At 50.9% G+C, this 115,343-nt stretch carries 84 protein-coding genes and 4 CRISPR repeat arrays (2 of these 88 cut by a window edge); of the genes, 46 read left to right on the forward strand and 38 right to left on the reverse strand.

Going from position 1 to position 115,343, the window contains the following annotated elements; translation table 11 throughout:
- Positions 1-297, forward strand: the final stretch of a protein-coding gene (locus BM123_RS11940) for a KilA-N domain-containing protein (protein WP_090168770.1). 582 nt of this gene lie to the left of the window's left edge; the window shows 297 of its 879 coding nt (coding positions 583-879); its start codon lies off the left edge, out of view; it ends in the stop codon at positions 295-297.
- A gap of 226 nt (positions 298-523) precedes the next feature.
- On the opposite strand, the gene BM123_RS11945 is transcribed toward BM123_RS11940, so the two are convergent.
- The 6 genes from BM123_RS11945 to BM123_RS11970 all read right to left on the reverse strand — a co-directional run bounded on the left by BM123_RS11945 (position 524) and on the right by BM123_RS11970 (position 9,519).
- A complete protein-coding gene (locus BM123_RS11945) occupies positions 524-2,929 on the reverse strand; it encodes a T9SS type A sorting domain-containing protein (protein WP_090168771.1) in 2,406 nt (801 codons plus the stop codon).
- Positions 2,930-3,168: 239 nt separating this feature from the next.
- A complete protein-coding gene (locus tag BM123_RS11950) occupies positions 3,169-4,236 on the reverse strand; it encodes a hypothetical protein (RefSeq protein ID WP_090168773.1) in 1,068 nt (355 codons plus the stop codon).
- A 23-nt stretch (positions 4,237-4,259) separates the two neighbouring features.
- Entirely contained in the window at positions 4,260-4,508 is a 249-nt protein-coding gene (locus BM123_RS11955) for a hypothetical protein (protein ID WP_090168774.1), read from the reverse strand.
- Between the two features lie 73 nt (positions 4,509-4,581).
- Entirely contained in the window at positions 4,582-5,832 is a 1,251-nt protein-coding gene (locus tag BM123_RS11960) for a hypothetical protein (RefSeq protein ID WP_090168777.1), read from the reverse strand.
- A complete protein-coding gene (locus BM123_RS11965; protein ID WP_090168778.1) occupies positions 5,832-8,375 on the reverse strand; it encodes a hypothetical protein in 2,544 nt (847 codons plus the stop codon). The genes BM123_RS11960 and BM123_RS11965 overlap by 1 nt, the downstream gene beginning before the upstream one ends.
- A gap of 307 nt (positions 8,376-8,682) precedes the next feature.
- A complete protein-coding gene (locus tag BM123_RS11970; RefSeq protein ID WP_090168779.1) occupies positions 8,683-9,519 on the reverse strand; it encodes a hypothetical protein in 837 nt (278 codons plus the stop codon).
- 429 nt (positions 9,520-9,948) lie between these two features.
- On the opposite strand from BM123_RS11970, the gene BM123_RS11975 reads away from it, so the two are divergent.
- Positions 9,949-11,070, forward strand: a complete 1,122-nt coding sequence (locus BM123_RS11975) for a hypothetical protein (RefSeq protein WP_090168781.1) — start codon at positions 9,949-9,951, stop codon at positions 11,068-11,070.
- Between the two features lie 548 nt (positions 11,071-11,618).
- Here BM123_RS11975 and BM123_RS24690 read toward each other — a convergent pair.
- Positions 11,619-11,753 carry a hypothetical protein gene (locus BM123_RS24690; protein WP_262490460.1) on the reverse strand — a complete coding sequence of 45 codons (135 nt, stop codon included), beginning with the start codon at positions 11,751-11,753 and terminating at the stop codon, positions 11,619-11,621.
- 384 nt (positions 11,754-12,137) lie between these two features.
- On the opposite strand from BM123_RS24690, the gene BM123_RS11980 reads away from it, so the two are divergent.
- Together BM123_RS11980 and BM123_RS11985 are read left to right on the forward strand one after the other, a co-directional pair.
- Complete coding sequence (locus BM123_RS11980) at positions 12,138-14,087, forward strand: ATP-binding protein (RefSeq protein WP_175489347.1); 1,950 nt, start codon at positions 12,138-12,140, stop codon at positions 14,085-14,087.
- A 28-nt stretch (positions 14,088-14,115) separates the two neighbouring features.
- On the forward strand, positions 14,116-14,763 hold the full coding sequence (locus BM123_RS11985) for a response regulator (protein ID WP_090168785.1): 648 nt from the start codon (positions 14,116-14,118) through the stop codon (positions 14,761-14,763).
- Between the two features lie 96 nt (positions 14,764-14,859).
- Here BM123_RS11985 and BM123_RS11990 read toward each other — a convergent pair whose 3' ends face one another.
- The 10 genes from BM123_RS11990 to BM123_RS12035 form a co-directional block, all read right to left on the reverse strand.
- Positions 14,860-15,327 carry a hypothetical protein gene (locus tag BM123_RS11990; RefSeq protein WP_090168787.1) on the reverse strand — a complete coding sequence of 156 codons (468 nt, stop codon included), beginning with the start codon at positions 15,325-15,327 and terminating at the stop codon, positions 14,860-14,862.
- 26 nt (positions 15,328-15,353) lie between these two features.
- Positions 15,354-15,947 carry an N-acyl amino acid synthase FeeM domain-containing protein gene (locus tag BM123_RS11995; protein ID WP_090168788.1) on the reverse strand — a complete coding sequence of 198 codons (594 nt, stop codon included), beginning with the start codon at positions 15,945-15,947 and terminating at the stop codon, positions 15,354-15,356.
- A gap of 24 nt (positions 15,948-15,971) precedes the next feature.
- Positions 15,972-16,676, reverse strand: coding sequence for an HAD family hydrolase (locus BM123_RS12000; RefSeq protein WP_090168790.1), 705 nt, complete (start codon positions 16,674-16,676; stop codon positions 15,972-15,974).
- Positions 16,673-17,311 carry a lysophospholipid acyltransferase family protein gene (locus BM123_RS12005; RefSeq protein ID WP_090168792.1) on the reverse strand — a complete coding sequence of 213 codons (639 nt, stop codon included), beginning with the start codon at positions 17,309-17,311 and terminating at the stop codon, positions 16,673-16,675. Before BM123_RS12005 ends, BM123_RS12000 begins: the two co-directional genes overlap by 4 nt.
- Before the next feature lie 23 nt (positions 17,312-17,334).
- On the reverse strand, positions 17,335-18,399 hold the full coding sequence (locus tag BM123_RS12010; protein ID WP_090168794.1) for a 3-oxoacyl-ACP synthase III family protein: 1,065 nt from the start codon (positions 18,397-18,399) through the stop codon (positions 17,335-17,337).
- An 81-nt stretch (positions 18,400-18,480) separates the two neighbouring features.
- Complete coding sequence (locus BM123_RS12015) at positions 18,481-19,842, reverse strand: hypothetical protein (protein ID WP_090168796.1); 1,362 nt, start codon at positions 19,840-19,842, stop codon at positions 18,481-18,483.
- Positions 19,843-19,854: 12 nt separating this feature from the next.
- The gene (locus BM123_RS12020; protein WP_090168798.1) at positions 19,855-20,907 is read right to left on the reverse strand and encodes a hypothetical protein; all 1,053 of its coding nucleotides are present in this window, start codon (positions 20,905-20,907) and stop codon (positions 19,855-19,857) included.
- Positions 20,908-20,914: 7 nt separating this feature from the next.
- The gene (locus tag BM123_RS12025; protein ID WP_090168800.1) at positions 20,915-21,538 is read right to left on the reverse strand and encodes a hypothetical protein; all 624 of its coding nucleotides are present in this window, start codon (positions 21,536-21,538) and stop codon (positions 20,915-20,917) included.
- A 52-nt stretch (positions 21,539-21,590) separates the two neighbouring features.
- Positions 21,591-23,027: a hypothetical protein gene (locus BM123_RS12030; protein ID WP_090168802.1), complete on the reverse strand. Its 1,437-nt coding sequence runs from the start codon at positions 23,025-23,027 to the stop codon at positions 21,591-21,593.
- Positions 23,028-23,150: 123 nt separating this feature from the next.
- Positions 23,151-23,396 carry a response regulator transcription factor gene (locus BM123_RS12035; RefSeq protein ID WP_175489348.1) on the reverse strand — a complete coding sequence of 82 codons (246 nt, stop codon included), beginning with the start codon at positions 23,394-23,396 and terminating at the stop codon, positions 23,151-23,153.
- A 373-nt stretch (positions 23,397-23,769) separates the two neighbouring features.
- On the opposite strand from BM123_RS12035, the gene BM123_RS12040 reads away from it, so the two are divergent.
- Positions 23,770-26,427, forward strand: coding sequence for a CHAT domain-containing protein (locus BM123_RS12040; protein ID WP_090168808.1), 2,658 nt, complete (start codon positions 23,770-23,772; stop codon positions 26,425-26,427).
- A 12-nt stretch (positions 26,428-26,439) separates the two neighbouring features.
- Here the strand turns inward: BM123_RS12040 and BM123_RS12045 are convergent, their stop codons facing one another.
- The 8 genes from BM123_RS12045 to BM123_RS12080 form a co-directional block, all read right to left on the reverse strand.
- Positions 26,440-27,195 carry a hypothetical protein gene (locus tag BM123_RS12045; protein ID WP_090168810.1) on the reverse strand — a complete coding sequence of 252 codons (756 nt, stop codon included), beginning with the start codon at positions 27,193-27,195 and terminating at the stop codon, positions 26,440-26,442.
- Positions 27,196-27,207: 12 nt separating this feature from the next.
- Positions 27,208-27,996, reverse strand: coding sequence for an anti-sigma factor (locus tag BM123_RS12050; RefSeq protein ID WP_090168813.1), 789 nt, complete (start codon positions 27,994-27,996; stop codon positions 27,208-27,210).
- A complete protein-coding gene (locus tag BM123_RS12055; protein WP_090168814.1) occupies positions 27,989-28,576 on the reverse strand; it encodes an RNA polymerase sigma factor in 588 nt (195 codons plus the stop codon). Before BM123_RS12055 ends, BM123_RS12050 begins: the two co-directional genes overlap by 8 nt.
- A gap of 190 nt (positions 28,577-28,766) precedes the next feature.
- Positions 28,767-31,169: a hypothetical protein gene (locus BM123_RS12060; RefSeq protein WP_090168816.1), complete on the reverse strand. Its 2,403-nt coding sequence runs from the start codon at positions 31,167-31,169 to the stop codon at positions 28,767-28,769.
- A gap of 557 nt (positions 31,170-31,726) precedes the next feature.
- A complete protein-coding gene (locus BM123_RS12065) occupies positions 31,727-36,748 on the reverse strand; it encodes a T9SS type A sorting domain-containing protein (protein WP_090168817.1) in 5,022 nt (1,673 codons plus the stop codon).
- A gap of 70 nt (positions 36,749-36,818) precedes the next feature.
- Entirely contained in the window at positions 36,819-39,185 is a 2,367-nt protein-coding gene (locus BM123_RS12070; RefSeq protein ID WP_139211861.1) for a LamG-like jellyroll fold domain-containing protein, read from the reverse strand.
- A gap of 280 nt (positions 39,186-39,465) precedes the next feature.
- Positions 39,466-40,218, reverse strand: a complete 753-nt coding sequence (locus BM123_RS12075) for a hypothetical protein (RefSeq protein WP_090168821.1) — start codon at positions 40,216-40,218, stop codon at positions 39,466-39,468.
- Positions 40,219-40,315: 97 nt separating this feature from the next.
- Positions 40,316-42,091 carry an OmpA family protein gene (locus BM123_RS12080; protein ID WP_090168823.1) on the reverse strand — a complete coding sequence of 592 codons (1,776 nt, stop codon included), beginning with the start codon at positions 42,089-42,091 and terminating at the stop codon, positions 40,316-40,318.
- Between the two features lie 185 nt (positions 42,092-42,276).
- Here BM123_RS12080 and BM123_RS12085 point away from each other — a divergent pair, with 185 nt between their 5' ends.
- Together BM123_RS12085 and BM123_RS12090 are read left to right on the forward strand one after the other, a co-directional pair.
- On the forward strand, positions 42,277-43,161 hold the full coding sequence (locus tag BM123_RS12085; RefSeq protein WP_090168825.1) for an RNA polymerase sigma factor: 885 nt from the start codon (positions 42,277-42,279) through the stop codon (positions 43,159-43,161).
- 4 nt (positions 43,162-43,165) lie between these two features.
- A complete protein-coding gene (locus tag BM123_RS12090) occupies positions 43,166-43,921 on the forward strand; it encodes an anti-sigma factor family protein (protein WP_090168827.1) in 756 nt (251 codons plus the stop codon).
- 231 nt (positions 43,922-44,152) lie between these two features.
- On the opposite strand, the gene BM123_RS12095 is transcribed toward BM123_RS12090, so the two are convergent.
- The 8 genes from BM123_RS12095 to BM123_RS12125 form a co-directional block, all read right to left on the reverse strand.
- On the reverse strand, positions 44,153-46,264 hold the full coding sequence (locus tag BM123_RS12095) for a CHAT domain-containing protein (protein WP_175489350.1): 2,112 nt from the start codon (positions 46,262-46,264) through the stop codon (positions 44,153-44,155).
- A gap of 727 nt (positions 46,265-46,991) precedes the next feature.
- Positions 46,992-48,740, reverse strand: a complete 1,749-nt coding sequence (locus tag BM123_RS12100; protein ID WP_090168831.1) for a S8 family serine peptidase — start codon at positions 48,738-48,740, stop codon at positions 46,992-46,994.
- A 121-nt stretch (positions 48,741-48,861) separates the two neighbouring features.
- The gene (locus tag BM123_RS12105) at positions 48,862-50,286 is read right to left on the reverse strand and encodes a replication initiation protein (protein ID WP_090168833.1); all 1,425 of its coding nucleotides are present in this window, start codon (positions 50,284-50,286) and stop codon (positions 48,862-48,864) included.
- Between the two features lie 514 nt (positions 50,287-50,800).
- Positions 50,801-51,268 (reverse strand): hypothetical protein, encoded by a 468-nt coding sequence (locus tag BM123_RS23925; protein WP_139211862.1) that lies wholly within the window; start codon positions 51,266-51,268, stop codon positions 50,801-50,803.
- Positions 51,269-51,511: 243 nt separating this feature from the next.
- On the reverse strand, positions 51,512-52,051 hold the full coding sequence (locus tag BM123_RS12110; protein ID WP_090168835.1) for a helix-turn-helix domain-containing protein: 540 nt from the start codon (positions 52,049-52,051) through the stop codon (positions 51,512-51,514).
- A complete protein-coding gene (locus tag BM123_RS12115) occupies positions 52,038-52,517 on the reverse strand; it encodes a hypothetical protein (RefSeq protein ID WP_090168837.1) in 480 nt (159 codons plus the stop codon). Before BM123_RS12115 ends, BM123_RS12110 begins: the two co-directional genes overlap by 14 nt.
- A 417-nt stretch (positions 52,518-52,934) precedes the next feature.
- Entirely contained in the window at positions 52,935-53,357 is a 423-nt protein-coding gene (locus tag BM123_RS12120) for a toxin-antitoxin system HicB family antitoxin (protein WP_090168839.1), read from the reverse strand.
- Positions 53,358-53,554: 197 nt separating this feature from the next.
- Positions 53,555-54,235, reverse strand: a complete 681-nt coding sequence (locus BM123_RS12125; RefSeq protein ID WP_090168841.1) for an AAA family ATPase — start codon at positions 54,233-54,235, stop codon at positions 53,555-53,557.
- An 873-nt stretch (positions 54,236-55,108) separates the two neighbouring features.
- Between BM123_RS12125 and BM123_RS12130 the strand changes: the two genes are divergently transcribed.
- From BM123_RS12130 to BM123_RS12255, 26 genes are all read left to right on the forward strand, one after another.
- On the forward strand, positions 55,109-57,886 hold the full coding sequence (locus BM123_RS12130; protein ID WP_090168843.1) for a DUF7619 domain-containing protein: 2,778 nt from the start codon (positions 55,109-55,111) through the stop codon (positions 57,884-57,886).
- Between the two features lie 463 nt (positions 57,887-58,349).
- The gene (locus BM123_RS12135) at positions 58,350-58,961 is read left to right on the forward strand and encodes a 3'-5' exoribonuclease domain-containing protein (protein WP_175489351.1); all 612 of its coding nucleotides are present in this window, start codon (positions 58,350-58,352) and stop codon (positions 58,959-58,961) included.
- Positions 58,954-60,756 carry a hypothetical protein gene (locus tag BM123_RS12140; protein WP_090168847.1) on the forward strand — a complete coding sequence of 601 codons (1,803 nt, stop codon included), beginning with the start codon at positions 58,954-58,956 and terminating at the stop codon, positions 60,754-60,756. The genes BM123_RS12135 and BM123_RS12140 overlap by 8 nt, the downstream gene beginning before the upstream one ends.
- Positions 60,757-60,769: 13 nt before the next feature.
- Complete coding sequence (locus tag BM123_RS12145; protein WP_090168848.1) at positions 60,770-62,140, forward strand: hypothetical protein; 1,371 nt, start codon at positions 60,770-60,772, stop codon at positions 62,138-62,140.
- On the forward strand, positions 62,137-63,873 hold the full coding sequence (gene cas10 / locus BM123_RS12150) for a type III-B CRISPR-associated protein Cas10/Cmr2 (protein ID WP_090168851.1): 1,737 nt from the start codon (positions 62,137-62,139) through the stop codon (positions 63,871-63,873). The genes BM123_RS12145 and cas10 overlap by 4 nt, the downstream gene beginning before the upstream one ends.
- Positions 63,860-65,158 carry a type III-B CRISPR module-associated Cmr3 family protein gene (locus BM123_RS12155; RefSeq protein WP_090168852.1) on the forward strand — a complete coding sequence of 433 codons (1,299 nt, stop codon included), beginning with the start codon at positions 63,860-63,862 and terminating at the stop codon, positions 65,156-65,158. Before cas10 ends, BM123_RS12155 begins: the two co-directional genes overlap by 14 nt.
- 5 nt (positions 65,159-65,163) lie before the next feature.
- A complete protein-coding gene (cmr4, locus tag BM123_RS12160) occupies positions 65,164-66,036 on the forward strand; it encodes a type III-B CRISPR module RAMP protein Cmr4 (RefSeq protein WP_090168854.1) in 873 nt (290 codons plus the stop codon).
- A gap of 1 nt (position 66,037) precedes the next feature.
- Entirely contained in the window at positions 66,038-66,454 is a 417-nt protein-coding gene (locus BM123_RS12165) for a type III-B CRISPR module-associated protein Cmr5 (RefSeq protein WP_090168856.1), read from the forward strand.
- Positions 66,451-68,022: a type III-B CRISPR module RAMP protein Cmr6 gene (gene cmr6 / locus BM123_RS12170; RefSeq protein ID WP_090168858.1), complete on the forward strand. Its 1,572-nt coding sequence runs from the start codon at positions 66,451-66,453 to the stop codon at positions 68,020-68,022. Before BM123_RS12165 ends, cmr6 begins: the two co-directional genes overlap by 4 nt.
- 27 nt (positions 68,023-68,049) lie before the next feature.
- Positions 68,050-68,796 carry a CRISPR-associated endonuclease Cas6 gene (locus tag BM123_RS12175; protein ID WP_090168860.1) on the forward strand — a complete coding sequence of 249 codons (747 nt, stop codon included), beginning with the start codon at positions 68,050-68,052 and terminating at the stop codon, positions 68,794-68,796.
- A gap of 181 nt (positions 68,797-68,977) precedes the next feature.
- Positions 68,978-69,405: direct repeats of the CRISPR family, unit length 37 nt.
- Between the two features lie 286 nt (positions 69,406-69,691).
- A CRISPR array of direct repeats spans positions 69,692-70,131; the repeat unit is 37 nt; unit sequence CCCGGAGTCACTGTGTGCCGCGATAGGGCATTCCGAC.
- Between the two features lie 480 nt (positions 70,132-70,611).
- A complete protein-coding gene (locus BM123_RS12180) occupies positions 70,612-71,709 on the forward strand; it encodes a reverse transcriptase family protein (RefSeq protein WP_090168862.1) in 1,098 nt (365 codons plus the stop codon).
- A 10-nt stretch (positions 71,710-71,719) separates the two neighbouring features.
- Positions 71,720-72,715, forward strand: a complete 996-nt coding sequence (cas1, locus tag BM123_RS12185; protein ID WP_175489352.1) for a CRISPR-associated endonuclease Cas1 — start codon at positions 71,720-71,722, stop codon at positions 72,713-72,715.
- 5 nt (positions 72,716-72,720) lie between these two features.
- Positions 72,721-73,029, forward strand: a complete 309-nt coding sequence (gene cas2 / locus BM123_RS12190; protein WP_175489353.1) for a CRISPR-associated endonuclease Cas2 — start codon at positions 72,721-72,723, stop codon at positions 73,027-73,029.
- A gap of 114 nt (positions 73,030-73,143) precedes the next feature.
- A CRISPR array of direct repeats spans positions 73,144-74,060; the repeat unit is 37 nt; unit sequence CCCGGAGTCACTGTGTGCCGCGATAGGGCATTCCGAC.
- A 286-nt stretch (positions 74,061-74,346) separates the two neighbouring features.
- Positions 74,347-75,208: a CRISPR direct-repeat array (repeat unit 37 nt; unit sequence CCCGGAGTCACTGTGTGCCGCGATAGGGCATTCCGAC).
- 555 nt (positions 75,209-75,763) lie between these two features.
- The gene (locus tag BM123_RS12195) at positions 75,764-78,514 is read left to right on the forward strand and encodes an OmpA family protein (RefSeq protein ID WP_175489354.1); all 2,751 of its coding nucleotides are present in this window, start codon (positions 75,764-75,766) and stop codon (positions 78,512-78,514) included.
- 17 nt (positions 78,515-78,531) lie between these two features.
- A complete protein-coding gene (locus BM123_RS12200) occupies positions 78,532-78,867 on the forward strand; it encodes a hypothetical protein (RefSeq protein WP_090168869.1) in 336 nt (111 codons plus the stop codon).
- 243 nt (positions 78,868-79,110) lie between these two features.
- Positions 79,111-80,100, forward strand: a complete 990-nt coding sequence (locus tag BM123_RS12205; protein ID WP_090168871.1) for a CBASS cGAMP-activated phospholipase — start codon at positions 79,111-79,113, stop codon at positions 80,098-80,100.
- A gap of 27 nt (positions 80,101-80,127) precedes the next feature.
- Positions 80,128-81,084: a cyclic GMP-AMP synthase DncV-like nucleotidyltransferase gene (locus BM123_RS12210; RefSeq protein WP_090168873.1), complete on the forward strand. Its 957-nt coding sequence runs from the start codon at positions 80,128-80,130 to the stop codon at positions 81,082-81,084.
- Entirely contained in the window at positions 81,084-81,770 is a 687-nt protein-coding gene (locus BM123_RS12215) for an SEC-C metal-binding domain-containing protein (protein ID WP_090168875.1), read from the forward strand. The genes BM123_RS12210 and BM123_RS12215 overlap by 1 nt, the downstream gene beginning before the upstream one ends.
- A 284-nt stretch (positions 81,771-82,054) precedes the next feature.
- On the forward strand, positions 82,055-84,037 hold the full coding sequence (locus BM123_RS12220; RefSeq protein ID WP_090168876.1) for a type I restriction-modification system subunit M: 1,983 nt from the start codon (positions 82,055-82,057) through the stop codon (positions 84,035-84,037).
- Positions 84,034-85,275, forward strand: coding sequence for a restriction endonuclease subunit S (locus BM123_RS12225; RefSeq protein ID WP_090168878.1), 1,242 nt, complete (start codon positions 84,034-84,036; stop codon positions 85,273-85,275). The genes BM123_RS12220 and BM123_RS12225 overlap by 4 nt, the downstream gene beginning before the upstream one ends.
- A 2-nt stretch (positions 85,276-85,277) precedes the next feature.
- Positions 85,278-86,528: an AAA family ATPase gene (locus BM123_RS12230; protein ID WP_090168880.1), complete on the forward strand. Its 1,251-nt coding sequence runs from the start codon at positions 85,278-85,280 to the stop codon at positions 86,526-86,528.
- Positions 86,529-86,533: 5 nt separating this feature from the next.
- Positions 86,534-87,166 carry a retron system putative HNH endonuclease gene (locus tag BM123_RS12235; RefSeq protein ID WP_090168882.1) on the forward strand — a complete coding sequence of 211 codons (633 nt, stop codon included), beginning with the start codon at positions 86,534-86,536 and terminating at the stop codon, positions 87,164-87,166.
- A 65-nt stretch (positions 87,167-87,231) separates the two neighbouring features.
- Positions 87,232-90,294: a type I restriction endonuclease subunit R gene (locus tag BM123_RS12240; protein ID WP_090168884.1), complete on the forward strand. Its 3,063-nt coding sequence runs from the start codon at positions 87,232-87,234 to the stop codon at positions 90,292-90,294.
- A 4-nt stretch (positions 90,295-90,298) separates the two neighbouring features.
- The gene (locus BM123_RS12245; protein WP_175489355.1) at positions 90,299-92,086 is read left to right on the forward strand and encodes an McrB family protein; all 1,788 of its coding nucleotides are present in this window, start codon (positions 90,299-90,301) and stop codon (positions 92,084-92,086) included.
- Positions 92,086-93,432: a 5-methylcytosine restriction system specificity protein McrC gene (locus tag BM123_RS12250; RefSeq protein ID WP_090168887.1), complete on the forward strand. Its 1,347-nt coding sequence runs from the start codon at positions 92,086-92,088 to the stop codon at positions 93,430-93,432. Before BM123_RS12245 ends, BM123_RS12250 begins: the two co-directional genes overlap by 1 nt.
- Positions 93,433-93,481: 49 nt before the next feature.
- A complete protein-coding gene (locus BM123_RS12255; RefSeq protein ID WP_090168888.1) occupies positions 93,482-95,809 on the forward strand; it encodes a hypothetical protein in 2,328 nt (775 codons plus the stop codon).
- A 63-nt stretch (positions 95,810-95,872) separates the two neighbouring features.
- Here BM123_RS12255 and BM123_RS12260 read toward each other — a convergent pair whose 3' ends face one another.
- Together BM123_RS12260 and BM123_RS24580 are read right to left on the reverse strand one after the other, a co-directional pair.
- Complete coding sequence (locus BM123_RS12260) at positions 95,873-96,700, reverse strand: DNA/RNA non-specific endonuclease (protein WP_245748530.1); 828 nt, start codon at positions 96,698-96,700, stop codon at positions 95,873-95,875.
- Positions 96,591-97,133, reverse strand: coding sequence for a DNA/RNA non-specific endonuclease (locus BM123_RS24580; protein WP_245748529.1), 543 nt, complete (start codon positions 97,131-97,133; stop codon positions 96,591-96,593). The genes BM123_RS12260 and BM123_RS24580 overlap by 110 nt, the downstream gene beginning before the upstream one ends.
- A 360-nt stretch (positions 97,134-97,493) precedes the next feature.
- Here BM123_RS24580 and BM123_RS12265 point away from each other — a divergent pair, with 360 nt between their 5' ends.
- The 11 genes from BM123_RS12265 (at position 97,494) to BM123_RS12310 (ending at position 110,076) form a co-directional block, all read left to right on the forward strand.
- Entirely contained in the window at positions 97,494-101,114 is a 3,621-nt protein-coding gene (locus tag BM123_RS12265; protein WP_175489356.1) for a T9SS type A sorting domain-containing protein, read from the forward strand.
- 169 nt (positions 101,115-101,283) lie between these two features.
- On the forward strand, positions 101,284-101,907 hold the full coding sequence (locus BM123_RS12270) for a hypothetical protein (protein ID WP_090168894.1): 624 nt from the start codon (positions 101,284-101,286) through the stop codon (positions 101,905-101,907).
- Positions 101,908-102,687: 780 nt separating this feature from the next.
- A complete protein-coding gene (locus BM123_RS12275; RefSeq protein ID WP_090168897.1) occupies positions 102,688-103,533 on the forward strand; it encodes a site-2 protease family protein in 846 nt (281 codons plus the stop codon).
- An 854-nt stretch (positions 103,534-104,387) separates the two neighbouring features.
- The gene (locus BM123_RS12280; RefSeq protein WP_090168900.1) at positions 104,388-105,011 is read left to right on the forward strand and encodes a hypothetical protein; all 624 of its coding nucleotides are present in this window, start codon (positions 104,388-104,390) and stop codon (positions 105,009-105,011) included.
- A 103-nt stretch (positions 105,012-105,114) separates the two neighbouring features.
- Positions 105,115-105,723, forward strand: a complete 609-nt coding sequence (locus BM123_RS12285; RefSeq protein ID WP_090168902.1) for a hypothetical protein — start codon at positions 105,115-105,117, stop codon at positions 105,721-105,723.
- Positions 105,710-106,165 carry a hypothetical protein gene (locus tag BM123_RS12290; protein WP_090168904.1) on the forward strand — a complete coding sequence of 152 codons (456 nt, stop codon included), beginning with the start codon at positions 105,710-105,712 and terminating at the stop codon, positions 106,163-106,165. Before BM123_RS12285 ends, BM123_RS12290 begins: the two co-directional genes overlap by 14 nt.
- Positions 106,166-106,400: 235 nt before the next feature.
- Entirely contained in the window at positions 106,401-107,318 is a 918-nt protein-coding gene (locus BM123_RS12295) for an ArdC family protein (protein ID WP_090168906.1), read from the forward strand.
- A gap of 180 nt (positions 107,319-107,498) precedes the next feature.
- A complete protein-coding gene (locus BM123_RS12300; protein ID WP_090168907.1) occupies positions 107,499-108,365 on the forward strand; it encodes a BRO-N domain-containing protein in 867 nt (288 codons plus the stop codon).
- A gap of 500 nt (positions 108,366-108,865) precedes the next feature.
- A complete protein-coding gene (locus BM123_RS12305) occupies positions 108,866-109,060 on the forward strand; it encodes an Arc family DNA-binding protein (protein WP_175489357.1) in 195 nt (64 codons plus the stop codon).
- Positions 109,061-109,213: 153 nt separating this feature from the next.
- Positions 109,214-109,390 (forward strand): hypothetical protein, encoded by a 177-nt coding sequence (locus BM123_RS24215; protein ID WP_175489358.1) that lies wholly within the window; start codon positions 109,214-109,216, stop codon positions 109,388-109,390.
- Between the two features lie 65 nt (positions 109,391-109,455).
- On the forward strand, positions 109,456-110,076 hold the full coding sequence (locus BM123_RS12310; protein ID WP_090168911.1) for a 3'-5' exonuclease: 621 nt from the start codon (positions 109,456-109,458) through the stop codon (positions 110,074-110,076).
- Positions 110,077-110,550: 474 nt separating this feature from the next.
- Here the strand turns inward: BM123_RS12310 and BM123_RS12315 are convergent, their stop codons facing one another.
- The gene (locus BM123_RS12315) at positions 110,551-111,498 is read right to left on the reverse strand and encodes a DUF3298 domain-containing protein (RefSeq protein WP_139211864.1); all 948 of its coding nucleotides are present in this window, start codon (positions 111,496-111,498) and stop codon (positions 110,551-110,553) included.
- A 328-nt stretch (positions 111,499-111,826) separates the two neighbouring features.
- Here BM123_RS12315 and BM123_RS12320 point away from each other — a divergent pair, with 328 nt between their 5' ends.
- Complete coding sequence (locus tag BM123_RS12320) at positions 111,827-112,528, forward strand: hypothetical protein (protein ID WP_139211865.1); 702 nt, start codon at positions 111,827-111,829, stop codon at positions 112,526-112,528.
- Positions 112,529-112,617: 89 nt separating this feature from the next.
- Entirely contained in the window at positions 112,618-112,773 is a 156-nt protein-coding gene (locus BM123_RS24220) for a hypothetical protein (protein ID WP_175489359.1), read from the forward strand.
- Positions 112,774-112,790: 17 nt separating this feature from the next.
- Here BM123_RS24220 and BM123_RS12325 read toward each other — a convergent pair whose 3' ends face one another.
- Together BM123_RS12325 and BM123_RS12330 are read right to left on the reverse strand one after the other, a co-directional pair.
- The gene (locus tag BM123_RS12325) at positions 112,791-113,528 is read right to left on the reverse strand and encodes a LytR/AlgR family response regulator transcription factor (RefSeq protein ID WP_090168917.1); all 738 of its coding nucleotides are present in this window, start codon (positions 113,526-113,528) and stop codon (positions 112,791-112,793) included.
- Positions 113,528-115,343, reverse strand: partial view of a sensor histidine kinase gene (locus BM123_RS12330; protein WP_090168919.1) — the 3' portion only. The gene runs 1,196 nt beyond the window's last position; only the last 1,816 of its 3,012 coding nucleotides appear in the window; its start codon lies beyond the right edge, outside the window; its stop codon occupies positions 113,528-113,530. The genes BM123_RS12325 and BM123_RS12330 overlap by 1 nt, the downstream gene beginning before the upstream one ends.

Below are 115,343 nucleotides of genomic sequence, written 5' to 3' on the forward strand. Positions count from 1 at the left end.
CAGTTTGACGCCGACATCATCAATTTAGCTTTATGGGGTATGACAGCCATGACCTGGCGTACGAAATTCCCCGATCAGGAACACCACGGGAATATGCGTAACCTCGCTACAAACGAGGAACTACAAGTCCTCAACACCCTGCAAGCTCAAACACGACAGCTCCAAAAAGAACAATACAATCAGGAAGAAAAACTCCAGATCCTCCTGGCCAACGCAGCGGAACTCCTACCCTTCTACTGTGACACGCCGGAAAAAGAAAAAGCCTTGATAAAGCGTAGAAAAGAACGTGGCTGGTAAGAAAGGTCCAGCCCGAATTTTAATCTTGGGGAATTCGCCAGGATTAGAATTTAGACTGGTACGCATCCCTCACGTCCACTCCCATTCTAAGCCTAAAACGAAGAACTTAAAGCGAGGCAACAGCAAAACCCTTCGGCCAAACCGGGCGATATCGCCCGGTTTAAAACTAGCAGGGATGATAAAGCTGGCTTTTTCTGCAAGTGCAATGGAAGTTAAATAACAAGAACTACCGCACCACAAACCGGGCCATTGCCCCTCTATTCTTACCTTCCGCTATCCGAATCAGGTAAACCCCGGGTACCAGACCCGGCAGTTGATACTGCCCGTCCGACATCGGGGCTAAACCCGATAGCCTGCGGCCATCCATGGCCATCAAGTCGATCTTTGCACCTGCGGCTGCGCCTTGGATACGTATCATCTGCTGAGAGGCCATCGGGTTGGGGAATATCTTCATGTCATCTGCGTTTGCCGCTGGAATCTCTACCACTACCGGGCCAAACAGCTGCTGACTGCTGTCAAAATCCTGGACCCGTAAGCGATAATACATGTATTGATCGGGGAAGCGGTAGGCAGACTCATCCACCAAGGTATACGCCGCCCCGGATGCCTGATTCCGCGCAGCAACCGAACCTATGACAACAAAGGTTCGGCCGCCGTCAACGGAGCGTTCAAGGAGAAAGTTTTGGGTGTTTTCTTCTGAGGTAGTTTTCCAGTTGAGAGACACTGTTTTACCCGAATCGGTAGCGGTGAAAGAAAGGAGAGAGACGGGGAGAGCGAGACAATTGTTTTCCACAACAGTTTGACTTTCACAATTAAGGGCATTGCCCTGAATGTCAACCGCCGTGCCCGAACCGTCCAGAAAAGTACAGACGGTTTCAATGGCGCAGTTGCTCAGCAGCGGGTTGTCTCGAATGACTAAAGCCGCCGTGCCCGGAGCACCGTTTGATGTCGCGATGATCGTCGCCTGATCCAGATTATTAAGCGTAGATATGTCGGACAGCAAATCATTATTCAAGATGCGCAGCCCCGCGTTAATGTTTTCCAGCGTTTCAAGGCCCGCCAGGGAAGTCAGCATATCATTGTTGTCAATTGTCAAACCATCAAAAGAGAAACGAAGACTGGAAAAATCGGCGAGATCCGGAAGGCTGGGATTTGTTATAATCTGCAGGACATCCCCTACCGTAACAAGGTTAGAAAAGCCAGACATATCCTCCAGCAAGGGGTTAAAACGAATGACCGCACTATTGGCGACTGAAGAAACATTGGTAAAGCTGGAAATTCTTTCCAGTACCGGATTGAAGGCGATGTCAAGACGACCACCAAGCTTGTGCAGACTGGACAAACTACTCAGGTCGACGATGGCCGTATTACGAATGTCCAAATCTCCATTGATGGAGTCTAGCATAGTCAGGCCCGAAAGGCTGTTCAGGTTTGGGGCATTGAGTATGCGGAGCACTCCGATCTGACGAAGGTTGCTCAGTGCATTCAGATTCGTAATAGGCGTAGCGGAGGTACTGCGACTCATGGGTTCGTCGACAATGATTTCTCCCAGAAAGTGGCGGCAACTTCCGTAAGTGGCGGTGAAGGCATCCACTTCCTCCTGGGTGGTGAAAGTTTCGATGGCGTTTTCTCCACAGTCAAAATTACAAGCTGCTTCTATCTGAGCCACGTCAGCACAGCCCGCAGCATTCCCGGAAATATCTACTTGACCAAATTGACCTCCCTGAGCAATTTGATCACAGACCGGATTGTAAGCACAGCTAGCTAGTTGGCTATTGTTTCTCAACACTAGTAGCGTGCCAATAATCAAGTCAGGCGAAAGACCCTCAAGGTTGGTAAGCCCATCATTGTCCTGCAGGTCGAGTTTACCAAGAATGCTGGTTAAATTCCCCATTCCGGTGAGATCAGTCAAAGCATCACAGTTCGCAACCTCGACAATCGTTGCGTTGGTCATGCCCGATAAGCCGTTCAGGTTATTTAGCAAGGGGTTATCTTCTATCGTTGCCTGAATACCTTCGTTTCCTGGGTTCCAGGACGCTGTTACGTTGGTAAGTGCATCGATATTCGTTAGCAGGGCGTTTCCTCTTATCTCGATGAAAGTAACTGCGGCCAGATTGTCCAAACCCGCAAGATTGGTCAGTTTACCAAGGCCGGTAACTTTCAGGTCCCGACAGCCCGTAATGCCGCTTAAGCTGCTGAGCGAAGTTACTTCCGGTAGGTCTTGTAAGGATACTGATCTGGACGACGGTGAGATGGCCATCCCAGTCAAAGGCGAAAGATCAGCCAGTAGCGGATTAGTCGAAATGGTTAGCCGTTGAGATTGACAAGGATTCTGCCCCAGAAAGGTCAGGTTACTAAGGCCGGAGATATCGGTAAGCAAAGGATTATTAATAATTGAAAGCGCATTGGTGATCCCCGTCACTCCACTCAATGCGTCCAGGTTGGTGATGTCCGATGCATTAAAGAGGTCGCCGATGGCGATACTGCCATCAAAAACGCCCGTATGGCTGAAGGCATCGACATCAGCTTGGGTCGTTAAGGTGACTCCGGTATTACAGCCTGTCTGGGCGTTGGCGGGCAGGGAAAGAGCAATGAGTAGTAAAAGTAAAAAAAGCAGTAGGGAGTGTTTCATGTGTTTGGTGCATTAAGTGATGAGTAGGGCAAAGCTCGTTTACCAAGCCTATAAGAACTAGTAACATTTGTTATCCAGGAAGCAGCTCAGGTGCGAAAAGAAAAAGGCTTTTCCTAAGAGATTTCAGTCCCAACTCTCCTCCTCCCCGGCCGGAGCCTTCCAAAAACAATTGCAAGCGTACGGCCGGGGAAGCTAAATAGCGATAGGAACAAATACCGGGGAGGAATCACCAGGAAAAATCAGGCCGCTGCTTGCAGCTTATTTCCTGTTTGTATTCCCTTGATGTCGGCTCCAGTAGCTAACGACCAGTCAGTGATAATTTCGGTCATCATCTCCCGGAATTCTCTAGTTGCTAGAGCTGCTTTAACCTGACCTGCACTATCAAAGTATCCAGCTTCAGTCAGTAGCATCCATTTCGACAACAAATCAGCTAGCTCAAAGAAACTACCAGATTTGGGGTTAGCGGGCAGCTTCACCTTTTGCCCCAGCTGAATCAACTTATCTTCGGGGCTGCTAGCAGTTACGTTCAGGTCGTTCCATAAGGCGAAATCCTCTTTCTTCAAAGTATATTCAAACCAGGACATCATGGCTACCGCCGCAAACTCTTCCTGAGCAAGATTCTGCTTGTTCCGGCGATCTTTGAGCATATTCTTCAACTCCTTACTCAGCTTGGCGATGGAGGAAGGATCGGTACTGTTGGTTCCCGAGGTATTGGCTACGTTGATGATAGCACGGTGGATTTCAGCGAGCAAACGCTCTACCAGTTTCGAGAAGCCCGTATTAGCCTGAGTAGCCTTCCGAAAAGGATAGGGTTTATCCTGTTGAGTACCGTAGCCAAGGTCCATCCCAAACATGCGGTAGTAAGCATTGCGGCGGGTGGCTTCGGGGTCGGGGCGTACCTCGCTTCGGGTACTGAAGCTATAAAACCCTGACAGGTGGCGGAAAAATAGCATTTCTGTATTCCGCAGCCATTTCCTGGTATCCTTTGAAGGGAATGAGAGATCTTCCCCGCTGTGAAAGCCCTGCAGCACCCGGTAAAAAATTTGGACCATCCGGGTATTTTCCAGCATGTAGGCGTAGATGAGGTGGTGGTAGGTTGGACAATAATCTTCCAAAGGAGTTGGTGTTTTATCTCCAGGTAAGGCGGTAAAGCCCGCTGGAAGGCGAGTCTTATTTTCTTCTTCATTAGCCTTTGCCAACCTCCAAAACTCTTCCAGATAGTCAGCGATTTTTTGGGGGTGCTCCGTTAGAACCATTGCCTCGGAGGCGGGTTTCGTTACTCTTAGTTCGTTGATGATACTAATCATGGTTGAATCATTTATAGGTTTAATTATTTGTCTGTATTAGTAGGTGAGGTCGCTTCTCCTGGAGCTTCTTCTTCTGGTTTGGATTCTGCTTCCGAAGACGCCTCTTGTGCAACACATTCACCTTTAAGTGCTTTGTCAAGCTTAGAAAAGGCCTTGGAAAAATCTGTTTCCTGGCTATTACTCGATGAGCCTTTTGCAGGAAAACGCTCATCCACTTTTTGAATGAGCCTATTGATTGCTTCGAGAAATTGAGTTTGTTCAGCTTTAGTCATTGCTGCTTGATTTATTGTTAATTAGACCATTGGCTCGCGCTCAAACGAAAGCACTTGGTTATTAAGAGTGAGATTACGTTGGCTGCGGCAGTTCGTACCTTATCGTAGTACCCAAGCGCTGAAACCAGCCATCCATTTCCAGGCGAAATCGTGCGGCCTGGCTAGGTTCGGACACCTGCTGATAGACGGAAAGGGCGAGTAAACTCAGCGTATTGGCGCGTAGCTTAGGGATTGACCAGTCGCTTACGGGGCCCTCCCGCGCCCGCCAGACCAGCAGACGGGAAGGATGCAAATGCTCCGGCGGCAAGTGGGCCAGCATCGACTGCCCACCAAAAGACTGCATGGTCTGCTGCAATACGATATCAACGGCTACTTTGGCCTGCTCCTCGGCCTGAGCGAACAGTGCTCTCCAGTCGTCCGGAGCCTCGGAAAGTGGGTAAGCCGCTTTCCAGCTTGACTCCATTTCATCCCAGGGGCCAGCCCCATACACCGCCCGGCACATGGCGGTGCCAATCAGGGTTCTGACATAGGGAATGGGGTGCGGCGCGCCCGGGTGATAGTGAAAAACCATCCGGTTGCTTCCCGACAATACATCTTTGAGGGTCGCCACGGCAGCGTAGCCAGTAAAGATGAAAGCGAAGGCATCCGCAGCAATTTCTGAAGACCAGCTTGCCCATAGCCTCGCAACCTTCGGCCCGAAGCCACGCATGCCGGCTTGTAGCGCCCTGGCCAATTCCTCGTTCCAGCCAATCGCATAGGCAATCTGGTGGCCCGCTTCGTGGATCAGGGCGGTTGGCCGGTAGAGGTTGTGGCGCACGACCTTGATGATGGCAACGGGGTTAACACCTCGCCTATCCCACAATCGTAAGCCAGCTTTAAGGATCGAAGCCCCCAACCCCTTGTCCAGGTAAGTCATTACCGGCGGAACCAAATGCCCCAGCGGTTGCAGGCTTTTACGCATGGCTTCCCGGGCGATGTAATCCAGCGCCATCAGGTGGTTACCAGTGCGCAGATCCGTGCGGGTGTTGACGGCATCCCCGAAATAGTCCAGAGTAACTTCCGTTTGTAGGTATGACTTACGTAACTGCTGTAAAGCCTGCTGGCCTTCTCGCTCCGTCAGCGCACCACTTCGGGTCTTCTGAAGCAGACTATCCATTTGACTTTTCAGCACATTCAGGGAACCGTCCAGCCGGGAACGCAGGGCGTTTCCCGTAGACAACTCCACCAGCTCCCAGGCTGACTGAGCAGCGAGAGTATCCGGCGCATCCAGGCGATGGGTAGCAGCGTGCCAGTGTTCAATTTGCCGTAATAAATGGATATTCATTACAGCGCATTTTTTCCGGGGAAGATGCGTAAATCGGGCGTTGGGATGGCGGGAATGACAATTCCGGTAATGTCTCCAACGCTTAATGGTTCACCACGCTTCACCTTGAAGAAGGTCCGCAGCAAGGCCATGCCCGGCATATCGATAAAGACCAGGTGGAGGCTCAGTCCCTGGGCCGGATTTTCTTGTGACCGGATGAAGTCGTCCCGCAAACGCCGCAAGTGATTCACCAGTGCTTTTTCCGCTTGCCGAACCAGCTTTTCCAGCAATCTCTCCATCAACTTCTTGAGCTGTTCTTTGGCAAAAGCAGCACCTGCCGCCAGGAGGCCGCCAAAGTGTTCTTCGAGGTAGCGTTCTTCGCTAAGTTCCATCACGACTTTCACCTTACGGCCAATGTCACGTAGTAGAATGCCGTTCAGAGCATCACGGATGGCGCTGCGGAAGGTTGTCGCAGCACCGAAGTAGTCTTCTGACCGCAGCCGCCGCGTGATTTCAGCCCCCTTATCTTCCGTGACGAACAGCCCCAAAGTCATGGTCGAGCGGGTGAAGTCAAATTTAACCATCGCGTCTTCCTGTCGGACGCTGGGCAGGTTGCTGGCGGGTTGACCACTAGCAGGCACTAAAGGCCGGGACCGGCGAGGCGGCAAACGACGACTCTGCCCCACAACCTCTAAGTAGTAAAAACGCTGCCCGGGGCGAATCCGGTGGCGGCTCGTCAGCCAGCGCTCCCCTACCCGCTGCCCGAGGGCTGAATTCCCAAGTAGCAAGCTGGCAGCAGCAGGTGTCAAAGGGTGAAGTTGTGACCAGGCTGCCCGACGGGCGGAGCCCAGGCCCGGCGTGCCCTTTTCGAGCAGACTCACGTAGCTCAGGGTAGTTCCCCGCACTGCTTCATAGAGGTGAATCCGTACCCGCAGTGGTTGGTCCCCCTGGTATTGGTAGTTCCGCCTCAGGAAAGTCCGTAACCGCTGGCCGTTAAAACTTCGCACACCAGCAATTTGGCTCCTGGTCAGGGAGGCCTCCATGATCCGACTATACTTTTTGTACCGCTTCCGGCCGTTCTTGGGCAGTAACATCCAGGCGGCGGCCTGCTCTGCCTCCTGCAATTCAGCCACGACCATATTAGAAGGCATGTTGCGGCCAGAATAATGACGGAATAAATGATAAACTTCCTGTTCCAACAACTCCTGGTTGTCGAGCACTTCCTCGTCTAACCGCGCAACATCAACAAGCATTTCTTCCAGCATCTGCACGATCACTTCTGCAGGCGCGCGCTGCGCTTCCTCCTCGGAAACTTCAAGATTCAATAACCGGAAACCTTTTTCTACCAGTGCTTTAGCCAGTGGTCCAGCTGCCTTAGGCCCGATCAGCTTCCCAATGAAGCGGGTAAACAACTTGGCGATGGCGTTGATTACTTTCTGACGGCCGATAAGGCGAATCCCGACTTTTATCGCCTTCATCGCAACACCAACGAACTGTTCTACTGCCGGACCAACTTCCTCAGCCGTACTTGCCCCCTGAATGGAGCGTTTGAGTTGTTCCCGCGCTTCCAGCAATCGCTCTTCGGCGGCGAAATCCCCCTCCTGGAATTCACTGTCTTCCTGGTAGGCTGCAAAAACCGCCCTCGCTTCTTCTTCGGTAGACGCAAAAAGCTGCTCGGCCAGCCGCAGATCAAACTCCCGTTCGATGAACTCCAGGTCCGGCCCCGCCGGGTAGGCGTAGGTCTCTCCTTCCGCACTGATCCGGCGCAGGGTCATTTCCTGATCGCTGAGGCCAAGTTCCGCTTTCACTCCCAGTTTCCGGGCGAGCATGCGCGCTGGTGAGCGCAAGGCAGCGGGTAACCGCCGGATGACCCGACGGATAATTTTGGTCAAGAACGGCCGAACCATTTTTTTTACCTTGCGCAGCAGAACGGCCACCGGATGAAACTTCTTGGCCAGTTTCACCCCTTTCTTGATCACTTTCCCCACCTTTTTGGCGGCACGCTTGATTTTGCGGAAAGCCTTTTTGAAAAAGTCTTCAAAAACGGGATTACCCAACTCCTCCGCCAGCATATGGCGGCTGAAAGCCTGGTCAATAAGCCCCTCGGTAAGGGGAGCATCCTCTAGGCCAGAAAACTCCTGCAGTAACCGATCGGTAAGGGTTTCCATCGCTACCGCCAGTGGATGAAAATGGCCTTGCAACAGTTCCTCGCGGCGGGAAGTACCGACCTCCGCCTCAGGGAGCAGGGAAGCTCCCAAATGGTGCTCCAGGTAGCGCTCTCCTTCGGTAAAAAGATCAACGACTCCTTCGGTAAATTCTTCTTCTGGCAGTTCATCGAGAAGCTGTACGAATAATTGCTCCCGCTGATCAAAAACGGCTTCCCCTTCCACGAGCTGCACTGATGGCAGGAAGGGAGATTCGAAATCAACCACCGCTACCTCCTCTTCAGCAAAAGACACTTGCTCCTGGGTGGGACTGACGACAAAGGGAGACTCAAACTCCTGGTTTATATTCGTGCTCACCGTCGGAGCCGAAGACCAATCCTGAAATACTGAATTGTCCATAAAACTATAGGTTTAGGTATAGCTCCGCCTACCCGCGTAACAGAAGATGAACGCGCTTTTCGGCGAGGGCTATCGTATTGAAATAATGTATGTTTGGGGTTTAGGTGTAGGCTGTTCCTTCTACTTGGTCCAAGGTACACCTTATTGGGGCCAATAAACGCGTAGCGTTTTCACAAGCCCCTCCCCCATGGGGAGGGGTTGGGGAGGGGGTTTCCTGCGGGCAAACAGCGTCAGAAAAGCGACACGCACTTCGCCCTGCAGAAAGAACACCCTAGATTTAGATACCTTACTCCTGATGTTATGTAATTTACCGCCAGCCGCCCTCCATGGTCAACCCACTGACTCCTCCGTGATTGATGGAAAGGTCCAGCAGTAACGATCCTGTGTAATTGGCTGCTGGGACATCGGTTACCCGCATCCCGTCAACGGTGTAGGTGATTTGCCCGTTGGCGGCACGGTGGATGCTTGTTCTAACGCCCGTCCTGGAATCCCGCTTTGTACGGTTGATACCGGATTCAAAGACGTTCACCTGGACCTTAGCACCAGTACCTGGCTGCACCGCCAGCGCATACTTAACGGATTGGAAACCCGCATCGCCGGCAATAGGGCTGAGGCCAAACAGGAAGTGACCGTCGCTCGACTTGAGGGTGTAGCTCACGCCACCAGCAGTCCCAGCGGGTAATACTTTGACAGAACTGGCACCGCCGTTCCAGTTTTTGCCGCCGCTGGTTTTGGTGAGGCGGCCAGTAGATTCTTCTATGATCCGCTCCAGATTGGTAAAGGCTCCTTTAGGTTCACACGGTGGACAGTTTCCGCCGCAGTCAACACCTTCTTCATTACCGTTACGAATCTTGTCCGAACAGGTGGGGAGAGGCGGTGGACACGGTGGGCAGTTTCCACCGCAATCGACGCCAGTTTCTTTTCCATTCCGCATACCGTCATAACAAGTCGGCACCTTTGTATCGTCGGGATCGGGCACCGGAGTTACCACTTCTTTGTCATCATCGGGGTCATCTGATCCGCCATTGTGTGTTACTTGGTATAAACCCAGGCTTACGGCAATCCCGACTATTCCTGCCACCAGGACAACCGTCTGGTTGGCGCGACTAAGAAAGCGGTCAAAAAAAGATTCTTGCTTACTCATGGATATAGGTTTAGCTATCAGCAGACCATCGTCTTACTGCTCAGAAATTGTATCTTTATTCTCAGGTGTAGCGCACCACCAGGTGGACTATTTCACAGATGTATCAAATGTGACGACACAAAGCTCGGCGGCCGCCGCGCAGAACGGTAGTAACATCTGTTACCAGGGTTGAAATTGAGCGAAAAATGGGGAGTGGATGAGCAGGCGCTGTCAAGCTTCTCTGGGCGCGACCGCAGGTGCAGTGGGAGGGATAAAGAAGCAGAGATTTTGTGGCGGACGGGGCGGAGGGTTTGACGGATTGTTTTTGTATAAGTATATTGGCTAGAGAGAGGGGGTGGTAACGGATGTTACCAATATTTCGTTTCGGTTCATACGAACTTGCAGTATAAATCGTAGGAATATTTTCAGAAACTCTTAAACAAAACAGACATGTCAAATTTCGATCAAAGAAGAGCTAGCAAAACTTATAACAAATCAGATATTCCACCAACTCAGTTACATCAGGCTTTTTTATCCACCTTGGAACATGAGGAAGTTTTTAATAGAGAAGGCTACAAGCATATATATGTTCATGATCAAGTTGGATTTGAATTCCCTGGCTTAATTGATACATTTGATACCTTTTTAACAACAGACTATAGTAATGAGGTTGAAATCCCTCTAGGGTTGTTCATCTTCTTTTTTGGAAAGGAAAATTCATCTGAGTGGCGAGCAGAAAAGATAAACCAGATACAGATGCGGCCACTAAACTTCTCTTTTTCTTCACCAGCAATAGAACCTCGAACACCAATTGGTTCTGACTGGCTATCAACCTTAAGTAGTAACGATGGATTACTATCGATTGGCAATCCTATCGAGACAGTTAATCCGAATGCAGTTCTAATTATTTCAAAGGAGAATAATTCGCAAAATCATTTCCCAATTAATAGCTTTCATAGTGCAAATAAAGACTTAAACATTGAGCTCAAAACACCTGATGACAATAGTTCCATTGGTGACTATGAGGTCTTCGATATATTAGGATACCGCCCAGATATGAAGGTTGCCTTTCTAGGTTTTGACACCATTCGTCAGTTGTACCTGGCCTATCATGCGACACCATCTCCTGAAGATTTGAGGTTCATTTTCACTGGGGCAGAAATAAATCATGGAGAAATGGTTAGCCCCAGATTACAAGAGATGCGGTTTACTGATTGGAAACGCTCTTTCGACACGTTAGATCCAAGCATCTGTTCTACGCTTAAGATTGAGATTTTATCACACAAAAACAGTAACGGCCGGTATGTAAAAAGAGAGCTTTATTCGGGAGTTCAAGCCATGGAAAAACTTGAACTCCCTAGTGTATTTGTCCTACACACTTGTAAAAGATACTGGGAAACTCCAAGGATGTTCCTGCAGGCTTGTGAGATTAACAGGAAGATGTTTATTGAAAATAAATTTAGCGAAAATAAGCGAATCATTGGGTACAAAAAATTCTTGAAAGCTTTATCCATTGATGCTATCAAGAGATTGATCGAAAACAACGATCCAATTGCGATACCAAAAGCCTAGTTGTGCTTTACATATTCTACCAGACTTGCACAGTTCTAATACCTAATCGATTAAATATTATCCTGTTGACTCTTTATGTAGTTATGACTACAGGATTACGGTGTCAATCGGTAAGGAATCTAGAACTTTCATCGAATGACCATACACAGAATTTCCATTATCTACCTGATGATTTCTACTGGTTTGGAAATGCATCAGGCCTTTTTCGCTTTGATGGCCAGCAAGAAATTAACTTCTTGATACATGATAAAAAATCCAATGTAATTCACGACCAGTTTATCGCTTCTAAAGTCTACCCTGATGGATTGAGTAAGCTTTGGGTAACGACTTACCATGCACTTCACTCATTAGACGTACGTACAGGAAAATCTAGGACTTTCCGCATGCAGCACGACCTAAAAGATATCACAGTTGGGTATACTATATTCCACCAAGACACCAATCGCAAGGATCTATTAGTCAAAGCAGACTCCAACCTTTTCGCTTTCAACATCAAGAACAATTCCTACCGACTACTCCAAAACCAGTCCCAGGCAAATACCCTTTACTCACTGAAGGTAAAAGAGAAAGTCCTCTTTTATGGTGCTCCTTGGTGGAATGCGAACGGCATTGAGTACTTCGAGTACAATACTGGCGGTATAACCAACTTCCAGCACATTGATCTCCCCATTATGGTAAAACATATTGTACCATATACCGCCGATTCTTTGTATTTGGCTACAGCTCAAGGCTTACAGTTATTAACCAATCCACTTGACCCTACTAAAAGAAAGGTTACCACTATTATTCCCGGTGAAGCACGCATTGTTACACTAGACACATTAACTAGATCTATTTGGGTCAGTATTTCCGAGCAGGGACTATACCAATTTTCTCCTAAAAATAACATTATTCTGAACAGGTGGACGACTGCCGATGGACTCATCAGTGATGATGCCAGGACATTATTCTGTGACGGCAAAGGAAACGTTTTTGTAAGCCATTTATCCGGAGGAGTAGACTTAATTCTTCAATCTAATGCAAGTATTTCATTAACCTCCATTTCAGGTTCTTCGTCTATTTCGGACATGACTATTTCCTCTGGTAGAGACATCCTATGTTTCACCAATGATGGTAAAACTTATCGAAAAACATCTGGCGACAAGGACAGCGATGAAAAATTGATCGGCGTTTTTCCAAACCTGATTAAAAGTAAGGTAGCAACATATCCCAATGGCTCCTGTATTGTCCAAGGAACAAACGGAATAGCTACGTTTGACAAAGAAGGAATCCTTACTAACATTCAAAAGACACCAACAAATATTTATCTCGGCGTTTTGGCTTTTGACGATCAAGAGACACTTATCCTAAGTAACCAGGGTATACAAACTTGGCAAGGAGATTCCCTTACCTCTCTTCCCGGAATTCCATTCGGCGATACTGATTTTTTCACTTCACTAATCAAACTCACCCCCAACCGCTTCGTCGCTTCCTACCGCCAGATCGAACTCTGGGACATCTCCCGCACCCCCACCGGTTGGAAGGTCGACAGCAAAATCCCCATGCCCGGCGAAACCAACACCGCCATCCTCCGCAACGACACCCTCTTCGCCGGCACCTCCGCCGGCCTCCTCACCATCGTCAACGACTCCATTGTCGCCACCTTCAACCCCGAGCCCCTCGGCAACCTCTGGGTCAACGCCATCCACGAGGACGACCGGGGCCGCCTCTGGCTAGGTACCGAGCAGGGCCTAGTCTGCTACTTCCCCTCGTCCGGTAATTACCAATACTACGGCGAAGCCGACGGCCTCCCCGACAGCTGGTTCATCCGCGCCAACGTCATCGACCGCGACTCCGCCTTCATTATGGCCACCAAGACCGGCCTCGTCACGGTCAATACCAGCCTGGCCGATGATACCTTGTCCGACAACAAAATCTACCTCTCCGATATCTGGATCAACGGCATCCGGGACGAAACCCACAGCCTCTACGACCCGCAGCCACTGGACCTCGACTACCAGCACAACTCCGTCAGCTTCCTGCCGGGGATGATCGAACTCGGCCCCTCGGAGCTCAGTGGGTTCAAACACCGCCTCGTCGGGCTGCAGGAAGACTATACTTACGGTAAATCCGGCGAGGTCGTCCGCTACCCTTCCATCCCGCCGGGGAATTACACCTTCGAGTTTGTGGGTGTCGATAAAAACGGCAGAAGCACCCTACCCTTCACCCTGCAGGTGCGTATCTCCCCCCCCTTCTACCAAACCTGGTGGTTCTGGCTCCTGTGCGGCGCCGGCGTATTCAGTGGCTTCTACTACTTCAACCGCCGGGCCGTCCGGCGGGAAACGGAACGGCAACAGGCCATCCAAAAAGAACAAGCCCGCCAGGCGGCCGAGACTCTCGCCCGCCACCAGGCCGTCGTCAGTGAGCAGCGACGCATCATGATGGAGTTGCACGATGACCTGGGCGGAACCCTGGGCTCGCTCTTCTACAAACTGGACGGCTACCTGCTGGATCAGGAAAGCGGACTGGAAATAAACCCCGATTTTGAGCAACTCAAAAACACCAGCGGAGAAGCCATGAAAAAGCTGCGGGAAGTAATGAAAAGTAACGTAGCTAAGGAGCTCCCGCTTCCCGTCTTCGCCCGCAAGCTGGTCGATATGGCCAGAGCATCAGCCCAAAGCGCCAGACTGGAGTGGACCCTGGAGCGGGATGATGCCTTCCCGGAAATAGAACTAAGCAGCCAGCAGGTTCATAATGCCCTCCTCATCTTCAAGGAAGCCCTTCAGAATATTCGGAAGCACGCAAAGGCTACCTCCTTTTCCCTGCGGTTGCATCTTGACCCTGATAATACCTTCCTGATCAGCCTTACGGATGACGGCATCGGCATGCCGTCCGCAGCCGCCGCCGAGCGCCACGATGGAACGGGAAATGGCCTTCATAATATGCGACGCCGAGCGGCAGATCTTCAGGGGACTCTAAGCATCACCTCCCCGCCGGCAGGTGGGACAGTGCTTCAGCTTCACTTCCCGCTCACCTGATTACCAAACACTACACACCCCCACAACTATGCCACGCCTTGTAATTGTTGAAGACCACGCCGACATCCGGGAGGAAGTCGTCCGCGCCGTTCGCCGCTTACCCGGATGGACAATCGTAGGTGCCCACGGCACGGGAGAGTCCGCTATGCAGTGTATTGCTGCGGAACGACCCGACATCGTAATCCTTGATATCGGCCTGCCTGGCGTTAGTGGGCTGGACTGCCTGGTCCGCCTCAAGTTCGAGAACCCGGGTGTCGTCTTTGCTATGTTTACCATTTACGATGATGATGATAAGCTCTTCCTGGCCCTGCGACTGGGAGCCAGCGGTTACGTCATCAAAGACGAGGGCTTATCCGGTATCATCCGCGCCCTGCGGGAACTGGAAAAAGGACGTGCTTATATGAGTCCTTCCATTGCCACAAAAGTAGTCCAGTCCTTTTGGCGGGAGAACGTAGAACTGGGCAAATTTCAGGAGCTCACCAACCGGCAGCTACAGATCGTCCGCCTGGTGAGCGAGGGAAGAAGCTATCGGGAAATCAGCGCGGAGATCAACATCTCTGAAGGAGGCGTTCGCCAACACCTACACCGCATCTACGGCGTCCTGCACATCAATAACCGCCACCGGCTGGCGGCGATGTATCAGGAACTGATGCGGAAGATGGGGCCGCCGGAGTAGTTATGAAGAGAGATTAACTATCCAGAATCGGGAGTCTCACGTAAGTTAATCTGTAGTTTTGATGGTGATAAGAGTGGTTACTTTTGTGGAGTGGCGTTATTCGTCTAGTCCCAAACCAACAGTTTTCACCTCCCTGCCCGTCACCAGCCAGCTATGTTGGAGTTGCCCCAGCTCAAGTTGATGGGCATGACCAGAAGCCAACGGCTTCTTTGCCAGAGCAGCCTCCAGAGTCGTAGCTGGCAATGGAGCGCCTTGCTGCTGCAACCATCTCTCCCAGCCTAGCATCACGCCCAACCAGACCAAAGGTTCTCCCTGTGGTAATTGCCGCAGATAAGGTAGACTTAGCGTAATCCAAAAGGGACGTTCATAAGTTGGCTTGCCCTGGCGGCCCAAGGCCGCTAGTTGCAACTTGGAGTCTTCAAGCAAAGCTAATAATGCGACCCGCAGCTCGGGATAATGAAGCATTTCCCGATGGGCCGCAATTCGTAACAGCCCCTCCCGCAAGACTTGGTAGTGATAGAAAATAAGTATTTCTAATTGTGATGATTGATCTACTGTAGACATAGGTTTAGAATTTTGCAGCTTAAATACTACGCACCCTCAGCAGCAAGCTGCCAATCTTCTCCCGTAAAAGCACTGTAAACGGGCCATAAAGGAGTAGGACGAATCATCTCCCGACTCCAAATCTTCAGGTACAGTTGATACCGAATTTGACCGGCTCTTTCCACTTCACGATACATCCGAAAGCCTAACCACTCATACAATGAACGGTAGGTTGCGTCTGACTCAATGAGGCATATTTGTACGCCCTTCCGAAGACCTTCTTCATAGATCGTCCGACACATTTGAATGGGTACTTCACTTTTTCGATACTTTTCAAGGACCGCAAAGCGATCCACGATGGCGTAAGTAAACTCAGCTTGCTCGGGGGTAAGTCCAAAACGCTTCGCTAAGTAATCAAAATCGTCATGCAGTTGGCAGCGTAAGGTGGCAACCCATTGCCCGCCCTCTTTACAGCCTAGTTGAATGGCTTCATAGTCCCGCTCGTCCATCAGCATCTCCAGATCGGTCGCTTGTTTGGCAGGCAGCAGAAAATCTTTGCCCATCTCGGTAATGTAGACCTCATATCTGAGCCTGAATAACGACTCCAGTTCCGTAGGGTTATCTACCTGTAGTATTTCCATTACGATGTTGTTTTCACTGCTCCTTTAACTTTCCCTTGCACCTGCGGCCGCGCCCAAATGCTCCACCTCCTGCCCCAACCGGTTAAAAACCCGAAACGCCCCCATCCAGAGCTGCCTCGCCTGGCCAATAACTACCCCCTTCGCCGCTACTTTAAGCATCGGCAAGTCATAAGTAGAATCGCCAACGGCAAGAGCGATATTTTTATTCATTTCGTTAATGCTATTTTGCTTAAAATCAGCTAAATGGCGTACTTGACCTTTACGACTACGTCGAAACAAAGCTCCCAGCTCAACGCCCTTGCCAAACCCTCCAAAATGGTCACTATAGGCGACCACCACCGGCGCGATATTCGTCGACACAAAAAAGATTTCAGCGCCCTCGGCTTGCAAAGCTTCCAGCCACTCTACCACCGCCGGATAACACTTTCCCAGCAGACGCTCCGCAAAAAGCGTCGAGCTCCAGTTCCTTAATGCTTCATCCGTGTATCGCGCGTACCAGCTGTATACCAACCGCTGCATCCGGGGCCGGGACCACCAGTCCAGCACCTTCAGCACCGGCCCCCAGAAACCGTACATATACAACAACCAAAGCCGGTAACCCAGCGGCGAAAGCTCCCGCTCGCGCAAGAACAGCAGCAGCTCCAAAACGTGGGTGTCCGACACCGTTTTGTCGATGTCAAACACCACCACATCACCGGGCTGCACCCCAATTTTCAGCAGCTCACTCATAGTTGACCGCTCAACTTGCCTACCGTCTCCCGCAAATGGTCCGTAGCGCCCCGCCCCATTGCCTTCAGCTCCGCCGAAGCAATCGGCTCCCCTACCCTGATGCTACAGCGGTGCGGCCTTGGCAGCCGCTCCTCCGGCCGCCAGCTCTCAAAGAAACCCACCAGCCCCACCGGGATGATGTCCACCTGATTGCGCATCGAAAACACCGCCGCGCCCGGCCGAAAATCTTGCAACTCTCCGTCCCGCGACCGCGTCCCCTCCGGAAAGATGGCCACTTTGTTCTCTTGCAGCAAAGTCCGCATGTTGCGGCTGTCCGTGATCTTAGTACCATCGTCTTTCACCTTGATGCAGTTACCGTACCGCATCAAACGCCCCCAAAACCGGTCATTGAACAACTTCTCCTTGGCCAGAAACAGGATATCCGTCTTGTACCGGAACTTAAACACCCCCCAGATCACCAACCAGTCAAGGTAACTCACGTGGTTGCTTACCAGGATAAAGTTGCTGTCCAGCCGATCCAGAATGTAGGCTTCTCCCTCGATCTTCCCCCGGCAAAACGTCCGAAAGAAAAGGTAACTACTGTACGACATGCCGTTGGAAACCAGACTGTCAATCCATCGATTAATCACTTTCATCTTTAAATCTTTATGCTTATTTATTAGAAGCGATGGATCATCGCATTAACGTGCATCCCTGCCCCCACCGAGGCAAAAACCACCAAATCCCCCCGTTCAATACCGCGTTGGTTGTGCGCTCGGTCAATCACTTCGTGCAGCAGCGTAGGAATGGTAGCTACCGAGTTATTACCCTTTGTGTAGACATTAATTGGCAGTACGTCCTCCGGATAGTTTGCAATACCATGCTGTGCAAAAAGCCTGCTCGCTATTGCCTTGATCATTTTAGCATTGGCTTGATGCATAATGAAGTAGCGTACGTCGCGCAGGTCAACCTCAGCCTTTTCTAAACAAGCAGTAATCACTGCGGGCACTTCGCGCAGAGCGTATTTGAATACTTGTCGACCTTGCATTTTCAGGTAGAGGCCATCGAGGTATTTACGGTCAGAAAACGACCGCCCCATCCGCAAATAATCCAACTCCTCCAGGCAATGTGAACGGGTAGCGCTGGCCAGTACCCCCGTATTGGGTGAAGCAGAAGCTGCCATCAGTGCGGCCCCTGCCCCATCGCTGAACAACAGGCTATCAACGTCATATTCCTCCACTACCCGCGACACCGTATCCGTACCTACCACCAACACATAGCGCGCCTCACCACTGCGGATCAGCAGATCTACCTGCCGGACCCCTTCCAACCAACCCGGGCAACCAAAAAGGATATCGTAGGCCACACACCTTGGATTTCGGATACCCAGTTTACTCTTTATCCGTGCAGCCAGGTTGGGCAGGGTGTCCTGAAAATTGTGCTTAGTGCTCACATCTCCCCAGTTGTGGGCGACAATGATGTAATCTATCGCCTCCCGGTCTACCCCACCCCGCTCAATCGCCTCTTCTGCCGCCAAGTACCCCATTCGGGAAGCACTCACCTCTGGCAGGGCAATGGAACGCTCACGAATCTCCGTGACGGCCGTAAATTTTTCCAGGATATCCACCGTCGCTTTCTGATGAATTTTATTCCCTCGCTTCAGGAAAAAACGTTCCGTAAGGGCATGATTGGGTTGTTGCACCCGGGGCCGGTAGGCACCAGTGCTTAAGATGTAGGCAGGCATGGTTGTTTTGTTAGGTTGTTATAAGAATTGCTATGCAGTAGCAGGGATATTCTCGTAAGACTTAAACATACTCATCCCAGTTTAACGCCCTCCTTGGACCCGTCGCTCCCGCTTTACAGTACAGCTGTAATCAGGCCAATGTCCATTATTACAGCCTACAACATAGCGGCCCGCTTGGCCCGGTGGAGGATACTCTCGAGCATCCCATCCGCTATTCAGAGACTTACAACTGTTCACGCAGCCTCCTCCGACGAGATTATATTGTACACTTATTGTATTATCACAGTCGTAATCGAAGCTACCGTCTCCACGGTGCTCTGTAAAGTAATCTGACTGACCTGGAAATGCTCTGGCGTTATTATCGTAGCAATCTTTATCGTTATTTACATAGCCTTCCGGTCGATCCTTAGCAATCGTTACAACACTAGGATCTCCAAAACCATCGCCATCCGCATCACGATACCAGGACTGTTCTCCAGGCATCCGCTTTTCACTAAGGTCACTCGTATCATCGTGGTTGCTAACGTATCGAAGCACTTGTCCCCCTACGATCCTCTCTGGACGCTCCTTAGCACCAAAAATCCAGTACTCTTCCGGCTCTCCAGAGCCATATCCATCTCCGTCTTTGTCCTCGTACATAATCATCAGGTCTCCCTTCTCCTTACGCTCCGCAATGGTTTCCTCGAGCTCGACCAAATGACTCTCATCAAGCAAAGTCCCCTCATAACCTACAATACTATTTGGTGGATATATGATATCCAAGTCATTATTTTCATCCCAGGAAACTTTTGCTTCAACGCCGAGCCAGCCAAAAAGATCAACTGTCAAATCCTCCGATAAGTCATCTGCTAATGTCACTTTAAGACTTGCCGAGTCGTAAACAAGTACCTCGTTCACAAACATGAGCTGTTCTCCATTTTTTAGCGCTGTACGAAGAAGTTGCAATTCTCTCAACGGCAAATTGAACAGAAGGTCCTGAAGGGCAACGGCACCATCCGCAAGGCCGTATCGGTAACCTTCGTTGGCCGTTAGTATCGCACTTTTTGTGTTTTCATACACAGCCCCCGCCGTAGCATCTACTTTTTGACTCGTTAGTCCTCTTTCTTGGAAAATAAATTTAAAATCACTCGTTCGGTCACTTACGCAAATAGGAACTTCCCATCGCTTTCCGGTTTTCAAGAAAGACGAGCGTACCAACTGTTGCTCTAAGCGAGCACGATCGAGGTACAGTCTCTCGACCCGCATAGCCTTTTTACCTAAAATCGATTTAGTCTTACCAACGGCAACTATTGAACCAGGTTCAGCTGAACGATTCAGTGGAAAAGGCCGAAAGCCTTCTATACACTTTTCGCCCCCTCCTGGTGAGTAAAAATATTTGAACAGCAGTAGAGCAATCAACACCAGAGCGGTAAGTCCAATTACGTATTTTATTGTATCATTCATAAGGCGGTCTATCTAAGCCATGCTCGCCATCAGGGAGCTAGAGCGTTCCGTTAATAATTGTATTTCGTTAATCGTTTCCCGTAGGCGGTCCTGGTCTACTCTAGCGTCTTCCCAACCTTCTTCAAGAGGCCTTCTAAGAACTTCCACTAGGCGCTTCTTAAAGGTTATCTGCGCAGTACTAAACTGCCCTCTTAGCGAACTGAGTCGGACTTCCGCGTTTTGCATTTCATTCACAAACCGCAATGCTTTAGCAATACGATCATCTCCTGTGACCTCTGCCAGTGTCGCTTCTGATAAACCATCCCAGCCTTCATCTGCTAAACGAAACACCTTATCAAGTCCGACAAAGGGGTCTTTAATATCTAATGACAGAAGGTTCAAAAATTGATCGTAAGCACTACCGTACTCCAATAAACTGTTCTGCATACCAGACTTTACGTGAGATAAGGAGCTCCTGAAAGCTTGCAAAGCTGTTGCTAAATCTCCGTAAAGCACCTCGTACTTTTTCATCCCACTAGCAAAGGCTTTTATCCGATCCGCGTTGATTACTTCACTGGTTACCACCTTAATTTTTCTAGCAGAACCTCCAAGGCTACGGTCGATCACAGAATCGACAAAGCCAGAAGCAAAATCAACTACCTTTCCAATAACCCCAGTTACGGGGTTAGAATTGATCACGGCAGATGCGATAGGATTATCAAAGATTTTCTTCAGTATTTCCTTAAAACGCCGCTTGTGGTTATCACGATCTTCTCCCCCGTTCAAGGGAAGCAGCACCTTATCCACCGCCTCGTAGACTACCTCGATGAGCGTAAAACCCATTTTGTCAGAGGTCGGGCTATTGATCTCAGCTACTAGGCCAAGAAAATCGGCTAGATTCAATTCTCGCAGTAGGCTCTCGTAGTTGTTTTGCAACTCACTCGAATCTAAAATAGCTGCTCGTAGTTTTATGAACGCTTGCTTCTGCTGAGAGACCAATAAATGCCTCCGGTGCAATTGTTCTTCCTGAAGTGCGTCCTTCAAAACTCCCAATTCTGCCTTTAACAACTCAATTTCCTTTTCCATAGCAATATTATTTAAGGTCGAAGTCCACCTCATTGAGCAAGGTGTAAGTGAACGAATTACCAAAAGCTTCTTTTCCAAAGCGGCATTTCAGCATAAACTCCTCAAAATGTCTGCTGTCCGCAAAGACGGTACATCCTTTTGAGTAATTTTTAGTTTCTGAATCCCAGTTACCGCTACGCGGTCCTTTGTGGATATTAATCCCCAGACGAGCCCCATGATCAAGTGTACTTTCATCAAAAATGAGTGTCCCCGATCCTTTTTGGTTTCGGTATACACTTACTCCTGTGGGATGTGACCAAGACTGGCACAATGCCAAATACTTACCATTATGTGGCCGGATAGTATAGGCTCCCAAGTATTGTCCTTCCTTTAGTATTGCTGTTCCTTTCTTTAGAATTGGCTCCTTCAAATACTTTACGCTTGGGTCAGTCGTAACCGGGTAGTAAGTAATATGCCAGTCCCCTAAAAACCGATGAAAAACTACTAGTGTATCATCAAACTTATCGGGCACAGGATTACGGTTACGAATACCTATAATGTTCAGATTCCAGTCCACATCAACTTTGTCGTAGACCTTGTAACCTTTATGTTTCATCACCCGCAGCAGAGCTTCGATGGTTGGCTTAATCATATCAATATGCTTTTTTTTAAATATAAAGACTCCCTTGTGATAGTATCGATCCTCACCGAATAACACGATGCACACCCCCTACCCCATCATCAACCAGATACATCCCTGCTGCCAGAGTATGAAGAGATAGCTGATGTACACCCGCATTGAGCCGCTGCGTGAGCAGCACCTGACCGTTCATACTCCGTATACGGACAGTCGTTTGTTCGTAGGCTGAGCGAATAGTGAGCAGATCCCGTACTACCGTTGGGTAGACCTCAAAGGCTACTTCCTCCACCAGACGAATTTCCCGTACCTCCGAATAACTCACCTCCCCATCATAATCCTCCTGCCGGATGCGGTAGTAGTGCGTCCCACCTACCCTATTCGGGTGCCACCAGTCATATTCGTGGATACCACCAGCGTTTTGGGGGCGCGGACGCAGGTGCTGAGTAGGTTGAAAAGCAATGCCGTCCAGGCTGTGCTCTACGGTATAGCCGGTGTTGTTTTCCTCCTGCGTCGTGGACCAACGGAGCTGAACACCCTTGTCTACCGCCCTGGCCGTGAAGCTTTGCCAGGTGACGGGGAGGGCGGTGAGGCAGGCAGCCTCTACTTCAGCGACTGAGTTACAACCGGGGCCGTTGTTGCCGATTGAAGAGGAACCACCGTCTTCTATCAAGTCGCAGATCGCCGAGATGGCACAAGATGTAAGATTAGCATTATTCCCAACAATTACGCGACCAACGCTGACCAAATTAGGCATTCCGTCAAGGTTGGTCAAACCCTCATCACGTAAGATGACAAGATCTCTATTTATGGTGGTCAAGCTACTAAGCCCCGATAGCGTTGGTATATTGGTGTTTAATAGATTAAAATCATCGACTTCTTCTAGCGAAGGGAAAGCGCTAAGGTCGGACAAGTTGCTATCCTCGATGGTTAGATCTCTAACCGCTCTCAAGCTAGAAAAGTCATAAGTCACTCCCTGATCCCGAGACTCCTCTAAGATAAAGCGCCCCTCAACACGCTCCAAATTGGGAAAGGATACAGAAGAAAGCCCATTACCGGGTATAATGTGGAAGTCACCATTAATTTGTGGATCAATAAATTTCAGGTTGGGCCAATTTATAGTAGTAAGGTTGTCGTTACGAAGAATTCGAAGAGCGACAAGCGTATCATTCCCTAGTACGGCGTCAATGTCCGTTAACAAGTCATTATCCCTAATCTCAATAAGTGTTGCTTCAACATTCTCTAATCCGTCCAAAGTAGTCAGACTGCTATTAGCTACGACTAAATCCAAACAGGACGTGATGCTACTTAATGGAGTAAGGTCCGTAATATCACTTCCATAAATACCCAGTCTGCCGTTTATTTCCGTACAGTTAAGTGCTCCTAGGGCATCCACATCCGCTTGCGTGTTCAAACTATTAGCAGCGTTATTACAAACCACCGTCTGCCCCTCTACCAACAGGCCAAGAAATAACAACACCAAGAAAAGTAAAAATCGTATCATAGCATTATATTTTATCAGTAGCGTAGCAGCCCTAAAACCAACTACTATCCGCCATATGAAATAGGCTGTCGTAAAATTATTTTTAGTTCAGGGCGTGGGCAATACGTCTTGAGGCGTAGATTCTCACACCAAATCAAAACACTGCGCCCACCAAACCGCCTCCACCGTATGATGAATACGCAGCTTCGCCCGTACGTTCTGCCGGTGGGTGCGGATGGTGTGCGGAGAAACAATATGCTCTTCGGCAATCGCGTCGTTAGTCTTTCCGCTGGCCCAATCCGTCAGGATTTCTCGTTCCCGACGGGTGAGGGAGGCAAAGACCGCTGCGTTCTCTTTGGCAAATTTTTGTTGCTCCTGTATTCTCTTCAAGGCTTTGACGGACAGCTGCGCGTCCCTTGAAAAACAAACTGGTTTGGGTTCTTGCATTAGTGTATTTCTGGATCGGTTAATAATGAGAAGTCCACTTTGAGAAGATTAGCCAGCCCTTACAGCCTGCTTTCTGTTCCGATTAGGACATCTTTCGTAGGCTTAGTGTAGTAAGCCGTAAAACGTAACCGGTCTTTCGCTACTTTTTTTTAAAATTGTTCTAACGCTGACCGTTATCTCTTCAAACGGTAGTCTTGCAATCCCTGCTTTTTTCCTTTCTCTGCACCTGCGGCCGCGCCCAAAAAATCGCCGCCGCATTTCAACCCCATCAGTTATCAACCGCCCAATCTCCGTCGTCCCTATCCTACTGAATTGCTTGCAGACTACGCTACTGCTCGTACTCCTCTTCAGCTGTCAGCCCAATACGCTCTCCGTAGAAAGCTTCGCCGAACTAAAGCAAGACCTCAGGGCCAACCAACTAAGCGGCAACGACACCGAACGCCGCCAGCTACTCGCCCAGACAGATGCGCTGAGCGGACAGTCCACCAATGATCGTGCCTGCCTCACCCTCTATCAAGCCGAAAACGCCTACGAAAACCTGGCCTACGAGAAAGCCATGCAGCTGGGAAGAGAAGCCCTCAGCCTGCTCAAACAAAGCACCGACGACGACATAAACGCCGACCTCTATCGCCTGGCCAGCCTGCTGACCAAACTGCACTTCGAGCATTGGCAGTATACTGACAGTATTGTCCATTACGCCCAACTAGCGCAGGCCGTCCGCCAACAGTTACCGGCTGCCAGATCACTCGACCTCGACCTGGCCCTACTGAAAGTGCTGGAGTTACGGGTAGATTATCACTTCCCGGAAATAGAAGCACTGGTGGACAGCCTGAAATTGCCTGACAATGAAGCCACCACCCAACTGCACGACACCAAAGCCCAACTCTACCTCTTCCAGGCCAGGGCCATCAGAAAACAACGGTTTAACCTGAAATCAAAAACTGAAATAGAGCAGCTTTTTGCGCGCTCGCTCTCCGCTGTTGAACGCGCCATCAGCCAATACCAACAACAAACATCCCCTCGCCTGCCCCAAGCCTTTGCGGAGAACGCAATGCATAAAGCCATGCTGGGCACAGACGAAGAATTTAAGGATGCCTGTCAGCAAATGGAAGCCAGTCTACGCCCCGAATATCCTCTCCGATATGGCTTCACCGCCAGACTAAAAGCCATGCGACTCACCCGAAACCCGGAATCCATCGCTGAAGCAACGAACTATTACCGGGAAATCTACCCGCAAATTCAGCCCTTTAATGTACTGCTAAAGGATGAAGCCGACTACTTCCTGGAAGAAAGTGCCAAACAACAAAAAGACTACGCTGCATTATGGGAAATCGCCGCCGCCTACCTCACAAATGGAAGGTGTGCTTCACTGGACGTCCTGATTCCCAAAACACTTACCGAACAAATACCCGAAACCATAGTCTGCCTCAATAACCTCATCGACCTGGCCACCGCCAAGTGGATCGAGTATGAGCAAACCGGTAGCCTGGAAGCACTCGAACTGGCAGATCAATACATCGGCTTTGTGCTGGCGAATTGGTCCGCAAGGCAAAGTAACCTGTCTAACAGTTCTCTTCTGTATCAACTCAGTGCCTTCGGTACGGAAGGCCTTGAAATAGGTGTTGTCTCCTCCATCGATCAGTACCGCCTGGCCCCCGCTTACGCTAAAGCATTGGATGTCCTCCAACGAATGGATGCGGCAAAATCCCTTTTAATGCGCCGCGACCTGCTCAAAAGGGACCAACAAATGGACCTACCCCGCTATCTGTTGCAGGACAGCCTGCTTACCCTGCAGAAACGAATCAATGTCGTGGAAACCTTGCAACAACTTGCCCCGGAAGCTCAGCAAACAGCACTGGCCAATCAACGGCAGGGTCTGTTGAACGACCGTCAACAACTGGAAGAACAAATCAGTACCCTGAACGATAATGGTAAGGTGGGCCTGCTGCTCAACACCTCTCCTCCGCCAGCCTCCCAGCTGCGGGAAGAATCGCTGTTGATGTATTCCTGGCTCGGCGGGAAGCTCTTCGCACTGGCCCTCACGGAAGCAGGCGAAAAAGTAGTCGAGCTGGACACTACCGGAATTAGCGGCAACATAAAAGCCCTGCGGGCCATCCTTGACGTAGCGGTTCCCGATCATCAGACCATAGAATCTTACCGGAGCCTGGCGCACCGACTCTATCAACAGCTGTTTCAATCCATCGCAATAATTCTACCGCCCGGGCAACCGCTGCTGGTGATTCCTGATGGACCACTGTCTACCCTCCCCTTCGAAGCATTGCTGACGGAGCAACCTTCTACGCTTACCGACAGAGATGAATTACCCTTTCTGCTACACCGCCATCGCATCCGCTACGCCAGCAGCTGGGCCGTAGATCAGATCCATAAAAACAAGAAGCCATTCTCAGTACAAAACCTCTCCGTTGCCGTCGTCGCCCACAGCGGGCTGGCTGCTTATTTTCAGCCTACGCACGATTCGCTGAAAATGCACGCAGCGCAATATCAGGAACACATTGGTGGAACCTCCCCCCAACGGTTACAAGCCCTGGCCACACCCGCTAACATCCTGCATTTTTCCGCACATGCCAAAAGTAACCCTGACCGCTTACAAGACAATTACATTTACCTGTCCAGGAATGATAAATTTGATGCAGCCAGTATTGAAAGCCTCAACCTTACAAATAAATTAGTCGTTCTCGCCGCCTGCGAAACCCGCCTGGGGCAGCAGCGAGCCGGAGAGGGAAATTTCACCATCAGCCGTTCCTTCCGGCTGGCGGGTGCCCAACACGTGGTGTCCAGCCTCTGGCAAGTCAAAGGACCACCCACTAAAGAACTACTCGAAGAATTCTACCGCCAGTTGTTTGCCGGCCAATCCCCCGCCGAAGCTCTCTGGCGTGCTAAGGTGAAAATGGCCTCGGGAATGGGAACGAAGAAGTATTGGTGGGCGGGGAGTTGGGCGGGGGTGGTGGGGTGACAAAATGTACAATCAGCCTGGGCCAAATTTATTCCTTCGGTGCGGTGCAATTTTCCATTTGTTATTTACTGCATAAGCAAATCCATTTATGAACTCAAACTCATCAATTCCGATAGCATCGTAAGTATCGGACGAGTGTTCTTTAGGAAAGTCTTTTCCAACCTCACAAAAATATTCATTGTAATATTTATGCCCTCCTATCCCTAGATAAAAGGGCCTTGTGTTACCATTCTGATATCTATCAATATAGAAAATAAACGGAGCGCCTTTCTGGCTTCCTCCAACAATACCTCTTGCAACCCAAGAGCAATCTTTATCCCCAAACTGATCTTCACTATTAAAGGCGTCTTCATACAGTGCCGTAGTAAGTGCCATAGGAAAACTCCAATCAATCAAATCGTTAGTACTAACCTCTTCCAACAATGTTTCCTGTTTCGAAAAAATGATTTCTTCGTCTTTTACAAATTGAATCAGTCTGACAACCTGAAGATTCAATGGACTAAGAATAGATGAGTTGCCTTGAATACTGTTAGGAACACTTGTTCCCAAAGGCATTTGTAGGTTAATAATAAAGTAAGGCTCCTTTTTTTTGAATCGAGTCTTGATACTGTCTATTTCATCCCTTCCAGCAACTGGAATAAAATAATTAGAGCTTTCACCTTTAAGCAGTACAGGGTACAGTAGCCCAATATTATTAGCACTTTCGTCTAATGAAAGTAATTTGTTTAGTATCGGATACCCAATATATGGTTGTACATTATTGTTCATCGAAATAGATGTTTAATTATCAATTTTTGAATTAAGCTCTATATATGAATATTTTGAATTTGATGCTTGACTTTGGATAATTACCTTAGCAACTTCAAGCTCATCTGCCTGAATGAGGCCTAGTACTTTTATATAGTTAGCATCATCAAAATACTCGGTGCGCCTAAGTCCATTGAGCACAGCTTCGGCATACATTACCGCCGCCTCCCCATCCCCTAGCCCCAACGCCGCCACCCCCGCATACAGCAAATTCAAACTATCCCCACCCATCTCTACTGTTTCCAGCAAGAGTGGCAGCGCGGTGGCGTAATCACGGGCTTCGTAGGCAGCCAGGGCGCGTTCTTCGAGGGTTTCCTCGCTGCCGAGGTGGAAGTTCTCGCTGGGCAGGTGCCGGAAGTACTCCCTGACCAGATCTGCGTAGGGACCATCCGCTTGTACTTCGGTTGGTGCGTTTTCGGGCGCGGTCGCAGGTGCAGTGGAAGGTTGATGGAGCAAGCTCCAGCCACCGTAGGCGAGTAGCCCAACGGTCAAGGCACCAAGTATATACCACCACCAGGGTATTCCGGAGGAACGTTCTTCCGTCCCGGTCTTTTCCCGGTTCAGAGCATCCGCTACCGCAGCCCTGGTCGCTACGCTCGGCTCAATTACGAAACCTTCCCGCTCCACCAGCTCCCAGCGGCGGACGGCAGCGGCAAAGTCCGCGTCCTCCTCCAGGCGGCCCCGCAGTTCGGCTTCTGCTTCCGGGCTGATCTCACCGTAGGTATAAGCCTCCAGCAGCGCAATGTCTTTGTCGTTAAGCATTGGGGGATGTTCTTATTGCCGGTACGTTTTCGCTCACTTTCTCACGGAGGCGTTTCATGCACTTACTACTCTTATTACGTAATACATTAACCGAGGCATACTGCTCTGCAGTAATCGTAAGGATTTCAGCGTAGGGCAGATTGTCGTAGTAACGAAAAGTCAGCAACTCCCGGCACGCATCGCCCAACTCCCGAATCAGGCGGCGCAAGGCGCGGCGCACCAGTTCCCGTTCTTCCCGTTCTTCTACGGTAGCAACCGCATAGTCTTCCGTTAGGGTCAACGGGGCTCGCTTAGCGCGACGCTGTTCCCCCAGGTAGGCGTACTTCATGGTCGCACAAAGGTAAGTGCCGACGTTCGCCTTAAGTTCAGTTATACGCCCTTGCTGTACGTGATCTGTAAAGGTTAGTAAGGCATCTGAGAACATTTCCTTCGCCCGGGTTTTCCGCTCGTGCAAATTTCCGGTTTTCACCAGGTTCTTCAGCGCGAAACCAATGCACTTGTCTTTACACTCCCCCACGACCCAGTCCAGCCCCTCGGGCAGGTCCTTGTTCAATAAGTCGAGTAGTTCAGGGTTGGTCATTTCCGGGTAAAGAGTAGTAGCGTAGACCTAAGGTAAAAAATTGGGGGCGAGGCGCAAAATTTGATAGATAAATATACGTTTTTGGACGTAGATGTACAGCCGTTCTTGCCTCGCCCTTACGGCCCCACAGTACAGCGGGCGGCCAACTTTCTTAACCCTGGGGGAGGTAAGTCACCAAACAATACTACGCCTACCTCTCCCCCAACCACCCCCGCCACCGCTTCGCCAACCGCCACTTATCCCGCAACTCTGCCTGACTTGATGAAGTCCTCACCGGTACCTCCTCGGGCAAGGCCTGCTCCTCGTTCCTGAAGCGTACGCCGTGCAGCTTCTCCAATATCCAGATCATGTAGTCCCCCTGGCGGATAGAGAAGTACTCGGTGAAGCGACCTTTGTCCGTTCGGGTAGACACAAAGCTCTTCATAATCGTAGTCGTATCCCCAGCCAACGCCAACAGGTGAGGCGTCATCGTCGTATCGCGGTGATGATCAATCAACTGAATGAGACGGTATCGCGCCTCCTGGGAGCTCCCCTCGAACCGACCAAACATTGCCGCCAGCGCAGTGGGCGTCAACCCAACGGACACCCGCTCCACCGGAACCGGTGCCCCCAGGGCACCAAAATCGAGATATTCCTTCACGGTGAAGCGGTCCTGACTTTGCACCTGCGTCCGCGCCAAAATCCCCGCTGCTTCCGCACGAATCCGCTCATCCGTATCCGCTACACGCAACACCTCAAGCGCCGTCAGGGCTTCCGGACCAGCCCCCCGAATCAAGGCCTCAAAGTCCTCCCATAGCCCCCGAAACCGCCCCGTCCGCCGCAAAGCAGATTTCAGTATAAACAACCGAAAATTCTCCCCACTCAAACTCCCTGATGTCCACTGATCAGCGTACCAGACCTTTACCCATTCATCCAGCGCCTCCACCGCGTCGGGGTACTGCCGGGCGTGAACGTAGCCCCAGGCCTCCAGTGCCGTAATGTTGTCTATCCTGGGCTCCTCCAGCATCGATAAGATTTTCTCTCGTTCCGCTCCGTTAACCGCAGCGCACAAGCGCTTTAAAGTTGCTTCGGTCCGTAATGATAATCGCGTCGACTGCCCTCGCTCCCGGCAAATCGCTAATACTTCCGCCAGAGCGGGAAGTTTGGTCTTCAGACTTAAAGGAAGTGCGCCATTGGCTCCGTGCAGACCACCAAAGTAGCGGCCGTCAATCCGCCGCAACAAGCTGTCAACCGGCAGCTGCATCAATTCGGCTACCGCCCCTACCGCCGCCGCATCATCTTTGGTATACAGCTGCTCCACCAATACCGCCAGCGTGTCCAAAGGCTTTATATCATCGCCCTGATAAACGAAGCGCGCCGCTACATCAGACCATTGATACTCATCATAATGCGCTACCCAGTAGTGAAGCGCGTTCCGGCTTTTCACCCGATCATAGCCATCAGCCACCAACTCCCCTTCACTATCTTTCACCAACAGCCGCACGCCCGTCAGGCCTTCCAGCCTACTCCTGCTTTCCCCGCTCAGGTTCCGGGAAGAAAAGATATTCTCGTGCAGCGGAAGCGCCGCCAACTGCACCAATATACGGGGGTCCCGCATCGCTTCCAACTCCCGCAGCGCCTGAAACAGCACCCAGGCTTTTTGCCCGGGCCGGGTGATGAGGTATTCCAGGTAAGCACCACGGTCCGCAAAGTCTTCCGGGCGGGCAGCATCCGCCCGCCGGAACCCCAATTCTCGCAGCTGCGCCAAGGCGGGCAAGGAGTCCAGTAGGCGCTGATACTCCGCCACCAGGCTGTCTTGATCAGCTCGCCAGTCTGCTCGCAGGTCTATCCCCGTTATCCAGTTCATCGACGACACAAACCCATTATGCCCCCACCCTTCCAACCGACGGGTAAGCGTTAATACTAATTGCGCAGCTTCTATACGCTGGTAATGCGCCAACCCCTTAATGATCGATTCTATCACTTGCTTATCGCGCGGGCTCTCTCCCTTGCCCCAATGCTGACCAGCAGCGCACTCCTTAAGATAAACAAAGGCTTCCGGGGTTCCCAGCTTCCCGATCTCCGGAATCAATTTTACCGGCATAAAGAAATCTTTATGGGCAACAACACGGGAAATCTTGGTTTTGTAGTCTGATAACAACCTGGCCTTGTCCGTAAGCGCAGCAGCCGGTTGTAATTCATACCGAACTTCCCGCGTACCGGGTGGCACATCCGTAAACCGTCCAAGCAAGGGAGAAAAAACAATCTTATGGCTATTGTCCCGCCAATATTTCCATAGAGTGGCTCCGCTGATTGGCGCGCCCCAGCTCAAATTCTCCAGGTAAGTAGATTGAAAAAATGTCTGCCCGGCCAACTGCGCCACGGTCACCGTATCCCGGCCGAAGTAGTGTCGCTGAGTGGTTAATCGCTGGTCGTCCAGCAAGGCCGACAGGGGCACCAACGCAGTGGAGTCTCCCGCTTTCAGCTTCCGGGACAGATGCCTCAAAGAATCCGGTAAAGCCTCCTGCTCCACTTCCGTTAGCCAGGTAGACTGGGCGGTTACAGGAGCGGCGAGACAGTTCAGAAGGAGGAATAATATAACGGGGCGAGGCATATCGGTGGGTGCTTGGTGGGGAGGAAGATAAGCAGGGGCTGAGGATTGCTCAGCTTAAAAAATCCACCGCAAGCAGCCAACTTTCATATCGATAATCAAAAGCCCAGGGCAGGTTCCTAACTTTATCCCGACCCCGAAGGGGACGAACGTCCTTAACCCCGGGTGCAGCGCCGGCGAAGCCGAAGCGAAACCCGGGGATCGCCCAGCGACGCGCAAAACCCGGGGCCACACAGCCACACCACCAGTCCTACTCTTCCCCTCCCGACCACGAAGTGGTCGAACATCCTTAACCCCGGGTGAAGCAGATGGCACAGCCATCACGTAACCCGGGGATCGCCCAGCGACGCGGAAAACCCGGGGACTGCGCAGCACCACACGAAACCCTTAACCCCTGAAGCAGCAATCCCCCATAAATTTCAGTTCAGAACCATACCCGTCCGCTAACTACTACATCCAAAAACCAAAAAGAGGAAAAGAAGCTACTGCCCCTTTCCCCCTTGAAATCAAACCAATCCTAATAGTGGTTGAGGTTGGAAGTGTTCAGACTTAACCAACAGCTACTCTACCACCACTTCTTTCCGCAGAACCCCTTGTTCCGTAAACCCTTGCAGGAAGTAGACGCCTGCTGCAAGGCCTTGCAGCGAGACCTCAATCCGCTCTTGAGGTAACTCAACCGAAACCTGCCGGACTGGCCGTCCCAAAGCATCATACAAGGTCAGTTCCCGAAAAGAGACCGGCTGCATCATTTCCAAAAACAACCGGTCACTAGCGGGGTTAGGAAACACCCTGGCTTCAATCAATGGCAGATCGTCTACCCCAACGATGAAACAACGCTCATATGGCGTAAACGACGCCTGGCTAACGCAACCGTTAGCATCGGTCATTTCAAGAGTATACACATCCCCCGTGTGATCAAATATTTCAAGCGTAGCTCCGGTCTCTCCCTGAAGCATCATCCCGTCCGCGTACCACTGCAAACTCACGTCGGCAATTGTTGCCCCCTCAATAACGGCAGCGAGTTCCGCCGGGTTACTGTTACAGATAAAGCAAGGCCCTGCAATAGCAACGGTCGGTGGCCCGGTAAGGGAAATCACCGAAGAACGTACTTCCTGATCACAGCAGGGGCTGCCCACTAACACCTCGTAGTTGCCAGCGACCTCCTCTCCCGCAGCAGGAACGTAGAGGTAAGAAAGCGTGTTCGTCGTCGCCAATAAAACACCATTCCGGTACCAACTCAACACTTGTTGCGGACAGTCGGCGGGGAAATTTACCTGAGCCGACAGGGTCACTGAACTCGGCAGACAAACATCATCAAAAGCAGCATCGAAGCCTATCAATGTCAGCTCCTCCCGAATATCCAGAAACAGCGTAATCAAATCCTCCGCGCAAACGCCGCTCTGCTTCCGGACCTGAAACCAAGTATCTTCGTACAAACGGTTGGTGTAATACACCGGATTCTGGCTGCCAGCTTCCACTATTTGTACGTAGTTGACTCCGTCCGTACTCTCCCACCAGGTCCACATCATGTCGTCTCCGGTACACGCCGGTGCGTAGTGCAGAATAGCGTCTTCTCCAGGGCACAGCGGATTATCGTCCAGAGGGTCCAGCGTAAGCTCCCCGACCGGATCGTTTTCGTTGAATAGGCGAATCTCGGCCGTCGCTGTCGTAGTACCACAAACTGAAGTAATTTGCGCCGTATAGACAAAGCGCTGGTCACAATCCATCGTGCCTGTTGGTAATGACAATATTCCCGGAAGGTAAGTAAGCCCCGTAGCGCCGGGAATCAATACCCCCTCAGGGTCGTACCACTGGATGCTGTCGCCACAAAGAGTCGGGTCTCCTCCGCTCAGGGTCAATCGAAGTGTGTCCGGTTGAATGGGCGTTCCGTCAAAGCAGTATTCCTGAGCAGGCACGGAACCCGTCACCGGTGAGCAACGCTGAATATTGGCCACATTTGTCGTCACGGTTGTACAGGCGCTTCCCGCAAAATCAACTTCTGCATACACGACAATATTCCCCGTGTGGTAAGTTGGCGCCAGGTCTAAGGGCTGGTAACCGTTAGTGATCTGTAGTGGCGTGCCAAAGGAACCAGCACCGGCATCCGCAACGTAATAGCGCACCTGCGTGATTCCCGTCAAGCCCGTCAGGTCAATGATCGGCACCTCCAAAAAGGTTTGGGTCTCACAAATCACCGTATCGGGGATGTGGAGCTCCAGACAGCATTCTACCTCCGCGTTCAAACCATAACTACAACGCGAAAATGCACCGTCGTCGCATTGACAAACCGTCGTCATATTGAAAGTGACAAAGGGGTCAAGAATCAACTCATCTGTAGTCAAAAAGAAAACAACCATCCCTGGAATCGCCGATCCATTTCCCGGATAACTCCCGGGGAAAGCCGGGTGATTGATGGTAGCCTGAAAAGAACAATCTGCGTTGCTACTACCAGAATCGTTGCTGTAAGGCACCTCCAATACGTAGCCTCCTTCCCGGCACTTCAACTCCGCCTGCCCCGGCGTTCCGCAGCCACGTTCTACAACTACGTTAACCAGGCATTCGCCCCTGTTGCCCGATGTATCGGTGCCAAAAGCAGTAATCGCTGTAGTCCCTAAGGGAAAGAAGTCTCCATTACCCGGGCCCGTCGGATCGTAACTGTAAGTGATCTCACCAGTACAGTTGTCATCAAAGAAATTTTCCGGCCAACTAGCTTCTACCCCATCGCCACAGCGGGAGGTCTGGGCAGTGAAGGTAGGCGGGAACGGGCAAGCCGGAGCCTCCTGATCTAGTACCAAAACCTCGTACCTACAGCGTGAATTTCCATTGGCAAAACCATCACGGGCATTAACAATAACGCAATCCGTCCCAACCGGTATCTGATGCGTACTCAGTACCTGTGCCGCATTACCAGCAACACGATTACCGCTATTGCAGGTAAACGAAAATACAGTGGGGTTCGGATTACAATCATCCATTACCGAAAAAATAGCATCGTGCGTGGCATAGCATTCTCCGGCATCAGCAATAAGTATTACCGTTGTATCCGGACAGGTGAGCACGGGCGGTTCATTTTCAAAAGTCACTTGCTGTTCGGCCGTGGCCGTGCAGCCGGTAGCTTCATTGGTAACCTTAAGACAGATATCGTAAGTCCCCGTCGTTAAAGTCCAGCTAACCGATTGACCCGTCAGTTCCGGCATGGCCGGATCATCACAGTTGATGTCCCATTCGTAGGTAAATAGACCACTGCCATTAGCAATTCCGTCAAGTTGAAGGTCGCCACATTCTAAGGTCCAACTGAAATCCGCTTCGCAACCTTCAGGACAGCTTTCCAGCTCTTCTCCTTCTTCACAGATAACGTCCCCATTGATGTCTTTCCAGAAATAATTTATTCCAAACGAGCCGCCAGCGCCAAGTACACAAAAATTGATGGCTTCCAGAATTTCGCCGGGGGGCAAAGCTGGCCCCGTCGCACTACGGATTTTGATCTCATTTGCCGCAGCATTAACACTGGTGCTGAACGTTGGCTCAACGAAAACGTCCGTAAACATAACTGAGCCACTGACTTTCAGACACAGTTCATAAACCGGAACAGGAGAGTCGTTGAAATACGCTGACTGAAAACAGCATAAACTATCCGTTTCCTGATTTGCGAAGGAGAGTCGAAGATCTTCCGCACAAGAAAAATCATCCACATCTCTCTCCCGGCAGTTTTCCGCTTTCGTAAAGTATTCATCAGTACTAATCCCACCATCTATAATGGTGAACATAGGCGTATCCGCGTCTGCAATAAAATCACTAACCACCGAGCTCGGTTCCGTTACGGAAGCAACCAAAGAGTTGGCACAACCGCTATTAAACGCTAACGCTCCGCTTAAATCAGCCCGAATGAGCATTTCATCAAACTTGCGTGTGTTAACAATTATCCCGCCGTTATTGATCAGCTCGTTTGTCCAGCATGAACCCGTCACCTGGATGCCACCATTAAAGATTCCGCCAAGCAGTAAATCCGTCGGTTCCGAGCCTTCTGACAATAAGACTTGGTTTAGCCACAATTGATTTCCAAAAGGGTCTAACCCCATCAGAAATGTCTTTTGGTTTTCAGGAGCACCAACGTTAACTACTCCCACGTTAAGCAACGCTGAGGTACCCGTCAAGATCAGATCACCATTGAAATCGACTTCAGCATCCACAATTTCTTCTGAACCGCCAGGTAAATCATATAGCTTATTGGTAAGTACCACTGGCAAACCTGGCTGCCCCGAAAAGCCTAATTTCAGCATGAATAATTTTTGTTCTTGCAGAAATCCAAGGGGACCTCTCTGTAAGGAATTCCCAAGAATAACCAGCTCATCTCCTATCCGCCGAATACGAATACCTTCTTCTTCAGTACTCCCGTCCCCGTCTATATCATATGCCTTGGTCAGGCGTTGGGTAAAATCAGCAGCTAGTAAAAAGAGGTAAACTTTGTTACCCATCGATCCGGTTACAGCGTATTTCGCATCAGGGTACCCAGGCAAAGGGGTTTCGAGTGAGAATACAGAGCGTCCCGTAACTGGCACCTGGCCCGTGTTATCCCGGAAACCGAACACAACGTTTGTTACCGGAGTCGTACAGCTGTTTAAACGGGACAACATCAACTCATTGAAATTCGGGAAAGTAGAAGCAGCCCTTTGTGTTCCTACCCAAATAAGTTCATCGTTATCTGCTTTGATCAGCTCGTGTACAACTTCTTGGTCCGGAGCAGCCGTACTCGTTACATCCGTGTAAAAAGTCATTAGCCCATTGGTGTTGTATTCAGTATAGAATACATCTTTGTTAACGCCATTATTGACTGTACCAACACCTGCAAAAGCGCCTCCATGGCAGGGCATATCGGTTTTTACGACTTGAAGGTTTTCAATCCTGTGCTCTCCCGGATCGCTATCAACAAAGTCATTAAGCGTAGCAATAGGATCAATGTTATTGGTTGCATTGTCCCAACGCTTACCAACAATATCCTCGTCACTAACTACCCCGGCGTTGGTGTTTACACTGGAGAACATATGGGTATACGGAGTCGAAAAAAGGCCGCCTGAAGAGGCAATTGCGAACCCCTTCTCGTTATGCGTATTCGCAGGGCCAGCCGTTGTGTCACCGTATACACAGGTAGCTACGGTCGGGAACTCAAGCCTGCAATTGAAATAGGTAATCGATTGCACTCCCGAAGCCCCTACCGTAACCGAAATGGGTGTTGAAAACCAACCAAACGCTTGCTCTGCGCGAACGGTATAGTCCCCCGCCATCAGATTAGTAAACTCGAATCTACCCGATGCATCACTCTGTGTAGTAGCAATGATATTTCCCGTAGCGTTATCCAGCAGGTAGAAAACAAAGCCTACACCAAGCTGGTCAAGGGATGAATCATAAACTCCGTCACAGCCATCGTCCTCTACGCTGAGCCCCATAATCACCGAAACGGCGCTCTCTGGTTTCTCATCTCCATATTCACTACCGTAAGTTGGTAGCACGACGGTTGAAATATCTTTCGCGCTTACCGCGTGTATTCCCAGCAAAAGGAAGGCAAAAATTATAAGGTGTTTCATTATATCGTTTTTTTTAAGGCAGCAGCAAGCGAAACCCCCAATAAGAGCACCGCACCTACCACTCGTTTTTTTAGAAGCGGTTTCCACAAGGCGTAATCGTTCGGGAAATCGTTACTGCACAGCCCGTTGTACTGTCCGTTACCGTCAGCGTAATGGTCGTCGGTGTCAGCGGAGGAGTCGTGTTCGGATGCGCCGTGTAGGTGAAGGTTTGCCCGGTTCCCGCTTCACCGGAGCTGGCCAACCAGCTATAAGTCAGCGTTGCATTTGGCCTGTCGACCACAAACGACGCTGAGGCACTCAGCGTCACCTCATCTCCGGGCCTCAGACAGTCATTCGGTTGAAGCGGACAACTCATCACCGGTACTACTTCAATTTCATCTATCTGAAACAAGGGGCCTTCGGTTTGTACACAACCGTTATCCGCCACTACCTGAAAGTTGCCGCTGGTATCAACCGAATAGCTAGCGGTTGGGCCAGCAACCAACAGCCCGTCATGGTACCAGTAGTAATCAATACCCGCTTCAGGATTAACCAGGGTAAGCACTGTATTATCCCCCAGGCAAATCTCCGCAGGGCCAACGATTTGAGGGACGACAGGCAATGGCCGAAGACGAATTTCCAACGTATCGCTAAAGGCTGGTTCGCAGCCCGAAGGCTGGTTCTCCGGATCACAACGGTAGCGGTAGTAAATACGATCCGCCCCGCCTGGCCACTGACTCGTAGGCAGGATATTCGTGTTCTGGGAGGAGTTGCTGAATCCAAGGTCCTGCCAGACTACCGTCCCACTCAAATCAAACGTGTATTGCCATTGGGGAATACAAAACATCGGCTCCAGGAAGGGCCGAACGCCTATCGTAGCATCCTCTCCAGGACAGATGTCGTACACCGGATTGTCAGGAGGGAAGAGCTCCGTTAAGTTGCGCGGGTTGCCCGAAGGCAGGCCAATAATATCCCCCGCAATTGGTTCCGGATCTACGGTTACTCCAGCAGAGAAGCTGACCGTTCCGGCACAGGACGTAATGGTGGCCGTAAACGTAAAGGTTTTTTGGGCGCTCAACGCAGGTGCAAGGAAAGGATAGGTGAACGTTGTGGCGTTCGGCGGAGTAGCAAGCGTAATCGTTGGCTCATTCGTAGCAGATAAGGTCCAAACAATCTCCGTATCAGTCCCCGACGAGTTAAGCCAGGGGTGAGCCGTCTGCAATTCCACCTCCAACAAAGCGGTGTCTTGTGCACAGAAAGGACCACCCGGTACGATCGTCACCACCGGGTCCGTAACCGCGCAACGTATCCGTAGGGTATCCGTCTCACTCAGGTAGTCACAGCTGGTTCCGGAAACCGGGTCAAAGACCAGAAGCTGTGCCCGAAAAAGACGGTCAATGTAGCCCAGCGCATTGGTCGCACAATCGGCCGTCAGAAAGTTCGGAGGTACCGGGAAGCAAAAGTCTGTAAATGGTGGCATCTGAGCTACGGTCCAGGTCGTACCGCCATCATCCGAATATTCCCAATCAACGGCGACCGGGCCGGGAAGTCCTCCGGGCGGGCCGTCCGGACCCAGGCAAAAGGTCACCGGGTCTCCGCTACAGATCGAGTCCAGCACCATCGTCCGGTACGGGTAATCCCGGATTTCGAAGGGCAGATTCACCAATGCTTCCCCCACTAACGGGGCGGTTGACATCACAAAGTTGCTGGTAGGCCCATTCAGGGTAAAGCCGTAGAGCTCGCCGTCCAGACCGGGAGTGAGTGTCCGGTTCTCCACTGCTCCAATACCCGTATTGGCACCTGCGGCCGCGCCCTGATTGAAGTCGTAGTACACCAAAAGATTCGGATTAGTGACATCCGGAACACAGTACTCTCGCACACATACGTTGTTGGCAAAACGTCGTGGACCTGTCCATATTTTAAAGGACTCCACCTCGCCGACCCAAGACTCAGCGAAGGTAAACCCCGTAACAGTCTCACCACCCAGCCACATATTTTCCACCGGCCCGGTAAGCCCGGTAAACAAGCGATCGCGCTGGATGCAGTCCATATAAATGGTCAGGCTGTCCCCGATAACATCAAGACGAAGGTGTTGCCAGCTGTTCGACGGTACGGGGCCGTAGAAGCTCAACGGCTCGTTTAATCCACCGCTCCCATCTCCACGGGCGAGGGACAATTGGTTTGCGAATAAGGACAGTTCGATCGTTCCAGAAGCGTTACTCAAGCTAAGCAAACTCCGGGTGGTTATCTGCTGCGGGTCGCTTTCGCCCCGATACCAAAACTCAACGGAAATGGTGTCTAGATCCGACGGTAAAAGTTGCGAGATTGGTACGGCCAGCGAGTCATCCCCTCCAGCAAAATGGAGAGCGTTGGACTGTCCACTCAACCCAAAACAGGATAGGAGCAGGCAAAGCAATAGCAGCTGGGTGCCAGGCACCCGAAATATAGAAGTATTCATCAGTGATGGTATTAAAAGGCGTCAACGCAATAGCCGTCCGCGTTGGTCACCCTCGTGTTGACGTTTATAGGTAAGTTTAACGGGTGGTTGCAGAAGACAGGGAGAGCATTTCCAGAGGAGCAAAAGTGCAACTAAACACCAGCAAGCTGATACTCAAAAGTATACGGTACATGATGCTTGATTTATGGGTTAATTAGAGGGAATACCTCCCGGCTATCGGGAGGCACTTTCCGTAAAATGTACCTCCCTGGCCGGTCAAAAAACTATCCGAGAATCTGACTTAATTAGCATTCATCAGCTGACTAAGCTCACAAGCCTTGCAGGAGTTGCAAACAATCTGCGGCATCAGGTCAATATAGAGCTGAGAGGTAACCGCTGAACGAGTTGGCGTCACCAGATTAAAGCCACCTGTTTGCCCTGTCAGATCATCATAATTCTGCATAATGCTGGCTCCAAGGTTCTGCACATCAATGAAATTGGTAAATACCGTGACCTCATTAGCAATTGCACTCGCAATTGCGTCTTTTGTCGCGGCAGTTTCGTTGGCAAAATCCCCTTGAGGATCCGAACCATCCAGTTCTTCATCACTGATGTAAAAGATGGCCCGGCAAGCTCCCTCTCGCCACGGAGCAAAATTGGACAGGTCCTCAATTGCATGGGCTCCAAGCTCAGTGGTGTAGCCTACAGGAACTACATCACTAGCTAACGGAACAGTTGTTCCCTGAGCAGTATAAATAAACTGACGGTGACTTGTATTGAACACCGTTCCAAGCCAGGTGCCATCTACTGCCAAAAAATGGGTAACTAAATCCGTTGGACACTCCATTTTAGCAGAATCAAGTGCCGTAACTGCGGCGTTACTAATGGTATTGGCAATGGTTCCCATAGAACTACTCTGATCAATAAGGATGATCAGATCCACCATCGGCGGTCCTTCGTTACCGCCGCAGACTTCCAGGGTAAGTTCATCACAAGGTTCACAGCCCAGGAAGAAGAAAGCGAATACAAGGGTGAGGTATTTCAAAAATTTCATAGCTAAGGTTTTTTAATTGGGATGAAAAACGGAGAAGTACCAGCTACTGGTTAGTGCCAGCAACTTCTCCGCGAATGGGGATTTAGCGTTTAAATGATTAATTACAGATCAGCTTCGCTTCGGTACGGCGGTTGATGCGGTGTTCGCTCTCGCTACAGTTCACCCCGTTGGCACAACGGTTAAGCAGACGCGTTTCTCCGTAGCCACGGGCCAGGATGCGGTCCCGGCTGACGCCCTTACCGATGATGTAATTGACGGCACTACCAGCCCGCTGTTCGCTCAGGTTCTGATTGTAGCCCTCCGTGCCCCGGCTATCCGTATGAGAGCCTAGCTCGACCCGGTCACTCGGGTTGTCTTTGAGGTATTGCACGAGGCGATCGAGCTCAAAGCGGGCTTCGGTAAGGATATCCCACTTGTCGAGGTTGTACTTAATGTCAAGTACCGCATTGTGGGTACAGTCGAAATCATCGACACCGAGCTCAAGCTCCACGAAGAGTGTGGTGCTGCGCACCAACCCGATAGTAGAGACGCGCTCGATATCCGACAAGCGATTTTGCTTGCTGCCAACGACGGTGTAATCCGTTCCACCATCCAGCTGAAACTTGAATTTTCCGCCACCATCGGTGTTGTCCTGAGCTACGCTGCCCGTCCGCTCACTCGTCAACCGCGCAATCACGTTGGGCTCCGGGCTACGATCGCGCTTGTTCCGCACAACGCCTTTGAGGATAAAGCGGAGGTCTTCGTAGAAGAGTTCTTTACGGACGATGACGTCAGGTCCGAACTCAACCTCTGCAGCGGAAGCGGTAGTGGTAGCGATGCCGTAGAGCCGGCCTTCAATGACGTAGTTCCCGTGTGGGACGTCAGGAAACTCGACAATACCGTAGGCATTCGTCGTACCGGTAGATACCGGCTGGCCGTTCATATCCTTCACCACTACGTCAGCATCAGCAAGGAGCTGTTGCGTCGGCGCATCGCGGACGGTAACGATGAGCCGGTGCCCATCATTCGGACAACAGCTGGTACATATCTCTTCCTTAACCTCCTTTGCTCCTGCGCGCGCGCCACCAAACCGATAGCGCATCGTCAAGGCTCCACCAACAGAATAAAGGTCTCCGCAAACAGGATTTTCCGGATCATTCATAACTACGTTTGGTACTGCGCCTGACCTTACCGTGTAAGGATTGGGGCTCGAATCGTAGACGTTTTCTCCATGGCTGATTGTCATCGTACCGCCAGGCCCAACATCCAGTTGGTTGTCAAAGTGGACCTGAAAGTGGCGCATATAATACACGCTAACGCCAAGTGAAAAGCGAGGAGAAAAATCATAGTTAAGCTCCAAGTCAAGCTTAGCCGCCCATGCCGAGGTATTGAAGCCTGTATTAATGAGCTGCGGACTACCATTCGCTTCTTCATAGACGTCACCGCCACGCAACCAGCTACGACCAACCGTTGGTGTAAGCTGGAAGGAAAAATCGGAAGGGCCCAGATAAGTCCGGTAGCTAGGACCAATGCCCACGTATTGCCGTGACAAGTTGTTTTGCTGCCGCGTTACGGGGAACGGCATACCTGCATAAAACACCTCCTCTGGAAGCAGGCTCTCAGGTCGCGTTTGAAGATTAGCATACACCAGTCGCCCACCAAAATGACGGGAGAAAAAGTAATCTGCCTTAACGTCAAAATAGTGGCCACCCCGGTATTTCAACTCGTTGTAGGGAAGGTCGAACAAGGGGTAGTCGTAACCTAAAGAGGCGGATAGGGAGAAAGGGGAGAAATTCTGGACTGGAAGAGGTGCTGTGCTTTGGCCTTTTGAAACGTTGCTTAGCAGTAACGCCAACAGAAAAAGCAAGCCACACAGGTTTTTTTGAGGGTACATAAGGATTTGATTTGAAGAGTGAATAGGTTTTAGTAACTACCTCGGAGGAGATCCATCGAGGTCTGTTTTCACCCTACTATCTCTTATCCCTTTACTTTTGTGACCGCCTCTGACTTTTTTTTCTTTTCTTTGGTAAAAGAACCTCGGTGGCTGGCAACACACCAACATCAAATACAAAACCCGCAATGCAGGACGATCTCGCCCTGTTTCAATACCTTCAGGTAGCCAGGACCCCAATCCCCGGAGCAATATTTTACCGCCGGGCCAGAGCCCTTCTCTTAGCGTATGAAGCTGAACAGAAGCGGTACGGAGAAGAAATACTCAAAGCCATCAGCAAGGCATTTGCCACCTTCATCGACGCCGTACAAACCGGGGCACTCCCCCACCCCGTAAAGCACAGTTTGTGGCACACTTTTCTCGCCTTCTATAAGGCATCTACTAAAAGACCGTTTCAGGAAAACAGCAATTCCCTCCAGGCAACCTATTTCGCCAGAGATATCCTGTTGGTCGCTATTTCAGAAGACAAAGACAACGCCTTCAACGCCATCACCACTGCTTTCAAAGCTTCATCCCAAAAGGTGATTGAACGCAAATACCCCACCCAGGCCGTTGACTTTGAAGACGTTTACCAGGAAGCAATGATTAGTCTATTCAAAAACCCACCTTCCCCTGACAAAGCGCATACCGCCCAGCTCTTTTCCTTTTTCCGAACAATTCTCGTCCGTAGAGCAGCAGATGCCTTCCAACGTGATCAAAAAATTGACCCGCCGGAAGATTTAACAATTAATCCTTCGGAGAACCGTAACAATATCAATGATTTTACAGATCATATTATTGAAGCGAACAACCTCGCCGAGCTTTTTGGCAGTGACGACATCGACAAGATATTGACCAAGGCCCTCAACAAATTGGGCCCGGACTGCCGTTCTCTTTTAAAGTATAAGTACTTTGACCAATTAAAACAGCGCCAAATAGCCGAAAAAAAAGGTTGGAGCACTAACTCTGTAGGAACAAGAATAAGCCGGTGCCTCTCCAAAATTAAAGACATCCTAAACGGAGGTAAGAAATAACGTAATGACTGAGCAGCAAATACAAGCCTATGTGATGGGGGAATTGCCTCCGGAAGAAGCCGCTCTGGTAGCGGAGGCGATTGCTCAGGACCCAAGCCTGGCGGCTCTCGAAGAAGAGTACAGAACCATTAAGGAAGGATTTCGAAGACAACGCGTAAAGGCCCTTCAGCAGGCAACGCTTGACTACGACAAGACGCTCCCACCACCGCCAACGCCTCCAACTTCAGGTGGTTGGGTCAGGGGCATCCGCTTTGGGTTGATTGCGCTTATTACCGCCATTGTACTAAGCGCAGGCCTGGCGATTCAGAAAAAAGGGTACTACGCTGACGAGGCCGTCGCACAACGCTACTTTCAAGATCCACCTGATACCCGCGTAGCTGGTGCTAATGGTGACATTGACAGCATTGGGCAGCTACGGTTTGACAACGCTATTGAACAATATTTTTCAGGCGATTATCCCGCAGCACACGCCAACTTTGAGCAACTGGCTGATGTGGAAGGGTTCGTTGCTTCCGCAAAGCTCTACCTACCCCATGCTTCCTTTAAATTAGAAGACTATACTACGGCAGCCCTAGAGTTCGAAGCAGGCTTGCAGGACCCCAACCTTGCCCCACCAAGTCTCAGACTTTTGCGCTGGAACAATATCGTCAATGACCTCGCCCTGGGCAAAGACATTGTGCCCAGGCTCGAGGATGAGAAGTGGCCCCAAAGCTTTAAGGCCGAGGTACTCCGGGAAGAACTGGACTCCTTTTGGAGGTAATGGCCCCACCATCAGCCTTTTAGTAATAGTACAGTGGAATTTAAATTATCGGTCATTGAGGTTGCCCCTCGGGGACCGGGGGCTATTGCAAGGCCATCCGCGCGTTGCGCGCGGATGAATAGTCCCAAAACGCCCGGTGCCCGGGTAAGCTTCGAGCGAGCCACGACGAAGGAGAGGCGAACCGAGAAGCGCACCAAGGGCCTCTTAAAGTGTTTAAAAACTAAACTGGTCTTACTGAACAAAAGAAGCCTCCAGTACTTTGCTGCTACCCGTATTGAGGAAGGCCGCCCAGTAGTAAGGATGCTCGAAGCCTTCTCCTGAGCCCAGGAAGTGAAGTTTAGCACCACGTAAAGCCTCATCTCGCCGGTCTCCGGCGGCCAATTGCTCGTAAAACCGATCAAATAGCTCGGCCTTCGATGCCTGGTTAGCGACCCATAAGGAGGAAACTACCGACCGGGCTCCCGCAATCGCTCCAGCCCGGCTCAGGCTGATAACCCCTTCTTCTTGTGCCAGTTCTCCTTCCCCCGTTCTACAGGCACTCAATACCAGTAAATCAACGTTCAGCTTTTTCGCTTCCAGATCAGGGAGACGAAGTAAGCAGTACACTCCCTTTTCCGGTAAATCAAGCACCAAAAAGGACTGGGAAATATTATCCGGAAACACCTCCCCGTGGCCGGAAAAATGGACTACTCCATAGCTGCCGAATTCAGCTTTTTCGACCAACTCACAGGCTTCCGGCCCACGCCATACATCGCTCCGGATATGTTTTTCTACGGCATCAACTTCTTGCGCTACGTAGCCCAAAGCGGCCAGGGAGATTTCCTTTCCGGAGGGTGCCATTTCGATGCTCCGGCCCTTTTCCTGAACGGGTGCGATTACCAATGCTTTAGTTCCTCCCGTATAAGCCGATTCAAGGCGATCCCGCCAAATCCCCGCTGAGAACTCATAGTTAACCGTATGGCTCACTAATAAGTAGGGAAGTTTGTCTCCGCTTGCGGGTCTCTCCGCTGGCACTTCCTCCGTGAGCAATGCGCCAAAGGGCAGGAAAGCCAATATACCATCAGGGATTATGGTAATCCTTTGATAATCTGAATGGTTGGGCAGGACAGACGCCACCAGGCTTTCATACAAGCGGAAGGAAAGATTAAGCCGTTCCTTCTCTTTTCCCTCCCGCCATGGCCGGTCATTACTCCACTTACGCCCCTCACCCGGTGCCGCCAGGCACGTCCCTAAGCGTTTGACCATACCGACCAGGCTATCGGTAAGAAGAGGAAGGCGTTTTATTTCAACCCCCTCTTTCGTCGCCAGGGCCACGTAGCCCGTCTCATCGCCAAGGAAGTAGTCAAGCACGATTTCATCGGCTTCCAGGGTTTTACTGATTCCTTCCAGCCCGATAAATTGCCCGTCGTATTCGTACACCGAAGTTTTCGATTGGTAAATCTCTTCCTGCTTCTTGTACATCTGAAGCTCCTGTCGATTGATTTTCTCCCCTATCTCACGCCGGGTTTTCACGTCTTTGGTTTTCCGTAGACGCCCTTTTAACGCATAAATATTCTCCCGTAAGTCCCTGACTTCCTGCAACGACTCAGTGTTTTGTCCGTCTTCTTCATTCAATGTCCTCCGCTGGCGCTCCTGAAGAATCTGGGCCTTCCCCCGCTCCAGATAGCTGATCCCCAACTGCTGATATTTTTCATCCCCGGTTTTCTGCCATTGCTGGTAAGAAAAGTTAATCAGCCCGTCGTAAAGGGCGCGTAGCTCTGCAATTGCCTGCCGCTTAGACAGCTCGGAACGTACCCCATATCGTAAAAAACCAATGATGCTGTCTACTCTGGCTACGCTTTCGATTACGCTTTCCAGCGGAAAAGCATCCGGCCGGCTGAGGTGCAGCGTACTCATAAGTTCGGCCTGGCTAAAAATAGGATCTTTAAGTTGCTGCTTATCCAACGCGAAAGCTAAACTGGGGGATTCAGGAAAACCATGGTAGGCCGTCGCCGCAGAATCCAGGTAGCCTAGTGCCGCCAGGGTGTCTCCCTGAAACAGGGAACTCTTTGAAAAATTTTCGTAGCAGGTGCCTTGGTCAGTATAGTGCTCGTTTAGACGGTATAAGCTGAGCGCTTTACGCAAGTAAGCTTCTCCTTTTTTGTACTCCCCTCCCCTAATTAGGATTCGCCCGAGATTATTATAACTATGGCCAGTACTAAGACTCTGTGAGTCGAGTACTATATTAAGCCTCAAGCCTTTGCGGACTTCTACTTCTGCACCTTTCAGCTCCCCTTCTTTATCCGCAATTGCAAAGTAGGTTTCATAGATATCAACAAGGGCCTTCGAATCCCAATAATTCATTGTGTCAATATTAGCAATGTACCTCTCGCCCTCCTTAATTATTTTTTTCGATTCTTCAAGCCTATCAAGCTCTAATAACGCGTAGGCGTAACCGTCCATCAACTGGCCACAATACCTATCACGTGGAGTATCTGTTCGGCATATTTCAGCCCCCTTTTCAAAAAAGGTAAAGCTACCCGCGAAATCTCCTACGTCCCTTAAATTAACACCAACCGTACGATATAGATATACTGCCTTTGCTGCATCCCCATCGCAAAGTTCTTTTGAGTAAATAAAATCCAGTCCCTTATTCGCGAATATGTTGGAGCTGTCTCGTATTCCTAATTTAAAGTAGTTGTTCGCGATGTTAAAGTACATCTGTATAACACGATCAAGAACAACTGTATCAGCGGCAAGGAATTGACCCAGTGCTTCTGAATATTGACGAATAGCACGACTTCTACCTCCAGGAACATCGTATAGCTGCCCTACCCGATAAGACAGATAGGCTTTTTCTACCGCCAGTGCATTCTCCTCCCGAAACAGCGAATCTCGCAGGGCTAACAACTTGGCTTTCTCTTTTTTATTCTTATAAGACAAAGCCCGCTTGAGGACAGGTCCTTCTTCGTACTTACATAAAGTAACCTTTGATTGGGTTACCTTCTCTTCTGTTTGGCACGCGGCTACAGTCAACAACACACAAAGGATCGTGGAAATACGGATTAGAACGTTTGCCATGTCGTTAGCTTTAATAACCAATTGAAGAAAGAAGAGTAGTATCATCTGTATAATCATAAATTCTGAAGTCCCCCGCGCACATATCATTTCCAGCAACTGTTTGTGCGAGTAACGCGACCTTTGTCGCCTCTGCACTCAGCTTAACTCCTCCGGCATACATTTTTATAGCTGCCTGCCGAGACATCACCGCAGCAGACATAGAAGTGCCGCTCAATCTGATGGTTTGGTCAGTTCTCACTAAAGCCCCCATAATATTCGATCCAGGAGCAGCAAGATCTGCGGAGGTCCCGTAGTTTGAATAACCCGCTAACTTCAAGTCTCCCACCGGTTCATTATTGGTGAACGTTGCTAGTGCAGCAACTGAAAGAAACGCTTCCTTAATCCCCGTAACCGTGCTAAAATTAGACGGCCAATGCAGACAGCTATCTACAGAGACACTATCATTTCCCATAGAGGCAATCATTAGAATGTCAGCATCTGCCGCTCGTTGGATGACGTTCCTCAATACCTGATGGGTATCTGTTGAGTAATAACCCCAGCTCATATTGATGATATCGACCTTCTCGGCCGTGGCGTAACTGATGCTACAAATAGCCGAAAACAAATCGCATTTGAATACCCCCGGGTTACTACTCCAACCAGTATAACCACCAAACTGGAGTGGCAGTATTTTTGCGTTCAGCCCAGGTATATTGTTTGCCGAAAGGACCGTGTAAGCAATGTGGGTGCCATGCCCTTTTAGGTCAGACGGATTATTGTCTTCATGGAAAAAGTCGTAGCCGAAGAAATCATCCTCCAGGCAGTTCCCATCATCGTCCGTTCCATTGAGCGTAATAGAGTTACCATAATCGAACGAATTAATGCTCTGGCTCAAGGGCCAAGCAGTAAATTCATCAGTAAAAACATGCGTCGCAACAAGGGTCGATGAATTTTTAAGGTATTTGTACAACGGATCAACTCCCGTATCAATTATAGCGATTCTGGGGCTCGCTGGCGTCAAATCCTCTTGCTCAAGGACTGGAATTAAAAGGGTGTCACAAGGAAGATCTCTTGGAAAATCTTCATCCAGATCGGGATCTCGTGTATTTACGAACTCCTTTGGTCTTTCCGGTGAAGAAGCAGACGAAGGGGTTACCGTTGTACAAGTTCCTGCGTTTGTCGGGACAGTCCCCAACGCAAGGTTGTTTTCTTCACGGCGGTATATCTCATAATTGTGGCCAATAGCCCCAATCGGGCCATTGTTTTCTTCGGTAGAGGAGCTTCCTTTGGCAACACCGTTATTGATGTCGACATCAGGCGGTAGACTGATACTGATCAATATTAATCGTTCTTCACAGTTACAATCCTTAATGACTTTATACGAATTGATCTTCGGCGTAGCAGTAGGGTTGAACTGGAAAGCAATATCATTAAGTTGTTCCAGAAAGGCATCTTTCCCTGTATAGAAAACAGTAGAGCGACGAAGGCATCTTATACCTTGGGGGGCTTCCTTTACCTTAACGCGTATGCTATCCAGTTGATCATTTTCCTTTCGGAATGTACAAATTTGAAAACTATCCCGCTTTTCAGAGATGATATCGCAAACTTCGTAAAACGGGTTTAGTTGAACGATAAGCTCTCGTTCCTTCCTGCCAACATCCTCCCTTGGACAAAACGTTGAAGGTTCACATACTTTAGTTTTGGGGGGGCAGCCAGTAGTAAAAATTACGGTGAGTATTACCAATGTAAGGCAGGCATACAACCAATATCCGTTTTTCATAGTGTATAGTTAAATGGGTTTACTGCTAACTCTTTATTAACCAATAAAAGAGTCAACAGCGCTTTAATTTACTATACAATCTGCACTACTTAGGATTTTGTGACCAATCGCTAACCATTTTTCATGAATAAGTAGCCTTCTTCACCCCAGTAACCTCCTCCTCAAACCCCGCCAACAACTCCGCAAACTCCCCCTTCGCCAATTCCATAATCTTCGCCTTTACCGCGTCCACCAGGGCGCGGTCCTGACGAAAGTCTTCCAGCGTTAGCTTCCGCCCCAGGGCTTCTTCTTTCGTCTTGATGAAGATACTCGTAATCGCATCCGCCCGCAGCTTCTTCACCGCCTTGTCCGCAATTTTAGGGTCTTTAGCCGTTAGCTCTTTGATCTTCTCGTTGATGGCCAGTTTCTTACGTTCCTCGATTTCAGCTATGGCCAGTTTCTCTTCCTTCCTGCGCTCTTTCCGGGCTTTCTCTTCCGTCTCGTCCGTAAAGCCATCTTTAACCGCTTTCACAAAAAAGCCCGCTACGCTCTTCTTGATCTGCTGATTATACTTCGCCCGGTTCGTCACTCCTATCGCCTGCTCGATCTCCGCCCGGCTGTGCTTGTCCAGCAAATGCATAAATACCGAGGGCGTCACCCCGAACCGCTCAATCACGTCCCGATGGAACAAGTTGAACAATTGGTCTTTTTCCGTTTCCGCTACGACCTCTTCAGACTCCACCGCCTGACTCACCGGATCAGCGCCCGGTAACTCCAGACTAAGCTGCGAGATATCTTCTCCCCGCATCTCCGCCAGCTCAATCTCATTCTTCAGCCGAAAGGTGAATTTCATCGCCACCACTCGCCTACCCTCTTTGATCTTCTCCGTATCCGTCACCAACAAGTCCGTATACTTATTGATCTCCTTGATGGCCGGACGAATCACCCACCGGTTAAAATCACCAAACAGCCGGTACTTGTCCTCCACCTCAAACATGATCTTCATCTCATCCACCCGAATCTTCCGGGAGCCGATCGACTGGTACTGCTTCAGCAACTCATATACCCGGATCGGGTACACCCCCAGCTTCACCACGTTCTGAAGATCATAGGCCGTAAAGTTCTTCTGCAGCTGAAGCAACAACGGACGCATCACGTCCTCCACCACCACGTCAACGTACTCATTACTCTCCGCACCAGACTTCCCTTCTTCCCCGTCCTGCATCACGTCCACCGAACGAAGAATATGGTACAGCTTCTCCCGACCCACTCCTTTTTCCTCATAGTTCAAGACAAACTTCTTCGACATCAGGCTCTTCGCACCGTCCCGCAGGTAAGCATAAGAATCCCCCGACTTCAAACCAAATACGTTGATAACGTCCCGGTAACGAATACGATACGACTGAAACTCCTGGTCGTCCCGACGTATCTGCGACAACACCGACAAAAAGATCCGCGTCTCCCAGATATCAAACTTGTAACGCGACTCAATCAAATTGTTCGCCTTCTTAATCAGTACGATCTGATTACTCTTTTTCTTCTTCGATTTCCTAGACCTGGTTGCCATAACAAAGAGACTTTTGGAAAAGTCAATCCCACTGATATGAGGGAATTAGAACACAAAGTAAGGCTTTTCAAGTAGAAAATTTCCACAACTCTCATATTATGGTCCAAATACCTCATAGTACGCCCCGCCTGCTTCCTCCAAATCTCTCATATTTCACCTCAAGCCTTGCTCCAAAAATCTCATACTAGCCGGACAAGCTTGCACTCCAAATTTCTCATAACACCTACTACTACCTCTTCCATTTTTCTCATAATAATCCGCGAGGCCCTTATTTAGAGGTAAAGCATCTTTACGCCTGCTACTAGCTCCAAATTTCTCATATTTACCAGAGCACAGCTCCCCCCCCCCCCACACCTAATATCACTTACTCCATTCCCCACATAATCCCGGATCTTTAATCAAAATCACTACCGAAAGGGGCTCTCTCCTTCGGATGAGGGACTGGAGAGAGGTCTCCCTTAAACATGAGCCTTTTGGAAAACACCCCGGCAGCGCCTGGGTAAACGCTATCTTTTCACTCCAATTCTCTCATAAAAAGAGGGAAAGGAATCATTCTTTGACGGTCTCCTTCCAAAACACTCATAGCTCTTCCAAATTCATCATAACAGATTCCAAAAGACTCATACCTTTCTCCAAATCTCTCCTCACTTCGTTCCAGTATTCTCATAGATTCCTCCAAAAGACTCATAGATTGACTTGTAATAAGCTGACTATCAATTAGTTGCAAGAGCCTAAAACAGATAAAAGAATTAAAAAATAGAAAAGCACCAAAACACAGACCAACTCTTGTTGGTGATTCTATTTTTATTTCTTTTGTTCTGCTACCGCTGTGATCCGGGGTAGAAGCGGCCTGAAGTGTTGCCCCTCCCCCATTCCGCGGCCCCCCTCCCCAAAATTTGCGCCTTCTCAGCTCCAGATCTTTTCCAATTCTCTCACCTATGAGACTTTTGGAAAAACCAACTATGAGTATTCTGGAGACCAAGTCTTCCCTCCAGCTGCGCGGCAGCTACTACAATACTACCGACTACAATACTACACTACTTCCCCCCAGCTGCGAAGCAGCGTGCTCTATCCCCGCGCGGCAGCCTACAAGACTACCCAACCACAAGACTACATTACTCCCTCCAGCTGCGAAGCAGCGTGCTCCTCCCCTGCGGCAGCTTCAGCAACACCTATCCCGCGCGGCAGCCTACAAGACTATCCAACTACAAGACTACATTCCCCCCTACCCCGTCCGCAAAGCATTAGATACCCTTTTCGATTCTTCAGCTCTCTTTTCCTGGTCATTCATTATGGTATGTTCAAACTCCTTAGCGTATAGCCTCCACCAGTAGTGAGCAGGAAGTTCTCCGTTGCTATGCTTGTCCAGCCGGTACATCAGTTCGACGTTTGGCTTTTCCTTTCCGTTCAGGAGCCGGCTCAGCTTGGAGTGGTGTAAACCCAGGTCTTTTGCGAACTCTTTATTGGAACGATTGATGATACTAGAATACCCTTTCAACAAGCGAGCAAACGAGTAGGCGGGGTCAAATTCCTTCGTCTCGAAGTAGTCCTGCATCCGATACTTCAGCTTCATCAACCTTCCGAAGAGCTTCTCCCCTTCTGTCATTTCTGACAACCGCTTCATCCGAAGAGCTAAAAATTCCTGATGGTCAACTTCGCGCTCTTCAGCACTCACCTCATCATCGTTGAAGAGGTAGCCATCAACAATTTCCTCGTCCGTTAGGCGAGCACTGAGCTTAGCATACATTTTTTCACTCTTCTTCATCCTGTAGGTATTTTTTGATCAATTGGTTTGAACCTTCACCTTCGATACCCAGCAAACGGCCGTACTGCCTGAATCCATACACTTCCTGGTAAAGACTGATCAGTTTGGTTTTGGGCTTGAGCGAGACAAACCCAAAGTAGTCCCTGTCAAAGGCAATCTTGCAGGCTACGGCAATTAGACAACCTGCAATGTTGTCGATCGTTTTCTTTTTGCCAACGTTAGACTTACCAACTTCAATCAGATTAAGATGGATTCTGTACTCTTCAGGATAGTCCATTAGCGAAAGCAGGCCAAGGATATTTTCCTGCTTGTCTTTGAGGTAAATCTTGAAAACTTCGTTCCCAGATTCTGCCGTCCAATCAAAGCTAAATTCCCCCGATTTATCAATCAGAACATAGTCGTCATTCACCACCCTGCTTATTATAGATGGAAGAGACTCCCCAGTACTAATTTTCTTCAGCGGCATCCGCAAATTTTACAACCACAAAATACAAAAGTTGATGAAAAGCATCAACTTTTGTGAGGCTTATTTTAAGTGTAATTCTCTTCTTTTATCCCTCCAGCTGCGCAGCAGCGTACCCTATCCCTGTGCGGTAGCCTACAAGACTACCCAACCACAAGACTACATTACTCCCCCCAGCTGCGAAGCAGCGTGCTCTATCCCCGCGCGGCAGCCTACAAGACTACCCAACCACAAGACTACATTACTCCCTCCAGCTGCGAAGCAGCGTACTCCTCCCCTCACGGCAGCCCCTACATTACTACCGACTACAATACTACACTACTTCCCCCCAGCTGCGAAGCAGCGTGCTCTATCCCCGCGCGGCAGCTTCAGCAACACCTATCCCCGCGCGGCAGCCTACAAGACTACCCAACTACAAGACTACCGAAGACTCCTCTCCACCACCCCAATAATATAATCCTTCATCGAGATCTCCTCATGGATCGCCAGCAGCTTCAGCTTCTTGTGCAGCGACTGCGGAATATCCAGCGTCAGCCGCTTCGTCCCTTCCGCCGGATGAACCGACCGGGGCGACGTCGCCTTTTCCCCCGCCGGCTTCCGGGGCCGTCCCCTACCCTTCTTAGGCTGCGGAGGGGCAGCGGTTTCTTTCCGCTTCGCAGCGGGCTTCTTGGGCGCGGGCGCAGGGGCAGTGGACGTTGAAGCAGCAGGGACCGACTCCACCACCGGCGGCGGATTGTCCGCCACCTTCTGCACCACCGCATCCATCGTCTCCTCCGTCACCTTCATCTCCCGCTTCAGACTCGGCCGCTTCAAATTCGCCGCCAATAAGTTCTTCTTTGCCATTTTATCGTTCTTTACGTCTTTAAATCTTTATTTCCTTAAATATACACTTTTTTCTCAAATTACGTCCCATCTCAGGAGCTCTGCTAAAAAACGCCCAGCGTTTTCAAAAGCCCCTCTCCGCCGAGCCTTAGGCGAGGCCTGCCGGAGAGGGGTTGGGGAGAGGTTTCCTACCCCTACAAGACTACCCAACTACCAGACTACTGACTCCCAGTAGCCAGTCCCACCAACTCCTTCATCAACCGACCAATCTCCACCTTAGCCTTCCGGTCACTCCCGTACTCCAGCACCCCCATGCCGGATACATTCGCTTCCCCGTACACCACCCGGTTGCCCAGCTTGACCTTAAAGACGCCCACATCATAAGTGGTCGCCAGCTGCTCCACGATGCCGGCCGCCAGCTCGTGCAGCGTCACGTTGCTGCGGTACATATTGATCAGCAGCTGCGCCTGCACCGGATCATCCCCCGCATCTTCCTTCGCCTCCCGGATCTCCTGAAACTTCTCCAGCAGCTGCTCCGAGACCCACACGTCGCTACCGCCCGTCGTACTCACCGGAATGACCAGCAGATGACTGGCGTACATCGCCTTCACGGCCAGGGGGCTCAGGGCTGGCGGACAATCAATAATCAGCACGTCATACGCCTCGTATTGCGCCCGTACCTGTTTGGCAAAGCTCTTCGGATTCGTCAGGCTCACACACGGGATCGAAGGCTCCACCCCGTTCTCGTCCCGCTTGTCCGCCCAGCTCGTCGTCGCCTTCGTGTCGTCCGCGTCAATCAGGCACACTTTATAGCCTTCCAGCACCAGCGCTACGGCCAGGTTCTGTGCCACCGTCGTCTTGCCAACGCCGCCTTTATAGTTTATCGATGATATGATCATAAGTCGTTAATGATTTCTGTGTTTAAAGATGTACGGAAGGCTTGACGAATGGGCGCAAACCAGATTGTCGCTCAGGACCGGTCATCGGATGTGTCTCCGCTCATCCGATGTCTCGGACCGCGACAATTCGGTTGGCGCCCTGAGGAATAGAGCGCATAAAGACATCTTTAAATGAAGACTTAAAGATTTGTGCCCTTGTTTGAACACAGTCGCTTTAAATCTTTACTTCTTTAAATAATTATTTAAAGCCTTCTTTTCGTCTTTACGTAAAGATGTCTTTACACAAAGAAAGACTTATTTCTTTATGTCTGCAAATAAAGCGTTAAGTTTTTAAATCTTTATTTATGTCTTTACTACTTTATTTAAGGGTTTAAAGAAATAAAGAAGTCTGGTTTTAATTTTCTTTATTTAAAGATTTAAAGAGGCGGGTAGTGAATCGTGCTTCTTTATATCTGTGTTTAAAGATTGCTTTAAAACTCAGGCTGTGCACGCGAAATAAATAGAGTAGGGTAGGAAAGCTTTTTTTCTGTGTTTAAAGATGTAAAGATGTCTTTATGCAAGTGTTGGGCAGAAGGCTCTCGTTCACCTAATAGAGCCCTTAAAATTGCTTGCAGCACAGTTTGATATTGCGCAAAACCGCCTTAAAGCTGCTTTACAGCGCTTCAGAGCTGTTTTAGTCTGGAATCCGACCATTTCCTTTGTTTGGTCTTTTGTGGTGATCCTGAGCGCTAATTTGAGGTCGCTGCGTTGTTGGTCCCCATGCTCCAATAAACTTCCCCCCGCACCTGCGTCCCTCGCCAAGCCTTCTGAAACCTCCCTGGGGCCACTGAGTTTGCCAAAAGTGCCTGAAAAAAAACGATACCGGAACCCCGTATGAGACCTCTCTGGACTATTTTAATTGCGCTTTTTTCCCTCTCCCTGTACGCGCAAGACGTTCCCCATGCTGTCAGCGTAATCAACCTTACGGCCGAAAATAGTGGCAACGGTAACACCGGTATTGAGGATTTTACGGAAATCGATGGGCGCTTATTGGTCCGGATAAGTACGGGTGATTTACACACTATCGATCTGCTGGTTACCCTCGATGGACAGCAAATTGACACGCTGACTACCCAGGGAGAAGTACGGATACCACTCAGGGAAGACTTCATCGGCCGAATCGATGACCGCTTGTTTTACAGCTCACCGGAGCACCAACAAATCATCGAAGTAGACCTCGGACTAAGACTGATCCGGGAGCGGATCGATTTATACCCTGATGCCACCTCCGACCGAATCAGTAACACGGTGATGGTGGACGAAACCCTGTATTACCTGAACGCCTTCCGGACGAGCACTCCCCAAGTAAGCATTAATGAGTTGCTGGCCGTTGATCCCTCCTCCGGAGAAGCTACAATACTCCACCTCGATACGGTGGCCAATGCCGCAGGTCTGGTACCTGCATATTTGTTGGTAGCGGACGAGCAAATTTACTTTCCTGACCGGAAAGACACCTTAATTCAAGCCGCTCGTTACGATGTAGCTATGAATACAATCACTTCAATCGGCCCCTCCGTGGCGGGAGAGTATTTATCCTACACCAACTGGAACGATATCGTATACGTTCGCTACCCGCCAGCTTTTACTAGAGCCGACACCTTTAGTGGGTGGTATCCAATCATCAACGATACGCTTGGCAACCGGATCACGGCGGACCCCTGGGAGCAGTTGGCCAACTTTCCTGACAAGTTGATAGCGGCAATTGATGAATTACTCTATGCCATAGACAAAGCCTCCGGCGATAGTACGGTACTGATGTCCGGTGCGGGAGAAATCAGAAACCTTACGCCCATTAACGACGAAGAGGCCATTTTTCTGCGCCAGAATGAAGGCTCCATCCGGTACGCTATCTGGAGAACGGACGGTTCCCGGACGGGGACACGTAAGATGATGGATGTACCAACGAGCTGGAATACGGAACCCTACAGCACCGCAGTATTAGGCCATTACCTGGTGCTAAACGTTGCGCTTGCTTCACGCAGCTACGTAATCGACTTCAACCAAGAATACATCGAGCGGGCAGGTTTTCGTGCGTTGGTCGAGGCTGACCGCTTATTGGTAATTGACGACGCGCTCTTCCTATACGGATCGGACCCAGCTATGGGCCGCGAAATCCACCGCATTACCATCGCTGATCCCCTCTACCTCGAGGGCCGGGTCTTCTACGATGCGAATAGCAACGGGCTGCAAGAGGAAACGGAAGACGGTATCGCAGGAGCAATACTGGAGGTGACCGGTGGGAACAATCGGCGGCTCTACAGCCAGGAAGATGGAACGTATCGCCTACCGGTGAAAGATGGAGAAACGTACACGCTAACCATCAACAATCCTGACTGCTGCGTGGCGATGACCACGCCGGATTCTTACACCTTCGCCTTTGCAATTGACTCTACTTACCAACTCAATTTTGGCTACGCTCAGGTCGCTGGCCCCTCCTCCCTCCGCCCCCTTCTCAACTCCGGCACCATCCGCTGCGGCTTCGAGCACGACTTCTGGCTGAGCATAATTAACGACGGCTGCCAGCCGCTGGCGGGGGAGGGGAGGGTCCACTTCCCAGAGGAGATGGAGTTTCTCAATTCCGACGTCGTGCCGCTGAGTCAGGAGGAGAATACGCTCACCTTTGCCTTTGATACCCTGCAGCCGAATGCTTCCCAGCGTTTCCGGATTCGCTTCCGGATGCCGGACGAGAATTTTGCCGGGCTGCCGGTAGAGCTGGGCGCGGTCGCAGGTGCAGTGGACGGACAAGGAGCCATGATCACCTCCGACACTTTCGCCTACCGCGAAATCCTCCGCTGCGCCATCGACCCCAACGACAAGCAGGTGAGCCCCAGCAGGCCAGAACCCTCGATGAGCAACTACACCCAGCTCGACGAAACGCTCCGCTACACCATCCGTTTCCAAAACACGGGCAACGACACGGCTTTCACCGTCCGTATCCAGGACCAGATCTCCGAATCCCTCAACCTCGAAACCTTCAAACCGCTCGCCGCCAGCCACCCCTACAGCGTCTCCGTGCGGGAAGACCGCACCCTCATCTTCCTCTTCGAAGACATCCTCCTTCCCGACAGCACCACCAACCTCCCCGGTAGCCAGGGCTTCGTCACCTTCGAGATCCAGCCTTTCCCCGACCTCGACGACTTCTCCACCATCGATAACACCGCCGGCATCTACTTCGACTTCAACCAACCCGTCATCACCAACACCGTCACCTCCACCCTCGTCGAGTTCCTCGACGAAGACCAGGACGGCTTCCTCTTCTACGAAGACTGCAACGACCAAAACTTCAACATCAACCCCGCCGCCGAAGAAATCCCCGGCAACGGCATTGACGAAAACTGTGATGATTCAGACTTCCACGTCAGCACGAGCTCTCAACTCCCCGGCACCCTGAATTATTTCCCCAACCCAACCTCCGGAACCTTCTACCTCAACTATTCCGAAAACGACCGCCTCAACGGTGAGCTTTACTCCGCCGCGGGGCAACGGCTCCAAACCTTCGTGTTCCAAAACTCACATAGTTTGGACTTGGAAGGACTGCCAGCGGGGCTTTACCTGCTGCGCTTGTATAGCCGGGAGGGTAGGGGAAGGACGGTTAGGGTGGTGCGGCGGTAGGAAAGAGAGCCCGATCCGGCTGGGCTTTCCAGTAGATTATCCCTAAACCCTGGCCCCCCGATCCTCTTTGAAATAGCTGAGCAAACATCGGTTGCCCGACTCTCGCAAAAGCAGCCTGAAGGATAATTAAAAAACCACCTCCATTAGCTTTTTAGGGAGCGAATGAAGGCGGTTTTTTAAGGTTACAGGGTAGGGGAGACCCAGAACTTAGCGACCAGAAGCCTGATCCTCTGCCTGGAAGCAAGGCACTTACATCCTCGAACGAGACTTTAATAAGCAACTTTATCAAAAACGAATCGCCAAACTCCTTGGCAACTCTTCAACGGCCGATGCCTTTAATTTCATAATTCTCTATTGCTTTTTTTGTAAAGCCGCCAATTATTTTTGCTATTCTGCTTGTTTGGCATACGTTTCTTTATTTTCTTAACGTTTGATTTTTGCCCATCACACACCCAGTTTCCCTTTGCAACACATTTTCTTAGACACGGAATTTTCTGGTCTACACCAAAACGCCGCCCTGCTTTCCCTTGCCATCGTACCCGATGAGGGCCCCTGGTTCTACGCGGTGTTTACCGACGTTGATACTACCACGCTATCGCCGTGGCATCAGAATAATGTAGTGCCCCACCTCCTGCTCACGGACGAGCAACGAGCCCAATTACCCACCGGCATTTACCTACGCGATACCCCGGAAAAAATAACTCACGCTTTACGGAAATACCTCGAAGAGCTCGGGGAAGTCGTTTGTTGGGCCGACGTACCCGCCTACGACTGGGTGCTCCTCTGCGAACTCTTCGGCGGAGCCTTCGGCCTGCCCAAAAACGTCCATTACATCGTCCGCGACCTAGCCACACTGCTGGAGGCTAAGGGCTACGACATCGATACCGATCGCTTTGATCTGGCCTACGAAAATCATCAGGGCGCGGACGCAGGTGCAAGAGTAAGTTCTGCGGACGGCAGGGTGGGGGAGGGGCAAAAGGCTGCTGCTACCCAAGAGGGACTGCTGCGACATAATGCTTTGGGGGATGCGATGGCGTGTAAGATATGCTGGCAAAAAGTCAACGAACATGTCTAAAAAAAAGGAAACATCACAAGAGCTTATCAGTCACCATGTATTTCTTCTTCCCTTCAAGTGGGAAAAAGAAGATGGGGCAGCTTATGAAATTAATCAGTTCCATGACTTGATCCATAATCACCTCGATCTTGAAAAGGCTACCGAGTGGAAACGAAGCGATTTTAACTTGGAAAGGGTCGTCGATTACAATGAGTTCAATTACTTCTTCGACTACGTTGCAGAAGTGCTTTACCAAACCGATACACATAATAAAGAAGAACAAAATTTCATCGGCCACTTTACCTACAACCTCCCTCCAGGTAAAGGAATCTATAAGTTTGAAGCACCTGGCCCCGATGGAAAAAGTAAGGAGTATACGCTAGAGATTGACTCTATCCTCCTGCACCTCTACTATAGTGGGGTAGGGGTGTTAAGCTTCCATCTAAACAACCGAAAACCGAGCCAGGGCGAACCCGAGGACATTATCCGTATCAACCAGTTCGGCCGCCGGGTATATCCTCCGTTTTACTTCATCGATCAGGACAAGGTAGGGCACCAAGCCCAGTTTGATGAAACCCAATTTGTAGGCAAATCACCAGCAGGGGCAGAAATCGCTAATTGGATCGAGATTGACTTCAACGATGGAACAAACCCCAGAAGAGAAAACTGGAACCAAGACCTCGCACAACGACTCAAAGAAGGCGAAATATTCAAATTCAACTTGCCGGCATTTCTAGAACCATTTTTATTCCGAATTGAAGATGGCTACGATATTTATCCAGTACTTGATGATCGTATGTTCGTCCTGTCTTGGTATGGCAATGATGGGCTCGCACGCCGCATCGCTAGGGGCGAACCTGGTCGCGAAGAGTATCGCCTAGACGACTGGTGGTACCGCTACATCTTCGTCGACGCTAAATACAGGTCTGTACAAGACCCTGCCGATCAGGAAGCTACCACTATTCCCGCTACTTACGCTCGGTGGCGCAACTACAGCACGCTGTACGGCGTAACAGAATACAGCATGGTACTCCTGACCAAGTCCCTGCCTACTTTACGCAGTGGCTACTCCGCCTACCTGGTAACCCATCTGCAAACCATTTATTATCGTCTGGCCGAACTCGTCTTAGTGCAGCGCGCTTCTATCCAGCGCTTCTCCGACGATATTACTCATATTTCAAAACTCGACGGTGCAGACCCTGCTCAAGCAGAAAAGGCCAGCCTGCTCAATCGTAGATATATCCGCTTTGTCAACCAGATATACTTTAGGGAAGTAACACCCCAACAACAAGGTATAGAACTGTATGATTTACTTCAACAACAAGCTCGGATTTCTAACCAAGTAACCGCACTTCAAGACGAGATTGAACGGCTACAAAATTACGTACGACAAGAAACCGATCGCCAGCTATTAGCAGCCGAAAAAAAACGGATGCAACGCGAAGAAGAAAGTGAAAAAAGAAGGTCAGATATCCTCGCCGTACTCGGTGCCATCTTCCTCGCGCCTGGCTTACTTATTGCGGTCCATGACCTAGGCTATATGGGGACATGTCTCGAGCAGAACCCTAAATACCTTTTTGGCCTAACCCTACTTGCTGCAGTTATATCCGTCAGATTATGCTGGTGGGCCTACCCCGGGGAAATAGTAGAGTCTTCAACACTTACGTCATCAACAAACACCGATGTACAGCCTAGAGCATGGTCGAGACCGGTGCGAGGTATTCCCATTTGGCGGCTGGTCGTCGTTGCACTTGCCTATTTGATTTTGCTATCCATTCCCCTCATTTATGCGCTACTAGCTTGTCCCGCAGGCTAAAAACTCTATAATCATGTACACCATTCCCATCCCCCTCTATCAACACACCCCCCTCATCCACTTCCAGGCCGATCAGCAGGGGGCCACCCTCCGGGCTACTGAAGTGAAGCCGCGGCTGGACCGCTTCATCATCACCCGTATGGGCTGGGAAGCTGCAGGAGGAAAAGACAAACTTGCAGGGTACACCGAAAAACAACTTTATGACAATGGCTGGGGCTACATTAAAAAGCACCACCCGCTGTGGATCAGCAACAGCGATGAAGAACGGCAAAAATCGCTCAACTTTCGCCTGAAAATTTTCTCGCGGCCGGAAGACGAAGTAGCCGGCGTACACCAGGAAAAAGCGAATAAGTTTGGGAATTATTTCGCCGATGTAGGCAACGAAAAGAAACCGGAGGAAACCGTCCGCCTGGTCACCTTCCACCGGGTAATCATGCTGAAAATTACCACGCCAGACGCTGAATTAGCTAAGTGCCTCCGCCACGACTCCCCGGAAAGCCTCCTTACGCCCTTCTTCTACGCCAATAATTTCGGCACCCGCCAATCCAAAGGCTTTGGCTCATTCTCCCCAGCTGTAAAACCACCAGAAGAGGAGGTCTTTAAATTCTATCTAAATACCACTGACTACGAAAAGCTCTTCCGCTACCTGGAACTGTTCAATCGGGTGGTTAGAACAGGGGTGAATAAAATCACTGATCCCGACACTGGAACATTCAATCGCAATATTGAAATTTACATGAAGCCGCTGATCTTCAGCTACGCCGCCAGCAAAGACCGGGTATGGGAGAAAAAATTGATAAAGGAAACCGCAGGCTATGGCGTTTATAATAACCAGAAGAGCAGAACCGATACGCCCAGCCACGTAGAACCAGCAACCGGAAAATGGCCCGCTTGGTATCAAGGGCAGGGTAAAGAGGACGGTAATCGGAAAGAAGGAACTATCAGGGATGTAATGGGCCTGTCAACCAATCAAACATGGATGGCGTACGATAAAAAATCTGTCATCAAAAAGTCTACTAAAGACGGAACCCCCCAAAGCATCGACCGGGCCCCTTCACCATTTACGCTCGTTCCCGTCAAAACAGGAGCAGGCTTCACGGTCTACGTCTACGTACAAGCCCCCAGCAAGGCTTATCTCGACCATACGTTTAAGGTCACTTTCGGTAGCGCGCCCGTCGGTAAGCTGAATGGCAACCCCGGTCAGCTCAAAGTCTTCCCCGACTTCATCATGAAGGATTTTATCGACGGCTTCTTTAAAAAGTCCGTAGTGGAAGACTCCCTCATCACCCCAAACCCTCGGGATAAGGAAATTGGCCAAACCCTGCAAAACATTTTCGGCCAGATCGAGAGCAACCGCAAAACCCAAAACATCCTCCCCGCATGAGCACACTTCCCACCCATTACCTCGGCATTTCCACCGGCCCGGTGGTGGATACCATCTTGAGTGCCCGTAAAACCCGCGAACTCTGGACAGCTAGCTACCTCTTCTCTACCCTTATGCGAGAGCTCGTGCGAGCAGCCCTAAACAACGGCCTTGAGGTATGGTCTCCGACTTCCCCCGGCGTTTACACTGCTCAATCAACCTCCCTGGCACCTGCGGCCGCGCCCCCGGAAGTGCCTTCCAGTAGTTTGTTTGGTGCCGGCATTTATCATGATCGGCTCTACGCCGCCTATACCGCTCCGGGAGGAGGGAGCCCGGAAGAATTACAGACTAAGTTTGTGGCCATCCGTGATGAAGCCATCAAAGCTACCACGGATCAGTTGGCTGGCGGAGCCGCATTTTTCAAAGACTTCTTCCGCATTGCTCATGTCTGGCTACCACAGGGAAACGCCTCGGCTAACCTACTGGGCGACCTCAATGGCCTGCTTGATACCCAAGAGCTTTTTCCAGCCTTGCTTTCCCCCGACAACCTGAAGCAAAACGCCCTGGTTGACCTGCTCGAAAAGCCCTACCGCGCCACTATGGTCCAACGTGGATTAGCCGCTAATGCTCAAAATACCTATAACGAAATTTCAGCCGCCCATACTAGAAGTGGCGTACGCCTCCTGTTTGACTTCTTCCCGAGTACGGCGCAAATCGCTTCCGTCGACCTCTACCACAAAAACGACGCGGCCTATCAGGCATTACAGACTGACATCGTCGGTACCAGTGAATTCAAAGCACCGGAAAGCCAGGAAGAATTAACGGATGGATCAACGGATGATCCGCTTTCCGACAATGCCGTCCTGCAGGAGTTTTATCGCCGACTCGATAATAAAGAAGTTCCTGCTTTCCGAGACCATTTCCAGGATTTTCATAAATACTTCTGTATCGTTCACGCCGACGGCGATCACTTCGGTCAGGTGATTGAAGGGCTGGGGAATGATCGCCTGGCCATCGAGCGCTTCTCCGGCCAACTAGCCAATTTCGCCGCAGCGGCCGCCACTGTCATCAATGATCACGGTGGCCGTGCCATCTACATTGGTGGTGATGACCTGCTCTTTTTTGCACCAGTCGCCTATGGCACCAAGACCGTCTTTGACTTGATCAATGCTATCGACGATACCTTTAAAGAGGCCTGTAGTTTCACACCACAACCATCACTTTCCTATGGGGTGACGCTCAGTCATTATAAATATCCCCTCTTCGAGGCCAAAAGTGATAGTTACGCGGCACTCGAACGCGCTAAATCCTTTAAGTGGAAACGAGGCGAAACCAAAGGAGCTAAAGACGCCATCGCTTTTCGCTTCATCCGTCATTCCGGCAGCTTCTTCACGGGCGTAATGGATAAGCCTTTATTGCAAAAATTCCTCGAAGTACGAACGCTGCGTACGGAACAGGACTTTCTGTCTTCTTTCACCTTCAAGCTGCAAGAACTCGAGCCCCTCATTGATGCTTTGGGCGCCAGCCTGACGGAGGAGCGACTGCAAAACATCATCAACAACTTTTTCGACGAGCCCATTCATGGCCAAAACCGTGCCGCACTCAACAAACTCATCGAACTGTACACCTGCATTAATGAGCTGTCTGGCTCGCTAGACGATCCGGATTTTGCGCCCCGCAGAAATACCTACGCCATTCTCCGCCTGATGACTTTCACCCTACCGAAAACTACCCCCGCCCATGTCCTCGCCTAACTACTACACCATAACACTCACGCCCGAATCACGCTTCTTCTTTGGCAGCGAGATCACCTTCGGGCAGTCTGGAGAACAAAAACGGCGGCGGTCTTACCTCGTGAAGTCGGAAGTGCTGCCGCAGCAAACCAGTCTGCTCGGTATGTTGCGCTACGAACTCTTACGGGAAAATAGCTTGCTCGCCCCTTACGATACCAACGATAACCGCCAGCAAGCAGCTGAAGCGCTCGTTGGCACCACCGGATTTGTCGTTGACGATAAGCCCGACTACGGCGTCATTGATGCCCTCAGCCCCCTGCTACTCACCGACGGTAAACAGCGTTGGGTGCCCGAGCCACTCGACGATGGAGCGTATGAAAACAAAGACAAAAAAACAACCAACGCTTTCTGCTGGCAGAAAACCAAGAGCGGAAACTGGAAACTGAAGCACTACAATCCCAAAGCGCCGCGCTATGCCCGCTTTGTGCGGGAAGATGGCCGGTTCGCACACGATCTGGACGACTGCTTTTCCTCCGTGACCCTCGTCGGTAACCGCATCTCTAATCGGTTGTATCGCCCTGGGGAAAGCAGTGAGGAAGATGAAGAAGGCCTCTTCCGCCAAACTTTTCGCTCTGCGTGTAAAACCCTGCCGGTAAATGAAGACAATCCGCCGGCTTTTTCCTTCGTCTTCCGCGTTGCCATTAAGGGTAACGTTCTGGATGCCTTTTTGACAAATGAGGGCGCAGCCAACGAAGTTGGCGCTTATGCCGAGCGCAGCCGAGGTACAGATGCAGAGGAAAGAAAAAAAGCAAGGCTTGTCTTCCTCGGTGCTGAACGTTCCGCTTTCCTGATGACCGTTGCCGTTGCCAATGACCTGAACCTCGTTCCTACGCCTACCTACCGCACCAACACCAAATCGCTATCCGGTACGGCTCGCATCGTGCTCACTTCAGACGCCTTCCTGCCGGAAAAGCTGTTCGCGAAATGCCGTGACCACCCAGATTATTTTCTAATGGCCAACGTCAAGACCTTTCGCTTTCTTTCTTCCCGGCTTGACAATACTACCAGCTTCGCTTCCCTCCGGCGCAGCGAAACCAAAGACGATACCGAAACCACAACTGAGAACCAAACCAAAAAGGGCCGTCGCCGCGAAAGCGACCTCTTCCAGCTTGCCGAGCGGGGTGGGGTACTGCTGGTCCCTACGGAGCAGGCAGACACCGTCGTACAGCAGATTGAAAACCAGACTGCTTTCCATACCATTGGCTACAACCACTGCGCTGTCGCCTCCATCACTCCAAAAGCCTAAACACTATGTCAACTACCTACACCAGCCATCACTACCTCATCCGGGCCCTGTCTAACCTTCATCCCGGATCAGGCACGAATACCTTTGGTAATATTGATAAGGTGGTCCAGCGCGATTACGCTTCCGGACTGCCCACCATCCACGCCTCCAGCCTGAAGGGGGCGTTGCGTGAACTGGCTAACTACCACCATCCTCCCTCGGTCACGAAGCGTGAAGGAAAGCCGGATAAAGTTACCGAGAATGCATTCATCCGCCACGTTTTTGGCTCTGACAACCGCCGGGGCCAGGCGGCTAACCTTCAGCAGGGCTCTCACTTGTTCCATGACGCCCAGCTGCTGGCCCTTCCATTACGTAGTAGCCACCAGCTGTTTTACCTGGCCACAACACCGGTTTTACTAAACGCTTTTTTGGTGGCTAACGAAGGTTGCCTATCCGAACAAGCGCAAACACAGCTTGCTGCCCTGGCTGCTACATCAACCAAAAAAGGAGAGCCCGTCTGCCTGGGGGGGACGGAAGACATCATCTACCTGGAGGAACTACGCGGAAGGCGAAAAACGCCCACACCGCCGGTAGATGCGCTCCAGGCTTTGCTCGGCGAGCGCATTGCCTTACTGGACGTCGACGACTTTGCCAACTACTGCCAACAAATGCCTACTCTGGCCCGTAACGTACTCAACAACGGCATCAGCGAAAACCTGTGGTATGAGGAGATCGTCCCCCGCGAAACCCGCTTCTATACCCGGATAACCAATACCCGCCCCGATGCGGAACAGCGGGCATTGGCCACCTTGCTTAACGATAAGGCTGAAGTCCAGATCGGGGCCAACGCCACCGTGGGCTACGGATTCACCGAATGGTCATCCCTAAAAAAAGCCTGATATGTACACCTTGAATAAAGACTACCTCCGCGTTGCCCTGGCCAAGCTGGATGCCTCCGGCCTGGTGAAAGCGGGTGGTAGGGTAGACAAAGCTATTCCCAATTACGTGGCGGCACTAAGCCCTTCCCTGCGCGCTACCGGGCTCATCGCTACCCTTGCCATCTACGCCAGTGACGATGCCGGTAAAGGTGCTGCCGCAAAATTACCCGTCCTCAACCTCATCACAAGTATGCTGTCGGACGACGAGTTGCAGCTGCTGCCCGAAACTGAAAGAAAGTCGCTGGCCAGCGCTTCCAATATGTTCTACTGGGCGATTAAGCAGGACAAAAAGCAGTTTCCCCGCATTCAACGCCAGCTCGAAACCGCTACTGCCGCCATCAAAGTGGCCATCCGTACCTATAAAATCCCGAAAGCATGAACCAGACGACAAACCCCGGGCTGCTATATTCTCGCTTCTATTTCGATGATCAATACGATGAGGTACTGGATCAAGCATCCTGGTTGAAAACCTTAGAACAACGACACGAGGCTGCCGAAGACGTCAAGGAAAAAGAGCACGAAGAACGGGAAGAACGAAACCGACAATGGGCGAAAAAAAAGAATAAACAATTTACTCCAAAAGACTTTCGCCGCGCTACCTTCCGGACGCCAAGAATTGGTGGCTTTAGCCAGAAATACCTGCTAGATCCGCCAGACAAAAAAAGGCAACCTACCGAATTCAAAGCCTACAACAATCACTTCAGCCTCCGCAACCACCAGCTGTTCACCACCAGGTTAACTAATGAGGCCAGTAAGCAGAACCGCGAAGTCTACCGTGGCCGACAAGCAAGCGGTTTCGAATTAACCACCACCTACCCGGGCCTTCTTGTCGGCTTGGGCTACAGCCATGCTGTTTCCGCCGAGCAAGCCCTCAATGCTGGTTTTTCCTTCGATCACACCACCGGCCTGCCCGTCATCCCCGGAGCTACCGTTAAGGGCATCCTTCGATCCGTATTCCCACAACGGGATCATGACCGGGCCACCGACGCTAAACCGGAAAAAAAGGACTGGTACCGCAACACCGCCAAGGCTAAAATCGCCTGGCTGCAGCAGGCGCTTACTGGAATCGTGGGGAAAGAGAGAAGCGATAAGCTGGACCTGAAAGTACTGGAAGCGGAACTGTTCGACAGTCGATCCACCCCACTGGCGCAGCCTATTTTCCACGATGCCCTGGTGGTGGCGGCCTCCGGTGATCTCTTTGGCCCCGATAACATCACTCCGCACGTACACTATGCGGAGGGAGAAAACGTGCCGCCCGACCGCTACAAAAACCCGACGCCCATCAGTATGCTCAAGGTCATGCCTGGCGTCTCTTTCTCCTTCGCTTTCCGGCTGCCGGACCAACTGACCCAGCCCGATAAAGACGGGAAGGTTGCCCTAAGCCTTACCGCCGAGGAAATTCGCCGACTCTTTCAAGCCATCCTGCTGGAATACGGCGTAGGGGCAAAATCACGCCTCAATTATGGACGGTTCGTAGAGGAAACTATTGACTTTCCTTCGGCTGAGAAGTTGGATGCAGATTTAGCCACCTTTAGAAATTTCGAAACAGAAGCCTTTAGGAGTGCTACCATCACTGATAAGCGCAGTAACCGCCAACAAAATCAGGCGAAAGGCAACGATCGTGAGCGTAGACGGGATGAACGGGAAGACCCAAAGCTACGTGCTATCCGTCGTGAAGCAGAGCAGCGCAAGCGCGAAGCAGAAGAACAAAAGAATAAGCAGCCCAAAGTAACTGGGAAAACCGTTGTGCTGACCTATGAAGGAAAATTTGGTAAATGGCACTCCTTTAAGGTTTCGGGGCAAACTCAAAAGCTAACCCTGAAAAGCAAAGCGGTTATGGCGCTAGCCCCTCTGGAAAAAGGCAAGCAGTACCACGCAGTCGTAACGGCAAGAGATAGCGGTCTGCCGGGGTCTCCGGTTATCGGCGTTGAATTCATTGCGGAGTAATCATCATCAATTAATCCCCCTCTATTTATGCAAATCGTAACCCTAACCTTCCCCTTCTCCCTCCACCCCGGAGATATCCCTAAACTCCGCGCTGCCATCATCGGCTGTCTTGGCACTGGTCATCATTTGTTCAATGGCTTCGACAACTCCGAGCAGGGCGTGGAAAAATACAGCAATGCTTACCCCCTCGTTGAGTACAGCGTTTACAAGGGTAAGGCCCGTATCCAGGGCATTGGCACTGGGGCAGATGCCATCCTTCGCTACCTGCTTACGGCACTACCGGATGATCTCCTCATCGGAGAACGCTACTGCCGCACCACCGACTTTAAGCTCGAGGTGTCTACCTGGACACCCGAACTGCTACCTGAACAATTCACCTTCGGCCTCTACCAATACCTCCCCCTCAACAAAAAAAACTACAAAGCCTGGAAAGCACTGGAAGGTAACGAACCTGCCCGCCTGGAACTCCTCGGCTCCTGCCTCACCGGCCACCTCCGGGCACTCGCCGAAACTGCGGACCCCAACCTCGATCGCAAGCAAATCGAAGCCCGCATCCTTAGCGTAGACAAGGTGAAAATGACCCGTTGGCACGGGAATCAGTTCGTAACGTTCAACTTGGTGGCCTGTGCTAACTTCATCCCGCCCTTCGGCCTCGGTGTTGGACGATGCCACAGCTTCGGCTTCGGAGAGGTTTGTGGCAAGGAGCGGTACGCTCGGCTTTCTGCCTCCAGGCGTCAGTCTAAAAAAGAGGTGGCCAGTACCATTACAAAGTGACGTGGCGGCGTACTTTATGCATCGCTACAACGTGATAATCGCCATTAATCACCTCTTCTAAAATTGACATAAAAACCGTATTTTCAAGCTTACGTAAGCGATTTAAATCATATTATGAATTCTGCCATACATTTTTTATTTCGCAATTGTATTGATAATCAGGTAGTTACAAAAAATAGCTCCCGGAGTCACTGTGTGCCGCAATAGGGCATTCCGACATTCTGGTCGCGGTAAAACCGCTCATACTCCCGGAGTCACTGTGTGCCGCAATAGGGCATTCCGACCCCTTGAACGGTTAGGATTTTTTGTTCCCGGAGTCACTGTGTGCCGCAATAGGGCATTCCGACTTTCCCGACCAAAAGTACCAAAGACAGCCCGGAGTCACTGTGTGCCGCAATAGGGCATTCCGACAGTTGAGGATAATGACCAGCACCGCGAGCCCGGAGTCACTGTGTGCCGCAATAGGGCATTCCGACTCATAAGAATTGTATTTATAGTTCAATCTCCCCGGAGTCACTGTGTGCCGCAATAGGGCATTCCGACTCTTTTCCGAATTTACGACCTAGAGAGTCCCGGAGTCACTGTGTGCCGCAATAGGGCATTCCAGAATACTAGTCATCCCAATCCCACCGCTTTTGAGTCCGGCGGAAAAGGAAGTGACACCTCCCTTCGGTCGGCTTACATTTCCCTTTCCGTCGGCCGCGGCGGGCTTGTGCTGACGGGCCGTTTTGGTGAGGTTAGTTAGGGGTTATAATTCTATCATTCTACAAAATTCCATTACCCTGATTTCTTTGTTATTAGGCTGGCGAATAATCTTTTGGATGTCGTTAATAGTCCAGGGCCCCAAGGCGCAAATGTTGAATTTTAAATGTTGAATTGAACATTGAAAATTGCTCTCGGAGTCACTGTGTGCCGCAATAGGGCATTCCGACGCTAAAAGCTCGAAAATTGCCCTTGGTTAAACCCGGAGTCACTGTGTGCCGCAATAGGGCATTCCGACTCAAATAGAGTTCCATCTAGGTTACTTACCCGGAGTCACTGTGTGCCGCAATAGGGCATTCCGACTACTCTGACACCTTGTCAGTCTGTTTCTACTCCCGGAGTCACTGTGTGCCGCAATAGGGCATTCCGACCTTGCTGAAACTTAAAGTTCAAGCTAGAGAAAACCCGGAGTCACTGTGTGCCGCGATAGGGCATTCCGACACATGGAAAGTTTTGAAGAACCCAGCGATCCCGGAGTCACTGTGTGCCGCGATAGGGCATTCCGACTTACCATTTTTGCCAGGAGTCTGGTCTTGCTCGGAGTCACTGTGTGCCGCGATAGGGCATAACCAGAATACTAGTCATCCCAATCCCACCGCTTTTGAGTCCGGCGGAAAGGGAAGCGACACCTCCCTGCGGTCGGCTTACATTTCCCTTTCCGTCGGCCGCGGCGGGCTTGTGCTGACGGGCCGTTTTGGTGAGGTTAGTTAGGGGTGATAATTCTATCATTCTGCGAAATTCCATTACCCTGATTTCTTTGTTATTAGGCTGGCGAATAATCTTTTGGATGTCGTTAATAGCCCAGGGCCCCAGGCGTAAATGTTGAATTTTAAATGTTGAATTGAACATTGAAAATTGCTCTCGGAGTCACTGTGTGCCGCAATAGGGTATCCGCCAGGATGGTCGCAAGTTGCCCCGCGAGGCGAAGCGGTCCTCGAAGCGTCCTGGAAGGACCTTCGAGCGTCCGTGTTCCTTCATTGCACCTGCGCACCGGCGCCCCCATCCCATCGGCCTCCGCCCCCTGTCCATTATCTTACATACAAAAAGGAACACATGGCTAAGAAGGTAAGCATCTACGAATTACGGCGCCGCGCCAATAGTTTTCTGGCCTGTAAGGGCACGCTTGACCTCGCCCGCCACTGGCGGGTCGATAATGTACGTCTGGCGGTATTGGCCATTGAGCCCGAATACCGGGAGTTCCGCATCCCCAAAAAGAAACCCGGCACCTTTCGCGAAATCGAAGACCCGCGCCCAAAACTGAAGGCCATTCTTCGTAAGCTCAACCGCGATCTCCAGGCGGTTTATTACTTTCAGCGATCGCCGGCTGCGTACGGCTTTCTCACCAGCCCGGCCAGGGATCCCGACCCCCGCAATATCCTCACCAATGCCCAGCAACACCTCGGGGCCAAGTGGCTGATGAACGTAGACATGCGGGACTTCTTCCACCAGATCGAAACCCACGAAGTAGCGGAACTATTCCGGCAGCCGCCCTTCTCTTTTCCTAAAGCAACCGCCAAGTTGCTGGCCGGCCTCACCACCTACAAAGGCCGCCTGCCAATGGGCGCACCCACCAGCCCCATCCTTAGCAATTGGTACGCCATTCCGCTGGATAAGACCCTAACGGAATTCGCCCGGCAGCGAGAATGGACCTACACCCGCTATGCCGACGACATCACCTTCAGCAGCAAAACCTCCCCCATAAAGTTTGAAGACGTTGGCCGGGTCAACGTCCTGGTCAGGGGGCGGGAGCTAGAACTCAATCATAATAAAACTGTAATCTACCCGCCCGACGCCCCGGGGAAGGAGGTGACCGGGCTGATCGTCGGGGCCGAACAAGTACAGCTTTCCAGCGAATTTCTGGCTAAAGTGAAGGATGGTCTGCGGCGGCTCAACGATGTGGTCGATACCAAATACCTCATGCCCAGCGGCCGCTTGGCCAAAACACCTTGGGTGGAGGAGATTGCGCAGCAGGTACGCGGCCTGGTCTCTTTCGCCCAAAAAGTCTTGCCCCCGGCTGACCCTCTGGGCATGGAACTCGAAGAAGCCTACGCTACGGCACTGGCACCACCGCAAAACTATGGCCCCGTATCGTGGCTGGAGTTTGGCTACCTCGATTTCAGAATCGATACGAACCCTGACCAAATCAAGTAAATTGATCCTTATGCAGCTTGTCTTACACACCCACGGCCTGAGGCTGGACGTTGCCGCCGGTATTTTTCACCTGACGGACGGGGAGCACGAGCGATCCATCAGTCCGGAACTAATTGACAGTATCTCCGTTCTTTCCGGCGACTGCCTGCTCACCGCCCGCGCCGTTCGGCTGGCCGCAGCGGCGGAAGTACCGATCTATTTCCACGACGACTTTGGCGAGGCCGATGCCTGCCTTCGCAGCGCCTACTTCGAAAGCCTGGCCCGGCGGCGGCGCGGACAAGTGTACTTCAGCGACTCCGTGGCCGGCGCCGCCTGGGTCGTAGCCCAGTTTTTACTGAAGACGGATGCTCAGGTGGATAACCTACGCTACCTGTCCAACCGCCGGAAAAAGCATTCGGAGGAATTGGGCGCTGCCGCAGGTGCAATGGAAAAGACAAAAGAGCATTGGGAGGCACTCGCAAAGCAAAAGCCCTCTCCGAAATGGGCAAGTCAGGTCATGGGCCACGAAGGAGCCATCGCCCGTACCTACTGGCAAGCCTTATCCGCTGCGCTGCCTGCCGAATGGCAATTCGCTGGCCGTAGCCGCCGCCCCGCCCAGGACCCTTACAACGCCCTGACCAACTACTGCTACGGCATCCTCTACGCCCGGGTCGAGCGGACGCTCTTCGCCGCTGGTCTCGACCCTCACCTCGGCATTCTGCACGCCGATGAATACGACCGACCAACCCTCGCCTACGACCTCATCGAGCCCTTTCGCCCCTGGGTAGATCGCTTCCTCCTCCAGCAAATCCTGCAGTTTAAACTCGACCTCGCCACCGTCGAAGCCCGCGACGGCGGCTGGTGGATCACCCACGCCGCCAAAAAAGAACTCGTCCCCAATTTCAATCAGTATTTCCAAGGTCTCACCCTTTGGCGCGGCCAGCGCGCTAAGCGAGAAGGACAAATTTACCGCCATGCCCAGGATCTAGCCCGCACCATCGACTCTTCTACCCAACGCCCCAATTGATGAGTATGCAAACCTACCTTATCTCCTACGACATCTCCGAAAATAACCCCCGGCTCAAAGCTAGCAGATTACTGCTGCGCGCTGGCTGCTTCCGCGTTCAAAAATCCGTCTTCATCGGCACCCTTTCCGATACCCGTTACCTTCGCCTGCGTAAAAGTCTCGATGCACTCCGGCAGCGGCCCCGCTGGTCGACCACCGATCAAATCCTCCTCTTGCCTCTGCACCAGTACACCCGTGATAATCTCGACACCATCGGCTCCTCCCGCAACGATTGGCCCCTCATTTTTCGCGAGCTGCATACCTTGGTTATTTAACCCAAAACACCTATTTTACCATCGATTTGATGCGTTTTAATCATATTATAAATTCTGCCATACATTTTAATGCTTATTATTGGGCTGATAATCAGGTGTTTATGAAAATTAGCTCCCGGAGTCACTGTGTGCCGCGATAGGGCATTCCGACAAACCGTATTTGAATTTATGTTGATTTTCATATTCCCGGAGTCACTGTGTGCCGCGATAGGGCATTCCGACATGCGTATATCGCAAATAGTGAAACAATAAACCCGGAGTCACTGTGTGCCGCGATAGGGCATTCCGACTTTAATAACATAACAAATCTGTCATCATCTACCCCGGAGTCACTGTGTGCCGCGATAGGGCATTCCGACCTTTTAAGTGTCTCTTCGCAATCCCATACGCACCCGGAGTCACTGTGTGCCGCGATAGGGCATTCCGACAGAAAGATTCCTAACTAAGATCTCTCTAAACCCGGAGTCACTGTGTGCCGCGATAGGGCATTCCGACTCTAATTTCAGTTTGGATAGATTGTCTTCTGCCCCCGGAGTCACTGTGTGCCGCGATAGGGCATTCCGACAAGCTCCTCAATTTCGCCTTTCTTTAGGAACCCGGAGTCACTGTGTGCCGCGATAGGGCATTCCGACATATTGGCGTCTCTCCGAAGTATCTTTTAACCCGGAGTCACTGTGTGCCGCGATAGGGCATTCCGACAAGAAATTTGTATTTTTGTTCCCAATTATCCCGGAGTCACTGTGTGCCGCGATAGGGCATTCCGACGCAATTGGTTTATATCTGTTATCCATTCCCGGAGTCACTGTGTGCCGCGATAGGGCATTCCGACAAGTTGATTACGATCATTTGGTACCAACAAACCCGGAGTCACTGTGTGCCGCGATAGGGCATTCCGACAACTAGGACCTTCATTACATTGTTCTGGAGACCCGGAGTCACTGTGTGCCGCGATAGGGCATTCCGACATAAATCTAAAGACAAATAGGATTAAGACCCGGAGTCACTGTGTGCCGCGATAGGGCATAACCAGAATACTAGTCATCCCATTCCCGCCGCTTTAGCGTCCGTCAAAAACGCAATCGACACCTCCCTTCGGTCGGCTTACGCTCGCGTTTTTGGCGGACGCGGCGGGCCATGAGCTGACGGTCCGTTTCGGTAGGGTTGGTGGGTTGAATTCTAAAAATCCTACCAAAATCCAATTAATCCTAATCTATTGGTTATTGGGCTTGTGGATGATCTTGTGGATACCGTCGATGATCTTCGGGCTTGCGATGAAATGTTGAATTTTAAATGTTGAATTGAACATTGAAAATTGCTCTCGGAGTCACTGTGTGCCGCGATAGGGCATTCCGACGATACGATGATTGTGGACGCGCAAAGTTGCCCCGGAGTCACTGTGTGCCGCGATAGGGCATTCCGACATTTTGTTGGTGATATATCGTTGTTAATTATCCCCGGAGTCACTGTGTGCCGCGATAGGGCATTCCGACAGAAGGAAATAAATTCGTTGTAACGTCATTGGTTCCCGGAGTCACTGTGTGCCGCGATAGGGCATTCCGACAGTTTACTTTGTTTTCGAGCTGTCGCGCGTACCCGGAGTCACTGTGTGCCGCGATAGGGCATTCCGACTCTCCGTGGTTTAGTAAATGTCGAGCAAGGCCCCGGAGTCACTGTGTGCCGCGATAGGGCATTCCGACTCGGTCTCCGTTACGAGGAGCATGTCGTACCCCCCGGAGTCACTGTGTGCCGCGATAGGGCATTCCGACAATTTGTGGTGTTTTACGGTGAATGGTGAAACCCGGAGTCACTGTGTGCCGCGATAGGGCATTCCGACATTTTATATCGCGATGCTCAATGCAGTGGGTACACCCGGAGTCACTGTGTGCCGCGATAGGGCATTCCGACCTGTTTCTTTATCGCCCAAATTTTCACAGACCCCGGAGTCACTGTGTGCCGCGATAGGGCATTCCGACCAGGGATGTTGACCTCCTCTCCTTTCCACCCACGCCCGGAGTCACTGTGTGCCGCGATAGGGCATTCCGACCCGAGTGAGTCGGTCCATACGTACGTGTAGGGCCCGGAGTCACTGTGTGCCGCGATAGGGCATTCCGACTTAAACATGCCTGGAATTTTACTTCTAATCCCGGAGTCACTGTGTGCCGCGATAGGGCATAACCAGAATGCTAGTCATCCCAATCCCACCGCTTTTGAGTCCGGCGGAAAGGGAAGTGACACCTCCCTGCGGTCGGCTTACTATTGCGTTTTCAACGGACGCGGCTGAAATGGGCTGACGGGGTTGCTTCGGCTGAGATGGTTGGTGGGAATTTTAGAATCCTAAAAATCCTACCTAATCCTTTTAATCCTACCGCGAAGCAGCTACGAAGTGAATCTATCGGTTTTGAGGCAAGTGAAATTCTAAGGTTCTAGAGACTGTCTGGACGCCTCGGTTCAATCGCCAATCAAGAATCGAGAACAGCAAATCGCATATCTTTGAGGAGCCATGTGTGCCGACAAAAGGCACTGCGACGGGTCATTCCTACCTACGCAAGGCCCAAGCTCCTGCAACGCCCCCACCGCTCTTTCATCCCCCGCCTTGCACCTGCGCTCCGTCGCCCGGATACGCTTAACAACGTATTTGTCTACGGGCCAGGAAAACCACTTGACACGTATCGAAAATAGTCCCATATTTACGCGTAGCTTTAATGCTGACGTTTACACACCTACCGATCAACCCATGCGTTTACTCCTGTTTTTCCTCCTGCTCTTTCCCCTGCTGCTCTGCGGACAACTCAAGAAAGCCGACAAATTAGTCGGAAAAGGAAAGTATGAAAAGGCGCTCCCGCTCTACGATGAGCTGCGCAACAGCACCGATAGTGTAGAACGGGCCGCCGCGCTGTTCGGCTACACCAAAAGCTTCGCCAAGCTGAATACCACGGCTGAAGCTTTACCCACTATTCTGGATCTGCAGCAGGAAAGTAGCCGCTTCTTTCGGGCACTCAGCCAAGAAAAACGAAAGACCCTGAGCAAAACCTGGCGGCGCAGCGACCGCAGCCTCGCCACCCAGGAAAAGATATTGTGTAAACGACTGATTCGGGATCTGGGGCGATGCAACGTCACGTCCTTGTTCTCGGAGATGCTGGACCTGCTAAGCCACCGAAGCTGGTCACCGGAGTCAAAAGACCTCCTGAACGTCGCCTATGGCGAGCGGGAAGCAAGGCTGCTGAACGAGGAGCTAACCGCTGCCGTTGAAGGCGGACTCGTAGGACTACGCCGCTGGTCCGAAGAACAACAAGGCCGCTACTGGGGGGGCTCTGCCCTGAGAACCATCGGCGCGCTGCGGGAAAGGCTGGTCCGGGAAATCGTCAATAACCCCAAGGCGACTTACGACGATTTACGGGAGGTCTACAACCACCATTTTCAAACCGAATCGGCCCTGAACCCCCGGTTTCAAAGTTTGATCAATGGCCGGCTGCTTGAAGTATTTCTGTCGGAAAACCCCGTGTCTGACTTTTACCGCTTCGTGGAGGAAAACCCCGTTCACTGGGTCGCCAAAGATTGCTACGTCGATGAACTCGCCGCTATCTTGAAAAATGATGATTGGCATAAGCTAACGAACTTCCTGGACGATCACCCCTACAGCGTGCTGGACGAGTTTGTCGTCGGCGTCGTCTATGAAGGGATGACTCAGATCAGACAACTTCCCGGCGCCGATCAGGCCGCCCTCGACCGCATCAAGGCCGAAATCACCGTCCGCCGCAAGGTCCTCAACGAAAATGATACTTCCCAGGAAACTTACCTCCAGCTGGCCAACCTCCTGCAGGAGACCGTCCCCGCCACCCGCTGCCACGCCATCTTCCGCCGGGCCGCTCAGGTCTATCTCAAGCAGCAGGAATGGGAACTGCTGGACGAACTCGTCGCCCTCGGTAAACAACTCTTCGTCAACGGGCAGCCAGACGATTGCGATAGGAACTGGATCCTCTACGAAGACAAGCAACCCTGGCTGGCGGATGTAGAGGAGATCCTCCGGCAGAACGCTTTTCCTACGAGGTCAGCTGTCGTCGAAGAAGCCAGCGTCCCGGAGGTCGACGAATACAGCCCCGTCATCACCGCCGACGACGAGCACTTGTTCTTCGCCCGCTACCGTGGCGGCGCCGCTACCTATGATGTCGTGGTCTCCGACCGGAACAAGCAAGGACAATGGAAAAAGCCGCGGGCCATCCCCGCACTGTCCTCCGAAAAAGCCAACGAAGTGCCGCTCGCAGTCACCGCCGCCGGCAACGAGATGTTGCTCTTCCTCGACGGGCGGCTCGCCCGCAGCGTCCGCACGGGCTCAAAATGGTCAGCGCCCCAACCGTTAACCGGATCGATCGCAAATATGGACTGGCACGGCGCAGCAACCCTCTCGCCCGATGGCCAATTCCTCATCCTCGAATCCAACTACAATGTCGGCGACCAAACCGAACGCGCCGATACCGACCTCTATCTCGCCAGGCGCGTAGCTCCCGGCAGCTTCGATGTCGTCACGCCGCTAATGAAGCTCAATACGGACAGGCGCGAAACCAGCCCCTACATTAGCCCCGACGGCCGCACGCTCTACTTCAGCTCCGACGGGAGAAAGGGCCTCGGGGGCACGGACGTATACGTCGTTCGCCGCGAGGATAACACCTGGCGAAACTGGTCTACGCCCCAAAACTTCGGCAAGTCCGTCAACTCTTTCTTCGACGACAGCGACTTCCGGCTCGCCACCTCCGCCAGCGGTAGGGTAGGCTATTACGGTATCAACATCAGTAATGACTTGCTGAGCGGAGACATCTTCTCCGCCGAACTGCCCGAAGAAGTTCGTCCCGAACCTTTCCGCATCGTCAAGTTGCCCGTCAGCTGGTCCGATTCCCTCTCCGCCGCCGAACGGGACGGTTTCAAGGTGACCGTCCGCTCCCCCGACGGAAGCGTGCTCTCCGGCAGCGCTGTCGTCGACGGACAAGTCGTCCTCCTCCTCCCCGAAAGCCTCGATAACGCCGAGATCACCCTCACCAACGCCCCTGACTCCGAAACCGCCATCCTGCCCGTCACCCTACCCGTTGACCTGAGCGAAGGGCGCCTCCTGACGCCCGTCGTCGTCAATACCCTCGACAACATCCGCCGCCACGGCGAACGCATCCGGCTCGTCCAACCCTACAACATCAACCAGGACGATTTCACCCCCACCCCCGAAACCCAGCAACAGCTGCAGGACGTCTATACCCTGCTCCGCGAAACCGGCCTCAACGTCACCATCCACGCCTACTCCGACGCCACCGGAACCCCGGAATACAACCGGGAGCTCTGTCAGCGCCGCGCCGATGCCGTCCGCGCCTACCTCATCGCCCAGGGCCTCGCCCCCGAACGCATCCAAATCAAGGCCCACGGTAGTGAAGACTTTATCGATACCAATGATACCGAGGAGGGGCAGGGAAGGAATAGGCGGGTGGAGTTGGAGGTGGGGTAGGGGGTAACGGGATCATCATGGACTTCCTCTCTCAGGTAGGACTTGCGGTACTTCAGTTTGCCTACCGTTTTCGCAACCGGCCCAAACCGCTCCGTCCATTGCCGCAGCAGAAAATGGTTGAAGTACCCCGTCTCTTCACTGAGATGACCAACAAACACTTGCCGACCCTCTCGTATATTGGGCAGAAGCCCTTCCAGCTGTTGCGTCAGCGCACGCTTGCGTTTCCGGCTATTACCACTCGTAAATCAATTAGCACAATCGCAATGCTCAATAAAGCAACAAGTAGAAGCATCTCAATCGACATAATGATGAGGCTTGTTTTTAAACGAAAGCCGAAGGTAATAATCCCCTGACAAAATATTTGGCCCACCTCCTGTTTCTCTAACACCGTTAAGTTTTTGGGCGAAAACGCAGGTGCAATGAAGGTTAGATGAGCAGGGTAGAACGCAAAGGACCTCTTCTAATACGGTCACAAAATATCGGCAAATTTGTCAGCACCCGGAGGTGTATTTCGTTGTTTGTTGTAAAATTTATAAATATATTGTGTCAACATGACAGAGTCATGACACTGGAGCAGTACTTGCTCCTCTGATTGAATGGAAGCTCCTAAACCCAAAATATTCAATATACTTACCATCGATGGAGGAGGTATTCGTGGATTATACGCCGCGAAAGCGCTTGAGCAAATAGAACGGCAATACGGCCCTCTGATCAATAGCTTTAACCTCATTTGTGGAACATCCACCGGCGGCCTGATCGCATTAGGACTCTCCCTTGGTCTATCCGCCCAACAACTCGCCAACTTTTACAGTAAACGTGGCGACAAAATATTCCCTCGCAAGCATTGGCTCACACGCGGTTACGGCTTCGCTCGGCAAGCATTCTTCAACGGATATTCAAGCAAAAAACTACGCAGAGAGGTCATCGCAATTTTCGGGGAAGAACTTACTATGTCTGATTGCAAAGTCCCGACCTGTATCTTTTCCTACAATATTTCTAAGGGTGAACCAATCGTTTTCAAGTCACCCCACCAGCATGCCGATTACGTTCGCGACGGTAACCTCCCAATTGTAGACGTGGCCATGGCGACGGCTTCGGCCCCTACATTCTTCCGTAACCACCACATTGATCATGATCACCTGCCGGATACGCTTTGCACCGACGGAGGGGTCTGGTGCAACAACCCATCCCTGGCCGGACTACTCGAAGCCCGAACGCACTTTGTTGGAAACGGCAAACCATTCGACAGCATAAGAGTCCTATCCATTTCCACCGCTCCCAAACCTTCGGGAAAACAGCGAAAGGGTGGGGGGCTTCTCCGCTGGAAAGGAGACATGATGGGGGCTGCTATCCAGGGCCAGTCTTTCTTCGCTAATCGGTTTCTGAATAACCTGAACGATAATCCGGAATCTGGTGTGAGCTACCGTAGGATTGCGCCTAAGAACCTATCCATCGAGCAACAAAAGCTACTCGAAATGGATCTCGCCTCCCCCAAAGCCCTCAACCAACTCGCCCGCCTTGGCACCGATTGCGGACAGCATTTCGTAACCCAGCAAGCTGCTTGGCTCAGCTCCGTTTTTCAATAATTTTACCCCCCCTAAATACCTTATTGCATGGCCAATTGTCATTCCCTTTTTTCTACTTTCAATGGTGAACTTCAAATCACTTCTACTAAGCGCGCAAACCTGATTAAATCTAAAGACGCACTCCGCAAAGCCATCATTAAATGGTTTAAGGAGAACCATCCGGAGTACGTTCCCAAATTCTGGATCCAGGGCTCCTACAAAATGAAGACGGTCATCCGCACGAAAGATGATATGTGTGACCTCGACGATGGTATCTACTTCCTCTGCGAGCCAGACGTTACTCCAGCTACTTTACAAAATTGGGTTTATCAGGCTGTATGTGATCATACAAAAGAAGGGGCAACCCGCCACCGTAAGTGTGTCCGTGTCCACTTCGCGAAAGATTATCAAATCGACCTCCCTATTTATAAAAAAGCCGATGGTGACGATCACCCTTGGCTTTGTGTCAAAGGAGGAACCTGGGCCGAAGAACAAAGCGACCCAAAAGAATTCGTGGAATGGTATGACGAAGAACGTAACCACCAACTCACCCGCATTATCCGCTATTTAAAATCTTGGGGAGACACCGTCCGTCACAATATGCTCAGTGGCCTGGCTATGACCCTCGTGGCGCAAGCCAACTATGATGAGGACGATAGAGATGATCAGGCTTTATACAATATACTTGTTGCCATTCGCTCCTCTCTCAAATCCAACTGGCAAGCTAAAATGCCTACAACGCCTGGTGATGACATTCTCGCCGAATACGACCACGATTTTCGTGATCGCTTCTTTAGCCATTTGGATAGCTTTATCGAAGATGCCAAAAACGCATTGGAGCAGGAATCTGAGAAAAAAGCTAGTAACCTCTGGCGTAAGCATCTGGGCAAACGCTTCCCTGAAGGAGAAGACGATGACGCAAAAACCGATAATGTCAATCGGTTGAAAGAGGTTGCCAGCCGCGGTACCGTAGCCCCCTATTGGGGCGGAAAGGTATCTAACTAATGACAAAAGAACAGATCAGAGCGGCGGTCATCGCTTACCCAACCTTGGCGTTGAAGAGCAGCCCGTTACGCGTTGAGGGTAATCTTCCCATTCTCCACGACGATGGAGGGATACTGGACACCTACCAGATCAGCATCAAATTTTATCAAGGAAGCTTCATCAAACGATTTCCCCATGTTTATGAAACAGGAGGTCGTATCCCACCAGTAGCTGATCGACATGTCTACTCCGATGGTCAACTGTGTTTAGGAACAGCCCTCGCGCAAGAACGGCGGCTTCACGCCCGCTCAATGAGCTTGGACGATTTCTTTAAGGAAATACTCTACCCCTTCTTTGCTAGTCAGTCCCTCATCGATTTAGGTGAATTGAATGTTTTCCCCCAGGGAGAACGTAGTCACGGAATCTTAGGTAAGGTAGAAGAGTACATGGATTTTTGGCAGGTGAGTGCTGTGCAGGATGTTGCCGAAAGACTTTCTGCTTATGTTCATAAGCTGAAGCGCAATGACCCGTGCTTCTGCCAAAGCGGAAAGAAATTCAAGGCGTGTCACCAAAGGGAAGTCAATAAAATTGCTTTTGTAGATCGGGAGCTGCTCAAGTTTGATTTAAAAGAAATTCAGGAATGGTTAGCAAAGGGAAGGCCCAAACCAAAAGGACTGGGGAGGCGGTTTCAGCGGATGTTTATTTGAGAAGTGATCGCTAAGATGTCCGGTCTCACTCGCTTTAAACATAACCTTTTTTGAAGGTGTAACATGTAGAACTTTTTAGTACGGGACTGGAGGGGAACAGATAAGACCATCACTACTTTCGAGGGAAAGAGCTCAGCGTAATGGTTACGGTGAGGGTCACGGCCGCAGGCGCAAAGAAAGGTTTAAAAAGCAAAGTTGAAAACTAACTTGCTTTAGCCAACTCGCATGTAGTAACTTGCCCCACCTTCCCGATTACATTTCAGTATTCCGATTGACCACCTTACATGTCTAACCACGCCGAACATACCAACTTCATCTGGCAAATCGCCGACCTGCTGCGCGGCCCCTACCGGCCGCCCCAGTACGAACGCGTTATGCTACCCATGACGGTATTGCGGCGCTTTGATTGCGTATTACAAGACACAAAAGAGAAGGTGCTCCGACAGCACGAGAAGTACGGCCCTAAATTTGACGGAGCGGCCCTCGACGAAATGTTGAACCGCGCCTCCGGCCAGCAGTTTCACAACCATTCTCCGCTAGATTTTGAACGGCTGAAAGGCTCGCCCGACACGGTCCGGCAAGATCTGGTCCGCTACATCAACAGCTTCTCCGAAAACGTGAAGCGCATCTTCGATTTCTTTGATTTCGAGAAAGAGATTGAGAAGATGAGCGAGGAAAATATCCTATACCTCATCGTTTCCTCTTTCGCCAACGTCGACTTACACCCAGAACGGGTCGGGAACCACGAAATGGGGCAGATTTTCGAACACCTCATCCGGAAGTTCAACGAAATGGCCAACGAAACGGCCGGAGACTACTTTACCCCCCGGGAGATCATCGAGTTGATGATTCACATCCTCTTCAACGAAGACGACAAGTTACTCACCGTGCCTGGTACCATCCGTACTATGCTGGACCCTTGCTGCGGAACGGGAGGGATGCTCGCCGAAGCCCAGAGCTACATCAACGAGCACAACGCCGGCGCCACGCTGTACACTTACGGGCAAGACTACAACCGCCGCGCCTACGCCACGGCCGCTTCTGATATGCTAATGAAGGAGGTTGCCCACAACGGCCGGGGCGACAACATCAAATACGGCGACAGCCTGATCAACGACCAGTTCGAAAGCTATAAATTCGACTACCTGATCTCCAACCCACCCTTCGGCGTAGACTGGAAAAAGCAGCGCAGCCAGATCAAGGACATTCATGATCTGGGCGACGGCGGTAAATTCCCTGCTGGCCTGCCCCGCGTAAACGATGGTTCCCTGCTCTTCCTGCAGCACATGATCGATAAGTTCGAGCCGGTAGACATGGCTGCCCAGCAGTACGGCTCCCGTATGGCCGTTGTCTTCAGCGGTTCGGCCCTCTTCGCAGGCGGCGCGGGCTCCGGCGAGAGCAACATCCGCCAGTGGGTCATTGAAAACGACTGGCTGGAAGCCATCGTCGCCCTGCCCGAAGCGATGTATTACAACACTGGTATCGGAACATACATCTGGGTACTCACCAATCGAAAAGCGGAAGAGCGGAAAGGCAAAGTCCAGCTCGTCGACGCGCGGGGTGAGGATTATTACATCCCCATGCGCCGGAGCCTGGGATCCAAACGCCGCAAGCTCGGCCAGAAGGAAGAGGGCGAACCCGACCAGGTAGGCGACATCGTCAGGCTATACGGCCGCTTCCAGGAACACGACGACTGTAAGATCCTGCCCAACGAAGCCTTCGGCACTATCAAAGTCACTGTGGAACGCCCCCTTCGGCTCACTTATCAGATGTCGTTGGAGCGCAAATCGGCTTTCCTCAATACCTTTCCCCACTTACTGGACGACATCCAGGCGCTCGACAAACAACTCGGCCGCGAACCACTGCGCGACTGGAATAAGCTGCAAAAGCAACTCCAAAAAATCATTAAGACCAACGGCTCCAAATGGAAAGCCCACGAGCGTAAGGCCTTTCGCCAAGTCTTCGCCGTCACCGACCCGGAGGCAAAGAAGGTAAAAAAAGGGAAAGGCTACGAACCCGACCCCGCCCTGCGCGATTACGAAAACGTCCCCCTGAGCCGCGATGTAGACGAGTACTTCACCTCCGAAGTCCTCCCTCACCTCCCCGATGCCTGGATGGACCGTTCGAAGGACAAAACAGGCTACGAAATTAACTTTAACCGGCACTTCTACAAGTACGAAGCCCCCCGTGACTTGTCGGTGATCGATAAGGAGCTGGAAGAAGTGGAAGAGGAAATTTTGCGGTTGCTTAAAGGGATTGTGCGATGAGTTCTGAAATTGAGTATAAACTATCGAGCATTGACTGGCTAAATAAAATACCCAGTCACTGGACCGCTTATAGACTTGCCAATACGGGTACCTTTTCTAAAGGCAAAGGAATAGCAAAAGCGGATATTATAGAAGATGGCAAACCCGCGATCTTGTACGGAGACATCTACACTAGATACAGTATAGTCACAGACTCTTTAGAGCGAAGAGTATCTGATGAGACGGCAGCTAACGCAGTCCCAATTTACCAAGGCGACCTGCTTTTTACGGGCTCCGGAGAAACTCCTATAGATATAGGTCGCTGCGTCTGCTATACCGGAACCGAAACTGGTTACGCAGGGGGCGACATTATCATTTATCGGCAAAACGAGATAGACGGCAAATTCTTGTCGTATATGTTTAACTCATTCTACCTAGATCAGCAGAAAGCGGTTCTTGCTAAGGGAGGAATAATTATTCATATTTATTCTTCACAACTTAAATCCATTAAATTTCCACTGCCTCCACGAAAGGAACAACATCAAATCGCCACCTACCTCGACCGGGAAACCGCCCGCATCGACGCGCTGATTGACGCCAAGGAGCGCTTGTTGCGGGTGCTGGAGGAAAAGCGTTCCGTAATGATCGCCGAGGCGGTGACGCGGGGTTTGAATGCGGACGTAAGAATGAAAGATTCGGGAGTGGATTGGTTGGGGGAGGTACCGGAGCATTGGGAGGTGGTCCCAATTAAGTATTTAGCAGATTTGAAAAGTGGAAACACTATTTCACCTTTGGACATCGACGAGGAAGAGGAATACCCCGTTTATGGCGGTAACGGTTTTCGAGGGTACACCAAGGACTATACTCATAATGGCCTATATGCCCTTATAGGTCGGCAGGGCGCACTTTGTGGCAATATAAACTATGCTGAAGGCAAGTTTTGGGCATCTGAGCACGCGATTGTTGTTGATCCTAAGCCGGAAGTAAATACAATTTGGCTAGGTGAAGTGCTTCGTGAAATGAATCTCAATCAGTACTCAATATCGGCAGCTCAGCCGGGTTTGTCAGTAGATAGAATCAAAAATATATTTATACCTTCCCCTCCAGTTACTGAACAGAAAAAAATTGCCGACTACATAACAGAAATTATCTCTTCACATGAGCAACTTGGCGACAAGCTAAACGACTCGATCAACCTTTTGTCGGAAAGAAGATCGTCTTTGATTACATCTGCGGTGACGGGCGCTATTAATGTTTAGATATGCTGATTAGAAAAATTGAATTCTCTAATTTTCGGGGCTACTCTCAAGGAAGTCTGGCTTTCCAAGAAGGATTTAACCTGATCGTTGGGGTAAACGGAGTCGGCAAGTCCACTGTTTTAGAAGCTATTCGAGTTTCCTTGTCGCATGTTTTGCCATTAGTAAGTGATTACGAAAAGCGATGGACCTATGGCTTCAGGCAAAGTGATATTAAAATGGGGGCGAAAGAGGGAATGGAAATCAGAGCCGATTTCACCACTAATAGTGCAGCCTTTGGTCTTAGAATTCAAAGAGACAAAGAAGATCAAGCTGACGACGTAGAGGATAAGCCGTCAGCACAGACTGAATTCGTTCCACCGTTATCGTCACTGGAACGACTCTTAACCAGTGAGGACGTAGGCAAACATCAGCCGATAGGCTTATATTTTTCGACACATCGTTCTAAAGTCAGTAATAGAAAAAGTGACAACGCCATAACCGGTCAAGGGGGAGCTCATTATGAATCTCTTATTCACAATCGTGATTTCAACCTCCGAGAAATTGCCGAATGGTTCTCAGTGCAAATGATGCTGGGCGAAGAGAGTGACGAACTTAAAAACCACATAATCGATATTGTAGATGCAGTAAGTAGTCTAATGCCTGGCTTTACTAACTTCGGTATCACAAAGTTAGGACCTAACTACAATGGGCCATTGACCCTTTCCTTGAGTAAAGATGGAAATATTCTTCCTGCTAACTGGCTTTCAGACGGAGAAAGAAGCATGTTGTCGCTCGGCTTTGATCTAGCGCGCCGTTTGATTATCGCAAATCCCGGTCTACCTCATCCAATCCGCGACGGCCGCGCCATCGTCCTTATCGATGAACTGGACCTGCACCTCCACCCCCGCTGGCAACGCCTTGTGGTGAAGCAGCTGACGAGCACCTTTCCAAATTGCCAGTTCATCTGTACAACGCATTCACCGCAGCTCATCGGGGAAGTACCGGCGGAGCGAGTGACGGTTATTGGGGCGGGGACGGTTTATCATCCTCGGCAAACATTCGGGGTAGATTCCAGCCGGGTACTTGAAGAGGTGATGGGAGCTGCGCCGCGCAATGCCGAAGTTCAGAAAGTAATGAATACTCTTTTTGGCCTTATTGATGATGAGAATCTGGACGAGGCGCGGGAGGTTCTTCAAAGGCTTATCGAAATGGTGGGTGAAAGCGATACGGAAGTCTTACGTGCCGAGACGATGATTATGTTTTTGGAAGATTAAAGCTCATGCGCAAGATCAATAAAGGCAAAGAGCCACATGAACTGAAGCGCCATCGCACTACACCGGGCGCGGACTTCGAAAGTTTAGACAAACGAACCATAAGAGCTGCGCTGGTTGCTGAGCAGGGCGGTATTTGCTGCTATTGTATGGGCCCAATTCAGGCGCAGCACGACAAAATGAAAATCGAACACTTTGCCTGCCAGAAAGACAATCCGGAACTGGCATTGGTCTACTCAAATATGCTGGGGGCTTGTCGTGGTAACGATCAGCCGGGCGTTACTCCGGCTGACCACCACTGCGATACCCGTAAGGCAGACGGCGTACTGAGTTTCAACCCCGCCAATCCGCAACCCGACGTTGGCACCTTGATCGAATACGGTACGGACGGTACCATCAGTTCGCCAAATGCGCAATTCGATACCGAATTAAACGAAGTGCTTAATCTGAACTGGATCAATCTGGTTAATGCCCGTAAATCGCGCCTGTCTGCCTTTCGTGCCTTGCCCCGGAAAAAAGGAACCGTACCGAAGGCTACCTGGGAAAAGCATCTGCGTAAGTTTGAAGGTAGAGGCCGTAGCGGTAACTTTCAACCGCACTGCGAAGTCGTAATCTTCTACCTCCGCAAAAAACTACGGTAACTTCGAAATCCCGGCTCCTCCCAACCTTTCCCCCGCACCCGCGTCCTCGCCCAAAACCAACTTCGATGACTAACCAACACACCAAGGAAGCCGCCTACGAATCGGTCATCGAAAACCACCTCCTTCAAAACGGTTACGTTTCCCTCCCCTCGAACACCTTCGACCGCGAGCGGGCCATCTTCGGCACGCCGCTACTGGATTTCATCCGCACCTCCCAGCCCAAAGCCTGGGCGCGGCTCGAAAAGCTGCTGGGCGAGCAAACGGGCGAACAGATCCTGCGCGACCTGTGTAAGTGGCTGGAGATACACGGGGTGCTGGCGACGCTGCGCCACGGCTTCAAGTGCTACGGGCGTAAACTCTTCGCCGCCCAGTTCGCGCCCGTGCACGGCATGAATCCGGACGCGGATGCGGCTTACGCGGCTAACATCTGCGGACTGACACGGCAGCTGTACTATTCGCCGAGCAATACCAAATCGTTGGACCTGGTACTGAGCCTCAACGGCATTCCGCTCATGACGGTTGAACTCAAGAACCAGGGCAGCGGGCAGACGGTGGACGATGCGGTGAACCAGTACAGAAAAGACCGTGACCCCCGCGAGCTTATTTTCAAATTCAAAGCCCGGACGCTCGTCCACTTCGCCGCCGATACCGATAGTGTACAAATGACGACGCGCCTGGCGGGCAGCACGACCTATTTCCTGCCCTTTAACCGGGGCAACGGCGGCAGTGCGGGCAACCCTCCCGTCAAAAAAGGCGGTGGCTACCGAACGGCTTACCTCTGGGAGGAGGTCTTGCAGCGCGACAGCTTTCTGGATTTGGTCGGCCGCTTCATCCACCTGCAAACGGACGAAAAGCGAACGGATGAGGGGCGAAAGATCACCAAGGAAACGATGATTTTTCCGCGCTACCACCAGCTCGGAGCGGTCCGCCAACTCGTCACCAAGGCGCGGGCCGATGGGCCGGGCAGCAACTACCTGGTCGAACATTCGGCGGGTAGCGGTAAGAGCAACACCATTGGCTGGCTGGCTCACCGGCTAGCCTCACTGCACACTTCGACCGATGCACGGGTATTCGATTCGGTGGTCGTCATCACCGACCGGAGAGTACTCGACAAGCAGCTGCAACAGACCATCTACCAGTTCGAGCACAAATTGGGCGTGGTGGAGAAGATCGATAAGCACTCACGGCAGCTCGCCGAAGCGCTGGTGAACGGTACGCCAATCATCATCACGACCTTGCAGAAATTCCCCTTTGTGACCAAGCAATTGGAAGAGCTAGCCGAAGAAGGGGGCGCGGCCGCAAGTGCGATGCAGGGGATGAAGAGCAGGGAAGACGGTGTACTACCTACCCGCCGATTCGCCGTAATCATCGACGAGGCTCATAGCTCCCAGGGCGGCGAGACTGCAGCCGATCTCAAGCAGGTACTGGGCGGCGAAGACCTGGTAGACGAAGCCAAACGCCGTGCGGCCGAAGATGAAGTCACCGATATGGACGAGCTCTACCGCAACATGGCCAAGCGCGGGCGGCAGGCCAACGTAAGTTTCTTCGCCTTCACGGCTACGCCCAAGCATAAGACCTACAAAATCTTCGGCGAAGCCGGCAAGGCTTCCCACCGCTACACGATGCGGCAGGCCATCGAGGAGGGTTTCATTCTCGACGTACTTAAAAACTACACGACCTACGCCACTTACTTCAAGTTGGTGCAGAAGTCCGGAGAAGAGTTATCTGTAGATAAAAGCCAGGCCGCCCGCGCGCTGGCTAAAATGCTGCGGACCCACCCGTACAACATCGCTCAGAAAACGCAGGTGATGGTCGAGCACTTCAACGCCGTAACCAAGCATAAGATCGGGGGGCGCGCCAAGGCGATGGTTGTGACCGGCTCGCGCTTGGAGGCGGTACGGTACAAGGAAAAGTTCGACGAATATATCCGGACAAAAGGATACGAAGTAAAAAGCCTGGTGGCTTTTTCCGGGGTGGTTAACGACGATAAAGTACCCGCCGTGACCTACACCGAGGTGGAAATGAACAACGGTATCAAAGAAAGGGAATTGCCGGAGAAGTTTGCCAGCCCGGAATACCACGTACTGTTGGTAGCCGAAAAATACCAAACGGGTTTTGATCAGCCACTGCTGCATACGATGTACGTCGATAAGCGGCTGGCGGGTATTCAGGCGGTACAGACGCTGTCTCGCCTCAACCGTAACCACCCACTAAAGGAAGATACCTTTGTACTAGACTTCGTCAACGACCGCGAAGAAATCAAACAGGCTTTTTCGGATTACTACGAGGGGGCCACCATCGGGGAAGAAGCCGACCCCGCTGCATTGTACCGCCTTAAGCTCGAACTGGAAGCGGATGGCATCATCACCGAAACGGAAGTGGACGACTTTGCGGCTATTTATTTCCGCCCCCGCAGCCGACAAAGCCCCGCCGATCATCGCCAGATGAACGAGGCCCTCGACCCAGCAGTAACCCGCTTCGCCGCCCTACTCGCCTCCGACGAGCCGGAGGCAGAGCAATGGCGGGGTAAGCTGGCGTCTTACCGTAGTCTGTACGGTTTCCTCAGTCAGGTACTTCCCTACCAGGATAGTGAATTGGAAAAGCTATTCGTTTACCTCCGCTACCTTTCTCCTAAGCTTCCCCGTCGTAAGGGGGTAGAGGCTTACGACTTCGACGACGACGTACGCCTGGAATATTACCGGCTCCAAAAGATTAGCGAGGGGTCCATCTCGCTGGCTAAGGATTACGCCCGGCCACTCGACGGACCGACAGAGTTAGGGGTAGGCATGGTCCGTGAACCCGAAGTCGCCCTACGTACCCTCATCGACCGGTTAAACGACCGTTTTGGGACGGATTTTAACCCCGCCGACCAGTTGTTCTTCGATCAGATGGTAGCGACCGCCGTAGCCGACGAAGAGATCATCGAAGCAGCGGCAGCTAACCCAAAGGATAAATTTAAACTTATCTTCGAAAAACTACTCCGAACCCTGTTCTCGGAACGGATTGACCAGAATGAGGAGATATTTGCTCGTTACATGAATGATGGTGTGTTTCACGAAATCGTGACGAGCTGGTTAGCAGATACTGCTTACGATGATTTACGGCAAAGGAACCCACCTAATGAATAGTTCAATGAAAGAACCCAATCTAACTCTGGTCCACGATAACTTCGAGCGCTTCGTCTACGACTTTTTATTCCTCGGCAACAGCATTCTGACCAAAGACAAAAACATTGCAACTTCGGAGGCGGTAGCCGAAGTCTTTGAGTGCTTCGTCAAAAATTATATCGAAGGAGCAGAGAGCTTTGAGGCAAAGCAGAAGGCACAGTTTGCCGGAGCGTCCTACAACGCTAAGCTCCTATTTGCGCATGCCCTCTGGCTTTGGTCTTTTGCGGTTTCTGACATTTCCCCGGCGAAAAAGCGAAGCTATGTCGAAGAGATATTGGATGGTGAGTCTTTTGATCTCCTGCCCGACTTGTTTTCTGGCGGTATTGGATCCGGCGGTTTGCACCATACGCAAAAAAAATTTGAAGAAATACTCTTCGTCGTCAAACTCATCCTCTACACGCGCAAACACCATCAGCAATTCCAGGGCAAGGAGCGGCAGAATACGAGCTACAACATTAGAGATTGGATCGCAGATGTTTGCCTGTACGCCATCTATAAAGTACCATTGGTAGCTCACGAATTCGCGCACCAGGACGTTGATCAAATAGTTCTCAATGAGCAGCTAGCAATGTCAAACATCTTAATGCACCTGGCTTGGCCCAACCGACATGAACGTATTTTTTCCGCCAAACATAAGCGAGATTTGGTGGCTACTTTCGATAGTTTTCTTACAAAGGGATACCGAGCGTTAGACCGTGAAAAACAGATCAAGTGCATCCGTGGAGCTCTTTCTCAATTACCCGGGGTCGATGAAGATTTCGACTTCTACACCCACCCCGTCATCCGCCAACTCTGGTACCCCATCAAAGACTCCGACAACTTCTACTCCCAGGAACAAGCCCTCCAGTACAAAGGTGCGATCATTCTCTACGGTCCTCCCGGTACCGGTAAGACCCACAACGCTAAACTGCTTGCGCGTAAGCTTGTCCTGCAGAAATTCTTTCAAGACAAGGATAAAATTCGAAGCTATCTCACTGAAGGTGAAAACGAGATTGTAAACAGCCGTATCCAACGCCGCCAACTCCATCCGCGATATGGCTACGAAGACTTCATCGCCGGCATCCACCTTAAAGACGGAAATACCATCGCCCAAAAAGGCGACTTCCTAAAATTCTGCGAAACCGCTGTGGCCGATCCTGATCAGAACTACGTACTCATTCTCGACGAAATCAACCGCGTCGACCTCAGCCAACTCCTCGGCGAAGCCTTCTCCGCCCTAGAAAACCGGGGCGAAACCATCGACCTCCCCATCGGCGGCTTCCTGCTCACCGTGCCCAAGAATCTCTACGTCATCGGCACCATGAACGAGATCGACTTCTCCGTTGAAAACATTGACTTCGCCCTCCGTCGCCGCTTCCACTGGTTCTTTTACGGCTTCGACCCCGATGCCCTGCAAAACATCATCGAAGAAAAAGATGAAAACAATCACCTCAAGGGAAACAAGGACCTCGACCGTTTCCTCCGCAACGTAGCACAACTCAACCAGGGAATCACCGATCATCCGGAACTTGGCAAACAGTACCAAATCGGCCACACATTCTTCGCCGAAATTGTCGACATATACTACCGCTACCACGAGCTCGAAGGCAAGAAACGGAAAATGAAAACGCCACTCTTCGGTGAAAATGGCCCTGCAAAAACCTTATGGGAAATCTCTATCGCTCCCATCATCTCTGCCTTCCTCGGCAACCACGATAGTCAGCATCGCGAAGAGACCATCAGCCACTTCTACACGCTCTACCTAGCGGACTAATGGACGATCCAAAAATCATCAACATCACCGCCCAGGATTGTTCTCCTTTTCAGCTTCAGCGACCTGCGATAATGCAGCACCTGCTCGCTACCCCAGATCTTTACCAGGCGTTCCGCCTCACTACTCAAAAAGCGGTCGAAGAAGAGTTCCCCATCGTCCGCTACGACTACCGCCTCAACCAATGGTGCGCCGGCCGGATGGTAGGCAGTACCGAGTTTGAACACGCTGGCCAGCAGTACCGCCTCACCATCACGCCCCGCTTCGGCAATGGCTTCTTCATCCACCTCCTCGAAGAAATCTACAACATCCGCTTCTTGGAAACCGAACGCCAGGCGCTGGAACAGGGTAGTGACATCCGCCCCCTCCTCCAAAAGCTCATCGGCATCCTCTGGCTACGGCTTCTCGGAAAAGCCAATCGCTACGGTATCCCCCGCCGAAAAATTACGCGCCAGCACCAAGGCTCCAGCATCCGTGGCCAGTTCGACGTACGCGCCAGCCTTCGTAACGCCGTCACTTCCGCAACTCTTGTTAGTACCTACCGCGAGCGCGAAACTAACCCCATCATCACCTCTATTCTCGGCCGGGCATTATCTATCCTTCAGGCCAACAACAACCTACCGACCATTCCCAATGAGAAGCCCGTCCGCAGCGGCTTGGCAGATTTGGCGCGGACGCAGGTGCAACGGGAGTTATTAAAAGCAAGGCACTACCAGTCTCTCCGCTACCGATCCACCGATCGCAACTGGAAACCTCTAGTCGATCTCTCCTGGCGCATCATAAACCACAACCCTTTCCGCAACCAACATTCCCCCGCCGGCAAATCCTTCACTTCCTTCCTCGATATCGCCGAAATCTGGGAAGCCTACCTCCGTTCCATCCTCCGCCGGCACTTTGCACCCCTCGGTTGGACCGTCGATACCGAAACCCACCCAACCTATCCCGGCAAAGACTTCACCCGCAAACTCACTCCCGATATCGTCCTCCGCCACAAAGACGGCCAACGAGTAGCCATCTTCGACGCCAAGTATAAACAAATGCTCTTCCGCCACTTCGACTACGATCGCTCCGACTTCTTCCAAATCCACACCTACGTTGCCTATTACCAAGCCCAGGGCCTTCAGGTCGTGGCCTCTGGCTTACTCTACCCATTAAATAACTCCTTCCTTCCTGCTCGTCAGCAGTCCAATTACTCTCCAACCTTATTCGGTGGCAGGGTGGGGGATACCCCGTTCCTGGTGGATGGTGTTGTCTGTGCTGGCGATTTGCAGAAGGAGTCTAAAAATATAATCTCTCGTATAAGCTTATTGCTAGGGTTTAAACCCACCATTGATCTACTCTATTCTTAAATTTAGCAGATCAGTATCTGTGTGTCAGCCAACTAAACGTCATTGAACAATGGGAAAAGTCGAATTTAATGTCCCACCATCACCCTATTCCCCCCCTCACACGATCGAGTTTGAGGCCAACCAAGAAGAGTATAATATTATAAGAGCATTCGGCCGAAAAGTATTTGAAATGGGATATTTTCCCTATGAGCGCACCGCCGAAAAAAGGGTACTTGATATCTATCGGATAGGTAAGCTGGAAGCCCTTAAGGTCCTACTTCACCAAAAGCCACGTCTACTGGGGACTCTCCGCGATCGAAATGGTTCTTGGCCTGTAGGAATCTATAATTTAATCGATTGTTTTGTAGGAAATACAAATCCCAAAAGAATCTTCGAACTCAATGTGGAAGATAGCTCTTGGGTCGTCAGAAGAAAACGGGAGAACATTTACGGAAATATCAAAGACAAAAATCTTGAAGAACTATTCCGTGATTTTTTAGGAATTTCTGCCTCGTTGCAAGTTGGTGACGTAACAGAGATTAACCATCAACCTTATTATAGAGCAGTAGACCTCGTCATTGCATTTATGTCTGTATACGATACGAAAAATTTTCCGGAGATACTCAACAATATCGAAAAATTACTTAGTAAAGAAGGTAGAGTACTGCTATTTGCTGGAGAAGCTCTTCTAAACGAAGACAATAAAGCCGTAATGGAGCACATCGGTATTCACCTGAATACGGTGCTCAATTTTCCCACGAAGGTCTTTAGCTTTGAAATTGGATTTTCTCAAAATGGGAATGAGCATTCTAGCGAACTTATGATCCTGTCACGGGAAAAAGATAAATTCATCTTTACGGGGCAATTCGCTAATGAAGCTGTACACAATGAAGAATTACTGACGAACTTGTTTCACCGGAGAGAGCCAGGGAGAACCCCTGAGCTCGGTTTACTAACCCATTGTCGCCAGTACGTAAGTTGTCTGAATACAATTAGCAAAGCTAAACTAAAAGAGGAGTCAAAATCTCAGCGATATCCAGGGGTGCAGCTAAAGGAGTTGGTAAAACCTTCAACGGCAATCATGAATGAAACACTGAACTCACACTACACTACAAATCATGGAGAACTCCTCACAGCTATTTTCATGCACGGTACAGACTTGGGATTAGTAAATGATGAAGCCGTCGAGGAGATGTTAGGAGAATGGCAGCTAAGTAATATGAGTGTCATCAAGCTTCCCCTAGATCCCACCAAAGTATTTTATCCTTATTTCCGGATTTACTGGGAATCCCCCCTTCACCAACTCGCTCTGGAAGGAGTTCCAAAATCGGAGGACGCATTTCTGGGTAGTGTCAACTCAGAAGATGTTGAAACTATAGTTGTCTATCTTCCTCCCTACGCCGAGCAAGTACGTCGGTTTGAACTTGCCGAGGTCATCGACCGAACCCAAAAAGAGTCGGAGCAACTGAAAAGTAGTATTTGGTCCGGTGAGCTATCATTCAACGAATTTAGCGCTCGAGTTGAAGCCTTGCAGAAAGGTAATGACCTGTCTTTTTGGATTGCCCGCTTACCGGCTCCCTTAGCACGTATTCTCAACCGATACGAAACTACAACTGATGTAAAGGCTCGCAGCGAACACCTCTATCATTTTTTCGAGGGCTGTGCGGAATACATTGTGTGTATTTCCCTGAGTTTTCTCAAACACAGCTCACTAAAGTATGATGAGGTAATCGAGAACTTTAACTTCAAGGAGGATCAAAAATCAAATAAAAAATTCGGAGCTACTTTTGGCACTTGGACGCACCTTATCAGTAAAATTGCGATTACCGTCCGAAGCCTGAAAGAAAAAGGTGCGTTACCTTCTACTTCCTTTCCCCAAGAGCTAACATCACTACTTCTCGGGTCTAATTTTATAAAGACCATCGAAAGTGCCCGTATCCTGAGAAACAAACGTAGTCACGAGGGCCTGTTAGATGGCCAGGATGCCGAAAATCGCTTAAAAGAACTAGAGGTCCTGATCCAAAGCATCAGGTACGAACTAGTTGGAGCGCTTTCTCCAATAGCGTTGATGTATTTGTTCGAGTCGAGAAGAAAAAAGGGGAAGTATCTCATTCAGTTCAAGGACTGTCGCGGAGCTTCAAACAGGTTGTCTTTACGAGATTTTGAGCGGTCTGCTGATTTGCAGGATGGACTTTACCTCAAACTCAATGAATTGTTTATTCCCCTTTTACCGGTCATTCAGTATGACGACGACTTAAACATTTTCACCTTCTTCAACGCACTTCAACGCGATGAAGTAGCTGTTGTCAATTACACGCATGGCGAGTATTCAAGCCACAGCTTTTCTGATGCAAAATTAGTAGTAACGATAAGAGAAACTTTGGGCTTAATCACTTAATTTATTTTCTATCCGGTATTTTAGGATTATCTCAATAGACTATGCAGTGTCTAGTCACTCTTATTATTGCGTGTCACGACCAAATACTTTAAGCTTTTTCTCCCCATCAACAACCATAACCGCAGACTCTCCGAACTTACTAACCTCCCCCGTAACCGCAATAACCTTCCCGTCAAACTCCGCCTTAGGGTCACCCGAAAAATTGACCAAATTTTCCTTCCGGATCATCACCGAAAAAATCTGATTAGGGTACTGCTTATCCAGATTAAACCAGAGATGCCCAGCCTGGCTGTACCGGCTACTCACCACTTTCCCGACCACCGTGACCTTCTTTCCTCTCCCCATATACAGCTTCGCTTGCACCGTATTAAAGTGACCCCGGGGTAGAGAAGGGGCATAAATCGGGTCGACGTCGCCGGCGGCCACCGCCGGAATCCATAACTCAGTATCAGCCTCCTGCTCCATCGACTCCTGACCTTCGACCAGATTAAAGAAATCCAGCCCCGTCAACTCTTCCACCTCATCAATCGGCACGGCGTAATGCTCGATGGGGTAGGGGAGCTTCACGTTTGGCATCAGGAAAGCGATCGCTTTGCCCGCCTCCAGGTCCAGCACAACCTTATAGTACTGCTCCGGAATCGACACCTTATTCGCACCCCGCTCGATCACGGGTAAGCCATCTTTCAGAACGCCGCCGGTAACCACGTGTAGATGATGTCCGGTCCTGGCAACATAGCCCCTCAGCAACCCCTCCAGCTCCGCCCAGCCATCACGGTTGAAATCATCTAGTTGTGGCGACATATTGGAATACAAATAGCTCTCTGACAACGCCTTCTCCGACCACCGAAAATCCGCCGACGGAGCCAAGTGGCCACGGTCCCAGCCGACCACGAAGTAGCCGCGAAGCGAACCCATCATATTTGTAAGTGCTATCGGGCTGCAGGTACTTTAGAAAGTAGTCCGCTTCCACTGCGGAACCGGTAACAACCAAAGGATCTTCCCTGAAGTCATTTGTCCGTGCTCCCCGTCCGTCCGTGACCTCCGGACGAATAATGTGCGCCACCCACCGTGCCTGCTCATATTCCTCCGCATACGACAGTACCATAGCCGAATGCCATAGCTGTTCACCGGAAGGGAGGCCAACGCTCTGCAGATCTTGCTTAATCTGCTCAAACTTCAGTGCTTCAATTTCTGTGTCAAGCTGCTCTAGCTGTTTAAGCAGTAAAAGCTGCTTTTCCTTTTTAACAGCGAGGCGGGATTCCACGGTCTGGCCACTCACAACAAAGGAGCTGAGTCCCAGGATAATTAGTAATCTGAATTTCATCACAATCAGTAGGCTTTCATGGGGTTACTATTGAACTCGCGTCAAAGCTATCGTTTTTTTGCTGCTAAACAGCAAAATCGGGCAAGGCCCAGAGCTATGATTTGGTAATAATTAACCTCACTAATCATCTTCTCTTTTGCGGACTTTCTCGAACGTAGCGTACTCTTCCTATAGACGCTTCAAATTTTCGGAAGCTAAAAACAACAGCTCATCGGAAAAACAACAGGCTTCAGAAGGTTTCTCCTATTAATTGGCAGACATCATCCAGTTACGTAGGAAACCGACAATAACTTTGACGAGCAATAACAACATTGTTATTGCTCGTCAGCCATGACAAGTGCCCCTTTCAAAACCTACCTCATGAAGCCTTTTATTTACCTGTTGTTGTCGGTCCTGTTTCTGTTTGGAACAACCCTTTGTGCTCAGAACCTCTGTACTGCAGACCCAACTATCCCCGATCAGGCAGCCTATCTCAACGGAAACGATCCCAGCTTAGATCCTGACTACGTTTTTGACGCAAGTCTGCCCGCTTACCTTAACCTCCCGGTCGTTTTTCACGTATTCTCGTCAAACGACGGTAACACTACAAACCTCTTAGCATCACGTTCAGAGATCGACAATGCGATAGCTGAGGCAAACAGTTTCTACGCACCAGCTAATTTGGGATTCGAACTTCTTTACGATCCAATCGAATATTCGCCAGCACAGAGCCAGGCATACTTGGATGTTGACCCCGCAGACATTAACAGCTACGGAGAACTACCGTATCAGCCAAACGCAATCAACGTTTACGTTGTCCAACTGATCGCAGGCCTGTCTAAAAACATCGGCAACGCTACTTTTCCGCAAAGCGTTACTGGCCAGACCGTCCGAGGAGATCAAATTCTTCTCAAAACGGGCTTCGTTTTCAACGACGGTAACTTCTCCCATGAACTCGGTCATTTTTTTGGACTTTTCCATACCTTCCAGGATGTGGGCTGTCGTCTACCAGACCCCAATGAAGACGGTATAGAGCTATCCGATATGTGTGCTGCCGTGGCGGCCTGTTCAGGATACACGGAGTCAAACCCCAACTTCGAAGGAGACCGCTGCGTTGACACACCTCCGGGCTTTGAGGGTACAATTTATAACAGCCTCGATAATGGCTGTATGGAATTGTGCCCAGATTTGGACTTATCTACAACTAGTTTCTCAACACTTACTGAGAATGATTTGAAAAACGTAATGTCCTATAGCAACTGTAAGCAATACCTTTCTGATGATCAGTACGCGAGAGCTTATTGGTACGCTGTGAACGCTCGTCAAAACCTACTCGCACCACAAACCAACGCTAGTGGTCTATACCTCATCGCTCCCAGTATTACATCGCTCACTAGTATGGAAAACGTCACTTTTATTGCCGCTAGTCAGTACCAGGGTGAGCATTCTGTTAACTTCGAGTATCGGCCACAAGGAACAACTCAATGGACACTCATCGGTGAGGCATCCCGTACCGATCCAGGGCTGCTCTACCTTCCCGCCAACGTACCGCTTTATGAGCCAGGCACACCAGATCAAATCGTGGAATTTAGAGTTGTCCGGCCCGACGTAGCTGGAGCAGAGGAAATTAGTGCTCCTGTCACCATTACTTCTGTAGAGAACTTTGATTTCAAAACGGGCTGTGAGCCTTGGGCTGATTACACTCCTTCCGTAAACCTGGAAGTCGTTAGTGTTGAAGCTGGAGAGGCCAATAATGTCGTAGAGTTTACTTGGGATGACTCCGTCATTCCTAACGTAGCTACAGCGAACCTCGACTTATACTATACAGCGCAAAACAGCTGGACTGCATCACTAATCATGAATGGCCTCAACAACAACGGTTCCTTTACTGCGGTTCTCCCGTCTGATCTTGATCTTTCCGAACAGTACTTCCTTTTATATTATAGCGCGGCAACTACTTGTCCAGGAAGGCCCACTCCTGTATTCGATATTGGCTTAGATTACACATTAACGAATTGTTCCAATATTTCCATCGGCGAGGCCACAAATTCGTCATGCACCGATGGCACTTACGATCTGTCAATCGTGTTCACGGGCGATGCTGGAACCAATTACACCATTGAAATTGATGTTCCAGCTGATCAAACATCCTTAAGCGTTACCGGATCGGGGACTTACACCTTCACCGGCTTGTCTACGCTCGGGGCTATTGAGATTTCTGCTTTCGAGGAAGGTAACCCAAGTTGTAAGGCACTTACGTTCCGAGGTGGTCAAGACTGTTCTCCCGCTCCCGTCGGTATACCTCAACTTTTTGTTATGTCAGCATCTACTTCTACGCCAGATGGTAACCGAAGGATGAACCTGGACGGAAGTAACGCTGTAAATTTTGATGCCAACTTCACTGAATGGAACATCGATATAGTCGAAGAGTCCGGGAAGATGTATACAAGCGCACTTATCAACGGTAGACTACGAGAACGGAACCTTGACGGAAGTTCTCCCGTGACCTATAGCGTAGGCGCCACCGGGTTCGGAATGGCCGTGAGTGAAACAGGCTACTTCTACAAAAACGGAACGGGGAGTAATCCTGAACTTCGCTTCGGTCAGCTACCAAGTACAGCATCTCAGCGGATATTTGGTACTAATGCCACCTCGATTTGTGTCAGCGATCCGCTCAATACAGTCTACTGGACGTCAACCTTTGGCTCCAGCATCAGAAGCCGCCCCATTGGTGGGAGCTCCACTTCTACAGTTGCTAGTGTCCCCGTTTCTTTAGTGGACGCCCGGGGCCTCTCCGTAGATCATGTCAATGAATACCTGTACTGGTGTAATGAAGACCTCGGCCACATCTGCCGGGTCAAATTGGATGGCTCTGATTTTTCCATCGTTCTGGAAGGACTTGACGAACCTTACGATATAGCGCTTAGCCCCGGCACCAACCAACTTTTCTGGACCACCGGCCAAGCTACCCAGAAAATTATGGTTGCTTCTTTAGACGGAAATGATCCTCAGCTACTACCAAATCAACCAGTATCCGGTCCTCGCGGCATCGACATCTGCTTCTCCTGTGGAGCACCGCAATGTCCCAGCGGTGATGTCACGCTAAGTAGCCAGGAGGAAGTCGATGGGTTCATTACCAACTATCCAAGTTGTACGGCAATTAATGGTAACCTTACTATTACTACTGCCGCTGGCTTCACTACGAACTCTCCAATTGTAAACCTGGATGCGTTAGCAAACTTGAGAACCATAGAGGGAGATCTTATCATTGACAACAACCCGAACCTGCTAAATCTCGATGGCCTGGCTGACCTGGAAGAAATTACGGGCAACCTCGTTCTTTCAGGAAATCAACTCCTCTCGGTTTGCTCTAATCAAGCTGTCTGCGAATTGATCACAACCAGCAGCGGAAGTAGTACGGTGCAGAACAACGAGGAGGGGTGCAACTCCGCAGCACAGGTTACCGCTTCCTGTATTGCACTTCCCATTACGCTTCAAGACTTCACCGCTGTACCCAATGGTAAAGTCGTTCTGTTACGGTGGAATACGAGTGCTGAGTTCAACCATGGAAGATTTGAAGTTCACAAACTTAACGGCGACGAGGATTGGACTTCACTAGCCACGATTTACGACGATGAGAGGAACACTGATAACGACTACTCCTTTGTGGATGAAACTCCCGCATTTGGCGAGAACGTTTACCGCCTGACGCAGTACGATCTGGATGGTACCGTAGGTGGAACTTGGCTTCGTAGCGCATCAATCTTTTCGGAAGGAGAGATAGACGTCTTTCCCAATCCCGCTACATCAACACTTCATGTAAACGGTAGCGTCTCCGGCATCGAGAAAGCTGAGGTTCGCAAAGTCGACGGAACGTATCTATTTATCACTAAGGACGTAGCTACAATAGATGTTACTCACCTCCCCCAAGGTGTCTACTTGATCCGTTTCTACTACGGCAATGGTGATTCAATCCTGAAGAGATTCATAGTCGCTCGTTAACCCATTAGACATGGGTTACTGAAAAGTGGAAGGCAAATACGTGCTTACACAGGACGAAGAACAAAATTGAGGCTGGCTATGCAAAAGCCTTCCTGCAAATCAAGCAAAGGTTTGTTCTTCGCTCCTTACCTTACATCAAATAGACTACTCAACTTCAGCTGCCTCAACGATGGACTTAATCTTACAAGTCGCTATTAACCGTACCTCTATCGAAACGGCTGATCCATTTGCGTCGTTGAAATCAAAGCCGCAAACGTTTCCGACCTACAAAGAAGTAGAATCTTCACCCGATAGCCCCGGTCGTCGATTTCAACTTGTCAATCAGGAAACGGTAAAAGAGCAACGCAAAGCAGACTATAAGTCAGGTATGATTAGTACGCCCGTCGCAGTAATCGGTAGCATCATACTCGGCGCACTTATCCTTGGCGCTACCGCAGCTCTTGGTTTTGAAGACCTCGCTGTTCAATTCGGAATATTGTTGGTTCTAGGGGTAATCATCGGAATCGGCAAAATCTTGTTATCGCTCGTTCCTCCGACTAGCCCGCCGGAGTTTTTGCAAATTCAGGGAAACCGCATGTTCTTTCTTTCAAAAAAGCTAGCGGTCAAATATGACTTTGGCTTTAATCAGGTAAAGGGGATCAGGTCCATTGATGTAGAAGGGACGAAATACCTGTATTTTGTATTGGGTGAGGGCTCATCTGAGCACCTTGTCGGAGAGAGTCCAGTTTTTGTATTCAGTAAAGCCGCAGAGAGCTTCTTTAAAGAGGTGATCAACACTGTCCACAACCTTTAGCTACATTAGGGCGCGGTCGCAGGATGCAAAGCAAGTTGGACGAGCAGGGTAGGGGTCTTGTTCCTTCAACCTGGTCTCGAACGCCACGCACCATCCGTCCCTTCCGTCGGCCCAGCCTCTGCTCCCCCTCCTGGGGGGCGGGGGGCTCCGGCTAGCCGCCCGGAAGCGCCGAACCGTGCTGCCGGGTGACCCAACCATAAACACCGCTCTTCGACTCCCCTCCTTCGGAGGGGCTGGGGGAGGATAAGGCTTGCCCCACTTTACCCGCCGGTTTCAACTTTCCCTGAAACTCTTTATCCAGCCTCCCGCGTCACAGCGGACGCAAGGCGCGGCCACTACTTCGCTAACGCTCGTGTGGCCCCCCCCTGCCGTCCACCGCGCCGCTAACACCGCTCGTTGCTGAGGCCTTAGTCCCTAATTGATGGCAAAACCGGCGGCCACCTCCGAAGGAAGCCGCGCAGCGAACGAGCGGCAGACCATTATAAAAGCACCATTAGTGATTTGTTCCTTCCACAAACGAAGTCCGGTGCTGAAGGATATAGTAAAACCTCACTCAACTTCTCACGCTACTCTCTTCCGGATGCCCCGCACCGCCGCCCGCTGATAGCCGGTCGACTCAATTTCTAATCTAGCCCCTTAATGTTTTGGGCTTTTACTCCCCCTTTGGGGGTTGGGGGGGGCACCCGCAGCGGTCCACCGTGCTCTTCAGAGAAAGGGCCGTGCTGCAAAATCCCTAATTTGTGGCTAGCCACTAAGATCGCAACTCCCAATAAACGCCCTATGCAAGTCGCCTTACTCTTCTTTTTAATACTCACCCTCTACACTTTTTTGTACAATCTCGCACTCTTGTTGCCGCTAAAACGTAGCGGCATTCAGGTAGAGAAATTTTATATCTGGTATGATGCCTTTTTTAAATTGTTCAGCTTCAACGTAGGCGATACTGAGTATGGCCTCGGGTGGTTGCCGCTGGGCGGTTATTTGAAGGTAGCGGGGATGATAATGGAAGAAGGCGAATCCCCATATCCGCATCACTTCCAGTACCTTTCTTTGGCAAAACAATTCTTTTTTTCGCTATGTGGTCCTATTTCAGGACTGTTGATAGCTATCGCTACGCTATTGTATATTCAAGACGCCTCCGACGCTCAGTCCTGGTTAGTTCTTGGAGGACCGGTTGGTTTCATCTTGGTTTACTCATTGATTTTTAACTATTTAGCTCCTATAATGTGTGGGCTTAATTACGGCGTAGTAGCTCAAAAGATTCTTTATGCTTCACTTGTCCTAGGACATTTATTGCTTCTTTTTGGTGTCGCACTTCTTATCAATAGTGCGTTCCCGATTTTCAACCACGTGCACGATGTTTTCATCGAACACGATCGCGTACGGCTCTTCCAACAAAGCATCAATGATGTAGGCATGCCAAATCTAGTGTTTTGGTTAGGCCTTTTTATGTTTTTTCACAATGTATCGCCGTTCCCGGGTATGGTTGGTGGGGTATTAATAAGTACTACCTACCGAAGTCTTTCCGGGCAATTACCTCAAAGAGAGTATGAGGAAAAGGGGGCGATGTTGTTCTTTGTTTGGTCGCTCGTTCTTTACGGAGGGGTGTTCTACTACGTATTAATCTAGCTTCGCTGTTGCACCCTCATTTGGACGTGACCGCATGCGGCACGCAGTTAGTCCTCGACCTAGTCGGGATGCAAAAAAAGTTGGAAAGAGCAAAGTTGGTAGCAAGCCAGTCTCCTTCGGAACGTCAATGCTGTAGAGCTCAAGAGCAAAACTTATAAGCACCCTTCACAGGGCGCAGGGCCCGTCCGTTTCGGCAGCCACGCCCGCCGAGCCACCTCCAGTCAAAAGACCGCACAAAAAAGCCCTTCTTGCAGTGCTGGCTTTTTTGCGCGGTCTTTCTCCCTCCGGTGGCTCGTGGTCGCGGCCGCCGGCTCTGGCCGGGCATTGCAGCCCCTTGTCTCGGGCGCTATGTCGGTCCACTCCGGAAAGGCATTGCCCTGAAACTAAAGCATCGCCCCTCCGCTCGAAACAACGGGGCGACCAGGTTTTCGCGCGGTTTTTCTCTTTGCTCGGCTGCCCGTGGTCTCCCGCAGTATTGCGGGACGCAAACCGCCAGCCCTGCGTCAACGCTACAAGTCCAGGGCTCTGCGTCCAGGCTTGGGGCTTCCGTGCGTCCAGGCTGAGCGCTCCGCTTCCCGGGCTACCCAAACCCATACCCCGCCCAAAATCCAGCAGCCAACCATACTGCAAGGAAGACACGCTCACCCAAAGACCTGCCAGTCTAAAGTGTTGACCATCAGCGAATTAAATGAAATTATTTGTTGTTTTAGCTTGTGAAAACCAACTAAAAACTGTATCTTTAAGTAGGTTAAGAGGCTGACATACAGCCGTTTATATCACTTTTCAACCTTATTGATAACCACCTCTGATCGCCACCCTTTTTTTAGGCTATCCGGGGCACTTACTCAACACCAATGCTTTTAAATACGCTTCTGGCAAAGGCCGGAGGTATGCCAAATTTCGAGATTTGGCAAGACCTCGCCCCCCGCCGCTTCCTCATCAATCACCTCCTGGCCGACGTCATCAAAGCCACCGAGGTGCTGCCCGCAGATACCGAAAACGGACTCTTTGCCGTCATCACCACCTCCCCACACGGCCTGCCCCAAACGCTTCCGCCCGGATGGAGCCAAATCGATCGGGTAGGGGAGTATTTCGCCACTCTGCGTACCCCTCCGGGCACCAGCACCCGGCAGGTCATGGAAGAGCTTGCCCTCGAGTTGGTCCCCCTGTTCTATCCCTCCGAGCGCTTAGAAAATGAGCTGCTGGAATGGTTAGAAAATGAATTAAGTGAGTCAACTTATCCCACTGATGATGAAGAAGATAGGGAAGATGAAGAAAAGACTGTTTCTGAATACTCCGGCTTCCTGACCGAACGGGAGCAAGACCTCAATTTTATCTACGGAAATGGTCGCACCCCGCCGCAGTACCACGGCTATCGGGAAGATTGTGGCGCGCACGAGGGCCCTGCCTACGGTCCGCCGGAGGTGTCCGACGTAGACATCCAGCACTTCGAGGAAAGAAGCTATTTCTACTGCTAACCCCTGCTCCTCATGTCCCTCCCTCGGCACCTGCGGTCCCGCGCCCCACCACTCCACGAAACACCAACGCACCAATTTTCCAACAAACTAATAAATCATCACCATGACAACCAATTACTCCCCCCTCTCCAACCCCGATTCCTTTGCCAAAGCCCTCCCAGAGCGCATCACCTACCTCGAAGGCATGCCCCGCAACTACCGCTTTAACGCCAAGCGTGGAAATCTCAATTTTGAAGACGAAAAAGAAATCACCGCAGGTGGCTCTGCCTTCTCTCTCCTCCCGCTGGCTATCCGGGTGTTTCGGGCACCACTTTTCAAAGGTCCCGACCGCCTCTGGCTAGAGATCTTCTTCCTCAATAAGTCCGGCCACCTCTGTGGCGTCCTGTTCCACTCGTCCAGCGTCGATCGCTTCTACAATGCCGCTGGAAAGCGGATGGTCTACGACCGCGTCAGCCCCCTGGGCTCCCTGATCACCGTCCGACCTTTACCCCGCATGCACCCCGAACACGGGCCGTATTTCGTGGCCGATTTCACCTTCGAAGATCTCCCCACTCCCGCCCAAAACAAGGCTCAGGAAATCCGACAGGCCATTCCCCCCATCTACCGCCGTGATACCGTCACCCACCCCGAAACCATGCTGCTCCAGGAAGGCTACCAGGCCCCCGATTACGAAGCCCAGTCTACCGAAATCACCAACCATGCCCCAGCTTAACGATCTCCACGCCCATGCCTCCACTCGCCCGCCAGGCGGGTGGAGCGCCACGGCCGTCCAGTCCTATCCCTTGCGGCCATCCCCCAAAATCGCCGCTCTCCTTATCGACCCCGACGACCAGACCATCCGCACGGTCTACGTCCACGCTACGGCCGCTGGCCTGCGTGCCATTTTCGGCGATGCCCGCGTCACCTACACCGACAAACACTTCTTTCGCGCCTACGGAACTAACCAATACCGTGAGGAAGTAACCGACCGCGCCACCCTCCCCAACGCCCGCTTCAGCGTGCAGGGCAAAGTACTCATCACCGGCCCCGATGGCACCGGGGTGTCCCCGGATATTTCCACAGAAATCATGCGAGAAACCACCTTTAGTCGGTGCGATGCCTATCAAGCTAAGCGGTTGAATAATTTTTACTCATTCAGTAATTTCTTAAAATAATTTTGCGTGTTAGCCTGCAGTTTTTAACAGGGTAGGGGAAGCTGCAAATGTCTCTCCTGACTGCCTTTCCTTATCTCTCTTTGGGGATTGGGAGCCCCCCCTTTAGTCCCCGAGGGACTTCCACCGCATCTGTACTCCGGCTACGCCCAGCATAAGCGCCAGTCTCATCGGCCGCGCCCCTTTACTCTTTCCTCCTTTCACCCCCTTTATTCCTTCACCCCCTTACTCCTTTACCATGCAACGCACCACCCGCGTAAAGCCCGATCTATATCAGGTCATCACCGATAAAGTCATCGCCCTGCTCGAAGCCGGGACTGTCCCCTGGCAGCGCCCATGGAACCAGTACGGCCTGGCCCGTAACTACGCCACCGGCCACGTATACACTGGCATTAACGCCTTCCTGCTTAATTTCTTTCCGAATTTCGATGTGCCCTTTTACCTGACCTACAAGCAAGCCCAGGCGCTCGGCGGTCAGGTACGGAAAGGGGCCAAATCTGAGACCGTCTACTTCTTTAAAACCCTGTATAAAGACGATGACGGGAAGAACCTCAACCCCACTCAGGTCGCCCAACTACAAAAAAATGATAAGTCCGTAAAGGCCATCCCAATGCCCCGCACGTTCCATCTCTTTAATGTCGCCGATGTCGACGGCATCGACTTCGCAATTCCCGAGCTCAAAGAGAATCCGAGCGCCCCCATCGAGGTGTGTGATGATTTCGTTGACAGCCTGCAAGCCGTTCCGAATGTCCACCACAAAGACCTTAATCGCGCCTTCTACGCCCCTAAAGCCGACGAGATCAACATGCCCCCACTCCCGCGTTTCAGTTCACCGGAAGCATACTACAAGACCCTCTTTCACGAAATTATCCACAGTACCGGCCATGCCTCCCGCCTCAGTCGGCCCGGCATCACGCTACCCATGGAGCAACGCACCCCAGGCTCCGAACCCCACGCCTTTGAGGAGCTCATCGCCGAACTCGGCGCCGTCTACCTCTGCCAGCACGCCGGTATTTCCCGCCAGCCGCTCCAGGAAAACGCCGCCGCTTACATCGACTCCTACCTGAACCTACTCAAAAACGATAAACGCTTCCTCTTCCAGGCTTCCAGCCAGGCGCAGAAGGCGCTTAATTTTTTATTGGAAGCGCCGATGTAGGAAAAGGGCCTTTTAAGCTAAAAGTGAGAATAAATATATAAAACAAATAGTGGTTTTTTGCAGCAAAAAACGTATCTTGTGGTGAGGGGTTGGCTCATCTGTAAAAGAAACATCCTGCCACCTCTACGCCTCAAGCATCCAACTAAATTTCCACCATCAAATAGTTCCCAATCAAAGACTATGGAAGACAAGAAAGAAACAGGAATGGCCATTTTTGATGGACAAGAGATTCGCCAAATCTGGCACAAGGAAGAATGGTGGTTCGCCGTAGCTGACGTAGTAAGCCTGCTTAGCGAAAGCCGCGACGTTAAACAGTACATCAAGAAAATGCGCCAACGAGATCAGGAGCTCAGCACCAAGTGGGGTACAATTTGTACCCCACTTCCAATGATCGCCGCTGATGGGAAGAAGCGGAAAGTAACCGCATCTAACTTAGAGGGCATTTTCCGCATCATACAATCCATCAGCTCCCCCAAAGCTGAACCCTTCAAGCAGTGGCTCGCCACGACCGCAAAGCAGCGGATCGAGGAAATGGAAGACCCCGAACGCGCCATCGAGCGAATGCGCGAAGATTATCGCAAACTAGGCTACGAAGAGGATTGGATCAACAAAAGGCTCCAGTCCATTGACATTCGCAAGCTCCTGACTGAAGAGTGGCAAAAACGTGGCGTCAAGAAAGGTAAAGAATACAGTATCCTCACCGCTGAGATCAGCCGCGGCACCTTCGGTGTTACCCCCAGCGATCACAAACAGCACAAAGGCCTGGAGCGGGAGAACTTGCGCGACCACATGACCAACCTGGAGCTCATCTTCACCATGCTCGGAGAAGAAGATACTCGCCATGAAGCCGTAAAGCGCGACGCCCAGGGCTTCAACGAAAACCATGAGGCCGCTAAAGAAGGCGGTGAAGCTGCCGGCATGGCCCGGGAAGCCTTCGAACTGCGCAGCGGCCGTAAGGTCCTTTCTCCCGAAAACAGGAAGGACCAAATCAAAGCTGCAAAGACTAAAGCGAGACTGGAGGCTGAAAAGAAAAAGCTTGATAAGTAACGCAGTCGCAAAACAACCCTCAGCACCGGCACTGTTGCCAGTAGGTCGGTATTTCCCACAAGTTTACCCCCTATCCTAAAGTCAAAACCTCCTTTCCTCCCGCAGGCTTGCCTTTGCTTGCTTCCATTAGCATCTCCCCATTTCTATCCCAATCCAAAGTCCGGCCTCCCCAAAAAGAGAAGTACCGCGCAAAAACTTTATTGATGCCCCGAAGACACAACTATTTGTGCGAACAACCTTCGCGATCAGCTTAGAATGCTTACTCCGGGTAACCTCTAGATAGGCGATTTTAGGTGCATTTTGTGTAGACAAAGTATGTAATCATTTAACACTAAATCCGCCCTTCCCACATCTAAATTTCGTACATTTGATTACGATTCTGACCACACTTTTACACCCGTTTTTATGCTCCCCCTCCGGTCTGAAGGGCTGTATTTTGTCCAAACTAAGTGCTCGTTTTGGCCCGCGCCATCATGGTCCCCACCAACTTTAACACCCACATGTCTAATAAAGAAAACGAAACCTCCAAGAAGAAACTTGGCCGTCCCACCAAAGACCCGCGCATCGCCGTCAATATGCGCTTACCCAGCAAGCTCCTGGAGAAGCTCCGGATAGAAGCCGCTGAGAAAAACCGCAGCGTCACCAGTATCATCGTCGAACTCGTTCATGATCGTTACGGATCGTCTGACAACTAGACCACCCCTTGTCTCACTATTTGAAAGCAAAACACCTCACTCCTGAAATGCTAAAATAGACTTCCACCATTCCTTATCACCTTATGTGGTTGTCACGACTTATACTCATGATTTTGTGTATACAAAGTCTACACTTTATACTATATTACGGTCATGATCATCGAACGGCACCTTTCACTCAACCAGCTTCCAGCGAAACTCCTTCGCTCAGTGGTTCAGGATGCCCTCATGGCCAACCTTCCTGTTCCTACCCTGATCATTGTCGGCTTCCGCAATAATGTCATCAGTTACTACCGCACGGTAGACACTACGTACGCCCTTACCGCCTAGAATTTTACTATTGCGAAAAACACCGTCGCACTAGCCCGATCTACACACCTCCTACTTACATACTTATGTGTGCCTTATTATTCATGAACACCGAGACCACCGGCCTCGACCCTGGAAAAGACCACATCGTACAGCTAAGTACCCGCTTGGTCTCCACCACGGGTTCTCAGGACTACAACCAGCTGGTTCATCCCGAGAATTTCGCTACCCCCATTACGGCTACCAAGGTTCACGGAATCACCAACAAGGTCGCCAGTCTGCGCAGAATTTCTATCACCCAGATACTCGAAGATGTATCCCGGCAGATCGAACAGGCCGACATAATTGTTGGCCACAACGTCGAATACGACATCGCCATTATCATCGCTGAGGCGAAACGCAACGGCTACCACAACCTGGTGGCCACATTGACCCATCCCAGGTTCGGCCGCGACGGCGGCCGCCGCGCCGCCATCTGTACCCGGCAGCTCGCCATGGAGTACTTCAGCTTCCTCGGCGAATCTCTCTCACTTGCCGATACGAAGCTTACCAACGTTTACCAACGGATTTTCCAAAAAGAACTCGTCGATGCGCATGATGCCATGGCCGAGGTCATCGCTTGCCAGCGCGTTTATAATCACCTCCGTAGCTTCCAGCTGAAGAATGGAATTGATTTTCAGGCCGATATTGTCTGTTTTGAAGACTAATTCAGCTACAGACGACTTTGAAGGGGCTCGATGTCCGTCAAATTTATAAAGCTAAAATGAAAATTTCCTGCCGCAAACCAGAACCTGCCAGGGACTAAAGTCAATCTGTACCACCATCGTCAGGCCAGCGGATACTACTACGGACCACTTCGTTAGTATCGGAGATTCCCTACTCTACAGCCTCACCGGAGCCTGGGCGATGAAGAACCATCCCGTAAGAAATTGACAACACCATCTCCCAACCGCTCCGGCAGCTGATGCCGAATGGAATGGTGTGATTAATGTTGTCCGGGTACTTAAATACTACCGTCATGTCAGGATTAGGTGGTGCCGGGCCTCGAACCCGGTACCGAAAAAACGGGGCGCCTGGTTTTTATAAGGGCTACGATAACGCTGTTCGTAATCGGATATATAAAGCTAAGCTCACCTCCCCTGCGGAGGGGCGCGAGTGGGGGAGATTCCTCCTCGCCCTTATCACTCCTCCTGTTGCACCCTCTGCAGCGCCAGCCCCGTCACCGTCAGCAGACCATCAAGCTGAACATAAGAAACAACCAGGTCCGTAGCCCAGCGGTTACTGAGGCCTGCACTGTACTCAGGGTAATGGAGGGAAATACCTTCCGGCGTGAAAAGAAAGTTGTCCGGTAGGGGAAGGTCGACATTTTCGTGACCGCCAGCCAATGCAGACGCATTAAGCGCAGCGAGGAAGTCAGCTTGCCTGTTCCGAAGAATAACATCTTTCAACTCAATCCGTTTTCCTGTTTTCGTAGAGAAAGTAAGATCGTCTCTGTAGAAACCACCATTGGCTCCTCCTCCGTAAACGTAGGATTCCAGCGAAAGCATTAAAAAACTGGCATCGTTATGCTTCAGCGTAGTCGTTACGGCGTGATGAAGCGCTGAGTATACATCAGCGTCCTCATCTGCTTTCAGCTCGCGTTGAAAAGCCCGGGTGGTCTGCTTCGCAAAAGCCCGCAGACGTTTTTCAGCATCACCCTTTTTCACCGCCCCCTCCGTAATGCACTGAATGATCTGGGTGTTAATCTGATCGTTTATCCGTCCATTTGGGCCCGCCGCCAGGTCAATCAACGAAACGAATATAGCGTTGGCTTCGAAATCCTCCTCTGAATAAAGCGTAATGGTGTCGGTCACAAACAAACGGTGCAGTGGCATTCCTCCCTCCGTTTTGGCTTGCAGCTGACGGTCTCTCCGATCCGACATTTCCGGCCAGGCACGGTCCCAGATCCTCAAGGGCTCTTCTTCAACTACTTCCTCCTGAGTAGTTGCCTCTTCTTCAGGTTCAGTTGGCATAGTTGCCTCAGGCGTTTTCTTATCGTTTACTACGACACTAGTAGCGTCGGGAACTTGTGGTGGCGGTGATCCGCATCGAAACATAAACAGCAAAAGCAGTAAAAAGAGGAATCGCATACAATCGGAGGTTTTTAAATAAGCTGGTTTGATCAGTCTGATTAGATAATGCACATTTTTGCCCCCTATCCGCAGGGCTGCTTTGCGGTGAGCGTCTAGGGAGTATGCGTCAGCCCTGCCCCCTTTCCGTCGAACCTTGGGCCAGGCGTGTGGGAGAGGAGGAGGAAGCAGCAGAAAATCGAAGATGTCTATCAGTGTGGTTACGGATACATTGAAGCGGTTCAAACTTATGGATTAACCGGATATGTAATAGATTGCTTCTCAAAAGTAGGCTATGAATATTATGAGATTCTCACATAACACTCAATTCATAGCCATAATACGTATCTTGGATAAAGGTACCATCCGTCGTCTACTCCTTCCTCATTTTAGTGTAGCCCAATTTACTACCTTAGACCAGCAACACCCCACCATGAGCAAACTGTCTCCCCTATCACCAGCCACCATCGAAGCGGTAGAAAAATTGGCTTTTACCTCCCCCGATAACATTATCACCGAACTCTTCAAAGGCCAAGAAGTCAACGGGGTGCTACCCGCTACAGAAAAACCAGCTCCCACAAAATGGCTGAGTTCCAAAACACTTATCGTTGTCTTGATTGCTGCCTTCACCAGTGTGCTGGGACAAATCCTGGCCCAAAGCCCACAAGGAAAGGCTTTAGGAGCCCTAGTCATCGGCATCTACTTCTTAATAAGAGAACGAAAAGGTAAGCCCACCACAGATCAAATCCCCAGCGCAATCGTCTTCACTGAAAATCAGGTAACCGTCGTTGACATCGTCAACAATGATCCCAAGGGCGACCACCCCTACCAGTTACTCGCCTGCCAAAGCATTGTGGCGCCGGAAGAAGAACTGACGAACCACCTTCAGTTTGAGCGCAACTTCGGCAAAATCAGCAAAGACTTCTACCTACGATTTTCGGACGGCGAAAAACGCTATTTCACTATCGACACGTCACGGGGCGAGGTAAGCGCCAGGCATTATCAGCAAGACCTGATTCAGGAGCAAGCGTTGCGGGAGGTTTTTGAGTAAGTTTACGAGCTCAAGACCCACACGTAAATTCCCGCTTTGAGGGCGAGACAGCTCACTTTTCAATACCAATAATCAAAACCAATTCCCCAATGAAGGACCAGGAAAAGGAGACTCTCAAACCAGTTTTTGTCAGTAGTGCCGCAGAATTCGCAAGGTTAACCGGCATCAATATTGGAGCCATTCAGGAGGATATCGATGAACTAGCGAAGAAAGCCGGAGAGCAAGCAGCAGTGGAAGAGGAGTAAGTAGCTTCTATCCACCTCTACATCCGCTCCCGAAACCACTTCCGCTTCCGCTCCGGAATACTTAGGTGGATATACGCTCCGGATGGTTCTAGCTTTAATAAGCAAACACTGTAGTTCTCTTCAGTGCCCCACAGCATACGCGTATTGATCAGGTGTTTATTACTCATCCGGTAGAAAACGGGAAAGGGGAGTTCCGCTTCCAGTTTCACCATACTACCGTTGTAAATAACTCTTCGCAAAGCTTCGCCGTTCAGATAATAAATCTCAGCATAGTTACCCGAGGCTTCAGCATAAGCAATGCTATCAAAGGAAATCAACTGCCGAGAATTCCCGTGACTCACGGCTAATTTATTTAGCGGAGCAATCTTTTTTCCAGAAGGGTTTCCCGCAAAATATCGCTCCATCTCTACCGCCAGCAGCTCCGCCTCAATCGGCTTAGACAAATAACTGTACACAAACCGCTGACTACAAGCCCGCATGATCCGCTCCAGATGCTTCTTCGCGTAGGCCGTTACGAAGATAATGGCAGGGCGGGCCTTCATCAACGCTACCTCTTCCAACAGAGGGTAGATCTCCTGGCGATTCACTTCGATGTCCAGAAAAACCAGTTGCGGCCGGTGATCGCGGATACCTTTAATAGCTGATGCCAGGTTCGTGCAGCGTCCTACGATCTTCATATTAGGAAAGGCTTGTAGGTGGTACTCGAGTAACTCTAGGGCGTGCGGTTCATCGTCTAGTAGTAGGGTAGTGGTCATCAGTCAAGGGTTTCGTAGTTAAGGTAGAGGTGCAAACGGACGATCGTACCGCTGTTAACCAGCAAAGGGTCGCGCAGCAGAATCTCTATCCGAGAATTACTACCGTGGTGTTCGTCCAGGTAGCTAAGAATTTCGCTCGCCGCCCGAATGCCCGTGCCCGTAGGCTCGCCATCTACGAAGTACCCCGGCCCATTATCGGTGATCTCTACTAATAGATAATCATCGTCGGTCAACCGTAAAGTAAGTGCTAGCTCTCCGCCGGATTCCAGCGGCTCAATCCCGTGCTTGACGGCGTTATTGACGAACGATTGAATCAGCAAGGAAGGAACCAGTATGTTCTCCGCCCGCTCCCGGACCCGCTCATCGATTTGAGTGTCGTAGCGAAGCTTTTGGGGGAACCGCAGCTTCTCCAGCTTCAGGTAGTCCTCGATAAAGTCCAGCTCCTCCCGCAAGGGCCGCAACAGTGGAAGACCGTCTTCTAGCACCGGACGAAATAGTCTCGCAAAACGTCCCGTGTACCGCAGCGCCCGCTCGTTTTCGTTCCGGACGATAAGGTTACTGATCGCCGTCAGGGCGTTGTTCGCGAAGTGAGGGCCGATCTTATGCTGCGTTAACCGCCGGTAAAGCTGCAAGCGATCAACTTCCAAACGCTGAGTCAACAGCTCCGCCCGTCGCCGCTGCCACCACTGGTAAGCGATCAGGGCAAAAGGCAACAATCCCAGAAAACCCGCCAGCCAAGGAATGAACCAGTACTCGTACCAGCGGCCGGGGTATACTGTGATCTTCATGGATTTTGCGGGCGTACATTTCCCAAGCAAGCAGGTCCGCAACTCGAAAGTGTACTCCCCCGGCGGCAACTCCCCAAACTCAGCGTAGCGGGTGGGCTCCGGACGCGACCACCCATTCCGGTAACCCCGCAGCCGGTACTGGTACCGAATGCTACGAGGCTTCTCGTGGTTAATCGTGAAAAAACGAACCTTGATGCGCTGGTCGGTAGAGGATATGCTGAAGTGCTGCTCTCCGTTCACGTTGTACGGAATTCGGTATTCAATCTCTTTGTCGGTCAGCGGGTCTAAGTAACTGAAAGATAGAAACTCTGGTAGCGTGGGCTCGAAATGAAATACCAGTCGATTGGGTTCGATTTTTACGACGGACTCCGTAGTGCCCACCCATACATGCCCCGCCTCATCCAGGTGCACCGCCGCCTGTAGGCACTCCGCAAAGGGAAAGCCATCGTCTTCGTCGTACGGGTAGATGCTAATCTCGTCTCGGTAAAAGGCGGGTAGGTCAAGAAAATAGAGCTTGTTGGTGCCGCCCAGCAACAGATATTCTTCCCCGATGGGCTGGACGAACTTAACGTCCTCCGTAAAACCCGGCGTAACCCAGCGTGGCAGGCTGTCGGTATAATCATAGAAAGCAACGCCCCGGTGAGTAGCAAACCAGAGGTTGCCCCGGTAATCCGTCTTGATGTCAACCACCCCGGCGGGCACCCCGGCACCGTTAGGGTAGTTATGGAAGCTGCCGTCGGGCTCCCGGACCGCCAGCCCCCGGTGCGACCCAAGCCACAGCCGACCGTCGCGGCCCAGACCCAGAGTCTCGAAGTAGCCAAATTTCGCCACGTCGAGGCCGTCCGCTTGACCGTATACTTTACGCAGCTGTTCATCTTCGTAGACAGCTAGCCCTCTAGTGGCTGCATAAATCGTGTTGCCCGTTTCCAATAGGTCATTAGTTGCGCGGCGCTCCGGTCCGTCGAGCGGACGAAGCTGTTCGGTGACGGGGTCAAAATCATATACCCTTTTATTGGTAGGTACGAGC

The organism is Neolewinella agarilytica (assembly GCF_900110645.1).
GTDB lineage: Bacteria > Bacteroidota > Bacteroidia > Chitinophagales > Saprospiraceae > Neolewinella > Neolewinella agarilytica.

Excerpts from the sequence above, each read along its gene's own strand:
- BM123_RS12140 (WP_090168847.1), top strand. The coding sequence starts at position 58,954 with ATGTCTAAAAAAAAGGAAACATCACAAGAGCTTATCAGTCACCATGTA.
- BM123_RS12010 (WP_090168794.1), bottom strand. The coding sequence starts at position 18,399 with ATGCCTGCCTACATCTTAAGCACTGGTGCCTACCGGCCCCGGGTGCAA.
- BM123_RS12145 (WP_090168848.1), top strand. The coding sequence starts at position 60,770 with ATGTACACCATTCCCATCCCCCTCTATCAACACACCCCCCTCATCCAC.
- BM123_RS12075 (WP_090168821.1), bottom strand. The coding sequence starts at position 40,218 with ATGAAATTTTTGAAATACCTCACCCTTGTATTCGCTTTCTTCTTCCTG.
- BM123_RS12290 (WP_090168904.1), top strand. The coding sequence starts at position 105,710 with ATGCCCCAGCTTAACGATCTCCACGCCCATGCCTCCACTCGCCCGCCA.
- BM123_RS11975 (WP_090168781.1), top strand. The coding sequence starts at position 9,949 with ATGTCAAATTTCGATCAAAGAAGAGCTAGCAAAACTTATAACAAATCA.
- BM123_RS12090 (WP_090168827.1), top strand. The coding sequence starts at position 43,166 with ATGACTGAGCAGCAAATACAAGCCTATGTGATGGGGGAATTGCCTCCG.
- BM123_RS12310 (WP_090168911.1), top strand. The coding sequence starts at position 109,456 with ATGTGTGCCTTATTATTCATGAACACCGAGACCACCGGCCTCGACCCT.
- BM123_RS11980 (WP_175489347.1), top strand. The coding sequence starts at position 12,138 with ATGACTATTTCCTCTGGTAGAGACATCCTATGTTTCACCAATGATGGT.
- BM123_RS11955 (WP_090168774.1), bottom strand. The coding sequence starts at position 4,508 with ATGACTAAAGCTGAACAAACTCAATTTCTCGAAGCAATCAATAGGCTC.
- BM123_RS12225 (WP_090168878.1), top strand. The coding sequence starts at position 84,034 with ATGAGTTCTGAAATTGAGTATAAACTATCGAGCATTGACTGGCTAAAT.
- BM123_RS12180 (WP_090168862.1), top strand. The coding sequence starts at position 70,612 with ATGGCTAAGAAGGTAAGCATCTACGAATTACGGCGCCGCGCCAATAGT.
- BM123_RS11970 (WP_090168779.1), bottom strand. The coding sequence starts at position 9,519 with ATGAGTAAGCAAGAATCTTTTTTTGACCGCTTTCTTAGTCGCGCCAAC.
- BM123_RS11960 (WP_090168777.1), bottom strand. The coding sequence starts at position 5,832 with ATGAATATCCATTTATTACGGCAAATTGAACACTGGCACGCTGCTACC.
- BM123_RS12325 (WP_090168917.1), bottom strand. The coding sequence starts at position 113,528 with ATGACCACTACCCTACTACTAGACGATGAACCGCACGCCCTAGAGTTA.
- BM123_RS12030 (WP_090168802.1), bottom strand. The coding sequence starts at position 23,027 with ATGATACGATTTTTACTTTTCTTGGTGTTGTTATTTCTTGGCCTGTTG.
- BM123_RS12315 (WP_139211864.1), bottom strand. The coding sequence starts at position 111,498 with ATGCGATTCCTCTTTTTACTGCTTTTGCTGTTTATGTTTCGATGCGGA.
- BM123_RS12245 (WP_175489355.1), top strand. The coding sequence starts at position 90,299 with ATGAAAGAACCCAATCTAACTCTGGTCCACGATAACTTCGAGCGCTTC.
- cmr6 (WP_090168858.1), top strand. The coding sequence starts at position 66,451 with ATGAACCAGACGACAAACCCCGGGCTGCTATATTCTCGCTTCTATTTC.
- BM123_RS12080 (WP_090168823.1), bottom strand. The coding sequence starts at position 42,091 with ATGTACCCTCAAAAAAACCTGTGTGGCTTGCTTTTTCTGTTGGCGTTA.
- BM123_RS12105 (WP_090168833.1), bottom strand. The coding sequence starts at position 50,286 with ATGGCAACCAGGTCTAGGAAATCGAAGAAGAAAAAGAGTAATCAGATC.
- BM123_RS12120 (WP_090168839.1), bottom strand. The coding sequence starts at position 53,357 with ATGGCAAAGAAGAACTTATTGGCGGCGAATTTGAAGCGGCCGAGTCTG.
- BM123_RS12200 (WP_090168869.1), top strand. The coding sequence starts at position 78,532 with ATGGACTTCCTCTCTCAGGTAGGACTTGCGGTACTTCAGTTTGCCTAC.
- BM123_RS12295 (WP_090168906.1), top strand. The coding sequence starts at position 106,401 with ATGCAACGCACCACCCGCGTAAAGCCCGATCTATATCAGGTCATCACC.
- BM123_RS24220 (WP_175489359.1), top strand. The coding sequence starts at position 112,618 with ATGAAGGACCAGGAAAAGGAGACTCTCAAACCAGTTTTTGTCAGTAGT.
- BM123_RS12275 (WP_090168897.1), top strand. The coding sequence starts at position 102,688 with ATGCAAGTCGCCTTACTCTTCTTTTTAATACTCACCCTCTACACTTTT.
- BM123_RS11990 (WP_090168787.1), bottom strand. The coding sequence starts at position 15,327 with ATGTCTACAGTAGATCAATCATCACAATTAGAAATACTTATTTTCTAT.
- BM123_RS11950 (WP_090168773.1), bottom strand. The coding sequence starts at position 4,236 with ATGATTAGTATCATCAACGAACTAAGAGTAACGAAACCCGCCTCCGAG.
- BM123_RS11995 (WP_090168788.1), bottom strand. The coding sequence starts at position 15,947 with ATGGAAATACTACAGGTAGATAACCCTACGGAACTGGAGTCGTTATTC.
- BM123_RS12220 (WP_090168876.1), top strand. The coding sequence starts at position 82,055 with ATGTCTAACCACGCCGAACATACCAACTTCATCTGGCAAATCGCCGAC.
- BM123_RS12055 (WP_090168814.1), bottom strand. The coding sequence starts at position 28,576 with ATGACCAACCCTGAACTACTCGACTTATTGAACAAGGACCTGCCCGAG.
- BM123_RS11965 (WP_090168778.1), bottom strand. The coding sequence starts at position 8,375 with ATGGACAATTCAGTATTTCAGGATTGGTCTTCGGCTCCGACGGTGAGC.
- BM123_RS12100 (WP_090168831.1), bottom strand. The coding sequence starts at position 48,740 with ATGAAAAACGGATATTGGTTGTATGCCTGCCTTACATTGGTAATACTC.
- BM123_RS24215 (WP_175489358.1), top strand. The coding sequence starts at position 109,214 with ATGATCATCGAACGGCACCTTTCACTCAACCAGCTTCCAGCGAAACTC.
- BM123_RS12000 (WP_090168790.1), bottom strand. The coding sequence starts at position 16,676 with ATGAGTGAGCTGCTGAAAATTGGGGTGCAGCCCGGTGATGTGGTGGTG.
- BM123_RS12165 (WP_090168856.1), top strand. The coding sequence starts at position 66,038 with ATGTACACCTTGAATAAAGACTACCTCCGCGTTGCCCTGGCCAAGCTG.
- BM123_RS12060 (WP_090168816.1), bottom strand. The coding sequence starts at position 31,169 with ATGCCTCGCCCCGTTATATTATTCCTCCTTCTGAACTGTCTCGCCGCT.
- BM123_RS12050 (WP_090168813.1), bottom strand. The coding sequence starts at position 27,996 with ATGCTTAACGACAAAGACATTGCGCTGCTGGAGGCTTATACCTACGGT.
- BM123_RS11945 (WP_090168771.1), bottom strand. The coding sequence starts at position 2,929 with ATGAAACACTCCCTACTGCTTTTTTTACTTTTACTACTCATTGCTCTT.
- BM123_RS12005 (WP_090168792.1), bottom strand. The coding sequence starts at position 17,311 with ATGAAAGTGATTAATCGATGGATTGACAGTCTGGTTTCCAACGGCATG.
- cmr4 (WP_090168854.1), top strand. The coding sequence starts at position 65,164 with ATGTCAACTACCTACACCAGCCATCACTACCTCATCCGGGCCCTGTCT.
- BM123_RS12110 (WP_090168835.1), bottom strand. The coding sequence starts at position 52,051 with ATGAAGAAGAGTGAAAAAATGTATGCTAAGCTCAGTGCTCGCCTAACG.
- BM123_RS12085 (WP_090168825.1), top strand. The coding sequence starts at position 42,277 with ATGCAGGACGATCTCGCCCTGTTTCAATACCTTCAGGTAGCCAGGACC.
- cas1 (WP_175489352.1), top strand. The coding sequence starts at position 71,720 with ATGCAGCTTGTCTTACACACCCACGGCCTGAGGCTGGACGTTGCCGCC.
- BM123_RS12305 (WP_175489357.1), top strand. The coding sequence starts at position 108,866 with ATGTCTAATAAAGAAAACGAAACCTCCAAGAAGAAACTTGGCCGTCCC.
- BM123_RS12240 (WP_090168884.1), top strand. The coding sequence starts at position 87,232 with ATGACTAACCAACACACCAAGGAAGCCGCCTACGAATCGGTCATCGAA.
- BM123_RS12175 (WP_090168860.1), top strand. The coding sequence starts at position 68,050 with ATGCAAATCGTAACCCTAACCTTCCCCTTCTCCCTCCACCCCGGAGAT.
- BM123_RS12195 (WP_175489354.1), top strand. The coding sequence starts at position 75,764 with ATGCGTTTACTCCTGTTTTTCCTCCTGCTCTTTCCCCTGCTGCTCTGC.
- BM123_RS12025 (WP_090168800.1), bottom strand. The coding sequence starts at position 21,538 with ATGATTAAGCCAACCATCGAAGCTCTGCTGCGGGTGATGAAACATAAA.
- BM123_RS12285 (WP_090168902.1), top strand. The coding sequence starts at position 105,115 with ATGACAACCAATTACTCCCCCCTCTCCAACCCCGATTCCTTTGCCAAA.
- cas2 (WP_175489353.1), top strand. The coding sequence starts at position 72,721 with ATGCAAACCTACCTTATCTCCTACGACATCTCCGAAAATAACCCCCGG.
- BM123_RS12155 (WP_090168852.1), top strand. The coding sequence starts at position 63,860 with ATGTCCTCGCCTAACTACTACACCATAACACTCACGCCCGAATCACGC.
- BM123_RS12255 (WP_090168888.1), top strand. The coding sequence starts at position 93,482 with ATGGGAAAAGTCGAATTTAATGTCCCACCATCACCCTATTCCCCCCCT.
- BM123_RS12300 (WP_090168907.1), top strand. The coding sequence starts at position 107,499 with ATGGAAGACAAGAAAGAAACAGGAATGGCCATTTTTGATGGACAAGAG.
- BM123_RS11985 (WP_090168785.1), top strand. The coding sequence starts at position 14,116 with ATGCCACGCCTTGTAATTGTTGAAGACCACGCCGACATCCGGGAGGAA.
- BM123_RS12205 (WP_090168871.1), top strand. The coding sequence starts at position 79,111 with ATGGAAGCTCCTAAACCCAAAATATTCAATATACTTACCATCGATGGA.
- BM123_RS12125 (WP_090168841.1), bottom strand. The coding sequence starts at position 54,235 with ATGATCATATCATCGATAAACTATAAAGGCGGCGTTGGCAAGACGACG.
- BM123_RS12210 (WP_090168873.1), top strand. The coding sequence starts at position 80,128 with ATGGCCAATTGTCATTCCCTTTTTTCTACTTTCAATGGTGAACTTCAA.
- BM123_RS12230 (WP_090168880.1), top strand. The coding sequence starts at position 85,278 with ATGCTGATTAGAAAAATTGAATTCTCTAATTTTCGGGGCTACTCTCAA.
- BM123_RS12020 (WP_090168798.1), bottom strand. The coding sequence starts at position 20,907 with ATGGAAAAGGAAATTGAGTTGTTAAAGGCAGAATTGGGAGTTTTGAAG.
- BM123_RS24690 (WP_262490460.1), bottom strand. The coding sequence starts at position 11,753 with ATGTTTTACCATAATGGGGAGATCAATGTGCTGGAAGTTGGTTATACC.
- BM123_RS12270 (WP_090168894.1), top strand. The coding sequence starts at position 101,284 with ATGGACTTAATCTTACAAGTCGCTATTAACCGTACCTCTATCGAAACG.
- BM123_RS12045 (WP_090168810.1), bottom strand. The coding sequence starts at position 27,195 with ATGAACAATAATGTACAACCATATATTGGGTATCCGATACTAAACAAA.
- BM123_RS12115 (WP_090168837.1), bottom strand. The coding sequence starts at position 52,517 with ATGCCGCTGAAGAAAATTAGTACTGGGGAGTCTCTTCCATCTATAATA.
- BM123_RS12215 (WP_090168875.1), top strand. The coding sequence starts at position 81,084 with ATGACAAAAGAACAGATCAGAGCGGCGGTCATCGCTTACCCAACCTTG.
- BM123_RS12235 (WP_090168882.1), top strand. The coding sequence starts at position 86,534 with ATGCGCAAGATCAATAAAGGCAAAGAGCCACATGAACTGAAGCGCCAT.
- BM123_RS12280 (WP_090168900.1), top strand. The coding sequence starts at position 104,388 with ATGCTTTTAAATACGCTTCTGGCAAAGGCCGGAGGTATGCCAAATTTC.
- BM123_RS12095 (WP_175489350.1), bottom strand. The coding sequence starts at position 46,264 with ATGAATTATTGGGATTCGAAGGCCCTTGTTGATATCTATGAAACCTAC.
- BM123_RS12250 (WP_090168887.1), top strand. The coding sequence starts at position 92,086 with ATGGACGATCCAAAAATCATCAACATCACCGCCCAGGATTGTTCTCCT.
- cas10 (WP_090168851.1), top strand. The coding sequence starts at position 62,137 with ATGAGCACACTTCCCACCCATTACCTCGGCATTTCCACCGGCCCGGTG.
- BM123_RS12130 (WP_090168843.1), top strand. The coding sequence starts at position 55,109 with ATGAGACCTCTCTGGACTATTTTAATTGCGCTTTTTTCCCTCTCCCTG.
- BM123_RS12070 (WP_139211861.1), bottom strand. The coding sequence starts at position 39,185 with ATGAATACTTCTATATTTCGGGTGCCTGGCACCCAGCTGCTATTGCTT.
- BM123_RS12015 (WP_090168796.1), bottom strand. The coding sequence starts at position 19,842 with ATGAATGATACAATAAAATACGTAATTGGACTTACCGCTCTGGTGTTG.
- BM123_RS24580 (WP_245748529.1), bottom strand. The coding sequence starts at position 97,133 with ATGAAATTCAGATTACTAATTATCCTGGGACTCAGCTCCTTTGTTGTG.
- BM123_RS12065 (WP_090168817.1), bottom strand. The coding sequence starts at position 36,748 with ATGAAACACCTTATAATTTTTGCCTTCCTTTTGCTGGGAATACACGCG.
- BM123_RS12265 (WP_175489356.1), top strand. The coding sequence starts at position 97,494 with ATGAAGCCTTTTATTTACCTGTTGTTGTCGGTCCTGTTTCTGTTTGGA.